The sequence below is a fragment of the Alcaligenes sp. DN25 genome, assembly GCF_023674485.1.
GTDB classification, from domain to species: domain Bacteria; phylum Pseudomonadota; class Gammaproteobacteria; order Burkholderiales; family Burkholderiaceae_B; genus Alcaligenes; species Alcaligenes phenolicus.
On sequence record NZ_CP098408.1, the window covers coordinates 4,053,963 to 4,143,808 of the forward strand.

General features: G+C 54.8%; 79 protein-coding genes and 4 tRNA genes (1 of these 83 only partly in view). 31 read left to right on the plus strand and 52 right to left on the minus strand.

From position 1 onward, the window contains the following. The 10 genes from NBV64_RS18630 to cysG all read left to right on the plus strand — a co-directional run. Window positions 1–519, plus strand: partial view of an acyl-CoA dehydrogenase gene (locus tag NBV64_RS18630; protein WP_250756319.1) — the 3' end only. The gene continues 1,827 nt to the left of window position 1, outside the view; only the last 519 of its 2,346 coding nucleotides appear in the window; its start codon lies beyond the left edge, outside the window; it ends in the stop codon at window positions 517–519. Further along, a complete protein-coding gene (locus tag NBV64_RS18635; RefSeq protein ID WP_250756321.1) occupies window positions 516–1,811 on the plus strand; it encodes an acetyl-CoA C-acetyltransferase in 1,296 nt (431 codons plus the stop codon). The genes NBV64_RS18630 and NBV64_RS18635 overlap by 4 nt, the downstream gene beginning before the upstream one ends. Continuing rightward, entirely contained in the window at window positions 1,808–3,751 is a 1,944-nt protein-coding gene (locus NBV64_RS18640; protein WP_250756322.1) for a 3-hydroxyacyl-CoA dehydrogenase NAD-binding domain-containing protein, read from the plus strand. The genes NBV64_RS18635 and NBV64_RS18640 overlap by 4 nt, the downstream gene beginning before the upstream one ends. A gap of 125 nt (window positions 3,752–3,876) precedes the next feature. Then, window positions 3,877–5,202 (plus strand): OmpP1/FadL family transporter, encoded by a 1,326-nt coding sequence (locus tag NBV64_RS18645; RefSeq protein ID WP_250756324.1) that lies wholly within the window; start codon window positions 3,877–3,879, stop codon window positions 5,200–5,202. A gap of 9 nt (window positions 5,203–5,211) precedes the next feature. Further along, window positions 5,212–5,730 (plus strand): DUF4442 domain-containing protein, encoded by a 519-nt coding sequence (locus NBV64_RS18650; RefSeq protein WP_009462453.1) that lies wholly within the window; start codon window positions 5,212–5,214, stop codon window positions 5,728–5,730. A 19-nt stretch (window positions 5,731–5,749) separates the two neighbouring features. Then, a complete protein-coding gene (locus NBV64_RS18655; protein ID WP_250756326.1) occupies window positions 5,750–6,322 on the plus strand; it encodes a chalcone isomerase family protein in 573 nt (190 codons plus the stop codon). Window positions 6,323–6,345: 23 nt separating this feature from the next. Further along, window positions 6,346–8,010, plus strand: coding sequence for an AMP-binding protein (locus tag NBV64_RS18660; RefSeq protein WP_250756327.1), 1,665 nt, complete (start codon window positions 6,346–6,348; stop codon window positions 8,008–8,010). 154 nt (window positions 8,011–8,164) lie between these two features. After that, window positions 8,165–9,997, plus strand: a complete 1,833-nt coding sequence (locus tag NBV64_RS18665; RefSeq protein WP_250756329.1) for an assimilatory sulfite reductase (NADPH) flavoprotein subunit — start codon at window positions 8,165–8,167, stop codon at window positions 9,995–9,997. Between the two features lie 11 nt (window positions 9,998–10,008). Next, window positions 10,009–11,718 carry an assimilatory sulfite reductase (NADPH) hemoprotein subunit gene (gene cysI / locus NBV64_RS18670; RefSeq protein WP_060185540.1) on the plus strand — a complete coding sequence of 570 codons (1,710 nt, stop codon included), beginning with the start codon at window positions 10,009–10,011 and terminating at the stop codon, window positions 11,716–11,718. Window position 11,719: 1 nt separating this feature from the next. Beyond that, window positions 11,720–13,174 (plus strand): siroheme synthase CysG, encoded by a 1,455-nt coding sequence (gene cysG, locus NBV64_RS18675; protein WP_250756330.1) that lies wholly within the window; start codon window positions 11,720–11,722, stop codon window positions 13,172–13,174. A 322-nt stretch (window positions 13,175–13,496) separates the two neighbouring features. Here the strand turns inward: cysG and NBV64_RS18680 are convergent, their stop codons facing one another. From NBV64_RS18680 to NBV64_RS18700, 5 genes are all read right to left on the minus strand, one after another. Further along, the gene (locus NBV64_RS18680; protein ID WP_203145820.1) at window positions 13,497–14,246 is read right to left on the minus strand and encodes an ABC transporter permease; all 750 of its coding nucleotides are present in this window, start codon (window positions 14,244–14,246) and stop codon (window positions 13,497–13,499) included. A 77-nt stretch (window positions 14,247–14,323) separates the two neighbouring features. After that, complete coding sequence (locus NBV64_RS18685; RefSeq protein ID WP_022983331.1) at window positions 14,324–15,520, minus strand: ABC transporter substrate-binding protein; 1,197 nt, start codon at window positions 15,518–15,520, stop codon at window positions 14,324–14,326. A 10-nt stretch (window positions 15,521–15,530) separates the two neighbouring features. Then, on the minus strand, window positions 15,531–16,340 hold the full coding sequence (locus tag NBV64_RS18690) for an ABC transporter ATP-binding protein (protein ID WP_250756332.1): 810 nt from the start codon (window positions 16,338–16,340) through the stop codon (window positions 15,531–15,533). Beyond that, window positions 16,337–17,428, minus strand: coding sequence for an acyl-CoA dehydrogenase family protein (locus NBV64_RS18695; protein WP_088451690.1), 1,092 nt, complete (start codon window positions 17,426–17,428; stop codon window positions 16,337–16,339). The genes NBV64_RS18690 and NBV64_RS18695 overlap by 4 nt, the downstream gene beginning before the upstream one ends. Continuing rightward, complete coding sequence (locus tag NBV64_RS18700; protein ID WP_009462432.1) at window positions 17,413–17,973, minus strand: carboxymuconolactone decarboxylase family protein; 561 nt, start codon at window positions 17,971–17,973, stop codon at window positions 17,413–17,415. Before NBV64_RS18700 ends, NBV64_RS18695 begins: the two co-directional genes overlap by 16 nt. A 129-nt stretch (window positions 17,974–18,102) precedes the next feature. Here NBV64_RS18700 and NBV64_RS18705 point away from each other — a divergent pair, with 129 nt between their 5' ends. Next, the gene (locus NBV64_RS18705; protein WP_250756333.1) at window positions 18,103–19,071 is read left to right on the plus strand and encodes an AraC family transcriptional regulator; all 969 of its coding nucleotides are present in this window, start codon (window positions 18,103–18,105) and stop codon (window positions 19,069–19,071) included. A gap of 367 nt (window positions 19,072–19,438) precedes the next feature. On the opposite strand, the gene rpsQ is transcribed toward NBV64_RS18705, so the two are convergent. The 17 genes from rpsQ to rpsL form a co-directional block, all read right to left on the minus strand. Next, window positions 19,439–19,714, minus strand: coding sequence for a 30S ribosomal protein S17 (rpsQ, locus tag NBV64_RS18710; protein ID WP_009462428.1), 276 nt, complete (start codon window positions 19,712–19,714; stop codon window positions 19,439–19,441). 1 nt (window position 19,715) lies between these two features. Continuing rightward, window positions 19,716–19,907 carry a 50S ribosomal protein L29 gene (gene rpmC / locus NBV64_RS18715; RefSeq protein ID WP_003803032.1) on the minus strand — a complete coding sequence of 64 codons (192 nt, stop codon included), beginning with the start codon at window positions 19,905–19,907 and terminating at the stop codon, window positions 19,716–19,718. A gap of 9 nt (window positions 19,908–19,916) precedes the next feature. Beyond that, the gene (rplP, locus tag NBV64_RS18720) at window positions 19,917–20,333 is read right to left on the minus strand and encodes a 50S ribosomal protein L16 (RefSeq protein ID WP_003803033.1); all 417 of its coding nucleotides are present in this window, start codon (window positions 20,331–20,333) and stop codon (window positions 19,917–19,919) included. 3 nt (window positions 20,334–20,336) lie between these two features. Next, window positions 20,337–21,110: a 30S ribosomal protein S3 gene (rpsC, locus tag NBV64_RS18725; RefSeq protein ID WP_003803035.1), complete on the minus strand. Its 774-nt coding sequence runs from the start codon at window positions 21,108–21,110 to the stop codon at window positions 20,337–20,339. A gap of 9 nt (window positions 21,111–21,119) precedes the next feature. Then, window positions 21,120–21,449 (minus strand): 50S ribosomal protein L22, encoded by a 330-nt coding sequence (rplV, locus tag NBV64_RS18730; RefSeq protein WP_009462426.1) that lies wholly within the window; start codon window positions 21,447–21,449, stop codon window positions 21,120–21,122. A 3-nt stretch (window positions 21,450–21,452) separates the two neighbouring features. After that, on the minus strand, window positions 21,453–21,728 hold the full coding sequence (gene rpsS, locus NBV64_RS18735; RefSeq protein ID WP_003803039.1) for a 30S ribosomal protein S19: 276 nt from the start codon (window positions 21,726–21,728) through the stop codon (window positions 21,453–21,455). A 12-nt stretch (window positions 21,729–21,740) separates the two neighbouring features. Then, on the minus strand, window positions 21,741–22,568 hold the full coding sequence (gene rplB / locus NBV64_RS18740) for a 50S ribosomal protein L2 (RefSeq protein ID WP_003803041.1): 828 nt from the start codon (window positions 22,566–22,568) through the stop codon (window positions 21,741–21,743). A 1-nt stretch (window position 22,569) separates the two neighbouring features. After that, on the minus strand, window positions 22,570–22,866 hold the full coding sequence (gene rplW, locus NBV64_RS18745) for a 50S ribosomal protein L23 (RefSeq protein WP_003803043.1): 297 nt from the start codon (window positions 22,864–22,866) through the stop codon (window positions 22,570–22,572). Further along, window positions 22,863–23,483, minus strand: coding sequence for a 50S ribosomal protein L4 (rplD, locus tag NBV64_RS18750; RefSeq protein ID WP_009462425.1), 621 nt, complete (start codon window positions 23,481–23,483; stop codon window positions 22,863–22,865). Before rplD ends, rplW begins: the two co-directional genes overlap by 4 nt. Window positions 23,484–23,486: 3 nt before the next feature. Beyond that, entirely contained in the window at window positions 23,487–24,161 is a 675-nt protein-coding gene (rplC, locus tag NBV64_RS18755; RefSeq protein ID WP_003803046.1) for a 50S ribosomal protein L3, read from the minus strand. Window positions 24,162–24,401: 240 nt separating this feature from the next. Beyond that, on the minus strand, window positions 24,402–25,244 hold the full coding sequence (locus NBV64_RS18760; RefSeq protein WP_250756334.1) for an ATP-binding cassette domain-containing protein: 843 nt from the start codon (window positions 25,242–25,244) through the stop codon (window positions 24,402–24,404). Next, entirely contained in the window at window positions 25,241–27,175 is a 1,935-nt protein-coding gene (locus NBV64_RS19185; RefSeq protein ID WP_250756335.1) for a glycine betaine ABC transporter substrate-binding protein, read from the minus strand. Before NBV64_RS19185 ends, NBV64_RS18760 begins: the two co-directional genes overlap by 4 nt. 272 nt (window positions 27,176–27,447) lie before the next feature. Continuing rightward, on the minus strand, window positions 27,448–27,759 hold the full coding sequence (gene rpsJ / locus NBV64_RS18770) for a 30S ribosomal protein S10 (protein WP_003803053.1): 312 nt from the start codon (window positions 27,757–27,759) through the stop codon (window positions 27,448–27,450). A gap of 146 nt (window positions 27,760–27,905) precedes the next feature. Continuing rightward, complete coding sequence (gene tuf, locus NBV64_RS18775) at window positions 27,906–29,096, minus strand: elongation factor Tu (protein ID WP_009462422.1); 1,191 nt, start codon at window positions 29,094–29,096, stop codon at window positions 27,906–27,908. Window positions 29,097–29,173: 77 nt separating this feature from the next. Beyond that, window positions 29,174–31,276, minus strand: a complete 2,103-nt coding sequence (fusA, locus tag NBV64_RS18780; RefSeq protein WP_009464203.1) for an elongation factor G — start codon at window positions 31,274–31,276, stop codon at window positions 29,174–29,176. 17 nt (window positions 31,277–31,293) lie between these two features. Then, on the minus strand, window positions 31,294–31,764 hold the full coding sequence (gene rpsG, locus NBV64_RS18785; RefSeq protein WP_003800875.1) for a 30S ribosomal protein S7: 471 nt from the start codon (window positions 31,762–31,764) through the stop codon (window positions 31,294–31,296). 139 nt (window positions 31,765–31,903) lie between these two features. After that, the gene (gene rpsL / locus NBV64_RS18790; RefSeq protein ID WP_003800872.1) at window positions 31,904–32,275 is read right to left on the minus strand and encodes a 30S ribosomal protein S12; all 372 of its coding nucleotides are present in this window, start codon (window positions 32,273–32,275) and stop codon (window positions 31,904–31,906) included. Between the two features lie 420 nt (window positions 32,276–32,695). Here rpsL and NBV64_RS18795 point away from each other — a divergent pair, with 420 nt between their 5' ends. From NBV64_RS18795 to azu, 6 genes are all read left to right on the plus strand, one after another. Further along, a complete protein-coding gene (locus NBV64_RS18795; RefSeq protein ID WP_009464199.1) occupies window positions 32,696–33,400 on the plus strand; it encodes a response regulator transcription factor in 705 nt (234 codons plus the stop codon). A 5-nt stretch (window positions 33,401–33,405) separates the two neighbouring features. Next, a complete protein-coding gene (locus tag NBV64_RS18800) occupies window positions 33,406–34,500 on the plus strand; it encodes a FecR family protein (RefSeq protein WP_009464197.1) in 1,095 nt (364 codons plus the stop codon). 16 nt (window positions 34,501–34,516) lie between these two features. Next, window positions 34,517–36,484, plus strand: coding sequence for a CHASE2 domain-containing protein (locus NBV64_RS18805; RefSeq protein ID WP_250756336.1), 1,968 nt, complete (start codon window positions 34,517–34,519; stop codon window positions 36,482–36,484). Next, window positions 36,474–37,268: a helix-turn-helix transcriptional regulator gene (locus NBV64_RS18810; protein WP_250756337.1), complete on the plus strand. Its 795-nt coding sequence runs from the start codon at window positions 36,474–36,476 to the stop codon at window positions 37,266–37,268. The genes NBV64_RS18805 and NBV64_RS18810 overlap by 11 nt, the downstream gene beginning before the upstream one ends. 74 nt (window positions 37,269–37,342) lie before the next feature. Then, window positions 37,343–37,978, plus strand: a complete 636-nt coding sequence (locus NBV64_RS18815) for a LysE family translocator (protein ID WP_250756338.1) — start codon at window positions 37,343–37,345, stop codon at window positions 37,976–37,978. Between the two features lie 256 nt (window positions 37,979–38,234). After that, window positions 38,235–38,681, plus strand: coding sequence for an azurin (gene azu, locus NBV64_RS18820; RefSeq protein ID WP_009464188.1), 447 nt, complete (start codon window positions 38,235–38,237; stop codon window positions 38,679–38,681). A 156-nt stretch (window positions 38,682–38,837) separates the two neighbouring features. Here azu and rpoC read toward each other — a convergent pair whose 3' ends face one another. The 17 genes from rpoC to mnmG form a co-directional block, all read right to left on the minus strand. Then, window positions 38,838–43,100 carry a DNA-directed RNA polymerase subunit beta' gene (gene rpoC, locus NBV64_RS18825; protein ID WP_250756339.1) on the minus strand — a complete coding sequence of 1,421 codons (4,263 nt, stop codon included), beginning with the start codon at window positions 43,098–43,100 and terminating at the stop codon, window positions 38,838–38,840. Continuing rightward, window positions 43,100–47,212 (minus strand): DNA-directed RNA polymerase subunit beta, encoded by a 4,113-nt coding sequence (gene rpoB, locus NBV64_RS18830; RefSeq protein WP_022983337.1) that lies wholly within the window; start codon window positions 47,210–47,212, stop codon window positions 43,100–43,102. Before rpoB ends, rpoC begins: the two co-directional genes overlap by 1 nt. 162 nt (window positions 47,213–47,374) lie before the next feature. Continuing rightward, complete coding sequence (rplL, locus tag NBV64_RS18835; protein ID WP_003800851.1) at window positions 47,375–47,752, minus strand: 50S ribosomal protein L7/L12; 378 nt, start codon at window positions 47,750–47,752, stop codon at window positions 47,375–47,377. A gap of 79 nt (window positions 47,753–47,831) precedes the next feature. Continuing rightward, window positions 47,832–48,356 (minus strand): 50S ribosomal protein L10, encoded by a 525-nt coding sequence (gene rplJ / locus NBV64_RS18840; protein WP_009464320.1) that lies wholly within the window; start codon window positions 48,354–48,356, stop codon window positions 47,832–47,834. A 233-nt stretch (window positions 48,357–48,589) separates the two neighbouring features. Then, window positions 48,590–49,285, minus strand: coding sequence for a 50S ribosomal protein L1 (rplA, locus tag NBV64_RS18845; protein WP_009464321.1), 696 nt, complete (start codon window positions 49,283–49,285; stop codon window positions 48,590–48,592). Window positions 49,286–49,288: 3 nt separating this feature from the next. Beyond that, the gene (gene rplK, locus NBV64_RS18850; RefSeq protein WP_009464323.1) at window positions 49,289–49,723 is read right to left on the minus strand and encodes a 50S ribosomal protein L11; all 435 of its coding nucleotides are present in this window, start codon (window positions 49,721–49,723) and stop codon (window positions 49,289–49,291) included. A 67-nt stretch (window positions 49,724–49,790) separates the two neighbouring features. Next, on the minus strand, window positions 49,791–50,324 hold the full coding sequence (gene nusG / locus NBV64_RS18855; RefSeq protein ID WP_009464325.1) for a transcription termination/antitermination protein NusG: 534 nt from the start codon (window positions 50,322–50,324) through the stop codon (window positions 49,791–49,793). Window positions 50,325–50,333: 9 nt separating this feature from the next. Then, window positions 50,334–50,714 carry a preprotein translocase subunit SecE gene (secE, locus tag NBV64_RS18860; RefSeq protein WP_009464327.1) on the minus strand — a complete coding sequence of 127 codons (381 nt, stop codon included), beginning with the start codon at window positions 50,712–50,714 and terminating at the stop codon, window positions 50,334–50,336. A 45-nt stretch (window positions 50,715–50,759) separates the two neighbouring features. Next, window positions 50,760–50,835: transfer RNA gene (locus NBV64_RS18865), tRNA-Trp, on the minus strand. 95 nt (window positions 50,836–50,930) lie between these two features. Then, window positions 50,931–52,121 (minus strand): elongation factor Tu, encoded by a 1,191-nt coding sequence (gene tuf / locus NBV64_RS18870; RefSeq protein WP_009462422.1) that lies wholly within the window; start codon window positions 52,119–52,121, stop codon window positions 50,931–50,933. Window positions 52,122–52,164: 43 nt separating this feature from the next. After that, a tRNA-Thr gene (locus NBV64_RS18875) sits at window positions 52,165–52,239 on the minus strand. A gap of 37 nt (window positions 52,240–52,276) precedes the next feature. After that, window positions 52,277–52,350: transfer RNA gene (locus NBV64_RS18880), tRNA-Gly, on the minus strand. Between the two features lie 56 nt (window positions 52,351–52,406). Further along, window positions 52,407–52,493, minus strand: a tRNA-Tyr gene (locus NBV64_RS18885). 605 nt (window positions 52,494–53,098) lie between these two features. After that, entirely contained in the window at window positions 53,099–54,037 is a 939-nt protein-coding gene (locus tag NBV64_RS18890) for a ParB/RepB/Spo0J family partition protein (RefSeq protein WP_009462421.1), read from the minus strand. A gap of 29 nt (window positions 54,038–54,066) precedes the next feature. Further along, entirely contained in the window at window positions 54,067–54,882 is an 816-nt protein-coding gene (locus NBV64_RS18895) for a ParA family protein (RefSeq protein ID WP_021447168.1), read from the minus strand. Between the two features lie 2 nt (window positions 54,883–54,884). Further along, on the minus strand, window positions 54,885–55,556 hold the full coding sequence (rsmG, locus tag NBV64_RS18900; RefSeq protein WP_137431130.1) for a 16S rRNA (guanine(527)-N(7))-methyltransferase RsmG: 672 nt from the start codon (window positions 55,554–55,556) through the stop codon (window positions 54,885–54,887). Then, window positions 55,553–57,469 carry a tRNA uridine-5-carboxymethylaminomethyl(34) synthesis enzyme MnmG gene (gene mnmG, locus NBV64_RS18905; protein WP_250756341.1) on the minus strand — a complete coding sequence of 639 codons (1,917 nt, stop codon included), beginning with the start codon at window positions 57,467–57,469 and terminating at the stop codon, window positions 55,553–55,555. The genes rsmG and mnmG overlap by 4 nt, the downstream gene beginning before the upstream one ends. Window positions 57,470–58,354: 885 nt before the next feature. Between mnmG and NBV64_RS18910 the strand changes: the two genes are divergently transcribed. Next, window positions 58,355–59,527, plus strand: coding sequence for a methionine aminotransferase (locus NBV64_RS18910; protein WP_250756342.1), 1,173 nt, complete (start codon window positions 58,355–58,357; stop codon window positions 59,525–59,527). A 138-nt stretch (window positions 59,528–59,665) separates the two neighbouring features. Next, window positions 59,666–60,094, plus strand: coding sequence for a hypothetical protein (locus NBV64_RS18915; protein WP_250756344.1), 429 nt, complete (start codon window positions 59,666–59,668; stop codon window positions 60,092–60,094). A gap of 601 nt (window positions 60,095–60,695) precedes the next feature. Here NBV64_RS18915 and NBV64_RS18920 read toward each other — a convergent pair. Beyond that, window positions 60,696–61,754, minus strand: a complete 1,059-nt coding sequence (locus tag NBV64_RS18920) for a metallophosphoesterase (protein ID WP_250756346.1) — start codon at window positions 61,752–61,754, stop codon at window positions 60,696–60,698. Between the two features lie 1,545 nt (window positions 61,755–63,299). Here NBV64_RS18920 and NBV64_RS18925 point away from each other — a divergent pair. The 3 genes from NBV64_RS18925 to NBV64_RS18935 all read left to right on the plus strand — a co-directional run bounded on the left by NBV64_RS18925 (window position 63,300) and on the right by NBV64_RS18935 (window position 66,942). Beyond that, window positions 63,300–64,667 carry a diguanylate cyclase gene (locus tag NBV64_RS18925; RefSeq protein WP_009458322.1) on the plus strand — a complete coding sequence of 456 codons (1,368 nt, stop codon included), beginning with the start codon at window positions 63,300–63,302 and terminating at the stop codon, window positions 64,665–64,667. Window positions 64,668–64,887: 220 nt separating this feature from the next. After that, entirely contained in the window at window positions 64,888–65,736 is an 849-nt protein-coding gene (gene asd / locus NBV64_RS18930; protein ID WP_250756347.1) for an archaetidylserine decarboxylase, read from the plus strand. A gap of 204 nt (window positions 65,737–65,940) precedes the next feature. Then, on the plus strand, window positions 65,941–66,942 hold the full coding sequence (locus NBV64_RS18935) for an Lnb N-terminal periplasmic domain-containing protein (protein WP_031232826.1): 1,002 nt from the start codon (window positions 65,941–65,943) through the stop codon (window positions 66,940–66,942). A gap of 217 nt (window positions 66,943–67,159) precedes the next feature. Here NBV64_RS18935 and NBV64_RS18940 read toward each other — a convergent pair whose 3' ends face one another. Beyond that, complete coding sequence (locus NBV64_RS18940; RefSeq protein ID WP_250756349.1) at window positions 67,160–68,077, minus strand: pyridoxal-phosphate dependent enzyme; 918 nt, start codon at window positions 68,075–68,077, stop codon at window positions 67,160–67,162. Window positions 68,078–68,639: 562 nt separating this feature from the next. Here NBV64_RS18940 and NBV64_RS18945 point away from each other — a divergent pair. The 4 genes from NBV64_RS18945 (at window position 68,640) to NBV64_RS18960 (ending at window position 72,268) form a co-directional block, all read left to right on the plus strand. Further along, a complete protein-coding gene (locus NBV64_RS18945; protein ID WP_021447165.1) occupies window positions 68,640–68,993 on the plus strand; it encodes a MarR family transcriptional regulator in 354 nt (117 codons plus the stop codon). A 270-nt stretch (window positions 68,994–69,263) separates the two neighbouring features. After that, window positions 69,264–70,052 (plus strand): PhzF family phenazine biosynthesis protein, encoded by a 789-nt coding sequence (locus tag NBV64_RS18950; RefSeq protein WP_250756351.1) that lies wholly within the window; start codon window positions 69,264–69,266, stop codon window positions 70,050–70,052. Window positions 70,053–70,209: 157 nt separating this feature from the next. Then, a complete protein-coding gene (locus NBV64_RS18955) occupies window positions 70,210–71,235 on the plus strand; it encodes a hypothetical protein (protein ID WP_250756352.1) in 1,026 nt (341 codons plus the stop codon). A gap of 280 nt (window positions 71,236–71,515) precedes the next feature. Next, window positions 71,516–72,268, plus strand: coding sequence for a DUF4880 domain-containing protein (locus NBV64_RS18960; RefSeq protein WP_250756353.1), 753 nt, complete (start codon window positions 71,516–71,518; stop codon window positions 72,266–72,268). Between the two features lie 27 nt (window positions 72,269–72,295). On the opposite strand, the gene NBV64_RS18965 is transcribed toward NBV64_RS18960, so the two are convergent. After that, on the minus strand, window positions 72,296–75,598 hold the full coding sequence (locus NBV64_RS18965) for an autotransporter outer membrane beta-barrel domain-containing protein (protein WP_250756354.1): 3,303 nt from the start codon (window positions 75,596–75,598) through the stop codon (window positions 72,296–72,298). 280 nt (window positions 75,599–75,878) lie between these two features. Between NBV64_RS18965 and NBV64_RS18970 the strand changes: the two genes are divergently transcribed. After that, on the plus strand, window positions 75,879–76,301 hold the full coding sequence (locus NBV64_RS18970; protein WP_250756355.1) for a hypothetical protein: 423 nt from the start codon (window positions 75,879–75,881) through the stop codon (window positions 76,299–76,301). A gap of 126 nt (window positions 76,302–76,427) precedes the next feature. Here NBV64_RS18970 and NBV64_RS18975 read toward each other — a convergent pair whose 3' ends face one another. The 4 genes from NBV64_RS18975 to NBV64_RS18990 form a co-directional block, all read right to left on the minus strand. Continuing rightward, window positions 76,428–76,817, minus strand: coding sequence for a DUF6180 family protein (locus tag NBV64_RS18975; RefSeq protein ID WP_137431124.1), 390 nt, complete (start codon window positions 76,815–76,817; stop codon window positions 76,428–76,430). A gap of 136 nt (window positions 76,818–76,953) precedes the next feature. After that, window positions 76,954–77,991 carry a virulence RhuM family protein gene (locus NBV64_RS18980; RefSeq protein ID WP_088451666.1) on the minus strand — a complete coding sequence of 346 codons (1,038 nt, stop codon included), beginning with the start codon at window positions 77,989–77,991 and terminating at the stop codon, window positions 76,954–76,956. A 43-nt stretch (window positions 77,992–78,034) separates the two neighbouring features. Continuing rightward, window positions 78,035–79,408: a tRNA uridine-5-carboxymethylaminomethyl(34) synthesis GTPase MnmE gene (gene mnmE, locus NBV64_RS18985; protein ID WP_009461414.1), complete on the minus strand. Its 1,374-nt coding sequence runs from the start codon at window positions 79,406–79,408 to the stop codon at window positions 78,035–78,037. Window positions 79,409–79,676: 268 nt separating this feature from the next. Next, the gene (locus NBV64_RS18990) at window positions 79,677–80,279 is read right to left on the minus strand and encodes a helix-turn-helix domain-containing protein (protein WP_022983402.1); all 603 of its coding nucleotides are present in this window, start codon (window positions 80,277–80,279) and stop codon (window positions 79,677–79,679) included. Window positions 80,280–80,388: 109 nt separating this feature from the next. Between NBV64_RS18990 and argE the strand changes: the two genes are divergently transcribed. From argE to NBV64_RS19010, 4 genes are read left to right on the plus strand one after another with little or no spacing between them, the layout of a single operon-like run. Next, window positions 80,389–81,585: an acetylornithine deacetylase gene (gene argE, locus NBV64_RS18995; protein WP_035274907.1), complete on the plus strand. Its 1,197-nt coding sequence runs from the start codon at window positions 80,389–80,391 to the stop codon at window positions 81,583–81,585. Between the two features lie 30 nt (window positions 81,586–81,615). Further along, window positions 81,616–82,590: a threonine ammonia-lyase gene (locus tag NBV64_RS19000; protein WP_035269514.1), complete on the plus strand. Its 975-nt coding sequence runs from the start codon at window positions 81,616–81,618 to the stop codon at window positions 82,588–82,590. A gap of 2 nt (window positions 82,591–82,592) precedes the next feature. After that, window positions 82,593–83,597 carry an ornithine cyclodeaminase family protein gene (locus NBV64_RS19005; protein WP_009461421.1) on the plus strand — a complete coding sequence of 335 codons (1,005 nt, stop codon included), beginning with the start codon at window positions 82,593–82,595 and terminating at the stop codon, window positions 83,595–83,597. Between the two features lie 30 nt (window positions 83,598–83,627). Then, the gene (locus tag NBV64_RS19010; RefSeq protein ID WP_250756356.1) at window positions 83,628–84,599 is read left to right on the plus strand and encodes a tripartite tricarboxylate transporter substrate-binding protein; all 972 of its coding nucleotides are present in this window, start codon (window positions 83,628–83,630) and stop codon (window positions 84,597–84,599) included. 169 nt (window positions 84,600–84,768) lie between these two features. Here the strand turns inward: NBV64_RS19010 and NBV64_RS19015 are convergent, their stop codons facing one another. The 6 genes from NBV64_RS19015 to rpmH all read right to left on the minus strand — a co-directional run bounded on the left by NBV64_RS19015 (window position 84,769) and on the right by rpmH (window position 89,622). After that, window positions 84,769–85,158, minus strand: coding sequence for a VOC family protein (locus NBV64_RS19015; RefSeq protein WP_250756358.1), 390 nt, complete (start codon window positions 85,156–85,158; stop codon window positions 84,769–84,771). A 105-nt stretch (window positions 85,159–85,263) separates the two neighbouring features. Next, window positions 85,264–86,706, minus strand: a complete 1,443-nt coding sequence (locus NBV64_RS19020; protein ID WP_009461427.1) for a catalase — start codon at window positions 86,704–86,706, stop codon at window positions 85,264–85,266. A 332-nt stretch (window positions 86,707–87,038) separates the two neighbouring features. Continuing rightward, entirely contained in the window at window positions 87,039–88,706 is a 1,668-nt protein-coding gene (yidC, locus tag NBV64_RS19025) for a membrane protein insertase YidC (RefSeq protein WP_009461429.1), read from the minus strand. A 107-nt stretch (window positions 88,707–88,813) separates the two neighbouring features. Further along, a complete protein-coding gene (gene yidD / locus NBV64_RS19030; RefSeq protein ID WP_021447161.1) occupies window positions 88,814–89,056 on the minus strand; it encodes a membrane protein insertion efficiency factor YidD in 243 nt (80 codons plus the stop codon). Continuing rightward, window positions 89,053–89,418: a ribonuclease P protein component gene (rnpA, locus tag NBV64_RS19035; RefSeq protein WP_009461433.1), complete on the minus strand. Its 366-nt coding sequence runs from the start codon at window positions 89,416–89,418 to the stop codon at window positions 89,053–89,055. The genes yidD and rnpA overlap by 4 nt, the downstream gene beginning before the upstream one ends. Window positions 89,419–89,487: 69 nt before the next feature. Then, window positions 89,488–89,622 (minus strand): 50S ribosomal protein L34, encoded by a 135-nt coding sequence (gene rpmH, locus NBV64_RS19040; protein ID WP_003800771.1) that lies wholly within the window; start codon window positions 89,620–89,622, stop codon window positions 89,488–89,490. Window positions 89,623–89,846: the final 224 nt, after the last annotated feature.

Consider the following 89,846-nt stretch of genomic DNA (forward strand, 5'->3'; position numbering starts at 1 on the left):
GCGGCTCAAGACGCCTTGATGCGTGCTCAACACGCTCTGGACAAAGTACTGGAGAACTTCCCGAACCGTCCTTTGGCGGCCGTGCTGCGCTTCCTGGTCTTCCCTCTGGGTCTGCGCCGTCTGGGCCCTGATGACAAGCTGGACCACACTGTTGCCAAACTGTTGACCAAACCCGGTGCCACTCGAGATCGCCTGACTTACGACACCTACTTGCCTGACGACGATATGGAACCCGTCGGTGCGATTGAAGCGGCCCTGCTGGCTTCGCTGAACACCCGCGATATTGACGCCAAAATCCGTCAGTTCGAGAAAAGCGGTCAATTGCAGGACAACCCCAAAGCCAACGTACGCGATCTGGCCGAAGCCGTCTTTCAGGCCGGTGGCATCACCGCCCAGGAATACGAGCAAATCCAGGCCCGCGACATCGTGCGTGATCGCGTTATTGCCGTGGATGATTTCCCCTTCGATTTGCGTCGGGAAAATCCTGCCGCTGAAGCCGCCAGTGGGAGCCAAGCATGAGTTTTCAACCGGTCTATATTATTGACGGCGCACGCAGCCCGTTTCTGAAAGCGCGCAATGCGCCCGGCCCCTTCTCTGCTGGAGATCTGGCCGTACAAACGGGTCGCGAGCTGTTGCTGCGCCAACCCTTTGAGGCCCCGCAGCTAAGCGAGGTCATCCTGGGTTGCGCCGCCCCCTCGCCCGATGAAACCAATATCGGCCGGGTTCTGGGTCTGCGTCTGGGCACAGGTCACAAAGTGCCGGGCTGGACCGTGATGCGTAACTGCGCCTCGGGTATGCAGGCACTGGACTCGGGCGTACAGGCCATTCAAACCGGCCGCTCGGATCTGGTGCTGGCCGGTGGCGTAGATGCGCTGTCTCACGCCCCCATCCTGTTCAGCGAAGACATGGTGCGCTGGCTGGCCACCTGGGGCAAAGCGCGTAGCCTGGGCGCACGCCTGAAAGCGCTGCGCAGTCTGCGTCTGTCCTATCTGAAACCAGTCATCGGCCTGCTTAAAGGGCTGACTGATCCCGTCGTTGGCCTGTCCATGGGGCAGACCGCTGAAATTCTGGCGCACGAGTTTGGTATCAGCCGTCAGGATATGGATGAATTTGCGGCCCGCAGTCACCGTCTGGCTTTGCGTGCTCAACAAGAAAACGCTTTTGAAGAAATCGTGCCGTTAAGCGACACGCGCGGTAATAACTACCCGCAAGACGATGGCGTACGCGAAGACTCCACGCCCGAGAAGCTGGCCAAGCTGCGTCCGGTCTTTGATCCACCTTGGGGCAATATCACGGCCGGCAATAGCTCCCAGGTGACCGATGGCGCTGCCCTGCTGATTCTGGCCAGCGAAGCCGCCGTCAAGGAACATCAGCTCAAACCCATTGGCCGCATTGTAGATGCGCAATGGGCTGGCCTGGACCCAGCCACCATGGGCCTGGGCCCTGTTTTCGCCGCGACGCCTATTTTGGAGCGCAACCGTCTGGCCCTAAATGGTCCGGACTTGTGGGAAATCAACGAGGCTTTTGCAGCACAGGTACTAGCATGTCGTGCTGCATGGGACAACCAGGAGTGGTGCCAAAAGCATCTGGGTCGTGATGCTTTGGGTCTGCTGAATATGGACAAGCTCAATGTGGACGGCGGCGCCATTGCGATCGGCCACCCGGTGGGTGCCTCCGGTGCCCGAATTGTGCTGCATTGCTTGAATGCCCTGCGTCGTCGCAACTTGCGCCTGGGCATGGCCGCTATTTGTATTGGCGGCGGACAAGGCGGCGCCATGCTGATCGAATCGCTGCAAGGAACTGAATCATGATGCCCGTCGCTACCCTGGATTTGCAAAACTTCACGCTGTACACGGACGATCAGCAAATTGCCTGGCTGAAAATCGATTGCGTGGGCAGCTCGGTCAATAGACTCTCGGCAGCCGTTCTGCAGGAACTGAACCAGGCGCTGGACTACCTGGGCAGCCATCCTCCTAAAGCACTGATCATTTACTCCGGCAAAGCTGCCGGTTTTGTAGCCGGTGCGGACATTGACGAGTTTTCGGAACACAACAACAACCCTGAAAAGGGCTTGGCACTGGTCACACGCGGCTGGACCGTCTTCAACAAGCTGGCCAAGCAGAGCTACCCCACGTTGGCGCTGGTGCAAGGCCACTGCCTGGGCGGTGGTCTGGAGCTGGCCCTGGCATGCCGTTATTGCCTGGCCGTAGATCAGGACGATACACGCCTGGCTCTGCCTGAAGTGATGCTGGGTATTTTCCCCGGTTGGGGCGGCATGTTGCGACTGCCTGAATATATAGGCCCTGCCGCCGCCATGGACTTGATGCTGAGCGGCAAAAGCGTGGATGCTCGCAAGGCCGCCCGTCTGGGTATGGTCGATGCCTGCGTTCCTGTCCGTCTGGCCAAGCAAGCTGCTATCAAACAGGTGCTCAGTGGCAAGAAGCCGCGTCGCGCCAAGGGTCTGTCACGCCTGATGAATACCAAGCTGCTACGCCCCCTGGTTGCTAATCAGGTACGCAAGCAGTTGGCAAAGCGCGATCCCTATCAGCACTATCAGGCGCCCCGTGCCATCCTGGAGATCTGGGAAAAGCACAACGGCAATGCCTTGAAGGCTCCCGAGCTGATCGAACAAATCACCCGCTCCAACACCGCAGCCAATCTGCTGCGTGTCTTCCATTTGCAAGAGCGTCTGAAAAGCGTAGGCAAGCATTCGTCGACTCAGGAGATCAAGCATATTCACGTGGTCGGTGCTGGTGTCATGGGGGGCGATATTGCCGCCGTATGTGCGCTGAAAGGCATGCGTGTGACGCTGCAGGATCAGGACCGCAAGCGTATCGCCCAGGCACAAGGTCGTGCCGCCAAGCTGTTCCAGCGCCGTCTCAAAGACCGCAGGCTGGTACAAGCCGCCTTGGACCGATTGATCCCGGACCCGGACGGCCACGGCATCCCGTCGGCAGATCTGGTTCTGGAGGCCATCTTCGAGAACGCCGATGCCAAGCGCAGCCTGTACGCCACCATTGAGCCCTTGCTAAAGCCCGGTGCTGTGCTGGCGACCAACACCTCCAGCCTGCCTTTATCCGAGCTCAGCCTGAACCTGATCAATCCGGAACGACTGGTAGGCATTCACTTCTTTAACCCGGTCTCTCGCATGCCCTTGGTTGAAGTGGTGGAAAGCGAACTGCTGGCCCCTGAAGTGCGCAGCGTTGCCTACGCCTTTGTGAACCAGATTGGCAAGCTGCCCTTGCCCGTTAAAGACAGCCCCGGCTTTCTGGTCAATGCCGTCCTGGCTCCCTATATGTTGGAAGCCATGCGCTGCGTGGACGAGGGGCTGGACCCGGCCACTGTGGACAAAGCCATGCTGCAGTTCGGCATGCCCATGGGCCCGCTTGAATTGGCCGACACCGTGGGCCTGGATATTGCCCGTGATGCAGGTGCCCAATTAAGCCAGCAGGCGGCCATGCCAGCCTGCCTGAAAACCCATCTGGACCGCCAGGAACTGGGTCGCAAAACCGGCCAGGGTTTCTACACCTGGAAAGACGGCAAAGCCCAAAAATCTCCTGCGGGAACAGTCCCAAGCGGTCTGGCAGATCGCTTGATCAAACCACTTATCGAACAGACCGAACACCAGGTTCGCATCGGTGTTGTGGAGAACGACGATCTGGCCGATGCAGGCGTGATTTTCGGTACCGGCTTTGCGCCATTCAGAGGGGGCCCTCTGCATTACAAAGCAACACAAAAACAACGCAATTAGTTCGGATTGGCACAAATACCTATACGCCGATTGGCCTAGGTCATGCACCATAGAAAACAAACAGGTGTTTTAAAACTTGTCATAAGCCTCTGTCAGACGTCGCACCTATACCTTGGAGAAGAGACATGAAAAAGACGGTTGTAGCTTTGCGTACCATCCCCGCCTTGCTGATTCCTCTGGGAATGAGCATGGGAATGGGTCAAGCCCAAGCGGCTGGTTTTAACTTGCTCGAACAGAATGCGAGCGGCCTGGGCAATGCCTACGCAGGCTCGGCCGCCATTGGTGACAATGCCAGCACGATCTACTTCAACCCGGCCGGCATGACCTTGTTGCCCGAGACCAACTTCTCGGCAGGTTTTAACGCGATTAAACCTACCTTCAAGTTCTCCGATAAAGGCAGTACCGACCCCCTGGCCCTGACAGGTGGCGCCAGCCGTCCCGCTACTGGCGGCTCAGGTGGTGATGCCGGTAAAGTCGCCGCCGTTCCCAATATTTATCTGTCCCATCAGCTCTCGCCCAAGTGGTGGGTGGGCCTGGGTATTGGTGTCCCGTTTGGTCTGACAACTGAGTATGACGAAGGCTGGGTTGGCCGTTACCACTCTGAAAAATTTGCCATTGAAACCATCAACGTCAACCCGTCGGTGGCTTACAAAGTCAACGACCAGTTGTCCTTCGGTGTAGGTGTGAACTGGCTGCACATTGATGCGGACTACCGTCTGGCTACCCCGGTTGGTTATCACCCGGCTTTGGGTCCACTGGACATGGACACCCGCGTCAAGATGAAGGGCGACGCCTGGGGCTGGAATGCCGGTTTGCTGTACCAAATTACCCCCAGCACTCGTTTGGGCGTTTCCTATCGCTCGCAAATCAAGATCACGGCTGATGGCGACACCAAACTGCGTAACCGCAACGTGCCGGCTGGCATTCCTGCCCCCAACATCAATTGGGACGCAGAAGCCACCATCAAGCTGCCTGACACCGCCATTGTCAGCTTGGTGCACGACCTGAACTCGCGCTGGCAATTGCTGGCCGATGTGTCCTGGACAGGCTGGAGCAGCATCCCGCGTCTGACCATTGAAAACAGCGGCCCCGGTGCCAAGGATTCCGGTCTGGAACTGAAGTTCAAGGACGCATGGCGCGTCGCCCTGGGTGCGAACTACCACTACAACGAGCAGTGGACCTTCAAGGGTGGTATTGCTTGGGACCAATCCCCCGTTCGCGACAAGAACTACCGCCCAACCGCCCTGCCTGACAGCGATCGTTACTGGGTGTCCCTGGGTGCTCAGTATCGTGCCAGCAAGAACGCCACCTGGGATATCGGCTACACCCACTTGTTCCTGAAAAATACCGACATGAACAACAACACGGATCTGAAAGGTCGTGGTCTGACACGCGGTACCTACAAAAACAGTGGCGACATCCTGGGCGTGCAGTTCAGCTATCGCTTCTAAGGATGCACTATGGCCCGCAGTCGCCGCATGGAGCTGCTCGCACGCCTACCCCCCACATGGCGTGCGCGCTTTTTGCAGCTGGGCTTTAACTGGCACCCCGCCTTCCGGGCAACCGGCGGGCGGGTCCACAAAGTTTCAGCGAACTTGCAACACATCGTCGTACGCCTGCCATTGCGTCGTCGCACTCGCAACATCAATGGCTCTTTATTTGGCGGCTCCCTGTTTGCCATTACAGACGGCGTGCACGCCACCATGCTTCTGGCTGGGCTGCAACGCCATGTGATTGTCTGGGACAAGAATGCAGAGATTCAGTATCGCCGCCCCGGCTACCAGACTCTGTACGCCAATTTTCAAATCAATCCAGATGAACTGGACGCAATACGAGGACAGCTAGACCAATACCACGAGGCTGAAGCCACGTTTACCGTGCAGATCCAGGACCCCGAAGGCCAGATCTACACCACGGTGGAACGCACCATCTATATCGCCGACGCCCACTTCTACAAGCAGAAAACACAATCACGCTAATTTGCCGGAGGACCGCTTCATGTTTACCCCCCGCTGTGCCGCCCTGATTTTAAGTCTGTCCCTGGGGCTACCCGCCGCCCAGGCCGCGACTGTTGCGAATGTCACCGTGCCAGACACGGTCACCGTCGAGCAGCAAAGCCTGAAACTGAATGGGGCAGGCCTGCGCAAGAAAGTTGTTTTTGATGTGTACGTCGCCGCCCTGTATACCGCTTCGCCTTCCCAGGATGCCGAAGCCATTATTCAATCCCCCGGGCCGCATCAAATCCGACTGGTCCTCAAACGCGACCTGGATGCCCAAACCCTGATCGATGCCCTGAAAGACGGCATTCACAACAACCTGACTGATCCTGAAAAACAAGAACTGGACCCTGTCATCAAGCAATTTGAAGACTTGATGCGCCAGGTGGGTGAAGCCAAGGAAGGCGACGTTGTGGTGCTGGACATGCACACCCCTCAGGTCAAGATCCTGTTCAACGACAAGACGCTGGGAGAGCTCTCTCACCCTGATCTGACCCCTGCTTTGTTGAAAATCTGGCTAGGCAAGAAGCCTGCCCAAGAATCGCTCAAAAAGGCCCTGCTGGGATTGTCTTGAACCTACACGCCTCGGAGCGCTTCATGGATAAAGTCTGGCTGCAGAACTACCCCGCCGGTATTCCTGCCACTATCGAAGATCAGGCCCAGCAGTACTCGTCCTTGCTGGATGTATTTGAACAAAGTTGTACCGAGTTCGCGCAGCGCACTGCCTATATCAGCATGGGCAAACGCATGAGCTACCGCGAACTGTCGACCAATGCCTTGGCCCTGGCCAGCTGGCTGCAAAGCCAAGGCGTGAAAAAAGGCGACCGTGTCGCCCTGATGATGCCCAATATGCTGCAGTACCCCATCAGTCTGTATGGGGTGTTGCGCAGCGGGGCCACCATTATCAATACCAACCCGCTGTATACGGCCCGTGAACTGCGCCACCAGCTGCAAGACAGTGGCGCGGAAACCATCATCATTGCGGAGAACTTTGCCCACGTGCTGCAGGAAATCCTGCACGAAACACCCATCAAGCGAGTCATTGTGACCAGCGTGGGGGATTGTCTGGGCGGCTTCAAGGGCTGGCTGGTCAATCAAGTGGTGCGCCACATTAAAAAAGGTGTGCCTGCCTGGTCCTTGCCTGGCTCCGTCTCTTTCAAAGCCGTACTGTCACAGGGACGAGGCCGCACACCGGCCCCGGTCAAGCTGACCCACGATGATATTGCCTGCCTGCAATACACCGGGGGCACGACGGGCGTTGCAAAAGGAGCCATCCTGACCCACGGCAATCTGGTTTCAAACCTGAGCCAGGCCCTGTCCTGGATTCGCCCGTATTTGAGAGAAGGCCAGATCGACTGCGTTGTTACTGCCCTGCCGCTCTACCATATCTTCGCTTTCACCGCGAACCTGCTGGTGTTTCTGCGTCTGGGTGCGGAGAACCTGTTGATCATTAACGCACGCGACATTCCCTCCATGATCAAGGACATGTCCAAGCTGCGTTTTACTGCCATTACGGGGGTGAACACGCTCTTTAATGCCATGCTGAACAATGCCGAGTTCCGCAAGCTGGATTTCTCCTCGCTACGTTTTACATTGGGTGGCGGTATGGCAGTGCAAGAAGTGGTCGCCAAGCGCTGGCTGGAAGCAACCGGCAAACCTCTGGCCCAGGCTTATGGACTGACTGAAACTTCACCAGCAGCCACGATCAATCCGCTGGATAAAAAAGAGTTCACTGGCTCAATCGGGCTGCCCGTTCCTTCTACCGACATACGCATACGCGACGAAAACCAGAACGACCTGCCGTTGGGCGAAACGGGCGAGCTATGCATTCGCGGGCCGCAAGTTACTCCCGGCTACTGGCAACGTCCCGATGAAACCGCCAAGGTCTTTGATCGCGACGGCTTTTTACGCACGGGCGACATTGGCTATATGGACGAGCAAGGTTATGTCTTCCTGCTGGATCGCAAGAAAGACATGATTCTGGTCTCGGGCTTTAACGTCTACCCCAATGAGGTGGAAGCCGTCGCCGCCCAGCACCCGGATATTGTCGAGGCCGCTGCCGTCGGTGTACCGGATGAAAAAGCAGGCGAAATCGTCAAACTCTATGTCATCAGCCGCAATCCCGATTTGACGGAAAAAGACGTAATAGCCTTCTGCCGCAAGAACCTGACCGGCTACAAGGCCCCGCGCATTGTCGAGTTCCGCGACGACCTGCCACGTACCAACGTAGGCAAGATCCTGCGCCGGGAACTGCGTCCATAACACGTATTTCGCACGCGCTTAGAGCAAGATGAAAGGGGCTTATGCCCCTTTTTCATTAACCGAAGGATTCATAAACAAATAAGAATCGGATCGTTCGTAGCCCTGATACCGCTCTTTAGAATGGGACAAACTATTTATATAAGCGAGTGTCAGAATGCACGCCCTGTCCCGCCTCTCGGAGTCCAATCGCACGGCGATTGCTCAAATTACCGACGAGCTCGATCCGCTGTCCCTGAACTGGCTGTCCGGCTATCTCGCGGGTGTCGCGCAAGTGCGCCACACCGGCCTTCCCGCTCAAGCGCCTGTTTCTCCTGAACTGTCGTTGGTGCCCGCCGCCGCTGCGCCCGCCCAACGACCTGCCACCATTGTGTTTGGCAGTCAGACAGGCAATGCCCAACGCGTCGCCGAAGCCTTTGCCCAGCGTTGTGAAGCGGCCGGCATCCCCGTGCGCCTGCTGCGCGCCGACCGCTACCCCACGCGCGAGCTGAAAGAAGAACGTCTGCTCTACGTCATTATCAGCACCCAGGGTGAAGGCGATCCGCCAGACGATTCCATCGCGTTTTTCGAGTTCCTGTCCGGTGCCCGTGCCCCCAAGCTGCCCGCACTGAAATTCGGTGTGCTGGGCCTGGGAGATTCCAGCTACCCCCTGTTCTGTGGGATCGCGGAAAAGATTGATCAACGCCTGCTGGCTCTGGGTGCGGAACGCATTCTGGACGCGGGGCTGGCTGATCTGGATATTGATACGGTTGCCGCCCCCTGGCAGGACAAAGCCTTTGGTTTTCTCGAAACGGATCACCAGGCCCACGCCGCTGCGGCCGTTCCTGCCGCCCAATCCAGCAACGTTACGGTGCTGGAAACCCAGACCCGCAGCAGCTTCACCCGCGACAATCCATTCCAGGCCACCGTGCTGCAAAGCCAAAGCATTACGGGCCGCGACAGCACCCGCAACATCTATCACTACGAGTTGTCGCTGGAAGGCAGTGGCCTGAAGTACCAACCCGGTGATGCCCTGGGTGTCTGGCCTACACAAAACGCCAAACTGGTCGAAGCGGTTATCCAGACGTTGAAGCTGGACCCGCAAGAGACCGTCACCATTCAGGACAAGTCGCACACGCTGCAAGAATGGCTTAGCCACTACCGCGAGCTGACGCAACCGACCAAACCTTTCCTGGTGGAACTGGCCAAGCGCAATAGCGATGCCGTGCTACAGACAGCCGTAGGCCCAGAGGGTTTGAGCACTTTGCAAGAGCTGCTGAAAACCCATCAAGTGCTGGACGTATTGGAACGCTTCCCGGCCACCTGGAGCGCCGCCGAACTGGTGCAAGCCTTGCGCCCTCTGGCACCCCGCATGTATTCCATCGCCTCCAGCCAGTCCGAGGTGGACGAAGAAGTACATCTGACTGTGGCCAATGTGCATTACCAATTCAACGAGCAGGATCGTTGGGGCGTGGCTTCCAACTATCTGGCCCGCCTGAACGAAGGCGATACCGTGCCGGTGTTTATCGACCCCAATACACGCTTCCGCCTGCCTGAAGATACCAACCGTGACGTGATCATGATTGGTCCCGGCACCGGCATTGCCCCTTTCCGTGCCTTTGTGCAGGAACGCAGTGTTCAGGGTGGTGAAGGCCGCAACTGGCTATTCTTTGGCAACCCGCACTTTCACTCCGATTTCCTCTACCAGACCGAATGGCAACGTGCCTTGCAGGACGGTCAGTTGCAACACCTGGATCTGGCCTTCTCGCGCGATCAGGAAAACAAGGTTTACGTCCAGCACCGCTTGCTGGAAAAAGCAGCCGAGGTCTATGCCTGGATTCAGGGCGGCGCCCACATTTATGTGTGCGGTGATGCCAATCAGATGGCCAAGGACGTACACCAGACCCTGCAGGAAATTGCCCGCCAGGAAGGTGGATTGGACGCAGACCAGGCTCGCAGCTGGTTGGAAGAACTCTCGGCGCAGGGCCGCTACGCCCGCGACGTTTACTGAGAAGCAAGGACATGACAGAAAAGAAAATCGCCGCTATCGAACAAGTAAAAATTGATAGCCGCTATCTGCGCGGTGGCATTACCGAGGGTCTGGCAGACCCAATCACGGGCGCCATCAGCGAAGACGACAACAAGCTGCTGAAATTTCACGGCAGCTATCAGCAAGACGACCGCGACCAGCGTGAAGAGCGTCGCAAGCAAAAGCTGGAACCGGCTTTCAGCTTCATGATTCGCGCCCGCCTGCCTGGTGGCGTGGTCACGCCCGCCCAGTGGCTGGCCTTTGACCAGATCGCCTGTGACTGGGCCCAGTTTGGCCTGCGCATCACCACCCGTCAGACCTTTCAATGGCATGGCGTACGCAAGCCCTTTTTAAAACCCACACTGCAAGCCATCAACAAGGCCATGTCCACGACATTGGCTACTTGCGGTGATGTGAACCGTCAGGTGGTCAGCGCCACCAATCCCTTGCTGTCGGAGCAACATGGCTTGGTTCAGGAGTGGGCTGACAAGATTTCCGAAACCTTCCTGCCCAAAACCCGCGCCTATGCCGAGATCTGGCTGGACGGCAAAAAAGTCGAAGACGCCATTGACGGCGAAGACTTTGAACCGATTTACGGCAAGACTTACCTGCCCCGCAAATTCAAGATCGGCATTGCCGTGCCTCCCTTGAATGATGTGGACGTGTTTGCGCAGGATATCGGCCTGATCGCGATTATCGACAACAATCAGTTGCTGGGCTTTAACGTCGCCATTGGTGGTGGCATGGGTGCCACACATGGCGACGACACCACCTACCCACGACTGGGCAGCGTGATCGGCTTTGTACGCCCCGAGCAACTGCTGGCCGTTTGCGAAGCCGTGATCACCACACAACGTGACCACGGCAACCGCGACGAGCGCCGTCATGCCCGCCTGAAATACACCGTGGATAAGCTAGGGGCCGACTGGTTCCTGGAAGAAGTGCAAAACCGCAGTGGTCAAACGCTGGAGCCGTCACGCCCCTACCATTTTGACCACAATGGCGACCGCTTCGGCTGGACCCAAGGCAGCAATGGCCGCTGGCACCTGAGCCTGCGTATCGATTCGGGCCGCATCATGGATACCGAAGTCGGCCCCTGGCTGACGGGTATGCGTGAGATCGCGAAGATCCACCAAGGGCAGTTCCGCCTGACCTGCAACCAGAACCTGATCATTGCCGATGTGCCTGAAGAAGATAAGGCCAAGATCGACAAGCTGGTCGCAGATCACAAGCTGGATGTGTACCAGACACAAAGCGGCATACGCAGCAGCACGATTGCCTGTGTCTCTCTGCCCACTTGCGGTTTGGCCATGGCCGAGAGCGAACGCTACGCCCCCATCCTGCTGCCCAAGCTGGAAGCCTTGCTGGACAAGTACCAGCTGCGCGACGAGCGCATTGTGCTGCGTATCTCCGGCTGCCCCAACGGCTGCGCCCGTCCTTACCTGGGTGAAATTGCCCTGGTTGGCCGTGCTCTGGGTCGCTATGACTTGCGTCTGGGTGCGAACTTCAGCGGCGAGCGCCTGAACGTAATCTATCGTCAAAATATTGCCGAACCAGAAATTCTGAGCATTCTGGATGAGCTGTTTGGCCGCTTCGCTGCCGAGCGTCTGGAAGGCGAGCACTTTGGCGATTTTCTGGTTCGCGCTGGCGTGGTTGCCGAGCCTACAAGCCGCTTGATTCCTTTAGTTTTACAGCCAGCCTGACATGAACCTCTTTCCTTTATTCGCCAACTTGAAGCAGCGCGCGGTATTAGTGATCGGCGGTGGAGAAATCGCCGAGCGCAAAGTGCGTCTGGTCCTGGCCGCCGGTGCCCAGGTCACGCTGGTCGCCCCCTATGTGGTGGACAGTCTGGAAGAGCTGGCGAATCAAGGGCGCATTACCCTGATTCGGGAGCGCTATCAGGCCCAGCATCTACAAGGGGCCTGGCTGATTATTGCCGCCACTGACAAACGGGACGTAAACCAGATCATTGCCCAGGACGCACAAGAAGCCCGCATTCTGGTCAATGTGGTGGACGACCCCGAATTGTCCAGTTTTCAGGTGCCTGCCATTGTGGATCGTTCACCACTAATTATTGCCATTTCCTCTGCAGGGTCGGCCCCCATGTTGGCACGGCGAGTACGGGAGCAACTGGAAACCATGTTGGACCACAGCCTGGGTGCGATCAGCCGTCTGGCGCAGGAATACCGCAGCGCCATTCGGCGCGCCCGCCCCGAGCTGGGTGCGCGCCGCCGTTTCTACGACTGGCTGCTGGATGGCCCGGTAGGTGCCGCCCTGCGCAGTCAGCAAGCCGAGCAAGCCCGCTTGAGCCTGGAGAGCGCGCTGCAACAGCCTGAGTCACCCCGCGCCACACAAGGCCGCGTGATTCTGGTGGGCGCCGGTCCAGGCAATCCAGGTCTGCTGACCCTGCATGCCCTGCGTGCACTGAATCGTGCTGATGTGATTCTGTACGATCGTCTTGTATCCGATCAGGTGATGGAGTTGGCTCGTCGCGATGCCCACCGTATTTTTGTAGGCAAGCAATTGGGCGAAGATCATCACCAGACCCAAAACCGCATTCATCAGTTGATGATTGAACACGCCAGAGCAGGTCAAACCGTGGTGCGCCTGAAAGGCGGCGATGGCTTTATTTTTGGCCGTGGCGGTGAAGAACTGGAATATCTGGCCGAGCATGACATCGCATTTGAAGTGGTGCCAGGCATCACGGCTGCCATTGCATGTGCGGCTTATAGCGGCATCCCCCTGACACACCGCGATCACGCCCAGTCCGTGCAGTTCGTGACGGCACATCGTAAAAGCGGTCACGGTATCGAGGATTGGAACCCGCTACTGGATACCAGCCAGACAGTTGCTGTCTACATGGGTTTGCAGCAGATTCTGGGCTTTAGCCATGAGCTGGTACAACGGGGCCGCAGTGCCACTACGCCCTGCGCCTTGATTGAAAATGGTTCGCGCCCTGAGCAGCGCACCTTGCTGTCCACGCTACAAAACATTGCCCAGGATGCGCAGCAGCATCAGTTTGCCAGCCCCTGCATTCTGGTGATCGGTCAGGTAGCTACCTTGGGCAGTACCTTGTCCTGGTATGGCGAGCTAATCGACCAGCTCAGTCCACGTACAGCAATTACGCAGGATGCACACAATACCTTGGTCGCTGCATGAAGGCCGTAATCAAGGCCTAGCTAGAGTCTCGTCTCAAGATCACTTTTCTATACGTACCAACTAAGGCTCCAGTCAGTGCGAGATTAGCATCCTTGAATACCCCTTCAAACTGAATCCAAAAAGGCCCTCAACATCTCAATGTTGAGGGCCTTTTTTATCTTTCTGCAGCTTCTGAAAAACCACTAAGCACCAGGTAAAACTGCCAGCGCCTACAAGAACAAAACTGGCAGCGGCAGATAGCCTGAGCATGCTCTGTCACTTGTCTTTCCTGGAAATACAAAACAGTCAAAGCTCTTCGCCTGTCGGCCCATGGGCTGAGTATTTAGCGCTGTCCCAAGGCCGCAAACAAGGCTCGCAAAGCGCTATCCAGCAGATAGCCAATCAGACCAATCAAGACAATTACGGCCATCAGTTCGGAATATGCCATGCGATCACGCGTATCCAGAATCAGGTAACCCAAACCAGCCGACACACCCAGCATTTCGCAAGGTACCAGCACAATCCACAAGACACCAATAGCCAGTCGGCTACCCGTCAGTACCGAGCCTACAATGCCGGGCAGAATCAAGTACAACAGCGTTTCCAGCTTGGTGGCCGCCAGACTGCGACCCAGCATCAGCCAGCGCGGATTCAGATGCCGTACGCCCGAGGCTGTATTCAGCAAGACAGGCCAGACACCGGCCACACCCAACAGAAAATAAATCGGTGCATCCCCAATACCAAAGGCCATGACGGCAATAGGCATCCAGGACAGGGGCGAGATCATGCGCAGGAACTGGAACAAGGGAGTCAATGCGGCGTGAGCTCGCGCTGACAAGCCCAGCAGCAAACCGGCGGGCACGCCGACACCCAATGAGATCGCCAGCCCTACAAAAATACGTTGCAAGCTGGCACCTACGTGCATCCAGGTCTCGGACCAGCCCAGTATCTCCAGCAAGCTATGAAAGGCAGCTGCTGGTCCGAATTGCTGCATCAGAGGGCTGCTGGACCAGGCTGTGGCCAAGTACCACAGCACGACTCCCGCCAACAAACCGCCCAAGCCCCACAGGGTGCTGGCAATCCAGGCATTCATTTTGGGGCGTCGCAAAGACGCAGCCGATCGCGGATCAGACTGCGCCAATGACGGAGAAGAAGCAGACGCACTCAAACTCATACAACAATGCTCTCGTTGCGGGTGTATTGCTCGGACAAGCCAAACTGCGCCAGGCCCCCCTGCTTTTCCAACGCGGCACGGACAAAGCGGTCATCCACCAGATCGCTGGCTACGTGTTCAGGAGACAGCCCTTCCAGAAAACCACGCTCGCCCTGAATCAAGGTCCCTTGCAGCATTTGCACCAAGGACTCGGTGTAGCTGGGGAAAGGATAAGGTTGAAAATCGATACGCTGGTCGTCCCAGTCCGGATGACGAATCACGCCAGACTTCACGTATTGCGCACGATCCGCCGGGTCCGGGGACAGCACTTTCAACAGGTTTTCTTGAGTGTGCGGGGTATAGCGGTTCCCGCCTTCACGCGACAGGATCTGGGCCGCCTCGGCGCGGTGACTGCGTATCCAGATCTGTGCCTTGACCAGACCATCCACCACGGCTTGCGACCATTGGGGGCGAGTCTGCAAATCCTGCTCGTGCATGAAGGCCACGCAACAGGCGTGATCGCGCCAGACGTCGCCAGTAAAGCGCAAGATGCGGCCCATGCCCTGAGTTTCGGCTAAGGCATTGAAAGGTTCGGCCACCGTAAAACCGGCAATTCGCCCCGAGGCCAAGGCCGGCGGCATATCAGCAGGCGCCATCACCACCAGATTGACCTCATTGGGTGCCAGCGCAGCGGAGTTTTTCACGACAGGCGTCAGGCCGTATGCTTTGAGCACATGCTGCATCACCACATTGTGAATCGAGTACCAGAAAGGAATCGCCACCGTCTGCCCGCCCAATTGCTCGGCCGAGCTGATGTTCTGCGCCACCGTGATAGCAGAGCCACTCATGTGATTCCATGCCACCACCTTTGCAGGGACTTTGCTGCCGTAGCGCGCCCACACCGTCATAGGCGAGAGCAAGTGCACCAGATTGACCTGACCGGAGATAAAAGCCTCGATCAACTGAGCCCAACTGCGCACCATCACGGGCTTTTCAACCGCAATACCCGCTTCTTCAAAATACCCATTGTGATGCGCCACCAACATGGCGGTGGCATCGGTAATCGGCAAATAGCCGATACGCAAAGGCGCATTTGACTCACTTTGTGCACGGGCAGTCCCTTGGGCCAGCAAGGGCGCAGCACCCGCAACGGTCAGCAAAGACGCCAGTTTCAGCAAGTCGCGACGGGTACGGGACGTAGGAGATTCAATCATGAAATGCACCTTACAAAACAGCAGCGTGAACCGCCTGGGAGAGGCTTTGCTCCAGGCTGGCCACAATTTCCAGGCGTATGGCCTGAAGCCAGTTATCCAGATGAGATCGGGGGTGGGCCGGGCAGCTCCATTCACGCTGCAAACCGGCAGGACGGCCACCTAACAGCAGGACACGGTCCGCCAGCAAGAGGGCCTCATCAATATCGTGAGTGACCAGCACAATGGCGCAGCCGGTCTGATCGCGTATCGACAGAATCAGCTCCTGCATCTGGCGACGAGTTACTTCATCCAGGGCGCCAAAGGGTTCGTCCATCAACAAGACTTGTGGGCGTCGAGCCAGACAACGCGCAATGGCAACACGCTGTGCCATACCACCCGACAAGGCACCAGGACGCTGATGACGGCTTTCATACAAACCAACCTGACGCAGCGCCTGTTCAACCCGCAGGCGGCGTTCGGCGGCGGATACGGAAGGCTGGCGCGCAAAGCCCAGACCAAAACCGGTATTGGCCTGCACATTCAGCCACGGCAAGAGAATGGCTTCCTGAAACGCCATGGCCAAAGCGGGGTGAACCCCACGCACGGGCTGCCCCAGAAAGGACACCTCTCCCTGGGTGGGTGTTTGGAGGCCTGCCAGTACCCGCAACAAAGAGGATTTACCCACTCCGCTGGGGCCCAGCAGCGCCACGATATCGCCCGCGCGCACGCTCAAGTCCAGGTTCTGCAAGATCGTCTGGCCACCGTAGGCCAGATTGATCCCCCGAGCGGACAAGAGTCCGGCCCCTTCAGAATCGGTAGGCGAGGGGGCGGCGGAACTCATACTGCATCCTGCCCAAGTTCGGCTTTCAGCTGCGCCACCGTGGGTGAAATCAAAGGCACCAGCATGGCTTCGCGATAACGGCGCAGCAGTTGCGGATGCTTGCCCTGCATATAGGTCGCCCCGCCGATCGCGGAGCTTTCCAGGGCCACAGCCTGCGACGCCAAACTACTTAGCTCGATACGGACTTTGAACAAATCAGGCGGCGTGGCCGAGCCGGGCTTACGTACGGCATCAACCAGCACATCCGACAATTCCTGCACACGATCCAGCAGGCGGCGGGCGGGCTGCTCCTGTACCCATTGGCAGCGTGGCGCATCCAGCACTTGCTTCAAGGAACGACGTGCCAAGCCCATGGTCATCCCGCATTGCAGCGCCATGAAACGGGGGCGTACCGAGCGCACAAAGTGGCCTGCGTCGGGATGCAGCAAACGCTCTTGTCCCAGACGCACAGCATTGAACTTCAAAGCGGCGGTATTGCTGCCACGCAGTCCGACCAGATCCAGATCTGCGGAACGCTCCAAGCCTGGATCGCCCAGTTCTGCCACCCAAATACCGGCTTGCTCTTCAGGCATGGCGGCCACAATGGCAACCAGGCAGTTGCCGGGACGCAGATTGGTAATCCAGGGCAAGCGGCCCTCAAACTGCCAATGTCCTTGTTCAGGCTGAGCACGCACTTGCAGCTCTTCAATGCCACCCAAAAACTTGATGGCATTGGACAGACCCGTCGCACCGGCAACACTGCCATCCAGCAAACCGGGCAAATAGCGCTCGCGCATGGCGGGGTCCTGAACGTCACGCAGGTATTCAATAAAGGTACGCTGGCTCCACAGGACAAAACCTGCCGTCAGCGAATGTTCGGCCACTTCCACGATGGATTGAACGGCATCACCGAAGTCGGAAAAATCCGCTTTCAGGCCCAGGCTCAACAAACCGTCTTGCGCCAGGCGAGGCAACAAGGCCTGCGCCTGGGATGCATCGCTATCCAGCGACAGGGCATGCTCTTCCAGCCACTGGGCCAAGCCAGGCGACAAAACAGGGCGCTCTGAGGCCAGCACAGGCTGCTCAGCGCGCTTTAAGGCGTTTCCCATGCGTAGGCCTCCAGCTGGCTATTGAGCGGCGTACGCGCCAGATTATTGGCAAAGTTGCAGATCGTCGCCAAGCCAATACCGGTAATCACTTCCAGAGCCTGCTGGTCGCCGTAACCGGCAGCACGGAAATCGGCCAGAGCCTGATCCGACACCTGACCACGGGTATCAATCACGGCGCGACTGAACAGAGCCAGAGCCTGCAGGCGCTCGTCGTTGATCTGGTCAAAGCCACGCGCACGCAAAGCGGCCAGAATTTCCGGGTCCAGCTTGGCTTTATTGGTCGCAATGGCGGTGTGACCGGCCACGCAGAAACGGCAACCGTGAGTGGTACCGGCAACCAGTTGCACGACTTCACGCTCGACCAGCGACAGGCTGGCGGTGGCGTTCAAGGCGGACATATCCTGATAGGCTTGCAGGGCAACAGGAGCATTAGCCAAAATAGCCAGCAAATTGGACAAAAAGCCGCTACCACGCACAGCTTTTTCAAGCGCTGGTTTGACCGCCTCTGGTGCGGAGTCCACAGTATGCAAAGTTAAGCGAGTCATGATGGCGACAATTCCTTAGTTAATCCGAGAAGGTTTCATTGTCGATTGACTGGCGCCTTATCTCCATGTGCGAACATAGCGGTATTCATATTAAAAATATCCACGAAAAGAAATAAGCATATTTTCTGCATGAGCGACTCAGCCTTTCCTGACAGCCATTGCGCTGTCGACTCCAAAGACACAGGACACCCTGTGGAGGAACTGCTCTTGTCCGGGCTGGAAATCTCGGCCAGCCTGTTTCACTTGGGGCAATACTGCAATCAATGGGAAAGCAGCCTGCACGGGCACCAACGCGCAGGCTTTCATGTGGTCTTGCATGGGCCGTGCTGGCTGCATATTCAGCATCAGGAAGCCTTGGCCTTGCAGGCGGGTGACGCAGTGTTCTTCTTGCGGGATGTGCCCCATCGCTTAAGCTCCTCGCCCACGCCGCCAGACTGGAATGCGGCCATGCGGCGACAAACCATGCAGAGCCTGGAGCCACAAGTGCCACACAGTACGGGCTTGCTCTGTGGTTTTCTGGATCTGGGCCGTGGTTTGAGCGAATTGCTGCTGGCGACCGTGCCTGATGTTTTGTTGATTGATGGTTCTCAGACAGATGCAGATTCAGGACGCCCTTTGCTGGACTTGATCCAGGCCGAAATGCGACGCCAGCCGCAAGCCAACTCCAGCCTGCTGGAAAAGCTGGTGGAGCTGTTGTTGTTCTATACCTTGCGCCAGCAAATCGGACAGACACCGGCCGAAGGTGCCCTGCCCGCCGGCTTGATTCATCTGGCAAGTGACCCTGCCTTTGGTGGCCTGATCGAGCAGCTGCTGCGTGAACCCGCCAAAGCCTGGTCGGTGGACGATATGGCCGCCTATCTGAATATGTCTCGTGCCGCCTTTCACCGCCGCTTTACCTTGCTGTGCGGGTTGGCACCGGCCCAGGTACTGTTGCAGCTACGTATGCAGCTGGCCAAACGCCAGCTGGAACAAGGGCTGACCATGGAGCAGATTGCCGAGCGTATCGGTTATAGCTCTGCGGCCGCATTCAGCGCCGCGTTCAGGCGCAGTGTGGGTGTCAGCCCGGCACAATGGCGCAAGCAAGACGCGCGTCCATAAGTCAGCAAGCTGCTACAACTCTGCCCCCCAGATTGTCGTCCTAACCCGAGTACGTATGCAGGTAGCTGGCACGATATAGCCCTCGCCCCATAGTTGCCACTGCATAGAATAGAACAAGCTGTTCCCGCTTTTTTGTGAAGGCTTCCGGCTTACGCATACAAGCTGCTAAGCCCCAAGCTTGATCATTCAGTTCAGCTGCGGGTTTAAGCTGCATGACGGGCAACAAGACGAAATACGAACATTGCTCCTGTCTATGAGCTATGAGCAACAGCAAAGTGGACAAGCATAAAAAAACCCCAATCTGTAAACAGATCGGGGTTTTTGACCTACCAGAGCCAGGCCGAAGCCTGGACATCTGAGCAAGCGTTTAGATCACGCGGGCTGCTTCGATCAGACGCACAACAGTCCAGGACTTGCTGCGGCTGATAGGACGGCCTTCGGTAATCTCAACGGTATCGCCTTCGTTGTACTGGTTGGTCTCGTCGTGCGCTTTGTATTTATTGGAGCGGACGATGATCTTGCCATACAAGGGATGTTTAACGCGGCGTTCAACCAGAACGACGACAGTTTTGTCCATCTTGTTGCTGACAACTTGACCGATCAGGGTACGTTGACGTTTTGCGGTAGTTTGAGTTTCGCTCATCTTACTTTCCTGCGGTCTCAGCCATGACGGTACGGACGCGAGCGATGTCGCGACGTACTTTGCCCAATTGGCTGGTGTTGGAAAGCTGTTGAGTAGCACGCTGCATGCGCAGGTTAAATTGTGCTTTCAACAGGCTCTCGAGCTCTTTTTGGAGCTCGGCGGCATCTTTAGTACGGAGTTCGCTGGCTTTCATGACGTCTCCTTAAGCACCGATCTGACGCGTTACGAACGTCGTCGAGATAGGCAGCTTGGCAGCGGCCAGACGGAATGCTTCGCGTGCCAGCTCTTCGCTAACACCTTCCATTTCGTACAGGACCTTGCCTGGTTGAATCTCAGCGACCCAGAACTCTGGATTACCCTTACCGTTACCCATACGAACTTCGGCAGGTTTCTGCGAAATTGGCTTATCGGGGAAGATGCGGATCCAGATGCGGCCACCACGTTTGATGTGACGGTTAATTGCACGACGTGCTGCTTCGATCTGGCGAGCAGTCAGACGGCCACGGTCAGTGGCTTTCAGACCAAATTCGCCAAACGAAACTTGCGCACCGCGAGTAGCCAGACCGGTGTTACGGCCTTTGTGCTCTTTGCGATACTTTCTGCGAGAAGGTTGCAGCATGTTTTATTCTCCTTCGGACGCAGCAGGAGCAGCGTCTTTACGAGGACCGCGGCCACGACCACCTGGACGGCGGTTTTCAGGGCGGTCACCACGTGGACGACGTGGGCGGCGCTCTTCAGGGGCTACGGTGTCAACAGGCATTTCGCCGTTAGGCAGCATGTCGCCCTTGTAGACCCAGACCTTGATACCGATGATCCCGTACGTCGTGTGCGCTTCGGAAGTACCGTAATCGATGTTAGCGCGCAGGGTGTGCAGAGGCACACGGCCTTCGCGGTACCATTCGGTACGAGCGATTTCGATGCCGTTCAAGCGACCCGAGCTCATGATCTTGATGCCTTGGGCACCCAGACGCATGGCGTTTTGCATGGAACGCTTCATCGCACGACGGAACATGATGCGCTTTTCCAATTGCTGAGCAATGGAGTCGGCGATCAGTTGAGCGTCGGTTTCAGGTTTGCGAATTTCTTCGATGTTAACGTGCACTGGCACGCCCAACAGGCGCTGCAGGTCAGCCTTCAGGCTTTCGATATCCTCGCCGCGCTTGCCGATCACTACACCAGGACGAGCCGAGTAAATAGTGATGCGAGCATTCTTGGCAGGACGCTCGATGACCACACGGCCAACGGACGCACTTTTCAGCTTGCGTTTCAGGTATTCGCGCACACGGATGTCGTCAGCCAACATCGTACCGAACTCAGCACCGTCAGCGTACCAACGCGAGCTCCAGTTACGGTTAACAGCCAGGCGGAACCCAATTGGGTGGATTTTCTGTCCCATTGTGACTCCTTAAGCGCCGACTTTGACCACAATGTGGCAAGTCTGCTTCTCAATACGGTTACCGCGGCCTTTGGCTCGTGCAGAAAAACGCTTCAACGACTGAGCCTTGTCCACGTAAATGGAGGTGACTTTCAGTTCGTCGATGTCGGCGCCGTCATTGTGCTCAGCGTTGGCAATAGCCGATTCCAGAGCTTTCTTGATGATGCCAGCGGCTTTCTTGGGAGTGAAAGTCAGCGTATTCAGAGCGTGAGCGACGGACTTGCCGCGGACCATGTCCGCAACCAGACGTGCTTTTTGCGCCGAAATATGGACTCCACGAATAATTGCTGTAGTTTCCATCACTTATCTCCGGGCCTTTTTGTCCGCAGCGTGACCCTTGAAAGTACGGGTCAAGGCGAACTCGCCGAGCTTGTGGCCAACCATGTTCTCGTTGATATAAACGGGAATGTGTTGACGGCCATTGTGAACGGCAATCGTCAGCCCAATGAACTCGGGCAGGATGGTAGAGCGGCGCGACCAGGTTTTGATTGGTCGCTTGTCGTTACCCACAACGGCTGCGTCAACCTTTTTGATCAGGTGAGCATCAACGAATGGGCCTTTTTTGATCGAACGTGACATAGTGTTCGCCCCTTACTTGCGCTTACGGCGCGAAACAATCATGTTGTCTGTGCGCTTGTTACGACGGGTGCGGTAGCCCTTGGCAGGAGTACCCCATGGGCTGACTGGCTCACGGCCTTCACCCGTACGACCTTCACCACCACCGTGCGGGTGATCGACTGGGTTCATCGCCACACCGCGAACGGTAGGACGAATACCACGCCAGCGAACAGCACCGGCTTTACCGATTTGACGCAGGCTGTGATCGTGGTTGCTGACTTCGCCAATCGTGGCGCGGCAGTCGATGTGAATGCGGCGAACCTCACCGGAACGCAGACGCACTTGAGCGTACGTGCCTTCACGAGCCAGCAACACAGCGGAACCACCAGCGGAACGAGCGATTTGAGCACCCTTACCAGGCAGCATCTCGATGCAGTGAATGGTTTGACCCACAGGAATGTTGCGGATAGGCAAAGTGTTGCCGGAACGGATAGGAGCTTCCGCGCCAGACACAACCGTTGCACCCACTTCCAGACCACGAGGGGCGATGATGTAACGACGCTCGCCGTCCGCGTAGCACACCAATGCGATGTGAGCGCTGCGGTTAGGGTCGTATTCCAGACGTTCTACTTTCGCAGGAATACCGTCCTTGTTGCGACGGAAGTCGACAATACGGTAATGCTGCTTGTGACCGCCGCCACGGTGACGAACCGTGATGTGGCCGTTGTTGTTACGGCCAGCACTGCTGGATTTCTTTTCCAGCAAAGCCGCGTAAGGAGCGCCTTTGTGCAGTTCAGGGTGAACCACTTTGATCATGCCACGGCGACCTGGCGACGTTGGTTTTACTTTTACCAATGCCATATTAGTTCACCTCAGAAAAGTCGAGTTCCTGACCGGGCTTGAGCGAGACATATGCCTTGCGCACACTGCGGCGGCGACCCATGAAACGGCCAAAGCGCTTTTCCTTGCCCTTCTGATTGAGCACCTGCACCGACTCAACTTCTACTTTGAACAGCAGTTCAATAGCAGCTTTGATTTCAGGCTTGGTAGCATCAGGAGCGACGCGGAAAGCGATTTGCTGATTTTTTTCGGCAACGTACGTGGCTTTTTCAGTCACGACAGGAGCCAGAATTACTTGCAATAGACGTTCGGCGTTCATCCCAACATCTCCTCAAACTGAGCGACAGCCGCTTTGGTGACCAACACTTTTTTGTAGTGGATCAGGGACAGCGGGTCGGCGTAGCGTGGTTCAACCACAGCAACGTGAGGCAGGTTACGCGTAGCCAGGTACACGTTCTCGTCCAGCGCGTCGGTGATGATCAGCACGGATTCCAGGCCCAGGTCTTTCAGCTTGTTGGCTGCCAGACGGGTCTTGGGTGCCTCCAGAGTGAAGGAATCAACAACCAACAGACGCTCGTCACGGACCAACTGAGACAGAATCGCGCTGATACCGGCGCGGTACATCTTCTTGTTGACCTTGTGTGCGTAGTTTTCTTCACCGGTGTTGGGGAATGCACGACCGCCTCCACGCCACACGGGCGAGGATGTCATACCAGCACGAGCGCGGCCGGTGCCTTTCTGGCGCCATGGCTTCTTGGTGCTGTGGTTGACTTCGGCACGAGTCAATTGCTTGCTGTTACCGCTGCGAGCATTGGCTTGGTATGCAACAACGATCTGGTGAACCAGTGCTTCGTTGAATTCACGACCGAAAACGGTTTCGTTGGCCTGCAATGTGGATGCAGCTTGGCCTTGTTCGTTCAGGAGCTTCAGTTCCATGGATTAGGCTCCTTTCACAGCAGGGCGCACAACGATATTGGCATTCTTGTGACCTGGGACAGCGCCCCGGACCAGCAACAAGCCACGCTCGGCGTCGACGCGGATCACGTCAAGATTCTGAACCGTACGGGTAACGTCACCCATATGGCCCGACATTTTTTTACCTTTGAACACACGGCCTGGATCCTGGGCTTGACCAATGGAACCGGGTACGCGGTGCGAGCGCGAGTTACCGTGGCTGTTACGCTGGCCGCCAAAATTGTGGCGTTTGATGGTACCGGCAAAGCCTTTACCGATCGTGGTGCCCGTAACGTCAACCTTCTGACCCGCTTCGAAAATGCTTTCCACAGCAACTACGGAACCGGCGGAAAGCTCGGCGATAGCAGCGGGGTCGAGGCGGAATTCTTTCAGGATGCTGCCAGCTTCAACGCCAGCTTTTGCATAGTGCCCTGCCTGGGGCTTGGTAACGCGTGTTGCACGACGGGTGCCAAAGGCAACCTGTACAGCAGCGTAACCGTCAACTGCGGGCGTCTTGACCTGGGTGATGCGGTTGTTGGACACGTCCAGCACGGTCACAGGGATGGACTCGCCTTCCTCTGTAAACACACGGGTCATGCCAACTTTACGCCCAACAAGGCCCAGCCGCCACGCGGCAGGCGTAGGTGTCGAGTTCGACATCGTTTTCTCCATTCCTGACTACGATTGGTCAGGGCTAACTGAGAGTACACGCAATAATTTGCGCGACGACCATAGCCAAAACTTTTTGGCTAAGCTAGTAAATATAGCACGCGGCTGTAAAGCCAAGCAAGATTTACTGCAAAAATCTGCCCTAAACTGCTTGATTGACAACAGTTTTTTTGAATTCGGGGTGCTTGGCTATGCAGTCTGAACCAGAAAAATTGATCTGCTGCGCATTTTCTATTGGTGCGCCTTATTGACAAAACGAGCCACGTATTCGTTCACCGGTTCATCACGAATTTGAGCCGGAGTACCGCTTTGTTCCACCCTGCCCTCACGTAGCACCACAATATGCTTGCCCAACCGTAATGCCTCATCAATATCGTGAGTAATAAAGATGATGGTTTTGTTCAGGCTGCTTTGCAGGCGTAAAAGCTCATCCTGCATCTCGTAGCGAATCAAGGGATCCAGGGCCGAGAAGGCTTCGTCCATCAAAAGAATGTCTGCATCAACGGCCAAGGCTCGGGCAAGTCCTACTCGTTGCTGCATCCCGCCTGACAATTCGTCCGGATAGTTATCGGCATAATCATGCAGACCCACGCGCTCCAGCCATTGCCGAGCCTGCTCTCTGGCCTGTGAACGCTTGTCTCCTCGGACCTCCAGACCGAAGGCGACGTTCTCCACCACCGTCAAATGGGGCAGCAAGCCAAAGGCCTGAAAGACCATGCTGATTCCATAGCGACGAAATTGTCGCAAGCTGGCCATGTGCAGCTGCAATATGTCCTGCCCATCCACCAACACCTGCCCGGCACTGGGGTCGATCAAACGGTTGATGTGACGCACCAGCGTGGATTTGCCCGAACCGGATAAACCCATGACGCAGGATATCTGCTGCGCGGGAAAGCAGGCATCGACCCCTGCCAGGCCTACGATGCAATCCGTCTGCTTTTGCACGGCCTGCTTGTCGGCCCCCTGCTTTAACAGCTCTACGGCTTCGGTCGCCCGGCTCCCAAAGACCTTATAAACGTCTCGCAGTTCTATCTTGCAGGCCTGCTCACCCGAGGGGGTAGGAATGGTATTCATGCTTGCCTCCTGACCTTGCGACGGTGACGCTGAGAACGACCAAAGGATTGAGAGATTCGGTCAATAACAATGGCCAGGATCACAATCGCCACCCCCGCCTGCAAACCACGTCCTATATCTAGTGTCTGAATACCAGCCAGCACGTCTTCACCCAAACCCTGGGCTCCAATCATGGAAGCAACTACCACCATGGACAAGGCCATCATGGTGGTTTGATTAATACCGGCCATGATGCTGGGTCGCGCCAGCGGCAAGGTGACCTTGGTCAGCATTTGCCAGCGTGTAACCCCGTACGCCTGGGCTGCTTCCATCACATGTTTGTCCACCTGTCGCAAGCCCAGGCTGGTCAGGCGAATCAAGGGAGGGACGGCATAGACAACAGTGGCCAAAACGGCGGGAACCTTACCCAGACCGAACAGCATCAGTACCGGGATCAGATACACAAAACTGGGCATGGTTTGCATCACATCCAGTACGGGCGTCAGCACTTTTCTAAGCAGACGGCTACGAGCACTAAGAATGCCAACCGGGACGCCAATCAGCACAGAAAAGACTGTGGCCACCAGCACCAAGGTGAAGGTTTGCATCAGCTTGTCCCACAGACCCATGGCGCCTATCAAGTACAGGCCCGCTACATAGAGCAGAACAGGCAAAAAGCGCCGTTGTCCCCACCAGGCCAGCAAACCGGTCAACGCCAGAATCGCCCAGGCAGGCACCTGCTGCAACACACGCTCTACCGGCAAGATGGCATGCGTCAGAATCCAGGCACTGATCTGACGAAATCCTGTTCCCCAATCCTGTACGACAACCAGCAACTGACGGTTCACCCAATCAGCAGCCGACCACTCCGGGAAGAAACGGGACTGCGCTGTGGCTACTGGTTTTGTTGCTTGAGGCTCCAAAGCAGCCTGCAAGCGATCTGCCTGAGCCACTGGCATCCACTGACGCCATTGCTCTTCGTTTTCTTTCAGGAACTTCTGTACCTGCGTACTGGCGTTCTGCCCGCCTTCGGTCATGCCCAAAATGATCTTGTTCATCTGCTCGGGCTCCAGCTGGATCTTTTCAAACAAAGTGACCAGCTCGGGGTGGGACTCTACGAAAGGAGTAGAAGCCGCTACGCCTATATGCGCCAGGATAAAGTCCGTAGGGCAGATCTTGCCCTTGCCCGACACAGCAGCTTCCCAACAGCTTTCATTGAAAGGCGCGCTAGCTAACTTCTTGAAGGAATATTTGGCCATCAGACCCGCAGGCTGCCAGTAATAGAACAGGATGGGTTCACGCCTGTCATAGGCGGCGCTGATTGCCGCATCCAGAGCCGCACCCGTACCGGGCCGAAAGTTTTGATAGTGCTCGCCCAAACCATAGAGATTGAACAGGCGACTATTGAAGGTTTCACATACCCAGCCGGAGGGGCAGTTATAGAAGCGGCCTTTATTGGGCTGTTCCGGGTCACTAAAAACAGTGGCGTAGCGCCCTAAATCCTCAACTTTCTGTAGATCGGGTGCAGTTGGCTTGATTCCCTTGTCCGGGTCGCCATCGATGACATAGTCCGGCACATACCAGCCCTGTTCTGCCCCACCCTTCAGGGTATTACCAAGTACCTGCACCTGGCCGGCTTCAATGGCTTTTTCAATGATCTCGGTACGTCCCGACCAGATCTCGCCAATTACTTGAATATCATTTTGCGCCAGCGCACTTTCCAAAGCCGCCGAGGAGCCTGGAACCCGTTCGGTCTTGCAACCGTAGGCCTTCTCCAGAATCTGCTGATACAGCTCGGTGCTAAATGCTGCGCTCTCCCAGCTCAGGTCCGCCAGCCGTATGGGTTTGTCGTCCGCACACGCTTGCGCTGATGCGCTGCTTCCCCACAGACATAGCCAGAGCGCCAGGAAATACCACAGGACCAGGAACGGCTTTCTTCTCCGATTTATCATTCTTGTCCTCCTTCAACCCTGCCCATCGTCGCATTTGTAGCCCTGGCAAAGTGTGTCCGGTCGTAAAAAGTAGACCAAAACCCGCTTTTTCCCAATAACAACACCATGATGAACTAGCCATGAACCACCTGAGAGCAAAGCTCTTGTTCTGTTCAGGATAAACGGACAGTCGCCATTGCTCCTGCAGCGCCAGAAGGAAACGTGCAGACGAAAAAAAACGCCATGCGGTCGCATGGCGTTTCTTTCGATGTAACTCGAACAGCTAGGCAGAATTACTGCAGAGCGATTTCGACGTCAACACCGGCTGGCAAATCCAGACGCATCAGAGCGTCGACGGTCTTGTCGGTAGGATCGACAATGTCCATCAAGCGCTGGTGGGTACGCATTTCAAACTGATCGCGCGATGTCTTGTTGACGTGCGGCGAACGCAGAATGTCGTAGCGACGGATACGTGTTGGCAGTGGTACTGGACCACGAACAACAGCGCCGGTGCGCTTGGCGGTTTCTACGATCTCAGCAGCAGACTGATCGATCAACTTGTAATCGTAAGCCTTCAGACGGATGCGGATTTTCTGGTTTTTCATGGGTAATCCTAAAGAACGATATAAGTGGGGCCTTTTTGACCGGGTTTATCGATTACTCGAAGAAACGCTGACTAAAAAGCACCCCTTTTGGGGGTAGCAAAGACGCGGCGGGAAGGTTTGCACCTTCACACCGCGATCAAGGCTTATTACTTGATGATTTTTGCAACCACGCCAGCGCCAACGGTACGGCCGCCTTCGCGAATAGCGAAGCGCAGACCTTCTTCCATGGCGATAGGAGCGATCAGGGACACTTTCATCGAAATGTTGTCGCCTGGCAGAACCATTTCCTTGTCTTCTGGCAGCTCGATGGTGCCGGTCACGTCAGTTGTACGGAAGTAGAACTGAGGACGGTAGCCCTTGAAGAAAGGAGTGTGACGACCACCTTCTTCTTTGGACAGAATGTACACCTCGGCGTCGAAGTCAGTGTGTGGCTTGATCGAGCCTGGCTTGGCCAGAACCTGACCACGTTCCACGTCTTCACGCTTGGTACCACGCAGCAGCAGACCGACGTTATCGCCAGCTTCGCCCTGGTCCAGCAGTTTGCGGAACATTTCAACGCCGGTACAAATGGTCTTGACCGTGTCTTTGATACCCACGATTTCGATTTCTTCGCCGACCTTGATGATGCCGCGCTCAATACGACCGGTCACAACCGTACCACGGCCGGAGATCGAGAACACGTCTTCAACAGGCATCAGGAAGGTACCGTCAACGGCACGCTCAGGCGTAGGAATGTAGCTGTCCAGCGCTTCGGCCAGAGCCAGAACGGCTTGGCTGCCCAGTGGGCCTTCGTCGCCTTCCAGAGCCAGTTTGGCCGAACCCTTGATGATCGGGGTGTCGTCGCCAGGGAAGTCGTACTTGGACAACAGTTCACGAACTTCCATTTCAACCAGTTCGATCAGCTCTTCGTCATCAACCATGTCGGCCTTGTTCAGGAACACGATGATGTAAGGAACGCCAACCTGACGGCTCAGCAGGATGTGCTCGCGAGTCTGGGGCATTGGGCCGTCAGCAGCCGAGCAAACCAGAATAGCGCCGTCCATCTGGGCAGCACCGGTAATCATGTTCTTGACGTAGTCAGCGTGGCCGGGGCAGTCAACGTGAGCGTAGTGACGGTTAGGCGTTTCGTACTCAACGTGCGACGTGCTGATGGTGATACCACGTGCTTTTTCTTCAGGGGCGTTGTCGATCTGCGAGTAATCGCGCGCTTCGCCGCCGTATGCCTTGGACAGAACCGTGCAGATTGCAGCGGTCAGAGTGGTTTTACCGTGGTCAACGTGACCGATAGTACCGACGTTGACGTGCGGTTTAGTCCGTTCAAACTTACCTTTTGCCATGATTTATCCCAATTATGTTTTACAGGAAAACAAAAAAATTGTTGAGCAGCCCGCCATAGGGCGGGCTGATATTGCTATTACTTACCGCGAGCGCTGATCACTTCGTCAGCCACGTTCTTTGGAGCTTCAGCATATTGCTTGAATTCCATCGTGTACGTAGCGCGACCTTGTGTTTGCGAACGCAGGCTGGTCGAGTAACCGAACATCTCGGCCAGAGGAACCTCGGCCTTGATGACCTTGCCACCACCAACCATATCGTCCATACCCTGAACCATACCGCGACGGGAGGACAAGTCACCCATCACTGTACCGGCGTATTCCTCAGGGGTTTCAACTTCTACAGCCATGGTGGGCTCCAGCAGAACTGGGGCAGCCTTGCGCATACCATCCTTGAAGGCCATCGAAGCGGCCATACGGAAGGCGTTTTCGTTCGAGTCCACATCGTGGTACGAACCGAAGAACAGCGTAGCCTTGACGTCAACCACTGGGTAGCCAGCGACCACACCTGCGGACAGGGTTTCGCGAATACCTTTTTCAACGGCAGGAATGAATTCGCGAGGAACCACACCGCCCTTGATGGCGTCAACGAACTCAAAGCCACCGCCTGCTTCCAGGGGCTCCAGCTTGAGGACAACGTGACCGTACTGACCACGACCACCGGACTGTTTGACGAATTTACCTTCGATTTCGTCGCAAGTCTTGCGGATGGTTTCGCGGTAAGCCACTTGTGGTTTACCCACGTTGGCTTCCACGCCGAATTCACGGCGCATGCGGTCTACCAGAACTTCCAGGTGCAGCTCGCCCATACCGGAAATAATGGTCTGGCCGGATTCTTCGTCGCTGCTGACGCGGAAAGAAGGATCTTCCTGAGCCAGACGGGACAAGGCCACGCCCATTTTTTCCTGGTCGGACTTGGTTTTTGGTTCCACAGCCTGCGAAATCACGGGCTCTGGGAACTCCATGCGTTCCAGAATGATGTGCTGACCGGCGTCACACAGGGTTTCACCTGTGGTCACGTCTTTCAGACCCACCACGGAAGCGATGTCACCAGCAACCAGTTCTTTCAGCTCGGCACGGTTGTTTGCGTGCATCTGCAAGATACGGCCGATACGCTCTTTCTTGCCCTTGATAGGGTTGTAGACCGTGTCGCCCGAACGCAGAACGCCCGAGTAAACGCGTACGAAAGTCAATTGACCAACAAAGGGGTCAGTCATCAGCTTGAACGCCAGAGCGGACATTGGCTCTTCGTCGCTGGCTTTACGATGAATGACTTCACCGTCATCGTCCGTACCTTCGACAGGTGGAATATCCACTGGCGATGGCAGGTAATCGATCACGGCGTCCAGCATGCGCTGTACACCCTTGTTCTTGAACGCGGTACCGCACAGCATTGGCTGAATTTCGCAGGCAATGGTACGTGTACGCAGACCCAGGTTGATGTCCTCTTCGGAGAGGTCACCGTTTTCCAGGTACTTGTTCATCAGGTCTTCGCTGGCTTCAGCAGCCGACTCGACCATTTTTTCACGCCATTCTTCAGCCGAAGCTTGCAGCTCGGCAGGAATGTCGGTGTATTCAAACTTCACGCCGTTGCTGGCTTGATCCCAGATGATTGCTTTCATCTTGATCAGGTCAACCACGCCTTGGAAATCTTCTTCAGCGCCGATCGGGATAACGACAGGCACGGGGTGGGCTTTCAGACGCAGCTTGAGCTGGTCGTAAACCTTGAAGAAGTTAGCGCCAGTACGGTCCATCTTGTTGATGAAAGCCAGACGAGGCACACCGTATTTGTTGGCTTGACGCCATACGGTTTCCGACTGAGGCTGAACACCACCCACCGCGCAGTACACCATGCAAGCGCCGTCCAGCACGCGCATGGAACGCTCAACTTCAATAGTGAAGTCAACGTGGCCGGGGGTATCAATGATGTTGATACGGTGTTCTGGGTAATTGCCCGCCATACCACGCCAGAAAGCAGTGGTAGCAGCCGAGGTAATGGTGATCCCGCGCTCTTGCTCTTGCTCCATCCAGTCCATGGTGGCCGAACCTTCGTGGGTTTCGCCCAGTTTGTGGTTCACACCGGTGTAGAACAGGATGCGCTCGGTAGTGGTCGTTTTCCCGGCGTCGATGTGAGCCGAGATACCGATGTTGCGATAGCGCTGAATAGGGGTTTTGCGGGCCATGGTTATATGTCCTCAGATTACCAACGGAAATGGCTGAATGCTTTGTTAGCATCGGCCATCTTGTGCGTGTCTTCACGCTTTTTCATTGCACCGCCACGGCCTTCAGCCGCATCGGACAATTCGCCGGCCAGGCGCAAGTCCATCGATTTTTCACCGCGCTTTTTAGCGGCTTCACGCACCCAGCGCATGGCCAGAGCCAAACGACGCACGGGACGCACTTCGACAGGTACCTGGTAGTTAGCGCCACCAACACGGCGGCTCTTCACTTCAACAACAGGTTTTACATTATTGATGGCAGCATTAAACACTTCGAGCGGATCTTTGCCGGTTTTCTGCGCAATTTGTTCCAGCGCGCCATAAACAATACGTTCGGCAACAGCTTTCTTGCCGGACAGCATGACCACGTTCATGAACTTGGCCAGCTCAACGCTGCCAAATTTCGGGTCAGGTAGGATTTCACGTTTGGGTACTTCGCGACGGCGAGGCATTTTTATTTCCTTGTGACTATTCAGTTGAACCGCTTTTCGCGGTCTCGGTCATTCATGACAAATGACCACTTACCTACCATGGCACTCAGGCCACGGTTGCACGGATCCAGACCAGGGAACTGATCAATGGATACATGGATTACTTGGGACGCTTGGCGCCGTACTTGGAGCGGGCTTGTTTACGATCCTTGACGCCTTGCAGGTCAAGAGCACCGCGAACAATGTGGTAACGCACACCTGGCAAGTCTTTAACACGACCACCACGGACGAGAACGACCGAGTGCTCTTGCAGGTTGTGGCCTTCACCACCGATGTAAGAAATGACTTCGAAGCCGTTGGTCAGACGCACTTTGGCGACTTTACGCAGAGCGGAGTTAGGCTTCTTGGGGGTCGTGGTGTATACACGGGTGCAAACACCGCGGCGTTGTGGGCAGTTCTCGAGCGCAGGGCTCTTGCTGCTAACGCGGCTGACTTCGCGCGGTTTACGCACGAGCTGGCTAATGGTTGGCATGACCTTTACGTATCCTATAACGTACTTTACGTACTGGTTGACGTATATGTTTTGAAAAACGCCGTCCAGTTGGCGGGTGTTGAAACCCTGGACCGGAAGCGGCATTGCGCAATACCACTCCCCATAAAACACGAAAAAGAGCGGTCTTGCACATGGCTTGGGCTTGATTTCAAGCACTAAAAAAGTGCCCGCAGCCCCTAAATTCAGGGCTGCCATCAAATTACTGCAAGGTGTACCGGCAAAGGATCCTTAAAGTAAGCTCTAAAATTTACCACAGTAAACCCTTATAGGTCAACGATTTGGACACCAATCCGGCAGTTTCCCGTTGTCACGGCACACGCATGGAAGCACTTGGTCACTCGCTATCTACATATCGTTATACTGCAGGGCTATTGCACTTCTGCGACAAGGACAATACCCATGATCATCGCTTCCCTGGAAGACGACCTCGTCCAGGCTGAACTGATTGCCCGGATCCTGACCGAGGCTGGCTATGAATGTCGCTCCTTTCATCAAGGAAAGGACCTGCTGGCCGCTCTGGCCAAGCCACATAATTTCGGTTTATTGCTACTGGACTGGGAACTGCCGGACGTCAGCGGCCTGGATGTGTTGCGTTGGGTTCGCACCACACTGGGCCATGCCCTGCCCGTCATATTCCTGACCAGCCGTACCCAGGAAGAGGATCTGGTCACGGGTTTGCAGGCCGGAGCCGACGACTATATTAATAAGCCCGTACGCAAGGGAGAGCTGGTTGCGCGCGTCAATGCCGCTGTGCGCCGTCTGGATCTGAGCACCTCGGCCACTCAGGACAGCCGCTTTTCGTTTGCAGGCTACGACATCTTTCCTGAACAAGGCCATATTGTGCTGAACGGTGAAACCGTTACCCTGGCGCCCAAAGAATTTGAGTTGGCCCTTTTACTGTTTCGCAACCCCGGCCGCCTGTTCTCGCGTGATGTTTTAAGCTCCGCGGTCTGGAACCGGGAAATTCCGGCCACCTCCCGTACGCTGGACACTCATCTGTCCAACATACGCCGTAAACTCCAGTTGCGACCCGAGAACGGGGTACGCCTGACGGCGTCTTACGCCCTGGGCTATCGCCTTGAACTTTTGACCGACCCTAGCTGATTTCTATGATTACTTTGCGTATCGCCGCGCCTCTCGTTTGCGGCCTGATTTGGGGTGGCGTCGTGTCAGCCCAACCTTCTGGCGCCCGCGGCGAAAATTTTGTCTATAAAGTGCTGGCCGGTGACACCTTGCTGGGCATCTCCCAGACCTATACCCGCCAGGACCGCAACTGGTCCGAAATTCAGCGACTGAACGCGGTGGCCGATCCCTACCGTCTACCTATCGGCAAAGAACTGCACATTCCATTTCGCATGATTCCGGAAGTGCCCGCCCCCGCCCGTATCACTCACCAGACCGGCCAAATTCTTGTGAACGGTCAAGCACTGGGTGCAGGAACGACTCATTTGCAAGAAGGCGACCTGATCCGAACAGGCAGCAATGGCTACCTGACGCTGGAGTTGCAAGACGGCAGCCAACTGAGCGTACCCGCACAGGCATCCTTGAGCGTGGCCCGCATGCGTGCCTTTGAAGGCACCGGCCTGACCGACTCGATCATCGCTCTGGACGATGGCGACGTGGAATCACGCGTTTCCCCGGAAAAAACCGGCGTAGGTCGCTTTGAAGTCCGCACCCCTGTCAGCATTACCGGTGTCCGTGGCACCGAATTGCGTGTGCGTACTCAACAAGGCGTGGCTCACAGCGAAGTGCTGGAAGGCCGCGCTGAATTGGGAACCCAGCAACGCAGCACCCCCACCGCCCTGAAGCAGAATCAAGGGGCCGCTGTAGGCACAGATGGCAATATCATGGCGCTGGAGCCATTGTTGCCCGCTCCGCAGATCTCCACGCCCGAGCGTCGCGGTGGCCAATGGAACAGCACGATTCAGGTCGTGCCCGGTGCCCAGGCCTATCTGGTCCAGACCTCTACCGACCCGCAAGGTGCCAAGCTGCTGTCGCGTAACATTACGACAGATACGGATATTCAGTTCGGTGCCTCGCGCCCTGGCACGTACTACGTTACCGTTCGTGCCATTGACCGCCATGGTCTGATGGGCCCGGACACGATCGAAAGCTTTGAAGGCGCAGCCAGCCTGACCAGCTCGGATGGCCAAGCCGTGGTCAGCAATTTTGGCGATCCAATCCTGCTGTCTCAGTTCGAGTAGCTAAACGGCGTACGGCATGAGCAGCCCGGCCCCCAGAAACAGCAAGCTACTCTCTGACCGGATTCGGAAAGAGTGGCATCTGGTTTCGGGCTTGCTGATGCTGCTGACCTTATTGTTCAGCTCCCTGCGTGACGACTTCGCGCTGGGCAAGCTGAACAACCTGATTTACGACTTCACCATGGCAGCCGCTCTTCCACAGGCTGCGCCCCCGGATATTGTCATTGTCGCCATCGACGACTACAGCATCGCCAACCTGGGCTTTTGGCCTTGGCGACGCATCAACCATGCCCAACTGCTAGGCCGTCTCGAACAGGCTCGTGCTGTCGGCATCGATCTGGTTTTTCAGGAACCCAACCCGGCTTACCCCGATGATGACCTGACTCTATCCGAGGCCATACATCATCACGGACGCGTTGTGCTGCCAATGATCTATGACACTCAGCGGCAGGCCGTGCATACCGCCATTCCCGTGCTCAGCCAGGCAGCCCAGGCGTCGGGCTACATCAATATCGAACCTGATTCAGATGGGGTAGTGCGACGTGTCGCCCTGCAGCAGACTACCCCCTTGGGCCGTGTGCTGCCGCACTTCACGATTGCCATGTTGATGACAGGCGGAGATGTGGATCTGGCCCTGCAAGCTCTGGACTCCAGTCAGAAAGACATTCCCCACATTCCCTTTCTGGGCCGCAGCGGCCATTTTCGGACCGTGCCTTACTTCAATGTCCTGAACGGTGATATTCCGCCCTCTTTCTTCAAGGATAAGTATGTGCTGGTAGGAGCCTGGGGCAGTGGACTGGGCGATACCTTTCCTACCCCTTTGTCCAAAGCCGGCATGAGCAGCATGTCGGGCGTGGAGATCCTGGCCAATACCTTGCAAGCCGTACGCAGCAATCATTGGGTGCGCACCCCACCGGCCTGGTTCATTGCGCTGGCCAGTTGCCTGCCAGTCCTGCTGGCATGTCAGGTTCTGATCTATCTGTCGCCACGCGCCACCTTGCTCAGCCTGATCGGGCTGGTCTTTGCGATCCTGCTGGTGAACTGGATCGCCATGCATGGCTTCAATCTGTGGATTCCGCCACTGGCCAGCCTGATTACTGTTCTGTTGGCCTACCCGCTATGGCACTGGCGCAGTCAGGAAGCTGCCCTGAATCAGGTGACCGAAGAACTGAACAAGCTGCAGCTGGAATACCCGGATGTCAGAACTGCTCTGAACGAGCGCCTATCGGGCTTAAGTACACGTAATCTGCCTCATCGTCTGACCCAGCTACATAAATCCATCAATCTGTTGCGCCAGGCCCAGACCAAGCGTGAAGAGACCTTGCGCTTCATTTCGCATGATATGCGGGCGCCCCAGAACTCCATCCTGGCACTAACGAGCTTGCAACGTCAGGATGACAGCAAGCTGCCGCCAGATCAGTTTCTGCACAAGATGGAAGGCTATGCCGAACAAACGCTGGAACTGGTGGACAACTTCATTAGTCTGGCACGGGCCGAGGCCATGGAAATGGTACTGAGCCCGCTGAACCTGTTTGATCTGTTGGCAGACTGTCTGGATGACGCTTGGGCCAGCGCCAGCAAGCGCTCTATCAGCCTGAACTTGAACGACTCGGAGCTGGTCTGGGTGAACGGCAATGCGCCCATGCTGCGCCGCGCCTTTACCAACCTGATTCAAAACGCCATCAAGTACGGACCGGATGGCAACCAGATTGATATAGACCTTGTGCTGGGCAACAACAGCGTTCAGGTATTCGTCAAAGATCAGGGCTGGGGAATTCCGGCAGAAAATCAGGCGACTATTTTTGAGCCTTATCATCGAGCCCACGAAAATACCGAAGGTGCACCTTCGGGTAGCGGACTAGGTTTGGCCTTTGTGAAAACCGTGATCAACAAACACGGCGGGGATATTGTCCTGGACAGCACGCGTAAGCAAGGCTGTACCTTTATCGTCTCCCTGGCCACGATTGCTATCTCCGATGAAGACTGAATTCTGGCGCGATGCCGCCCTGCCCTATGTAGAAAGCCGACGTGCCTGCAACAGCCGGATCTGCTATCAGGAGCACAGCCACCCCACCTACTCGATTGGCGCCGTTGATGGCGGTGGCAGCGTCTTTACGGGCGCACCCGGCGGCCCGGTCCAGCTTGCACCTGGGTCTGTGGTCTTTGTCCCCGCGCACCGCAGCCATGCCTGCAATCCGTTGCCAGATCAGTCCTGGAGCTATCAGATGCTGCATCTGGATGCGGGGTGGCTGGAGCAACTTTGGCAGGAAAGTACAGAGTTCAGACTTCAAGCCCAGGAGCCCATCCGCGTTAGTCACGAGCCACTGCTTTATGCAGCCTACTGTGACTTGAACTCGCTCTTGTTTTCAGCCGCTCCTCTACTGAGCAAAGAAGCAGCCCTGATCGACTTTTTGCTGCACCACGGCTCAGCCCAATCCCAGCCTTTGGCACCCGCTCCCCCACCTAGCCCCATCTTGCAGAAAACCCTGGATCGCTGGGTTGAAGGCCAATTAGCCACTATCCCCCTGCAAGAACTTGCTCGAGAAACCGGTTTTAGCCGCTACCAGCTGATTCGCGCCTTTCGTCGCCATACCGGCCTGACTCCACAGCGCTGGCAATTGAATCAACGTATCAACCTGGCCCGAAACGCCCTGCGCCAAGGCGACGAACTGGCTGATATTGCCTATCGCCTGGGCTTTGCCGACCAAAGTCATTTTCAGCGTGTCTTCAAGCACTACACCGGTGTCACTCCGGGCCAGTACCGCAGCTAAAGCGCGCGCACTTTTATTCAATACGGCACCCACGCTTCTGGTCACACTGCAGTTTTGCTTCTGGACGTACCGCCGTGTCCTTGTTCTTACTGATCGCCAGCACCCATTTCCTGGCCCTGCTTTCCCCCGGCCCCGATTTTTTCCTGATCGCCCGCAGCACCCTGGCCCATGGACGCTGGGTCGCAAGCGGAGCCTGTGCCGGTGTCGCCCTGGCCAATGGCCTGTACATCAGCCTGGCACTAACGGGCTTTGCCCGGATAAGCACTGGCAGCCCTCTCTTTGTGCTGCTACAGGGCGCTGGAGGGCTGTATTTACTGTACCTGGGCGTGAAATTCCTGCAGGTGGCCCATCACACTACTGGGCAATGGATCAAGGCCTCTGAAGCCTCTACAGGCGGCTGGTGGCATCACGCTCTGCTTGGCCTGCTCTCGGGGCTGCTGAATCCCAAGAACGCCTTGTTTTACGCCAGCCTGGCCTCTGTACTGGCCAGTAGCCGCGCTGGTACGGGCCTGCATATCTTGCTGGGTCTGTGGATGTTTTTAATTGTTTTACTCTGGGACTTGTTCATCACCGTTCTGATCGGGCACCCGCTCTGGCAGCAGCGTATACAAAAGCACTTGCCACGTATCGAACAGCTCTGTGGCCTGCTGTTGTGCCTGATCGCCGCTGCCGCCCTCTTCAACGTGGCTCAACACTTGGTCACAAACTAAACATTCCGAAAAGTGAAACCTGATCTGCACCGCCGTCAAGCTCTCTGAAGGTGATAGAGTGAGGCTGTTAGAGCCACATCAAACGATGGGAAAACAAATCATTTACGGTCTCGGACGCGGCGATATAAGCCGGTAAAATAGTCCGGGTCTTTGTTTTGTTAAGCACCTTGAGTGCGCTACAGTCTATGCTGTAAGACCGGAACAACACCACCCGTGTCCCGTTCCTTTTTTTGTCAGTTTTCAAGGAGTTACTAGAATGTTTGCCAAAATCGCTTTCACAGCCGTTCTTGGATTGGCCAGCGTGCCTGCTTTTGCTGCTTGCGACGTTACCATCGAAGGCAATGACTCCATGCAGTTCAACACCAAGAGCATCGTTGTTGACAAGACATGCAAGGAATTCACAATCAACCTGAAACATACTGGCAAGCTGCCTAAAGCAGCCATGGGCCACAACGTCGTTATCTCGAAGAAAGCCGATGAAAGCGCTGTTGCTACCGATGGCATGAAAGCCGGTCTGGACAACAACTACGTTAAAGCCGGTGACGAGCGCGTGATCGCTCACACTGACGTGATCGGCGGCGGTGAAAGCACCTCCGTAACCTTTGACGTCTCCAAGCTGAAAGAAGGCGAAGACTACGCATTCTTCTGCTCCTTCCCAGGTCACTGGAGCATCATGACTGGCGAAATCAAGCTGGGTAGCTAAGCGCATCCGCTTGTAGCCGCCAGGCGGCCATAAAAAATCCCCACGTGGCCTGGCCATGTGGGGATTTTTTTTAGCTCGAGCTATCTGGTTTTAACCGACTACCTGAAGGTAGCGGCCCACCCTGGATAAACAGGGTGGGGAACCACCAAGTCTTGCTTATTCCTGATCGCCCTCTGGGGCTGCAGGTTGCTGCTCGGGCTCGGAGGCGCCGGACACAAAGACCGGGTCTTCCGAAGGCTCAGGAGCCGACGCAAACGGGTTTTCCAGTTCACGGGCTGCTTTGCGCTCTGCCACTTCAAAGGCTTCTTTTTCCTTGCGGGCGGAATGGAAGGCCATACCGGTACCAGCAGGAATCAGACGACCCACGATCACGTTTTCTTTCAGACCACGCAGATCGTCGGTTTTGCCCATGATGGCCGCTTCAGTCAACACGCGGGTGGTTTCCTGGAAGGAAGCCGCCGAGATGAAGGAGTCGGTCGACAGCGAGGCCTTGGTAATACCCAGCAGCACGTTTTCGTACGTAGCTGGAATACCGTTTTCGGCCAGAACGCGATCGTTCTCGTTCAACAGTTCGGAGCGTTCAACCTGTTCACCCGTGATGAAGTTGGTATCACCGGCATCCACAATGTTCACGCGGCGCAGCATCTGACGAACAATCACTTCAATGTGCTTGTCGTTGATCTTCACACCCTGCAGACGGTAAACGTCCTGCACTTCGTTAACAATGTAGTTGGCCAGCTTCTCGATACCCTTCAAGCGCAGGATGTCGTGCGGATCGGCTGGGCCGTCCACAATCATCTCGCCCTTGTTCACCACTTGACCGTCGTGAGCCAGAACCTGTTTTTCCTTCGGAATCAGGAACTCGTGGCTGACGCCGTCCAGGTCGGTAATGACCAGACGCTGTTTGCCCTTGGTGTCCTTACCGAAGGAAACCGTACCCGTAACTTCGGCCAGCAGGCCGGCGTCCTTGGGCGAACGAGCTTCGAACAGTTCGGCCACACGTGGCAGACCACCGGTAATGTCTCGAGTCTTTTGCGATTCCTGGGGAATACGCGCCAGAATCTCACCCACGGACACTTGCTGACCGTCGCGAACGGTAATCAGCGCGCCCACCGGGAAGGAGATATTGACCATGTGATCGGTACCAGCGATCTTGATCTCCTGACCTTGCTCGTTCAGCAGCTTGATCTGAGGACGCATGGTGATCTTGCCACCACGTGTCTTGGGAGTGATCACAACCAGAGTCGACAGACCGGTCACTTCGTCCACCTGACGAGCCACGGTCACGCCTTCTTCGATGTTCTCGAAGCGAACGGTACCGGTGTACTCGGACACGATAGGACGGGTCAGCGGATCCCAGCTTGCCAGACGCTGGCCAGCCTTGATGGCTTCACCATCGCCCACCGTAATGGTGGCACCGTAAGGCACTTTGTGGCGTTCACGTTCACGACGGTTGTCGTCAAAAATGACGATTTCACCGGAACGGGAGATCGCAACACGTTCGCCCTTGGCGTTGGTCACATAGCGCAGACCAATTTCAAAACCGACCGTACCAGCCGTCTTGGTTTCCACCGAGCTTGCCAGCGCTGCACGCGAAGCCGCACCACCAATGTGGAACGTACGCATGGTCAGCTGGGTACCCGGTTCACCGATGGACTGCGCAGCGATAACACCGATGGCTTCACCACGGTTAACCAGCATACCGCGGCCCAGATCGCGGCCGTAGCAGCTTGCGCACAAGCCGTGACGGGTTTCGCAAGTCAGCGGAGTGCGGATCTTGACTTCATCAATACCCAGGTTGTCGATCAGGTCGACCAGGTCCTCGTTCAGCAAGGTGCCGGCGGGGATAACCAGTTCCTGATTGTCAGGGTTGACGATGTCGGTCGAGGCCACACGGCCCAGAATCAGATCGCGCAGGGGCTCGATAACCTCACCACCATCCAGGATGGCTTTCATGGTGTAGCCGCCCTTGGTACCGCAATCGTCTTCGGTAATGACCAGATCTTGAGTCACGTCGACCAGACGACGAGTCAGGTAACCGGAGTTAGCCGTCTTCAAGGCCGTGTCGGCCAGACCCTTACGAGCACCGTGAGTCGAAATAAAGTACTGCAGTACGTTCAGACCTTCACGGAAGTTCGCGGTAATAGGCGTTTCAATAATGGAGCCATCAGGCTTGGCCATCAGACCACGCATACCAGCCAGCTGACGAATCTGTGCAGCCGAACCACGAGCACCGGAGTCCGCCATCATGTAGATGGAGTTGAAGGACTCTTGACGTACTTCTTCACCAAAGCGGTTGATCACTGGCTCGGAAGCCAGCTGTTCCATCATGGCCTTACCCACGCGGTCACCGGCTTTGCCCCAGATGTCCACTACGTTGTTGTAGCGTTCCTGAGCGGTCACCAGACCCGAAGAGTACTGCTTGTCAATTTCTTTAACTTCGTTGCTAGCCTGAGCCAGGATGCTTTCCTTGACGACAGGCACAACCATGTCATTCATGGCGATGGAAATACCACCACGAGTTGCCAGACGGAAACCGGACTGCATCAACTTGTCGGCAAAAATCACGGTGGCACGCAGGCCGCAGCGACGGAAGGACTGGTTGATCAGACGCGAAATTTCTTTCTTCTTCAACGCACGGTTCAGTGCGGTGAAAGGCATGCCCTTGGGCAGAATTTCGGACAGCAAGGCACGGCCAGCAGTCGTTTCGTAACGCTTGATGGTCTTGACCCACTCACCGTCTTCGCCCTTCTCGAATTCTTCGATACGGACGGTCAGACGAGTTTGCAGCTCGACTTCCTTGTTGTCGTAGGCGCGCTGAACTTCAGCCACGTCGGCCATGAACAAGCCTTCGCCCTTGCCGTTTACCAGTTCGCGGGTCGCATAGTACAGACCCAACACGATATCCTGGGAAGGAACGATGGATGGTTCGCCGTTGGCGGGGAACAGCACGTTGTTGGAGGCCAGCATCAAAGTGCGCGCTTCCAGCTGGGCTTCCAGCGACAGCGGCACGTGAACGGCCATCTGGTCACCGTCAAAGTCAGCGTTAAAGGCGGCACACACCAGGGGGTGCAGCTGAATCGCTTTACCTTCGATCAGGACCGGTTCAAAAGCCTGAATACCCAAACGGTGCAGCGTAGGCGCACGGTTCAGCATCACGGGATGCTCGCGGATCACCTCTTCGAGGATGTCCCACACCACTGGTTCCTGGCTTTCCACCAACTTCTTGGCTGCCTTGATGGTCGTAGCCAGACCCATCAATTCCAGACGGTTGAAGATGAAGGGCTTGAACAGCTCCAGCGCCATCAGCTTGGGCAGACCGCACTGGTGCAGCTTCAACTGAGGACCCACCACAATCACGGAACGACCGGAGTAGTCCACGCGCTTGCCCAGCAGGTTCTGACGGAAACGACCGCTCTTGCCCTTGATCATGTCGGCCAAGGACTTCAGTTGACGCTTGTTGGCGCCGGTCATGGCTTTACCGCGACGACCGTTATCCAGCAAGGAGTCCACGGACTCTTGCAGCATACGTTTTTCGTTGCGCAAGATGATGTCCGGAGCCTTCAGTTCCAGCAGACGCTTCAAACGGTTATTACGGTTGATAACGCGGCGGTACAGATCGTTCAGGTCGGAAGTGGCAAAGCGGCCGCCGTCCAGTGGTACCAGCGGACGCAGGTCCGGTGGCAGCACGGGCAGCACTTCCATGATCATCCAGTCTGGCTTGATGCCGGATTTCTGGAAGCCTTCCAGCACTTTCAGACGCTTGGAGATCTTCTTGATCTTGGCGTCCGAGCCAGTGGCTTTCAGTTCGGCACGCAGGCGCTCGACTTCGCGATCGATGTCGATCGTACGCAGCAGTTCGCGCACCGCTTCCGCGCCCATCAGGGCGTGGAAGTCGTCACCGTACTCTTCAGTCTTGGACAGGAAATCGTCATCGGACATGATCTGACCGCGCTTGAGCGGGGTCATGCCAGGTTCGATTACGCACCATGCTTCAAAGTACAGCACGCGCTCGATGTCACGCAGGGTCATGTCCAGCACCATGCCCAGACGGGATGGCAGGCTCTTCAGGAACCAGATGTGAGCAACCGGGCAGGCCAGTTCAATGTGGCCCATGCGCTCGCGACGCACCTTGGAGACGGTGACTTCAACGCCACACTTCTCGCAGATGACGCCACGGTGCTTCAGGCGCTTGTACTTGCCGCACAGACATTCGTAGTCCTTGATGGGACCAAAAATCTTGGCGCAGAACAGACCATCGCGCTCGGGTTTGAACGTGCGATAGTTGATGGTCTCTGGCTTGCGGACTTCACCGAAAGACCAGGACCGGATTTTCTCGGGCGAGGCGATGCCGATCTTGATGGCATCGAACTGCTCGTCCTGAGTGACTTGTTTAAAGAGATCGAGTAGCGCTTTCATTATTTACGCTCCAAATCCATGTCCAGGGACAAGGAACGGATTTCCTTGACCAGAACGTTAAAGGACTCCGGCATACCGGCGTCGATCACGTGGTCACCCTTGACAATATTCTCGTAGACCTTGGTACGGCCGGCGATGTCGTCGGATTTAACCGTGAGCATTTCCTGCAGGGTGTAGGCGGCGCCATACGCTTCCAGCGCCCAGACTTCCATCTCCCCGAAACGCTGACCACCGAACTGCGCCTTACCACCCAGCGGCTGCTGAGTAACCAGGGAGTACGGACCTGTCGAACGAGCGTGCATCTTGTCATCGACCAGGTGATGCAGCTTCAGGTAGTGCATGTAGCCTACGGTGACCATACGCTCAAAGGCTTCGCCGGTACGACCGTCAAACAGGCGAACCTGCGTGCGGTGTGGTGCCAGCTGCAGTTTTTCGGCGATGTCGTCAGGGTAGGCCAGACGCAACATCTGGTCGATTTCCTGCTCGGTTGCACCGTCGAACACTGGCGTAGCCAATGGCAGACCTTTCTGCAAGTTGGTGGCCATGTTCATCACTTCGTCGTCAGTCAACTCGTTGATGCGAGTCTTCTTGCCGGCAGTGTTGTAGACCTTGTCCAGGAACGCGCGCAGTTCGGAAACCTGCACGTTCTTTTCTTCTTGCATCATGTCGTTGATGCGGTGGCCAATACCCTTGGCAGCCCAACCCAGGTGAACTTCCAGAACCTGACCCACGTTCATACGCGAAGGCACGCCCAGCGGGTTCAGAACGATGTCCACAGGGGTACCGTCAGCCATGTGCGGCATGTCTTCCACGGGAACGATGCGGGAAACCACACCCTTGTTACCGTGACGGCCAGCCATCTTGTCACCAGGCTGCAGACGACGCTTAACAGCCAGGTAAACCTTGACCATCTTCAGCACGCCAGGAGGCAACTCGTCGCCTTGGGTGAGCTTCTTGCGCTTTTCTTCAAAAGCCAAGTCGAACTGGTGACGCTTTTGCTCCAAGGATTCCTTGGTGTGCTCCAGCACCAGTGCGTGTTGCTCGTCAGCCAGACGAATGTCGAACCACTGCCAGCGATCCAGATCGTTCAGGTAGTCAGCGGTCAGCTCGGTGCCCTTGGGCAGCTTGCGTGGACCACCGTTGACGGTTTTGCCGACCAGGAACTTCAAGGCACGGTCAAAGGCGTCGTCTTCAACGATTTGCAGCTGGTCGTTCAGGTCCTGACGGTAGCGACGCAGTTCATCATCAATGATGGACTGAGCACGCTTGTCACGCTCGATACCTTCACGGGTAAAGACTTGAACGTCGATCACCGTACCGACCATGCCCGAAGGCACGCGCAGGGAGGTGTCTTTAACGTCAGAGGCTTTTTCACCAAAAATGGCGCGCAGCAGCTTTTCTTCCGGAGTCAGCTGAGTTTCACCCTTGGGTGTCACTTTACCGACCAGCACGTCGTCGGCACGCACTTCGGCACCGATGTACACAATGCCGGAATCGTCCAGACGGTTCAGCTGAATTTCGGACAGGTTGCTGATATCGCGGGTGATATCCTCAGGTCCCAGCTTCGTGTCACGGGCAACAACCGTCAACTCTTCGATGTGAACCGACGTGTAACGATCGTCAGCCACGACCTTCTCGGAGATCAGAATCGAGTCCTCGAAGTTGTAGCCGTTCCAGGGCATGAAGGCGATCAGCATGTTCTGACCCAGAGCCAATTCGCCCAGGTCAGTCGATGCGCCGTCAGCCAGCACGTCACCACGAGCCACGATATCGCCACGTTTGACGATAGGACGCTGGTTGATGTTGGTGTTCTGGTTGGAACGGGTGTACTTGGTCATGTTGTAGATATCTACACCGACCTCGCCAGCCACGTTCTCGTCATCGTGTACGCGAATAACCACGCGCTGTGCGTCAACGTCTACAACCACACCGCCACGACGGGCCTGTACGGTGGTACCCGAGTCAACAGCAACAGTACGTTCGATACCGGTACCGACCAAAGGCTTCTCAGGGCGCAGGCACGGAACTGCCTGACGCTGCATGTTGGCGCCCATCAGTGCTCGGTTAGCGTCATCGTGCTCCAGGAACGGAATCAGCGAAGCAGCCACAGACACGATCTGCGAAGGAGCCACGTCCATGTAATGGATGTTCTCTGGCGCAGTCATCATGGTTTCGCCAGCTTCACGGCAGGCAACCAGATCGTCAGCAAAAGCACCGTCTTCGGTCAACTCGGCGTTAGCCTGAGCGATGACGTAATTGCTTTCTTCAATAGCCGACAGGTAATCGATCTGTTCACTGACCTTGCCGTCAACAATCTTGCGGTAAGGCGTTTCCAGGAAGCCGTACTCGTTCAGACGAGCGTACAGCGCCATGGAGTTGATCAGACCAATGTTTGGACCTTCAGGCGTTTCAATCGGGCACACGCGACCGTAGTGGGTTGGGTGCACGTCGCGCACCTCAAAGCCCGCACGTTCACGAGTCAGACCACCAGGGCCCAGTGCCGAAACACGACGCTTGTGCGTGATCTCGGACAGCGGGTTGGTTTGGTCCATAAATTGCGACAGCTGGCTGGAACCGAAGAACTCCTTGACAGCCGCAGAGATGGGCTTGGAGTTGATCAGATCGTGCGGCATCAGGTTTTCGGTCTCGGCTTGGCCCAGACGTTCCTTGACAGCACGTTCCACACGCACCAGACCGGCGCGGAACTGGTTTTCGGCCAATTCGCCCACGCAACGAACACGACGGTTACCCAGGTGATCGATATCGTCGATCTGACCGCGGCCGTTACGCAGATTCACCAGCACCTGAATGGTGTCCAGGATGTCTTCGTCGGTCAGGGTCATGGGACCTTCAATGCTGTCACCACGGCCCAGACGGCTGTTCACCTTCATGCGACCCACGCGCGACAAGTCGTAGGACTCTTCGCTGTAGAACAGACGGTTGAACAAAGCCTCAACCGCTTCTTCGGTTGGTGGCTCGCCGGGACGCATCATGCGATAGATCGCGATGCGGGCAGCATTGGAATCCGCTGTTTCGTCCGTGCGCAGGGTCAGGGAGATAAAGCCGCCCTGATCCAGTTCGTTGACGTACAGGGTCTCGAAATCACGCACATTGGCTGCGCGCATTTCAGCCAGAATGGATTCGGTAATTTCGTCGTTGGCGTTGGCAATCACCTCGCCGGTTTCGGCGTTGATGATGTTCTTGGCCAGCACACGACCCAGAAGGAAATCTTCCGGGATGGAAATGTATTCGATCTTGGCTGCTTGCAGGTCGCGCAAATGCTTGGCATTGATACGCTTGTCCTTTTCAACCAGTACGCGACCATCACGGTCGGTAATGTCGAAACGAGCAACCTCGCCCTTCCAGTGTTCTGGAACGAATTGCAGCTTGCCACCTTCCTGGTGCAGTTCGATGTGATCGAACTCGAAGAAGTGGGCCAGGATCTGTTCTGGCGTCAGGCCAATGGCCTTCAGCAAGATAGTCACAGGCATCTTGCGACGACGGTCGATACGGAAGAACAGAATGTCCTTGGGATCGAACTCGAAGTCCAGCCAGGAACCACGGTAAGGAATCACGCGAGCCGAGAACAGCAACTTGCCCGAGCTGTGCGTTTTACCGCGGTCGTGTTCAAAGAACACGCCGGGGGAACGGTGCAGCTGGGAAACGATGACTCGTTCGGTACCGTTGATCACAAAAGAGCCGTTATCAGTCATCAAGGGCATTTCGCCCATGTAGACTTCTTGCTCTTTTACTTCCTTGACGGTAGGCTTGCTCACCTCGCGGTCCATAAGGACCAGACGAACCTTCGCCCGCAAGGGGGAAGCATAGGTCAAACCACGAAGTTGACACTCTTTGACGTCGAACACCGGCTCGCCGAGCGTATAGCTCACGAACTCTAGCCGCGCCATTTGGTTATGGCTTACTATTGGAAATATGGAACTGAAAGCTTCCTGCAAGCCTTCAACCTTACGCTGAGAAGGCAGCGTGTCCTTCTGCAAGAAGGTTCTGAAAGAATGCAGCTGGGTAGCCAACAGGTAAGGAACCTGCTGTACGTCTTCACGTTTGGCGAAGCTCTTGCGTATGCGCTTTTTTTCGGTGTACGAATAAGGCATGAGCACTCCGACTCAAGGGTTACACGGACCGTCAACCACGGCCCTGGTTTACGACTCTAAAAAACCCGACTTTCTACAATACTAATTAAAAATCATGGGTTTTCTGGAAACGCAAAAGCCCGGGAAGGCTTGAAACGCATTCCCGGGCATCTATCGATACTCTTACTTGAGCTCGATCTTGGCGCCAGCTTCTTCCAGCTTCTTCTGAGCGTCTTCAGCATCAGCTTTGGACAAGCCTTCTTTAACAGCCTTAGGAGCACCGTCAACCAGGTCTTTGGCTTCTTTCAGGCCCAGACCGGTGATTTCGCGCACGACTTTAATGACGCTAACTTTGTTTGCGCCAACGTCAGCCAGGAACACGGTGAATTCGGTTTGCTCTTCAGCGGCAGCAGCAGCGCCACCAGCAGCAGGAGCTGCAACAGCAACAGCGGCGGCAGCAGCCGACACACCGAATTTTTCTTCCATTTCTTTGATCAGCTCGGACAATTCGAGCACGGACATTGCGCCGATGGCGTCAAGGATTTCAGCTTTAGTAGCCATTTTTAAGAACTCCAGATATTAGGTAAATGCCAGGTTTGGTTGTCGTTCGCAACGACGAAGTTTCCTGAAGGAAAACTGCTTACGCAGCTTCTTTCTGATCGCGCACAGCCGCCAGGCCGCGAACAAACTTGGTGGGAACTTCGTTAAGCGTACGCACAAAAGTAGCGATAGGTGCTTGCATGGTGCCCAGCAGTTTCGCCAGCAATTCTTCGCGCGAGGGCATTGTGGCCAGAGCCTTAACACCATCAGCATTCAGAACGCTATTGGGCAGCGCACCACCCATGATGACCAATTTGTCATTGGTCTTGGCAAAATCTGCAACGACTTTCGCCGCAGCAACGGGATCTTCACTGATGGCGTACATCAGAGGACCCACGAGCTGGCTGGAGATACCGTCAAACGAGGTACCTGCCAACGAACGACGAACCAGGGTGTTTTTCAACACACGCAGGTAGACGCCAGACTCACGCGCTTTTTTGCGCAATACGGTAGCAGAAGCGACGTCCAGACCACGGTACTCGGCGATAATGATCGATTGGGCCTTTGCCAGTTCGGCAGTGACTTCTTCGATGACTACCGCTTTCTCTTCACGATTGAGACTCACGGTTGAACACTCCTTCAAACGATGTCGGGAAGGCTTCCCAACATCAACCGAATGCGGCGCACCTGGACGAGTTCTATAACGAATTCTTCCACGGGCGCCGTCTACGTTGGATGGGACGTTCTGCCCCGATTAAGCAGTGAGATGACAAGTCAGCCAACTGCTCCAACGGTCTTTGACAGCAGTGACCCTGTAAACAGGATCACAGCCCAAAGTTCTTTTTTTCTAACTGTTGATTAAACAGTCAGAGATGCAATTTCAACACGTGCACCGCCACCCATGGTGGAGGACACGGCAACCTTGCGCAGGTAAACACCCTTGGCAGCGGCTGGACGAGCCTTGTTCAAGGCGTCAACCAAAGCAGCCAGGTTGGTCTGCAGCTGTTCAACGTTGAACGAAGCGCGGCCAATGGTGCTGTGAATGATACCGGCCTTGTCGGTACGGTATTGAACTTGACCAGCCTTGGCGTTCTTAACAGCCGTAGCAACGTCAGGAGTCACAGTACCAACCTTGGGGTTTGGCATCAGGCCGCGAGGACCCAGAACCTGACCCAGGGTACCAACGACACGCATGGTGTCAGGCGAAGCGATCACAACGTCAAAGTCCATTTGACCGGCTTTGATTTGCTCAGCCAGGTCGTCCAGACCAACGATGTCAGCACCAGCTTCACGAGCGGCGTCGGCTTTTTCGCCTTGGGCGAAAACGGCAACACGCACGGTTTTACCGGTACCAGCAGGCAGAACCACGGAGCCACGGACCAGTTGGTCGGACTTACGAGGATCGATGCCCAGCTGAACAGCGATATCGATGGATTCGTCGAACTTGGCAGTGGCAGTATCTTTCACCAGGGCCAGAGCTTCGGCCACAGGGTAGAACTTGTTGCGGTCGATCTTGGCAGCAATAGCGGCTGCGCGTTTGCTTACTTTAGCCATGACTTACACCACCCCTTCAACGTTGATGCCCATGCTGCGAGCGCTACCAGCGATGGTACGCACAGCGGCGTCCAGATCGGCAGCGGTCAGGTCGGGTTGTTTGGTCTTGGCGATTTCTTCAGCCTGAGCGCGGGTCAGCGTACCGACTTTATCCACGTTAGGACGTGCAGAACCGGATTTGATACCAGCAGCCTTTTTGATCAGGATGGTTGCTGGAGGAGTCTTCATGATGAACGTGAAGCTCTTGTCAGCAAAAGCGGTGATCACCACAGGAATTGGCAGACCGGGTTCCAGACCCTGTGTCTGGGCGTTGAACGCCTTGCAGAATTCCATGATGTTCAGACCGCGCTGACCCAGCGCTGGACCGATTGGAGGGGATGGGTTTGCCTTACCAGCTGGGACTTGCAGCTTGATAAAGCCGACGATTTTCTTCGCCATGCTTAGCTCCTTGCGGGTGATGACGCCTGGCACATGATGCGACAGGCTTCCCGGGGGTTGTAATTAATCAGGTCTTTTCGACTTGATCGAAATCGAGTTCAACGGGGGTGGCGCGACCGAAAATAGTAACGGTGACACGAACCTTGTTTTTCTCGTAGTTAACTTCTTCGACGTTACCGTTAAAGTCTGCAAACGGACCGTCCTTGACGCGTACCAGTTCGCCAACCTCGAACAGCACTTTGTGCCGTGGCTTCTCAACGCCCTCTTCCATTTGCGACAGGATTTTTTCCACTTCGCGCTCGGAGATGGGAGCGGGACGGTTACCGGAACCGCCCAAAAAGCCGGTGACTCGCGGCGTACTTTTTACCAAGTGCCAGGTTTCGTCGGTCAAGGCCATCTCGACCAGAACGTAACCAGGGTAAATACGTCGCTCTGTAATTGATTTCTTGCCGTTCTTTACTTCAACGACTTCTTCCGATGGAACCAGAATGCGACCAAACGCTTCTTGGAGATCAGCGCGTTCAATGCGCTCCACCAGAGCTTTGTGCACGCTTTTTTCCATGCCGGAATAAACGTGAACCACATACCAGCGTTTGCTCATGTGTGCCCTTTATTTCCAGCCCAGCAACAGGCCATAAATGATCCAGCCGAGCCCTTTGTCAATCAGCCACAACAAGATGGCCATAACGGCAACAAACACAAAGACGATACCCGTCATTTGCGTTGCTTCTTTACGGGATGGCCAGTGAACGCGACGCACTTCCGTGTAGGCATCACGAGAAAAAGCGACCAGGCGGCGGCCTGTATCGCTAAACCAGATGATCAATACGGCGACGATTAAGCTGGCAACAAATACCCCAGCGCGAACCAGTGAATTTTGGCCATCCAGAACGGAATAGCCAACAATACCGGCGGCGACGACTAGGACCGCTAGGCCCAGCTTGATGCGCTCGGAACCTCGGTTAACGGTTTCTACGTTGGTATTCGACATATTCCGACGAGTGACGCCACGCGAGGTGGTGGCGAGTGACTGTGGTGGCAGGGGCAGAAGGAATCGAACCCTCAACCTTCGGTTTTGGAGACCGACGCTCTGCCAATTGAGCTATACCCCTATACCTTGACAAACCGTAGCGCGTTACTTTGCTACGTTTGGCTTTTAGGCAAAAGAGGATATTAACCTCTTTCGCCCAAAATTACTACTCTTTTTTTACTTGATGATTTTTGCAACCACGCCAGCGCCAACGGTACGGCCGCCTTCGCGAATAGCGAAGCGCAGACCTTCTTCCATGGCGATAGGAGCGATCAGGGACACTTTCATCGAAATGTTGTCGCCTGGCAGAACCATTTCCTTGTCTTCTGGCAGCTCGATGGTGCCGGTCACGTCAGTTGTACGGAAGTAGAACTGAGGACGGTAGCCCTTGAAGAAAGGAGTGTGACGACCACCCTCTTCTTTGGACAGAATGTACACCTCGGCATCGAAGTCCGTGTGTGGCTTGATCGAGCCTGGCTTGGCCAGAACTTGACCACGTTCCACGTCTTCACGCTTGGTACCACGCAGCAGCAGACCGACGTTATCGCCAGCTTCGCCCTGGTCCAGCAGTTTGCGGAACATTTCAACGCCGGTACAAATGGTCTTGACCGTGTCTTTGATACCCACGATTTCGATTTCTTCGCCGACTTTGATGATGCCGCGCTCAATACGACCGGTCACAACCGTACCACGGCCGGAGATCGAGAACACGTCTTCAACAGGCATCAAGAAGGTACCGTCAACGGCACGCTCAGGCGTAGGAATGTAGCTGTCCAGCGCTTCGGCCAGAGCCAGAACGGCTTGGCTGCCCAGTGGGCCTTCGTCGCCTTCCAGAGCCAGTTTGGCCGAACCCTTGATGATGGGGGTGTCGTCGCCAGGGAAGTCGTACTTGGACAACAGTTCGCGAACTTCCATTTCAACCAGTTCGATCAGCTCTTCGTCATCAACCATGTCGGCCTTGTTCAGGAACACGATGATGTAAGGAACGCCAACCTGACGGCTCAGCAGGATGTGCTCGCGAGTCTGGGGCATTGGGCCGTCAGCAGCCGAGCAAACCAAAATAGCGCCGTCCATCTGGGCAGCACCGGTAATCATGTTCTTGACGTAGTCAGCGTGGCCGGGGCAGTCAACGTGAGCGTAGTGACGGTTAGGCGTTTCGTACTCAACGTGCGACGTGCTGATGGTGATACCACGTGCTTTTTCTTCAGGGGCGTTGTCGATCTGCGAGTAATCGCGCGCTTCGCCGCCGTATGCCTTGGACAGAACCGTGCAGATTGCAGCGGTCAGAGTGGTTTTACCGTGGTCAACGTGACCGATAGTACCGACGTTGACGTGCGGTTTAGTCCGTTCAAACTTGCCTTTAGCCATGGCAGACTCCTGAAGGGATAGAACGATATAGAGAAGAGAGATGTGGTGCCCATGACGCGGATCGAACGCGTGACCTCTCCCTTACCAAGGGAGTGCTCTACCACTGAGCCACATGGGCATTCAACTTCAGCCGAGAGTGGCTAAAGATTTTTACCTGGAGCGGGTGAAGGGGATCGAACCCTCGTCTTAAGCTTGGAAGGCTTCTGCTCTACCATTGAGCTACACCCGCAGACTTTTCTTCACCCTCTCCTAAAGTCGCCTTGCTGGCTGACTCTAGAAAAGTGCTGGTGGTGGGAGTTGGATTCGAACCAACGTAGGCGCAGGGCCAACAGATTTACAGTCTGCCTCCTTTAACCACTCGGACATCCCACCCGAAGCGAAAATCGAATTATGGACATGTTTTAAGAGGTCGTCAAGCCTTTTGGGAAGAAAACTGAATAATTCGATGAATTTTTTAGAAAAACCGGATTTGGGGCGCTTTTCTTACTGGTTTTGTCACTGTTTTCAGGCGTCAGACATGCCGCTTTTGAATGCTTTCAAAACCAGGGAATCACGGTGAAATACGGGTAAACACATAGATTTTTTTCTGTTTTCAGCGCTTGTTTTTGTAAGCAAAAGATACGAAACCGGATTTTTCGCTTTTAATCCGGCTCTCGGACGTCTTCCCTGCTCTGTTCCCTGACTTGCTTGGAGTTCCTCTTGCTGTTTTCCATTGGCCGGGGCACAAGCAAGCAATCTGAAAACCATGCAGCCATGAACTACCTCCAGAAAGAAGCTTGGATTGCTGATGAACTTTACTTAGGAAGGAGCAATCCATCATTCCAGAAGTTGTTCCAGTTCATCTCCCACCAACTGCTTCTTTTTTTTCAGCCAAATACTGCTCAGTAGCAAAACACGGGGCATGGCAAGGAAAAAGCCGACCTGAGGTCGGCTTTTCTACATCAACTGCATCGCTTTCAGCGCGGCGCGGGCCTGACTTAATCGTCCGTTTGCTCCAACAAAGACGACAGCCCCTGCTTTTCCAGCAAAGCATTCAAATGCTCCCAGCCATGGAAAGCGATCTGCAACTGGCCCTTGTCCTTGGCACCGACCTTCAAGGTCACCTTGGTACCCAGGTGGTCAGACAGCACCTTTTCAAAGCGCTGTACGTCGCCATTGCGGTTCGCCTTGCTCTGGGCCTGCTTGCTGGCAGGCTCGTCATCCTCGTGCAGAGCACGGGCGACCAGCTTCTCGGTTTCACGTACCGACAGACGGCGGGCAATCACCTCGTTGGCCAACATGATCTGACGGGCAGCGTCCACAGCCAGCAAGGCACGAGCGTGACCCATATCGATGTCGCCGGCCAGCAGCATGATCTGCACAGGCTCTGCCAGGTTGATCAGACGCAGCAGGTTGCTGGTGGTCGAACGCGAACGGCCAATCGCCTGAGCGGCCTGCTCATGAGTCAGACCGAACTCGTCCAGTAAACGCTTCACACCTTGCGCCTCTTCCAGCGGATTCAGATCTTCACGCTGGATGTTCTCGATCAGTGCCATGATGGCGGCGTTCTCGTCGCCTACCTCGCGCACCAGAACGGGCACTTCTTCCAGACCAGCAATTTGCGACGCACGGAAACGACGTTCACCGGCGATGATTTCGTATTTGCCCTTGTCCTTACCAGACAGAGGACGCACCAGAATAGGCTGCATCACGCCTTGTGCGCGAATGGACTCGGCCAGCTCGTTCAAGGCGCCCTCGTCCATGCGAGTACGCGGCTGATACACCCCAGCCTTGAGCAGTTTGACGGGCAGGTTGGAAGGTGGGCCATCGCTCACCGTCGCTTCGCCCTTTTTCCCGATGGTTGCGATAGCGCCTGCGTCTGCGCCGAGCAAGGCATCCAAGCCTCGACCTAGACCTTTTGGTTTTCGTGTAGCCATGCTTACATTCCTATTGATTCTTGTGTGCCTTATGCCTTGTCGCTGCGGGATTCTTTCTTCAAGCGCTTGATCAGCTCTTTACCAAAGTCCATATAGGCCTTGGCACCCCGGGAGTTCTTGTCATACACAATACCTGGCATACCGTGGCTTGGCGCTTCAGCCAAACGTACGTTACGTGGCACCACCGTCTTGAACACCTTATCGCCAAAGTGTGTCTCGATCTGATTGGAGACTTGCTGCTGCAAAGTTACGCGGCCATCAAACATCACCCGCAGCAAACCAATCAACTCCAAATCCGGGTTGATATTGCGATAGACCCGTTTAACCGTGTTGACCAGATCCGACAGCCCTTCCAGCGCAAAGTACTCGCACTGCATGGGGATGATGACCCCGTGAGCACTGGCCAAACCATTTAACGTCAGTAAGGACAAGGTAGGCGGGCAGTCGATCAGCACAAAATCATAATCGTCCAACACCTGAGCCAGAGCCTGTTTAAGTTGTTGCTCACGCTCTTGCATCTGGATCAGGTCGATTTCTGCGCCCGACAGCTCCCTATTGGAAGGCAAGACGTCATAGCCACCTGTTTCTGAATGTATCTTTACGTTAGCAATGCTTTCGTCGCCAATCAGCACTTGGTACAAATTACCAGACAGGCTGTTTTTATCAATACCACTACCCATGGTGGCATTGCCCTGAGGATCCAGGTCAATCAATAAAACCTTTTTCTTCAGCACAGCAAGAGCAGCTGCCAAATTAATTGCTGTGGTCGTCTTGCCAACCCCGCCCTTTTGGTTCGCAATACAAAACACATAGGCACGGGGAGATTTATCGTCTTTTTTACTCATGATTATCCTTGCTGCACCAACCACACTAGACAACGCTGTGCCTCTAGCTCCGGTACGGTTAATGATTCTATTCGTTCGACCCGCCAGTTACTTTCAGATTGCAATGCCGCTATTTCTTGATCAGGTTCTTTACCCTTCATAGCCGCAATGCGTCCACCTGGACGAACATGCCTGCCTGCCAAATTTACGAAATCAAGCAGCGAAGAAAAAGCTCGGGAAACCACAATATCTGCCTGCATGGGTTCCAGCTGCTCTACACGCACATGCATCGCCGACAAATTGGGCAGAGCCAAAGCACCAACCATTTGTCGAACAAATGCCATTTTTTTCTCGACAGCATCAATACAGCTAATGTTCCACGTGGAACATGATGCTGCCAAAACAACTCCCGGCAAACCTGCCCCTGAACCTACATCTACAATCTTTACCGATTCTTGTGTCTGTGTATTGTTGCCGGCCAGATAGTTCTGAAACGGACGGACAATCGACAGGCTATCAAAAATGTGTTGCACCAGCATTTGATCTGGGTCACGCAGGGCGGTCAGATTATAGGTACGGTTCCAACGCTGCAATTGATTTATATAATCCAGTAGCTTGCGTACCAGGACAGGGTCCTGATCCAGACCCAAATCCAGCAGGGCCTGATTCAGGCGTTTTGAAAAAATATCGCTCATGCCGTTTGTTTGTTCTTTTGCTTGCGCTTCAGGTGTACCAACAATAAAGAAACCGCCGCAGGTGTCACACCTTGAACACGCCCGGCCTGGCCAATGGTTAAAGGCTTGGCTGCCTTCAAGCGTTGGCGCACCTCAATCGACAATCCCTTGATGTCGTCGTAATCCAGGTCCTCTGGAATGGCTTGCTCTTCCAGTGCTGCCTGGCGAGTCACCTCATCCTGCTGACGCGCCACATAGCCCGCATACTTCACCTGAATTTCCACCTGCTCAACATGCACCGGATCTTCCAGACCTGGGCCTGCTACAGGCATGCCTTGATCATTCAGCACGGCCATCAACTTGGCATAGTCCACTTCGGGACGTTTGAGCAAATCGAAGAAGGAGTACTCCCGTTCGATACTTTTACCTAACAGTGCATTTGCTTGTTCGGCAGGCAAATTGCGGGGGTTCACCCAAGTGCCCTTCAAGCGTTCAATTTCACGTGCAACCGCATCGCGTTTGCGATTGAAATGATCCCAACGGGCATCATCCACCAGGCCCAACTCCCGGCCAATTTCAGTCAATCGCTGGTCGGCATTATCCTCCCGCAGACTCAAACGGTATTCGGCACGAGACGTGAACATACGGTAAGGCTCGGTCACCCCACGGGTAATCAAATCGTCTACCAACACACCCAGATAGGCTTCGTTGCGACGTGGATACCACTGCTCTTTCTCTTGTGCCAAACGCGCTGCGTTCACCCCGGCCAACAAGCCCTGAGCGGCGGCTTCTTCATAACCTGTCGTGCCATTGATCTGACCGGCAAAGAACAAGCCACGAATCTGTTTGGTCTCCAGCGTGGGGTACAGGGATCGAGGGTCGAAATAATCGTATTCAATCGCGTAACCTGGACGCATGATGCGGGCATTTTCCAAACCAGGCAGGCTGCGCACCATAGCCAACTGGATATCGAAAGGCAAGCTGGTCGAGACACCATTAGGGTAGATCTCGGTCGTGCTCAAGCCTTCAGGCTCCAAAAACACTTGATGGCTGCTCTTGTCCGCAAAGCGATGAATCTTGTCTTCGATAGACGGGCAGTAACGCGGACCAATGCCCTCGATAGTGCCTTGGTCGCTATACATGGGCGAGCGATCCAGCCCGGAACGGATGATGTCGTGGGTACGCTCGTTGGTATGCGTAATCCAGCACGGCATCTGCTGAGGATGCATGGAAACATCGCCCATATAAGAGAACACCGGAATCGGGTCGCTATCGCCAGGTTGGACTTCCAGGCGGGAGAAATCGATGGTGTTGGCATCAATGCGCGGAGGGGTTCCTGTCTTCAACCGCCCTTGCGGTAACTGCAGTTCCCGCAAACGATGCGCCAAACTGATGGACGGTGGATCCCCTGCCCGGCCCGCAGAATAATTATTCAGGCCTACATGGACCAGACCATTCAAAAAAGTTCCTGCTGTCAGAACCACAGATTTGGCTTTGAATTCCAAGCCAATCTTGGTCACAGCACCCACAACCCGATCACCTTCCACAATCAAGTCTTCGACTGATTGCTGGAACACCATCAGGTTGGCTTGGTTTTGTAGAACCTCGCGAATAGCCTTGCGGTACAAAGAACGGTCCGCCTGAGCACGAGTGGCGCGCACGGCCGGGCCTTTGGAGCTATTCAGAGTACGGAATTGAATACCGGCGTGGTCGGTAGCCAACGCCATTGCCCCGCCCAGCGCATCCACCTCCTTGACCAAATGCCCCTTCCCAATCCCCCCAATAGAAGGGTTGCAGGACATCTGCCCCAGGGTATCCATATTATGGGTTAACAATAAGGTAGACACGCCGGTTCGAGCTGCCGCTAAAGCCGCTTCGGTACCAGCATGTCCGCCGCCTATGACAATAACGTCAAACTCTTCGGGATAAATCATGTCAGAACAGCTAAAAAATAAAAATCAATTATACGATTACCAGCGGAGTATGTTCCACGTGAAACACATGGAACCAATATCTGTTCCACGTGGAACACAGTTTTTTGCGTAAATACCACTGTGGATAACTTTGTGGAGAAAGGGAGGCTTTTTTATCCCCAGGCCACCTTGGGAAGCACAGGCTGCGCTTGCAAAGATTTTCTTCAGCCAGAAAACCCTAGGGAGCGAAGCCATAAAAGGCGCGCTTATCACTCTTAAATCCCCTAAAAGGGGCTATCTAAGTCAGTACCTCACAACAGGTGGATAAAAGCAGCCCAAGCAGGCAGCAAAATTGTGGATAACAGAGCAATAAAAAGAAATACTGCCTGAGGACCACATCCACCGTTCTACAGTGTAGCGATAAGGAAATTTCCGCCGGCCTGCGGAAAATATAAGGCGTCGATTATGTAATCCGACTACCTTGGCTACAAGAAAAAAGTGTCCTATGCGCAAAAAGACAGCTACCCAGATAGAACAGGATTTACTTGAGACGACAGATATTTTGAAGAAACAGCAGCACCTTTAACGCCTAGCTTAAAACCTGGGACTTAATCGAGAGGCCGAAGTTAAGACACAGGTCTAGCCAGAAAATTCCCGCAGCTACAACACGAACCTGCAGCGCGAGAGCTGAGGAAGGAAAACAGCAGGAGAAGCCGGGCTCGGAACCTATATAGGCAATAGCTATATCAATGTAAGAAACCGATCCTGAGTACTCAGTTCCACGATCAACAGATACGCGCAGAATCTATGGTATTTTCGACAAGAATTTGTCTGATACTTCGCCACCCAACTTTTTACTCAAATCTGAAGCGCGGGTGCATTTTTATTATTCATATCAGTAGACCCATGCAGATCACATCCAAGCTCCCTTCTGTGGGCACCACCATCTTTACCACCATGAGCCAGCTGGCTCTGGAGCATAAGGCCATTAACCTGGGCCAGGGCTTTCCAGACTTCAATCCGGATCCAGCCTTGATTGAGGCTGTGCACCAGGCCATGCTGGATGGCATCAACCAATACCCTGTCATGGCTGGTTACCCTGCCCTGCGAGCCGCCATTGCCAGCAAGACGCAGGCTCGGTATGGCCGCCTTTACAACGTGGATACGGAAATCACCGTCACCAGTGGCGCTACTGAGGCCTTAATGGCCAGTTTCCAGGCTTTTGTGCACACAGGCGATGAGGTCGTCGTAATCGAGCCCTTCTATGACCTGTATATCCCCGCTATCGAGCTGGCCGGAGGTACCCCTGTTGCTGTCCCCATGACAGCGCCTAGCGAGGCTGTACCCTACTACCGCGTCGACTGGGACCGTGTGGAACAAGCCATCACCAGCAAGACCCGTATGCTGGTGATCAATTTCCCACACAACCCAACCTGCACCATCTTGCAGCCCAAGGATCTGGACGCGTTAGAGCAGATTGTAGAAAAACATCCTTCCTTGATCATCTTGTCCGATGAGGTCTATGAACACCTGACCTTCGATCAGAAAGAGCATCTAAGTCTTGCTACCCGCCCTCTCCTGGCAGAACGAGCAGTAATCGTTTCTTCCTTTGGCAAAACCTTCCACGCCACAGGTTGGAAAGTAGGCTACTGCTGTGCTCCTGCCAGTCTCAGCACGGAAATTCGCAAGGTCCACCAATACACCGTCTTTACCGTTCCTAGCCCCTTACAGGCTGGTTTAGCCACCTATATGCAGGATCCAGCCACCTGGGAGAGTCTGGCCGCGTTCTACCAGGAAAAACGCGATCATTTGCATCAAGGTCTGCAGAACACCCGTTTCAGTCCTATGCCCAGTGAAGGGACTTTCTTCTTGCTAGCCAGCTACGAACACATTTCGGAGCTGTCCGAGCTGGATTTTGCCAAGCATCTGAACCAGAACTATGGCGTAGGCGCGATCCCCGTGTCTGCCTTCTACCTGAATCCCAATTCTGAGCAGGCTAACCATCGTTTGCTGCGTTTTTGCTTTGCCAAGCAGCTCAACACCCTGGACCAGGCTATTGAACGCCTGAAAAAGGTCTAAAGGCTCTTTTCCCTACCTTCATCAAACCGCCGTCAGGCGGTTTTTTTGTGTCCTGATTTTTGTGGACAAGTGCAGTCGTCGCAATCTTGCCTAAATCTGTCACACAAGCCCTGCAACGGCGACGTAAAACAGCAAGCATTGTCCGAAGCACAAACCATCTGCCGTAAACTACAAAACCCGCATCTTGTGCCCCACAGAACACCAAACATGAAACAGGCAATACAGCCTTCCAGCGCTGTCCTGTTGATAACTTTGGGGGTAAACCTGATTTTTTGCCCAGTTATCGCTTCTTTTCCTTTAAGAAAAGTAAAAATCAGCCAGCTCGCAGGCCTTCCTGTTTCAGTTCATGTGGCTTGCAAAAAAACAGGCCTCAAAGTTAAAACCACAAAAAATATAGATATAAAACAAGGACTTATTTCAATATCACAAGCTTCGAACAGACTTTGCAACTGTGAAAATACACAGGTCACCAAGCCTCTTCGAGCACCACAAGATACGAGCAAGCACAAACAAACGCTTTACCCACAAAATGTGGATAAGTCAAAAATTCAAACAAGATTGACCTAGTACAAGCTCCAGGCGCAACAATCCCTGCAGCCATAGCAAACTCTTGGCCAAACATGTCGTCCAGGTAGAACACCCCTCTTTTGCCACCCCGTTCCTTTGTTTGAGTTTTTCTCATGTTGAAAGAAAGCTCTGGGAACAGACGACAAAGTCGATCTTGTATGGTTCTGAAAATAAATTTTCAGCCTTTACCGCTCATATTTCTGTATGCAAAAGCCGCATAAGCCAGCTTTGAGAGAGATCGTGATTTTTGTTCATGGACTGCATCTTAGTCGAGAACTTTTAGCTTGCAAAGGGCATGGAGCTGGCCTGCAGAGAGTTGAACTTATCTTATATAACAAGCACTTAAATCTTTTATTGGAATTATTGGATGGAGCCCTGTTGATAAGTCGAACAAGTGTCTTTAGCAGCGTTAAAACAAGAGCTTAGCGCTTTTTTTTCCGGGGATAGATCTAACGCTTACCGGTGGATGGTTTAGGTACAACTTTTAGACTTCACAAAGAAGTACCTACTTATGCCTTATGTATCCACACCCTGTTCACAATGCTCTTCCTAGAGCTTATCCACAGCAAAGAAAATTGTAACAGCGGAATATAAAGTGAATTTATCGGGTTGCTTGGGTAAATCCGGTGTCTGTCATGATGATTTTCTCTGGCCAACGCAAAGCGGCCAGGTGAAAAGCGGAGCCTTCAGGTGCCTGGTCCTTGCGGCGATCGCGCCAACGAGCCCCTACGGAAAAATCCACGCAAAACGTGTTTTTCTTTGCTCCATGCCAGGAAAATGGATCTATATCCTTGAATAATAAGGAATATTTAGACATTTTCGCTGTTGGTTGAGGGAAAAGCTGGCGCCAATAGTGGCCAAAAACGACAGGAATATCGTCCTGGTAGCTGTTCCACCAAGGAGTTCGGTCGGAAAAACGCCAACGGTTGCCAGCAAAAAACGGACGATCTGCGGGTCCTTCAGTGCCGGAAGTCAGCAAACGGATGGGGTTGAAGTCATTTTTGACCAAATCGTAGTCAATGTAGGCCTGCAACAAAGGCATCAAGGCCTTTGGGTCTTCAATTTTTTCTTTCCATTCTTGTTTTGCCGCTAGATATTTATTCAGAATTCCTTTTTTTTCTGCATACGTATCAGCTTTACGCTCACATTTAAAGAAAAAATCAAGAAAATCTTCGCTTTTAACCGATCTAATTGCATCAATAGCAGGATTATTCCAGGCTGCATGCACAATTCTCAGATCATTTCTTTCCAATGCAATGGGTAGTGAGCTTAAAAACTTCCGGATTTTGTCTCTATTTTTAGGTTTTGCACGCGTAAATGGCGAGTAATTCTTTAAATCTGATTGATATCGCTGATCAAAATACCAACCTGATCCATCTTTTGCATCGTCTATCAGTAGATTGATTTCATGATTACCTAATATTCCTTTTGCTTTATTATTATTTATCAAGTACTTAAGGTATTCAATTACAGCAGGGCTATCAGGACCTCGGTCACAATAATCTCCCACAAATATCAGGCTACGTTTCTCTGGATGAGAGCCATCTTCCTGGTAACCCAAATTTTGGATCAGTTGTTGCAAGGCCTGGAGCTCTCCGTGTACATCACCGATGATGTCTAAAGAACCAGCAGGTAAAGGCTGTACAAGAAAGTTGGGCATGGGTGAAGAGATCTTTATTTAATAATAACTATATATATAACTGGTAATGGATAATGGGTGTCTGTGGATAAGTGGCATAGATAGAAATTAACCTTTAATTTCAGCAACTTATTGATTACTTCTGCCTGTGCACCACCCCGATGGAGTCGGTGGACCGAAACTGGACAAGATTTGAGGCCTGGCCAGACAGGCAACTTATCCCCCTTTCATCCACAGCAGGTCCACAGCAGGCCTTCTTGGAGCTTATCCACAGGGGCCCAGAGCCAGTAGCTGCCTCAAATATAGCTTTTTTGCCCAGTCCCTGACCGATTTTCTGGCCGGATCTCGCCCGCCTGGAGCATCTGGATGAGCGGATGTCGGTGTTTGCACCAACATCATGTTGAAGTGCGAATTAAGCCCTTATAATATCCACAAATTATTCACTTTCTTATTAACCGCTGATTTCACCAGATTTTATATTTCCATTTCTGGTTTAATCTATTTTGTTAATAAAATTGTGGATTTCTTTGTTATCCAAACCCTGTGGATAAGTTTGATTATCACGATTGTTATTTGCTTTCTCGATTTAAACAAAACCCTGTTTTTGTAATTCAATATCGTGGTTTTGTTTTTATTTCAGTTTTTATTTCTTTTTTCAAAAAATAAAAAATTATCAATCCGAATTTTTAATTTTTGTCTGGATTGCTTTCTCCTTATTTATCTATCTTTTATTTGGAATGGCCTCTTTTTTTATTAATGGGCTTCCTTAGAAAAAACAGAAACTAATCAATCATTTGAGTCTGTTTATCTCTATTCTCCAGTCGCTTTCTTTAAGTGTTTCTTGATTCCTTCCCGAGTTTTTTAGATAAAGTTTGCTTATTTTTAATAAAAAATGACTTCAAGCAGAGTAATAAGTATTGAATGATCGGGTTTAGCGGTGGAACCTATCTGCCGACCCGACCCGACCCGACCCGACCCGACCCGACCCGACCCGACCCGACCCGACCCGACCCGACCCGACCCGACCCGACCCGACCCGACCCGACCCGACTGCGGCGGCCAGGCTGTCTTATGGAAGTCTGGGTATTTGCTCAGTATTGGATATAAACCCAGTCCTATGTGCCTGTTTCCCGGCACTCCCTCCCCTGCCCAAGCACTAGCACGCTTTATTGATCGTTCTCTGTCCGTATGCCAAACGTGGCTTTTTGGCGATAGTGGGCAATTCGTTTTGTCAGCTATCGACTTTGATAGGACAATCTGCTCACCGTGGAACTTTCGGGGCGTTTAGGTCGACAAAGCCATGGGTTTGAATCGCAAACTGCTGTCAAAGTGAGGCGAAACCGGCACTTGCTCCAGTACATAGACAACGTAATTCTGCCTTGGCCCGTGGAATCACCCACTTATCTTCAAGGGGTATGTTTTTTCCTTGTGGGCAGCAAGGGTATTCTCCTGCTAGCCCGTGGCTTGTATCGCTATAAGAAATAGCGCGAAATCTCCCCTCATGTAACAATTGCCGCCAAGGCTGTTTAATCCTTAAGTATCGTCTCGCTACTCTCCCTGTACTTCATGTCTCAACCGAATATCGAAGAAGCCGCTCAGGACTGGCACGGCTTGCTCCAGAAAGTGCCCCTGGCGGTCCGTGCTCATGTGCTGACTATCACTCAAGATAATCAGGACGAGCTTGCGACCCACTTTTATACGCATATGCTCAAGCACCCTGCCGCACAGGTGTATCTCTCGCATGATCAGGTACACAAGCGCTTGCATCGCTCCTTGCGCAGTTGGTTGGTACAGCTGTTTTCGGTGGATGAGCACAGTGATATGCAAGATCAGGTCAAGCTGCAAAATCAGGTTGGCGAGGTCCATGCTCGGGTTGGGGTGCCGGTTCACCTGGTGCTGCGTGGTGCACGCTTGCTCAAGGGGCGTTACGCCCGCTTCCTGTTTGAATCTTCGACTATTAGTTCCGAGCAGGCCTGGGAGTGCTATCGCTACATTCAGAACTTCATTGATCTGGCGATGGAGCTGATGAGCCATGCCTATGCCAATTCGCGTGAGCGTAAATCCCGTGCCGAAGAGTCCTATCGCCTGTTTGCCATTGTGCAGAACGTAGCGGCCGAGCGTGGTCGACAGCGAGCCGCGCTGCTGGATTGGGAAAATCTCTTCATGTTTGCGATGGCGGTCAACAATGGTGTGACGCCTGCTCCGCGAATCGGAGATTCGGACTTCGGTATCTGGTTCAAGCACAAGGGCGCGCATGCCTTCCAGGGCACGGTAGAGAGTCGTGAGATCCTGGACTTGATGAACCTGATTGATACCGAGCTGATGCCGGCTTTCGAGCAAGGGGACGCGAAAGGACAGGTTCTACGCTTGCATGAGCTGCGTGATCGAACCCGAGCCATTGGTTTGCACCTGGATCGCTTGTTCGAGCAGCAAAACGAGCTGGAGTCGGGCCGGGACGTTCTGACCCGCCTGTTAAGCCGTAAATACCTGCCTGTCGTGCTTAGCCGTGAAGTGGGCTATGCCCAGCAGCGGGGATCGCGTTTTGCGCTGCTGGCCGTGGATATAGACTTCTTCAAGCGGGTTAATGATACCCATGGCCATGATGCCGGTGATCGTATCCTGCGTCAGTTTGCTGAACTGCTCAGCAATAGCGCGCGTGCCGGTGACTACGTGTTCCGCCTTGGGGGCGAAGAGTTCCTTCTGGTCTTGGTCGACGTGGATGCGGATGGTGCGATGCGTGCCGCCCGTAATTTGCGTCTACGTATTCATGCGGAGACCTTCCGGGTTGTGGATGGCGAAAGCATGAGTATCACCGCCAGTATTGGTGTGGCCTTGTACGACGGACACCCGGATTACGAGCGTACGCTGCGCCGGGTTGATCGCGCCTTGTATCAGGCCAAAGAAGAAGGCCGCGACCGGGTTGTATACGTCTGATGGGACGGGCTTGCCCGCCCTTTTATGTCGTATGGCGGCAACCTGTGCTACAAGTGCGTATTGTTTTGTTCCTGCCAGTGTTTGGTGCCTGATTCCTGACAGTTGCGCGGCCTTTGAAGTGGTGGCCCCGGCCGGATGTGGCGCGTGAAACACAATTACATTGAATGGCATAAACGCTTTGGCCCCAGGCTGAAGCAGGATTTGTTTGCGAGCTGATTTTATGCATCCCCGTTTGGCTGTTCTTCCCCAGTACCTGCTCCCTAAACAGGCTCTGACCCAGTTTCTAGGCGGTTTGGCCTCCAAGCCCATGGGCGGGCGCACGACCTGGGCTATCAAGCGTTTTATCGACCGTTATCAGGTCGACATGAGCGAGGCAGAAAACTCCGACCCAGCCAGCTACGCCACCTTTAACGAGTTTTTTGGTCGTGCCTTGCGTCCTGGTGCCCGCCCTATCGCGGAGACGGCCTTGGTCAGCCCGGTTGATGGTGCCATCAGCCAGTTGGGGTCTATCCAGGGTGCCGAGGTGTTCCAGGCGAAGGGGCATAGTTACTCGACGACGGCTTTGGTAGGCGGAGACGCTCAGGAGGCTGCCCGCTATCAGGATGGGCTGTTTGCGACCCTGTACTTGAGTCCTAGCGACTATCACCGGGTACATATGCCTTGTGCGGGTGTGCTCAAGCGCATGATTCATGTACCGGGCGATTTATTCTCGGTCAATCCGACGACGGCGCGCGGTGTTCCCGGCCTGTTTGCCCGTAATGAACGTGTGGTCTGCTTTTTTGACTCCGAGCAAGGCCCGTTCGTGTTGGTGCTGGTGGGGGCGACGGTGGTGGGCAGTATGGTCACGGTTTGGCATGGTGTGGTAAATGCCTCGCGTGACGGCAAGATCCACGAGTGGAACTACGAAGGTCAGAATATCGCCTTGCAAAAGGGGCAGGAAATGGGCCGATTTCTGCTGGGTTCCACGGTGGTGATGCTGTTCCCCAAAGAAAGCGCCTATCGTTTTGATCCGAGCTGGCAGCCGCAAGGCGTAATCCGCCAAGGTCAAGCGATGGGCTATCAGGGCTAAACCCTGTTTTCCAATGAATAAAACCTGTGTTCAAGTGGACACAGGTTTTTTTTTGTCGTCGGGTCGCCTAAAGGCTCGGCGCCTCCGGCAAAAATTCCCCCTTTTTTTTGGGGGGGGGCAGCAAGCCGAAGGCGTTGTGTGGGGCTTTTTTTGACGGTTCAGCGCTTAAAAGTAATCTGTATTCAAGAGGTCTGTGGAGTGAGTATGAAAAGGTGGGGGGCGATAGTGATCAAGATTTTGGTCCTGTTATTGGTCTTGGCGGTAGCGGCCTGGGGCGCGCTGGCACTACAGTTTCAGTTGTCAGCAGGTCTGGGGCGCTGGCTGGCATTGGCTGGCTGGGTAGCGGTGGCTGGATTGAGCCTGTATGCCTTGAGCAAGGGCAAGAGCTGGCTCTTTGCACCCCAGGCGTTGGGCTTTCTGGTGTTGGTAGTCTGGTGGAGCAGTATTGCGCCCAGCAACGACCGGGAATGGGCGCCTGATGTGGCCAGAATGAGTTACGGCGAGGTAAATGGTTCCGTGGTGACTCTGCACAATGTGCGTGACTTTAACTGGCGCAGCGAGACCGATTTTGATGAGCATTGGATTAGCCAGGACTACGATCTGCAGACGCTCAAATCGGTAGATATGTTCCTTTCGTACTGGATGGGCCCGGTGATCGCTCATACCCTGGTGTCTTTCGGGTTTGAGGATGGCCGCCATGTGGTGTTTTCGGTAGAAATACGCAAGGAAAAGCACGAGGCATTTTCTGCGATAGGCGGTTTTTTCAAAGAGTTTGAGTTGAGCTTGATTGCGGCAACAGAGCAGGACATTGTGCGTACCCGTAGCAATGCGCGCGGCGAAGACGTGTATATGTACAGCGTTGAATTGGCAAAACCTGCCATGCAGGCCTTGTTCTTGTCTTATGTGGAGCAGGGCCAGCAATTGCAGACTACTCCCCGTTTCTACAACACCTTGACGGCTAATTGCACCACCATTGTTTACGACATGGTCTCCAGGATCGTGGACGGCATACCGTGGGACTGGCGTGTGCTGGCTTCGGGCTATTTGGCCGAGTATGTGTATGGTCTGAATGCTTTGGCACCAGGCCATAGTTTCCAGGAACTGAAGCAACTGGGCTACATCAACCCGAGAGCCTTGTCGCAGCAGGAGGGGCAGGATTTTTCTGCTTTGATTCGACAGGATTTGCCTCTCGTAAAGCCTTTTTAAGGCTGTTTTAGGCGCTTTTGTTCCACGTGGAACATATGTTTTACTTTATACGCTCTGAAAATTAGAGCGTATCAGGAATAAAAATAATAAATAAAAACCCCATCATATGAAAATTATGTGATGGGGTTTTTTAATCCCTGTACCCTGTTTTCCAGATTGCAGATGCGATAGAAAATAATTATTTTTGCCAAATGCGTCAGGGCCGTTCATGGACAGCTTAAGGAGTGGCCCGCCACTGCACCAACTGCTCCAGCGTCGTGGTGTTGCCACCACACACAACGACCAGAATGTCGCTGTACGGAGCCAGGGCCTCATGATCCAGGTAGAGAGTCGACAAAGCCGCGCCACATGCGGGTTCCACCAGAACGCGATGATCGGTCAGAAAGCGCAGGCATGCGCTGACGGCCTGAGCATCGCTGACCTGAACGCAGGTGGTGGGATGAGATTGGCTAATGGCGTAGGCCTGATCGCAGACGCGTGGTGCAGCCAAGGAGGTGGCAACCCCACTGACTTCGCCAAGTGTGATGTGCTGGCGCTGCCTTACCGACTCGCCCAGGCTGGCGGTGCCCTGGGTTTCTACCGCAATAATCGGGGTTTTGTCCCAACCCTGCTCCCGCAGGCCTTGGGCCATGCCGCATAGCAAGCCACCTCCGCCTATAGCCAGCAAGACGGCATCCGGCTGTACGCCCATTTGGGCCACTTCTGCGATCAGGCTGGCGTGGCCTTCCCAAAGTAAGGGGTCATCAAATGGGTGAATCAGGGCGTCGTCTTCTTGCACCAGGGTCAGCGCATACTCATGAGCTTCCTGCCAGTTCTTGCCGATTACGTGCAGCTCGGCTTTTTCCCGTTGAATCAAGCGTCTGGCGTGTTCGCTAGTGGTTTCGGGGACGACAACAAGGGTGGGCATGGTCAGGCGGCGTCCGGCATAGGCAACGGCAATTCCGGCATTGCCTCCCGAAGAAATGATAAAGCGCTTCTTTCCTTGCTGGGCATGGTGCTGACACAAGTGGCCAATACCGCGAATTTTGAATGATCCGCTAGGTTGCAGCGCATCCATTTTTAACCAGATTTGTTTCCCAAGCTGCTCGCTCAAGGCGTGTGAAAAAATGAGCGGTGTCTCAAGGTGAAGAATCATTTCTTATCGTTCCAGATTTTATAGTGATCTGAGGGGGCGCGTTAGGCGCTCCGAGCGCTGTTCACCACATTTTATCGGTCTGAAACACGTGTGGCTAAAGATCCTGGGCACGGTTTTGTGACGACCAGGACAAGCGGGCGGAAAATTGTTTGGAAAGGATGCTTATATCATCGGGCCTGGATTTTGTAACTGTTCTTGTTCTCTGCGCTAAGTCCCTTTATTAGCGTTTAATGTGAGGCAGCTTACTAACTAACTACGTGTCTGCACCTACTTACAATTTTGCTTCGTCTGGACTGTAGTGTTCAAGCTAAATCAAGGGCTTATCTGATAAAATTCCAGATAAATCGCCCGACTCAAGACCCCTTTCCGTACGGAATTCAGGCCCGGTCTTAAGCGTTTAATTTTAAGTGCATGATAAGCACCGAAACTCATTCCAATCACTCGGGCCATAAAGCAGTGTTGTTTTTTGCTTTACCTGGGCGGAATAAAAACAATAATAACCAGAACTTATTTCTAGAAAGGACGCTGTGGTAGCGGTTCTTAAAGGAATAAAGATTTTGTTATGAAAACTGCCACCAGACCTGCTGATATTTATATGCGTTTTTTGCAGCTCGCCGATTCGCTGCATACCCTGCCTTGCTTACCTTGCCTGGACCCTCTTGAAGAGCGGATCCTGGTGCTGGTTGCCAAGGCATCGAAAGACTGTTTGCGTTTGTCGGTGCGCGATGTCATGGCCGTAGAACGGCTGGGATCGCCCGCGACTATTCATACCCGCCTCAAATCCATGCGCGAGAAAGGCTGGATCGTCCTTAGTGATACGGAGGACACTCGCCGCAAACAAGTGGACTTGAGCCAGGCTGCCCTGCTGCATTTTGATCGTCTTTCCGCCTGTCTTTTAGAGGCGGCAAATGTTTGATTGATCAAATGGCGCGGCCTTGCACCCGATGTAATTGCTGAACCCGCAAAAAGAAGCGTTTGGCATCAGGTAAATAAGCGGGAAGCGCTCGGGTCCAACTAATGGAATGCAAACAGGCGTTTGCAAAAAGCGCTCGCGTGTCTGGTGCTTAAAAAACGGAAAAGATAGGCGGCATTAAAACAATGCCCCTGTTTCGCGGATTTACCTGCCTTCAAAGAGTCTATTTTTCTATACTGGGGACTCACCTTGAATACCATGCCTGGAGGCAGAATGCGCTTACCCATCTATCAGCTTGATGCCTTTACCGACACCTTGTTTGCAGGCAATCCTGCCGCCGTGGTGTTGTTGCCCGAGTTCCCTGACGATGCCTTGATGCAGTCGATTGCGCAGGAGAACAATCTTGCCGAAACCGCCTTTCTGGTGCCACAAGGCCAGGACTTTCGCCTGCGCTGGTTCACCCCTACGGTAGAAGTGCCCTTGTGTGGACACGCAACATTGGCCAGCGCCGCCGTTGTGCTGCAGCATGTGCGTCCCCAGGACAGCCAGGTGGTGTTCCATACGCTAAGTGGTGCTTTGACGGTGCGTCGTGACCAAGACAGCTATGTCATGGATTTGCCTGTGCGCCCGGTTCACCGTGTGGATGACAATCCTTTGCTGGAGCAAGCCTTGGGCACCAAGATTACGCAACTGTGGCGTAATGACTTCACCCATCTGGCTGTATTGGAAACGCAAGAGCAAGTGCGACAGCTGCAGGTGGATGCGGCAGCCATGCTGGCCAGTGGCTGTGACGGATGCATTGTGACAGCGCCGGGCTCGGGCCAGTTTGATATTGTCAGCCGCTTTTTTGCTCCTGGTCACGGTATTGAGGAAGATCCGGTTACGGGCTCGGCCCATTGTGCTTTGCTGCCGTACTGGGCTCCTATCCTGGGCAAAACTCATTTGCTGGCGTATCAGGCTTCTGCCCGTGGTGGTGTATTGGATTGCACCTTAACGGGTGACCGCGTGTTCTTGAAAGGCCAGGCCGTCCTGTATATGGAAGGACACATCCAGATCGTCTGAGACGATGCCAAGCGGTTTAAACGGGCATGGCGGTGCCGTGCCTGTATTGGTAACGCCCTTCCCTTGTTTTTGGCCGATCAGCGCAGTAGTCAGCAAGACAGGCTGTACATTTTTTTGGCCTTCTTTATTGCGACTTTTTATGGGTTTTTGATCTCTTATGATTCCTGTCGCTCCATTTTCTTTGCTGTTTCTGCTGATTATTACGCTCGGGCCGCTTGCCTTGATTATTGTGCTGGTCTGGGTGGTTTTGCTTTTAGTACAGCCACAGAGCCGGGCAAACTTTAAGAAAAAACCCTGGCCACGCGTACTTGTTTTGCTTCCTTTGCTTGTATTGGCGCTCTATTACAGTTATTTCCAATGGGAGGTCTATCAGTTCGATAAACGTCAGGCACAGGAGCTGGCTAGTCGGCAGCATGTTTTAAAAGAGCCTGGCCGTTTTGCCGGAATTGATATGCCAGCCGGAACAGAGCTGGAGTTGAGTGTGTGGGGCGACCCGGACAGCGTGTCCTGGGCTCGTTTCCCGGAGGCGGTCATGGTAGGCAATGCTCCAGTCCTGTCTTTCAAGCGCCTCCGGCCCGATTTGCAGAACTCCAGCTGGAAGCTGCATCTGGCAGGCGATACGGAATTGGAGGGCTGGCAATGTGATGGCAACCAAGTGCTTGAAATGGAAAAAGATCCCATGGCAGAGCACGGTTTTCGTTTTGTCAGCTGCTTTTTGGCTAAAGGGAATCAGATCAGGGGCTGGAGTCCCTATGCGGCGGCTTCCAATATGAACACAGCCCCGGATTTTGTTCTGGATCTACCTGCCGGCACTTTGGTTCAGGCAAGGCCGGATGGGACTTTGTATGTCAACGGTGAGCGGGATCAGGACCGTTGGATGGTACGTGTAGAGGAAGAGGGTTTACAGGTTCAGGCATGGAATCTGCCTTTGGAGCGTGCTTATTTCTCAGTCGATAAAAATAAAGATCTACTTTATCTCTCGCATGCTCAATTGGCTCGAGAATTTCAATTCGGCGGATTTAGTTATCCAGCCGGTACGCGTGTGTCGACGCCCAACTATCGCTTTTACCCGCAGTGGCCACTTTTATTGAGAATGGTATTGCCTGCGGATGACGAATCGGATCAAAGAAAAGAACAGGTTCATGACCTGCTTAGTGGCCAAGTTTTGGACGGTTTTCACTAGTTAACGACCTGATTCCGGCTTTTTTTACCTGTAATCTGCAGTTTTTCTGTGGTGAGTGTAATTAAATAAGGCGAATTTGTTTGGAATGGGTCAATTTGAGTTAATGTAAGCATTTGAAGCGAATGTATAAAATAAAAACGTATCGTTTTCAAAGGTGGAATTTAGAGGGTTGGTGGCTGCTGGTTTCGTTTTTTAAGGTTTTGGCCTTGAGCGGAAGGGACAATCCGTCGGACTGAAACCGCCCTATTGCTGGCTTAACTGAACAAGGTTAGATGCCGCTATGACGACATATCAAGGGGAACTGCTGGAGCATACGCAGGCCCACGCACAGGCTGCTTACTGGTTTACTCGCTTGAACTCGGGCGAGGCTACCGCAGCTGAATTACGGGAATTTGAGGATTGGCGCCGTGACAATCCTGAAAACGAACGTTCATATCGATATATTTGCTATTTTTGTGACGCCAGCCTGGATGCGCCCGAGCATGAGATACGCCGTTTATTGGCTGGCTCGGGGGAAAAGCCAGCGTTGCTCAAGCCCTATCACCGTGGTTTGCTGGCTGGTTTACTGGTGTTGGCCTTGGCGCTGACCGTGTTTTTCTCCTGGCCCGAGCCGATATTGCGAGAAGAGCACCTGGTATCGGGGGCTCAAATGCTGGAGCAACGGTTTGTTGATGGGGCCGTGCTGCGCTTGGGTCCGGATTCAGCCCTTGAAATCCGTGAATACGAGGACAGATTGAATCTGCAGCTTTTACGTGGACAGGTCACGCTGTTGCTGGCTGATCCCACACCAAAGAGTGTGACGGTCTTTTCCAGCTTTGCGCAGGCTCGCAGTAACAAGGGGCAGTTTTCGGCTTTTCTGGACAGCGATCAAATGAAATTTGCTGTGGATACTGGATCGGTCGAAGTATCTAGCGGGACATGGTGGCGTCGACAGACTCGGGTCTTGATTCCCGGTCAACATATTGATGTGGATCGATGGTCTGGAATGAAACGGGTTCAACCCGCTCCTGTATCTCCGAATGAGGCCGACTAACAGTCGGCCTCTTACGTTTCAGAGCGTTTAGAACATCCAGTTCAGGAATAATTTACCGTTTATATCGGCACGGCTATCCCCTAATAAACGGGTACTGGCCGACAGACCTAAACGCAGACGCTCGGATTGCTGCAAGCTGATGCTGGTGCCCAGCGCCAAAGCATGGCTATCTACCCGCGCGTAACGACCATCAAAACTCACGGATTGGGCACTGGCGAAGGCCGCCTCCTGGTTCTGGTTACGGCTTAGCAAAGCCTGCTCCCAAGCAATCGATAAGGACGTTTGCAGTTGGCGATCCTGGCTTAAATTCCAGTTTTGACGCAGGGCCAGGCCAATGGAAGCCTGCAAGGCATTTTGGCGGCTGGCGTCCAGGCGCAGACGGCTGGCGGCATCGCCACTCTCTTCCAGTCCAGGGCGCCGGTAATGGAGGTAATCCAGAGCCAGAACCGGCCCGATGCTGCCGTTCTCGCCCAGCGTCCAGTTGTAGCCAGTCTGTACACCGAGCGAGAAGGTATGCCCTGTCCAATCCGAGGAGGGACGTGCTTGATAGCCCGCAAAGCTGATGTTGCGGTTCATCTTGCCCTGTTCGATACCCACACGTAGTTGGGCCAAGCCATTCCAGCCTTCCTGGCTGTAGCCACGGTAGCGGGCATGCACCCCCAGGCCCAGACCGGTCAGCTTGCTCTTGGCCTGGAAGGGGGCGTCTACGTTGACGCGCTGCTCGTTGGCATTACCATGCACCCCCAGGCTCCAGTCACTGCCTTCAGCCCGGTGTTCCGCCCCCAGCATTACCCCATAGGTCTCGCTGCGGTGGTCAACATCGTTGTTACCCAGTTGCCAGTGGTAGCGGCCCCCATAGGTCTGGATGAAGCTTTGCCAGCCGCTCTTGTTGATACCGTCGATTTGGCGCAATTGTTCGGATACCAGTTGTTCGCGACGCAAGGCGGCAGCGGTTTGGGCAGCGTAAGATCCTGCACTTAATTGGTCCAAAGCCAGGCCAATATCGCTGCCATCAGTCCGAGAAAAGTCCATGGCCTGATACACCGCTGCCAGGGACTGATTGCCCGAGGAGGCTTGGGCCAGGCTGGTACCTACCGAGGCTGCATTGGGTGAAGCAGCATATTGCGCATAAGCGTCCTGATTACGGCTGACGGACCAGCCATTGCCGGTACTTTCTACATTCAGGGTGGGGGATGCCAGCGTGGCATTGAGCGCAGCAAACTGCCCTTGTGTCTGGCTGGCAGTGAACACCTTGTCCTGATTCAGTGTCCAGCCGTTCTGATACCAGTCTGGCTGCAAGTCCACGTGCAGTTCACCATCCAGCTGCGCCAAACCTTGCACATCAATATGATCGTTCTGCGTGGTCGAGGCCTCCACCAGAATCCGGCCATCGGCACCTTGGACAAAGTTGCCCTTGATCGTCATGTTCCCGTAGGAATTCCCAGGGCTGAGTGTGCCGTTATTGGTGAAGTTGTATTCAGGGTTGATCGTGAATTCGCTATTGCCGTACAGGGTGGCACCCCGATCTACTCGCAAGCCATACAACTCGTGTTGTCCATTCAAAGAGGTTGCGCCCCCGGCAATGACAACAGCCAGATTGTTTTGACCTTTGATATTGCCGTCATAACGCATCTGGAAGTTAGGATCAGCCGCCTTGGTGGCACGACCGTTTTCATCGGCCTTTTGACCGAAGCTGATGCGGGTCAGGAGCAGTTGCTGGTCAGAGTCGCGACGGTTGTAGTCCGAGGTGATGTCACCAGTAATTTGCGTGCCCTGCAAGATATTGATGTTCTGCACCCAGGCATTGTCTGCGATATGGATGGCTGCTTTCTGGCCCGACAAGGTGCCGGACAGATCGTAATTGCTGATCAAGGCACCTTGCAAAATGGTCGGTACAGCTTGTAGCTGGCCATCCACTACGACTAGCCAGGAGCCGTGATACTCATCGTCGCTACCCATGGCGTTCTGGCCGAAGTCAAACAGGGCTCCGATGCCAGCTTGGCCATCTGCCCGGACCTCACCTTGCTGAACAATATTGTGATGACGTCCATAGCTGAATTGCAGGCCGCGGCCATACCAGCCCTGGGCATGAATACGCGTGGCTTCGGGGATAAGGAGAGTGTTTTCGCTACCATCCACACGTACGCCTACGCCTCCCGGCCCGGCTGTCAGTAAATCCGCCGCCTGGGTAATGATGTTGCGTTCGCCATAAATGTGCAGCCCCAAGCCTTGCGTGGCCATATTGTATTGACCGGGCAGGTAGGCCGTGCCGTTTGCATTGCGGGCAAAGTAGCCATTGGTATTGTTCAGGGTGACACCGTCCCCATAGACCGAATAGCCAAAGAAGTTGCGACGATCAATGCTCAGCCCAATATCCTGCAGGGCGGCAAGCTCGGCTTCCATCAGATTCACATAGTTGCGATAGGTCTGATGGCTCATCAAGCTGTTGCGCAGCTCGGTGTGGCTCATGTAGTTGCGATCCACTCCGTATCGCGGTTGGTCATGAACGTTCAGGATGCTGACGGGGATGCCCGGCATGGCGCCATTCAGGACTTCCTGTACATGATCTCCAGTGAAGTAGCCCTTGTCCTGGCGCAGGTCAAAAGCGGCAGGATCATATGGGTTGGTGCAGACCGAGCACAGGATTTTCTGTCCGGGGCTGGGGGCTCGACCCTGGTCATCGCGCAAGCCCAAGGCCCAGGGGCTAAGGTCATTCAGGAAAAAGGGATCGGGTGGATCAAAGCTGTTTTCAGGCAGGTTGTCGGTGACTGTATTGCTGATGCCCAAAGCATGCGCCAACTCGTGGAAAATGACTGCGTTGTAGTCCGCCTTGCCAGTTAAGGGCAGTTGGCTTGGATTGACGGGGGCGGTATCCAGATCCAGCTTTCCGACGCTGATAACCGCATCGGGGTTGTTTGGGTCACCCTGGAAGATTCCGTGCAAGCGTGCTTGCAAGGCCGACAGGACGAAGTTGGGATGATCAGGGTTACTTAGTTGGGCACCATAGGCATTGGCGTTCTTGTCATTCATGGTGCCCAAGTTGATCACAGCCGGTGTGTAGCCCGCCGGCAGGTCAAGGATTTCGGCCCAGCGCTCCAGTGCGGCACGAATTTTCAGCCGACCATTCTCGTCAATATTCCAGGGGGAAACGCGTGGATTGGATTGATCCGACGTATCGTAACCGCCATCATCCGGCCCATAGACCCGCAACTCAAAGGCTTGTTGACCTTGTTTGTTCAGAATGAATTCTGTCTCGTAGGCATAAGCGCTGCCGGCCCAGCTCAAGGCCAACAGGGTGTGGCCTAGTAGTGCTTTGATTTTGAAGTCCATGGGGTTCAGATAAAGAGAAGACAATGGTTAGGAGGCACTTTTCGTATAAAAGTAAATAAAAGTGTCTTTTCTTGCTACTTATTTCTGAGCTGTGCCGAACAGCTGAGTAAAAGGCGCAACACTTGGTGAACACATCACGGTAAAGAACTACCGGGTTTCAGCCGTAACCCTCTAGGGGATGATGTGTACAAGAGAGGAAAGTATGACCATAGAGATCAGTGGACAGGGTTTAATACATAAACAAACTATGCCCGTGGCTGAACCATTAAACGCGTCGGCCATGACGCCCCCTGTGGTGCCCGAGCAGGAAGAGTCTGGTTCCATAGACTCGTCGGGACGTATCAAGGTGCACCTGTCTCCCATGGGAAAAGATCTGTCGTTGACCAGTCAGCAAGCTCAGAAAAAAGGCCGCGACAAGGACATTGATGACAGCTCTTTGCCTGACGGAGTCAAGGACATACTTAAACGTATCCGCGACCTGAAAGAGCAAATTCAGCAAAAACTGATGGAGTTGCAGCGTATCCAGGCCAGCGACAAAGGTAGTGAAGCGGAAAAGAAACAGGAGCTGGAGCGCGTGCAAGGCGAGCTGACCAGTTTGAACGGTGCTCTGTCCAGTGCCCACGCCATGTTGAACAAGGTTATGGACGACATTGAGCTGGATGGAGATAGCCGTATGGAAGTGGCAGATTTGTTGATGAAGTAAGAAGCCGTTCGACTGGCTTCGGGAGTCCTTGGGGGCGCGGGCGGTTTGTTCGGGCGCAAGCCTGTATGAACCAGTGACTGCGCCCTTTTTTGACTCGGGACAGTCTGGGGCTGCCGTCACTGATACTCAGGGCTGGTTTGCCACCGTCAAGGCCTGCGTAATTTTGTGGTTGAGCTGATGTGGAGACATCAAATCCGCCGTGACCTGTGCTTTGGTGCGAATGATGTAGGCAGTCGATGGATTCAAATCAATGCAATACACCACCAGCGATCCGCCCCCTAGGGGAGCCGCACCAATATAAACCCCTAACTGTTCGCTGGCTGCCGAGTCATTGCGCTGCTGGTAGCCTTCGCCCGCGGCGGTTTGCTGAACGGTATCCAGGCACTGGGCCACGCTGAGACGGGAGATGGAGCGCTGTTCCGCCTCCAATTCCAGAGGCATCCATTCTTGAGCTTGTGCTGCCCAAGCGCCATGAAGCAAAGCTGCCATCAAAACCCACTTGTTGAGTGTGTGCATGATGTCCTCCCGCAGGAGACGATGGAATACCCAGCATAGTCCTGATCGATGAGGACGAGCTTTGATAGGGCTTAATTCAGGGATGAATTTCGGGTTTTTACTGAGGTGGGGGAGCAAGCCGTTTGGAGCGATCAGGCTATTGATCTGATTCCGGACTTGAAGAGCCTAGTTCTTTTATGGCTCTATCAAAGTCGCTCTCAAACAAGCGATCTTGTATGACGCGGTATTTCTCGAACTCGCTTTCAGCATGGGTTTGGGCCAGCTTGGCAGAAATTTTGCCGCTATCTTGCAGAATTTCCCGATCGTCGAACTCCAGAAACATATCCAGGCGTTTGGCCCAGTCTTCCATTGTCATGGGGATTTTTCTGCGGGCGCGGTTTTCAGCCAGCTCCAGATAGGCATTGACGATGCGCCCCAAGGCATCCAGCTCGTCTTGTTTCAGGTAGTTCTTGGCAATACTGATGTCTGTTTTCAATATTTTGCCGTCGGGAGCATTGGCCCAGGAAGTAAGTCCCATATGGGCTTGGCGGCTGTCAGCACGCTGATGAACAAGCTCCGCTGCAGTTTGACCGTGGATGGCGTAATGCAGCTTGTTCTGCACTTTGGCAAAGAAGGTTTTACTGGTCGGGGCGTTTTTGTTGTAGTCCACGCTGGTTGCGTAGATATCGGTGATTTTCTGGTAGAAGCGCCGTTCGCTTAGGCGAATCTCTCGGATTTCTGCCAGCAACTGCTCAAAGTAGTCTTCGTTTAGAAAACTGCCGTTCTCCATGCGCTGACGATCAATCAGGTATCCCTTGATCGCAAATTCGCGCAGGATTTGGGTAGCCCATTGACGGAATTGGGTGGCACGGATGGAGTTGACCCGATAACCGACAGAGATGATGGCGTCCAGATTGTAGAAATCGACTAGGCGCGTGACTTCCCGATTACCTTCCTGCTGAACTATCCGGAATTTCCGGATAGTTGCCTCCGAAGCCAGCTCATTGCTGGCAAAGATGTTTTTCAAGTGCTCACTGACCGTACGCACATCAACGCCAAAAAGCTCCGCCATCAGCTTCTGGGACAACCAGACGGTCTCGTCTTCGTAGCGAGCCTCGATGCTTTGCTCACCCGCCTGACCGGTAAAGATCAGAAATTCAGTGGTGCTATTTCGAATCAGCTTCTTGCCGCTCATGCTTGGCCCCTCTGCACATCGATGGCTCAGTCTTTCGACGAGGTCACTTCCCAATACAAAAACTGGAGAAAATCTCCCCCAGCAAATCATCGCTGCTGAACTCGCCGGTTATCGAGCACAGATCCAGATGTGCCAGGCGGAGCTCTTCTGCAAACAGATCCAATACCTGATCGCTGTGTGTGGCGTGTTCCGCAGCCAGGCCCAGGTGGTACTCCGCGCGCTCCAAGGCCCGCAGGTGTCGTTCTCGTGCCAGCCAGGGGGACTCACTGCCGGGGTTCCAGCCTGCGATATCCAGCAAGGTGCGGCGCAGCGTGTCCAGACCGATGTCCTTACGGGCAGAAATCGGCAGCACGGTGGCGCCGCTTTCTTGTGCCGGCAAGGCCGCCTGTTGCTCAGCTGTCAGCAAGTCTATCTTGTTATAGACGCGCAGCACGGGTACGTGTGATGGCAGGCGAGTGGTAATGGCACTATCGAGCTCGTCTTGCGGGTTGCGAGCATCGAGCAGGTGCACGATCACGTTCGCCTTGGCGATTTCGTCCCAGGTTCGGGCGATACCGATGCGCTCTACGGTGTCCTCGGTTTCACGCAGACCAGCGGTGTCCACGATATGTAGCGGGATGCCATCGATGTGGATCAGCTGCATGACGCGGTCGCGGGTGGTGCCGGCGATGTCGGTCACGATGGCCACATCTTCACCGGCCAGGGCGTTGAGCAGGCTGGATTTACCCACATTGGGCTGGCCTGCCAGTACAACGTGCAGGCCCTCGCGCAGGATCGCCCCTTGACGCGAATGCTGCAGGATGCGTTCCAGCTCGTCCTGTATGCCTTGCAGGGTGGCCGCCGCCTGATACTTTTCCAGGAAGTCGATTTCTTCTTCGGGGAAATCCAGCGTAGCTTCTACCAGCATGCGCAGGTGAATGATACGGTCGGCCAGGGCGTTGACGTTGTTGGAAAACACGCCGGATAGGGACGCGACGGCACTGCGGGCCGCGGCTTCCGATGAAGCGTCAATCAAGTCGGCCACGGCCTCGGCCTGGGCCAGGTCCAGTCTGTCATTCAAGAAGGCGCGCTGGGTGAACTCGCCAGGCTCGGCCAGGCGCAGGCCCTGATCTTTACCCGCTTCCAGGCAGCGATCCAGCAGGCGGCGCAGAACAGCCGGGCCGCCGTGGCCCTGCAGCTCCAGCACATCTTCGCCGGTATAAGAATGCGGGCCTTTAAAGAACAGCGCGATGCCCTCGTCGATTGCCTCGCCTTGTGCGTCCTTGAAGGGCAAAAAGTGCGCATGACGCGCTTGCAGCGTACGGCCAAACAGGGTCTGGATCAGAGCATCAAGCTCCTTGCCGGACACACGGATGACACCAATACCACCCCGGCCGGGGGCGGTGGCAATAGCCACAATAGGGGAAGAACTGGACATGGGCAGATCGATCAAAGAGGCAGAACAGAGCCGTATTGTAATGGAGCAGGTGGATGGTTCGGGCTTGGAGCGTTAGCCCTTGTTGGTATCTGAAATGCTTGCTTTTATGTACTTGTGGCCCAGGCTCTTGAGAATCAGGCAATCAGGCAATCAGGCAATCAGGCAATCCAGCAGACATCTGGGCTATCTAATCGGGGACAAAGCAAATAAACGAGCTCTTTGGTATGCCACCAAAGCGTCAAAAGCTAACTGTCTACGCCTCTTGAGTCTAATGATTGTTCACACAAACCACCAAGATCTCCACGCTTTCCCCGTGTTCGCACAGGTACAAGTGGCCCAGATTGCTTTTGAAGTAGATGCTGTCGCGCGCCTGCAGCACGTGGCGGCGCCCGTCCTGAAACTGCATGGTCAACTGCCCTTCGATCACAAAAATAAATTCTTCGCCTTCGTGCTGGCTGAAGTCGCTGGCATCGCGTGGTTTACCGGCCAGGACACGCCCGTGCATGGGCGTCATTTTCTTGTTGATCCATTCCGATGCCAGCATGCCGTATTCATAACGATGCGCATGGTAGGTCACGGTACGTGAAGCCCGTCCCACCAGAATATCCATGCCGGATTCATTTTGATCGCGAGGTGTCTTGAACAGGTCGGACAAATCCATCTTCAAGGCCCGGCTGACGGCCAGAAATTTTTCGTAGCTCAGGCCAATCAGGCCGCGCTCTGCCTTGGACAGGGTGGACAAAGACACATTGGATAAGCGTGCCAACATCAGCAGGGTCAGGCCCTGTCGTTTGCGTTCATCACGTATGCGCGCCCCCATGGCTGTTTTGCTCAATAAGTTGGGGGCGGTGTTGGCTAAGTCTTTTGTCATAACCTAAAGAAGTAAAAAACCATCTTCTTATAAATAATATTAATTTTCTTATAGGAAAACTCTGTCCTATTGTATAGAACTACACGTTTTACGCTGGGAGAAAGAAGGCATGACTGCGTTGTTTGATCCTACTGCTTATCCCTCTACCTCGGTGGAATGGATACAGAAACTGATTGCTTATGATACGACAAGCCGGGAATCCAACCTGGAACTGATTCATGACGTGCAGGCCTATTTGCAGCAGCAAGGGCTGGAAACTGTGCTGACGCATGACGCCAGCGGCCGCAAGGCCAATCTGTTCGCTACGATTCCGGCTGCCGATGGCACGCGTACGGGTGGCATTGTTTTGTCGGGCCATACTGATGTGGTGCCTGTCGATGGCCAGAACTGGAGTAGTGACCCTTTCAAAGCCGAGATTCGCGACGACCGCCTGTATGGCCGCGGTACTTGCGACATGAAAGGCTTTGTCGGTGTGACTTTGCAATTGGTTCCTGAAATGCTGGCGACCAAGCTGGCCAAACCCATCCACCTGGCCTACTCCTACGACGAAGAAGTCGGTTGTGTCGGCGCGCCCGTCATGATTGATGACTTGGTCCGCCGTGGCGTGAAACCGGAAGGCTGCGTGGTGGGTGAACCCACCAGCATGCGCACCATCGTGGCGCATAAAGGCATTAACGCCTATCGCTGCCGGGTGCACGGTCATGCCGCGCACTCCTCGCTGACCCCCAAGGGTGTGAACGCGATTGAGCATGCGGCACGCATCATCACGGCTATTCGTGATCTGGCCGACGACTACAAGAGCATGGGCCCTTATGACCATGATTTTGACGTGCCCTTCACCACTTTGCAGACCAGCATGATTCGTGGCGGTATCGCCTTGAATACCGTACCTGACCTTTGCGAGTTTGAATTTGAATACCGCAATCTGCCCGGCGTGGACCCTGAGCCGATCTTGCAGGAAATCCGTGAGTTCATCGACCTGAAAGTCCTGCCTGCCATGCGCCGCGAGCATCCGGATGCTTTGGTGGAGCTGGAGAAACTGGCCAGCGCCCCTGGCCTGAATCCTGAAGAGCAGGCTGCCATTACCAAGCTGGTGCGTGAACTGACGCGGGACGACACGGTGCGCAAAGTGGCCTATGGCACCGAGGCAGGTCTGTTCCAGCAAGCCGGTATCCCTTCGATTATTTGTGGTCCCGGCAATATCGAGCAGGCCCATCGTCCCGACGAGTACGTAGAACTGGCGCAAGTGGAGCAGTGCGAGCAGTTCTTGCGCGCTCTGATTCGCAGCCAGGCTGTAGCCTCTTAAAAATAGACAAACAGGTTTCAAGGCAAACCCATGACAACAGAAAAAGTTACCAAGGAAAATGTGGTGCAGGCGCATGAGCGTCTGCGTCCCTATGTGCGCCAGACGCCCGTGTTCGATTACCAGACCGGGCGTCTGGATAGCGCCGTCAATTTCAAGTTTGAGCATTTGCAGGCCTCGGGCACGTTCAAGGCACGCGGTGCTTTCAACAATTTGCTGAGCTTGTCCGAAGAAGCACGCCAGCAAGGGGTGACTTGCGTTTCTGCAGGTAACCACGCCGTGGCCGTGGCCTATGCCGCCCATCAAATGGGGGTGAAAGCCAAGACCGTGATGATCAAGACGGCCAGCCCGGCGCGCGTAGCCCTGTGCCGTGAATATGGGGCCGAGATCGTCTTTGCTGACAATGGCGAGCAGGCGTTTGAACTGGTGCGTCAGATAGAGAAGGACGAACAGAAGACCTTCATTCATCCGTTCAGCACCTACCCCACCGTGCTGGGAACCGCCACGCTGGGCTACGAATGGTTGCAGCAAGCGGGCAAGCTGGACGCGGTGCTGGTGCCCATTGGGGGCGGTGGCTTGGCCGCCGGTGTGTCGGCTGCTGTCAAGCTGTGGCAGCCTGATTGCGTGGTCTATGGCATCGAGCCTGTGGGAGCAAACGTCATGGCGCTTAGCCGCCAGGCTGGCGAGCCGCAAAAAATCGGCGCCATGCAGTCCATCGCAGACAGTCTGATGGCTCCGCATACCGACGAGTTCAGCTTCCGTGTGTGTCAGGACAATATCGATACGCTGGTGACCGTCAACGACGACCAGATCCGTGCAGGGATGCACTTCCTGTTCAACGAATTCAAGATGGCGACCGAACCGGCTTGCGCTGTGGCAACGGCTGCCTTGATGTTTCCCTTGCGCAAACATCTGGCCGGGCAACGAGTGGGCGTGCTGTTCTGCGGCTCCAATACGGATACCGACACCTTTATCCGCCATATCACCACGCCACTGGCGCAAGGCTAATCATGCAGCTAAGCGTTTATGTAGCAAAAGCCCAGGAAGTGTATGAAGGGCTGGATATGGGGGCGGCGATTGATCTGATGCGCCAGGGTTTTGTCGCCATGCAGCAAGGGCGTATTGACCAGCCCTTGCGTACGATTGTGCGCAGCCATTTGTCCAGCGGCTTTCTGGGCATGATGCCTGCCTGCATCAACATGCCGGAGATTTATCCCGAGCCTTTGTACGGTGCCAAGATGGGCACCCTGTTTCCAGACAATGTGCGCCTGGGTAAGGACCCCCATCAAGGCTGCGTGCTCTTGATGAGCGGCTTGACCGGCGAAACACGTGCCATTCTGGATGCCAGCAGCGTGACGGCCTTGCGTACCGCAGCGGTCAGTGGCCTGGCCACCGACATGCTGGCGCGCCCGGATGCCAGTGTGCTGACCTTGTTTGGTGGCGGGCATCAGGCCTTGTGGCAGTTGCGTGCCGTGGCGCAAGTGCGTCGCTTGAGCAACGTATTTGTGATTACCCGCTCCGCACAGTCGGCTCAGCATTTCATTGAGGAAGCCCAGGCGTATCTGGATTGCCCCTTGATAGCTGGAGTCTCGGCCCAGGAAGCCGTGTCTCAATCGGATATGGTACTGACGGCCACCAGCTCTGCCACGCCTGTCTTGCAGCGCGAATGGCTGCGCCCTGGCACGCACATCACTGCCATGGGTTCCAGCACACCCGCCAGCAGTGAACTGGATGGCCCCACCATGACGGCAGGCCGTTTGTTTGTGGACCGTGCGCAATCCACTCGTAACGAGTCGGGCGAGTTCTTGAATGCGTGCAAGCAGGGCTACTTGTCGGCGGATACCGAGTTGAACGAGCTGGGTGCCGTTCTGGAGGGGCAATCCGCAGGCCGCATCAACAATGAAGAAATCACGATTTTTAAATCCTTGGGCTTGGCATTCGAGGACGTATTGACGGCTGCCGCTTTGTTAAGCCGTCATGCCGCACAAGGAAATGGACGAGTAGTAGAACTTTAATAGCGTCATCAAGAGGTAGGGAGACAAGTAATGAAAAAGAAATGGGCGCAGGTTTTGCTGGGAACGGCGTTGGCCTTGGCAACAGGCATGTCTGTTGCCAGCAAGTTGCCGGACACCATACGTTTGGTCGTAGGTTATCCGGCCGGAGGAACAGCGGATGCCGTCGCGCGGGTGTATGCCGAGCAATTGCGTGAAAAGCTGGGAGTGAATGTGGTGGTGGATAACCGCGCAGGCGCGGGCGGGCAGGTTGCCGCTCAAGGATTTTTGCGCTCGCCTACCGATGGCTCGGTGCTGTTGGTCGCCAATAATCACATGATGACCACCCTGCCCCTGACCGTAAAAACGGTCAGCTACGATCCAATAAAGGATTTTGCGCCGGTAGCCGTGATCGCCAAGTTCGAACATATCTTTGTGGTGGGTAAAACCACGCCTGCCAATACCTTGCAGGAGTACGTGGAGCTGGTGCGCAAAGAACCGGAAAAGTACGGCCACTATGGCATTCCCGCCCCCGGCAGTGCCCCTCAGTTCATTGGCTTCAGCATCGCCAAGAAGAACGATATCCAGATGTCCCCCGTGCCTTATAAAGGGGGTGCCCCTTTGATCAACGACCTGCTGGGTGACCATATACCCGCTGGCGTGGATGCGGTGGGCATGATTACCGAACACGTTGCCGCCGGTTCGGTGCGGGTGCTGGGGATTACCGGCGCGGAACGCCTGCCTATCTTGAAAGACGTGCCCACCTTTGCAGAAATGGGCTATGGCGACCTGAAAGCGTCGGGCTGGATGGGGATTTTTGCCCCGCTGGGCATGGAGCCGGAGATGGTCAAACAGTTCCAGGACGCCTTCAATGAAGTGGCCAAGCTGCCACGCATTGAAAGCGCGATTGTGCCCATCGGCTTCCGACCCGAGTCGGGCGATGCGCAGGAGCTATCGCGCATTGTTCAGAACGACCTGGACACTTGGGGACCCATCATCAAGGAGTCGGGGTATTTGCAGCAGTAAAACTCAAGGATGTGGAAAAACGCCCCGCAAGTTTGAGTGTGGGGCGTTTTTGCTTCTACGTGTAGTTTTCTAACCGCTCTGAACAAGTCGATGTTAGCAAGACCCGGACACGCCCCTGTCAGATTGCGCTTGAGGTGCACGGAATGCATATCCCGAATCCAGCACAAACTTAATTAACCGGCGTACACAACTCCACCACAATGCGCTCCGGTGTTTGTACATAAGACACCACCTGTCCCCAAGGCTTGTCCTGCGGCGGTGCCAGTTCCGTGCCCCCTTCTGCCAGCGCCTTGGCATGAGCGGCAGGTACATCATCGCAGACCAGGGCAACTTCGATGCCCAGCGGCACTTCTGACGCGTGCGGTGACAAATGGCCTTTTGGGTAGTTCATGTAGGCCAGCATTTCCCCCGCAAAGGCCAAGGTGGTTTGGCCGGTTTCCAGCTCGCCGTACAAGCCGGTTTCATGCAGCATTTTGGTGGTCAAGCCAAACGCGCGGTTGAAGTAATCCAGTGCCTGGCCGACGTCGGGAACGTAGATGATGGTGTAGCCAAATTTCATGGTGGGGCTCGGTAGGAAGACGCAGGGCCAGTGCAAAAAAAAATCGGCTCCCCGATTGTAGATGGGGAGCCGATTCTTTGATGGCTTAAACAGCCCGGTCAGGGTTTAAAGCTGACCGCGTTTTGTCAGTTCTGCTTTGACACCTGCACCGTAGGCAGGATCTGCCTTGGTGAAGTGACCCAGCTGACGCTCGATGATTTCCTTGGGAACACCGGCCATGGCGTCGGCAATATTGCTGAACAGACGCTGCTTTTCTTCGTCGTTGAACAGGCGGAACAGATTGCCGGGCTGCGAGTAGTAATCATCATCCACGCGGTGATCCCAGTGATCTGCCGGCTGGCCGTCCAGCGCCAGAGGCGGTTCGCTACGGGGAGCCTGTTGCCATTCGCCCTGGCTGTTGGGCTCGTAGTTGATCGTGCCGCCGTTATTGTCGCCAGTACGCATGGCGCCATCGCGGTGGTAGCTGTGGAACGGGCAACGCGGTGCGTTCACTGGCAGCAGCCCGTGGTTCACGCCCAGACGGTAACGCTGGGTGTCGCCGTAGGAAAAGATACGACCTTGCAGCATGCGGTCGGGCGAGTGACCAATGCCGGGCACCAGGTTGGCAGGCGTAAAGGCGGCTTGCTCCACTTGGGCAAAGTAGTTGGTGGGGTTCTCGTTCAACTCCAGCATGCCCACATCGATCAGCGGGAAGTCGCCATGTGGCCAGACCTTGGTCACGTCAAAGGGGTTGATGTGGTAGGTGCGCGCCTGCTCTTCGGTCATGATCTGAATGCGCAGCGCCCAGCGTGGGAAGTTGCCCTTTTCAATGTTCTCGTATAGATCGCGCTGCGAGCTCTCGCGGTCCTGGCCCACGACTTTGGCGGCTTCTTCATTGGTGTAGTTGGCAATGCCCTGCTGGGATTTGAAGTGGAACTTCACCCAGTGGCGCTCGCCCTTGTCGTTGATCAGGCTGTAGGTGTGCGAACCAAAGCCGTGCTGCTGGCGCAGGTTACAGGGCAAACCGCGGTCGCTCATCAAGATGGTGACCTGGTGCAAGGATTCGGGCGACAAGGACCAGAAATCCCAGGCGGCGCTCATGTTGCGCAGGTGGCTGCGCGGGTCGCGTTTCTGTGTGTGGATGAAGTCGGGGAACTTCAGTGGATCCCGTATAAAGAAGACAGGAGTGTTATTGCCCACGAGGTCCCAGTTTCCGTCTTCTGTATAGAATTTGAGGGCAAATCCTCGAACGTCGCGTTCTGCATCGGCGGCTCCTGCTTCACCTGCTACGGTGGAAAAACGTAAGAAAACGGGTGTCTTGCTGCCTGGCTTGAAGACCTTGGCCATGCTGTACTTCGTGATGTCGTGCGTGACGGTAAAGGTACCGAAAGCGCCCGAGCCTTTGGCGTGTACGACACGCTCCGGGATGCGTTCTCGGTCAAAGTGAGCCAGCTTCTCCAGCAGCCAATAATCCTGCATCAGGACGGGACCACGAGGGCCTGCCGTCATGGAGTTCTGGTTCTCCTCAACCGGGCGGCCAGCGGCGGTTGTCAGGGTTTTGTTGCTCATTGTGTTTCTCCGTTGAAGCTGACCCGAACCGAGGGGGGCGGGTCGTTTTAAGAAGTTGAGATCAGTCTACTTGCCTTGGTCGAAATAGTTAAATCAAATGATTTTAGTGAACAAATAGCTTTTTGCTATCAAGACGGTTTTCATCCCGATCATAGCGGTAAGTAGAAACGCTGCGCATGAATTTTCTATGAGCAGAATCTGAAAAGTTAATCAATGTTTGTAAATACGGGCCTTTAGCGAGGTTGGGCAGGATCGTTCCGAGTGATCTGGCATGGGTAGCAGGCAAAAAAAAACCCCGCTAAACGTAGCGAGGTTTTTTGTGTCAGAGCGAATTAGCTGTTGGCTGCTTTCGCGCTGTTCTTTTCGATCTGCACCATGATGTAGCGCTGCTGGGCAATGGACAGGATGTTGTTCACGCACCAGTACAGAACCAGACCGGCGGGGAAGAAGAACATCATGCCACCAAAGACCAGAGGCATCAGCATCATGACTTTGGCTTGCATTGGATCAGGCGGGGTGGGGTTCAGCTTGATCTGCAGGAACATGGTACCCATCATGATGGCGGGCAGAATCATCCATGGGTCGCGTGCGGCCAAGTCGTGAATCCACAGAATCCAGGGTGCACCGCGCATCTCGACGCTGCCCAGCAGCACCCAGTACAGCGCAATGAACACAGGGATCTGAACCAGCATGGGCAAACAGCCACCCAGCGGGTTGATCTTCTCGGTGCGGTACATCTCCATCATGGCGGCGTTCAGCTTGGCCTTGTCGTCACCGAACTTCTCGCGCAGGGCTTGCATGCGTGGCGCAAATTGCTTCATCTTGGCCATGGAGCGGTAGCTGGCGGCCGACAGCGGGAAGAACACCAGCTTGATCAGCACGGTCAGCGCCACAATGGCCCAGCCCCAGTTACCCAGCAGGGAGTGCAGCCAGGTCAGCAGCTTGAACAAAGGCTTGGAGATGATCGTCAGCCAGCCGTAGTCCACCACCAGATCCAGACCGGTAGCCAGTTGCGACATGGCTTTCTGGTCTTGCGGGCCTACCCACAGGGAGGCGTCCACAGCCTTGCTTTGGCCAGCGGCGATCGAACCGACCGATTCCAGCGTGCGCACGGCGTACAGATTGTTGCCCAGCTTCAGGATTTCGTTGGTGCGTTGCAGATCCTGGGCAGGAACCCAGGCGGTTGCAAAGTAGTGCTGCACCATGCCGATCCAGCCGTTATCCACGCTGCGCGCGTAGGTGGCCTTGTTCTTGTCGATGTCCGAGAAGGTGATCTTCTGGAATTTGTCGCCGCTGGAGTAAACCACAGGACCGGTAAAGGTGCTGTACAGGCGGGAAGAGTCGGGTGGGTTGTTGCCGTCGCGAGTCAGTTGCAGGTACAGGCGTGGGTCAATCGCGGCGCCGGTATTGTTCTGGATGTCGTGACGAACCTGGATGTCGTAGCGACCCTTGTGCAGCGTGTAGGTCTTGGTGACTTTCACGTCGTCCGAAGTCGCTTCAAACACCACGTCCAGCGTATCGCCCGTCATGCTGCGCTGGCTCGAGACCAGGGTGAACGGGGTCAGGTGGTTGGGCAGGTTCTGGCCAGAGGCACCCACAATACCGGACTGGGCCAGGTAGGTGGAGGCGGGCGAGTTATCCAGCAGCACCATGGGCTGCTCGGGGTTCTCGGGCGAACCGTACTTCAACAGCTCGGCCTTGATCAGCTGGGCACCTTCGGTGCTAAAGCCCAGCTTGTAGACGTCTGTCGTGATGTCGATAGTTTGCGCTGTGGCAGACACCGCGCTGTTGCTCGAAGGCAAGGCAGCAGACGCAGTCGGCTCTTGAGCAGCGGGAACACCACCGTTTGCGGCAGGTTCGTCGGAGGCTGCTGGCGCTTGTGTGGTGGCTGGGGTGGAAGCGAACAGCGATGGTTTGCCGTTGTATTCCTGCCAGTTGTTCCACAGCAGCAGCAGTGCAAAGGAGAAGATCATCCATAGGATGGTGCGTCGGATATCCATAGCGCCTGTATCACATTTATAAAGCTGAGCAAAAGCTTAGCAGTTTAACGTAGCTGGTCAGCAAACAGGGGGTTGCCTTGAAAAACAAGGCGCAGACCAGGACGATTTCAGAAAGTGTTGCGGTCTTCGGGCGTGCGAGCGGGCACAGGATCATGCCCTCCCTTGCACCAGGGATTGCAGCGGCAGATGCGTACACCACCGAGCCATAGCCCTTTGAGCGGGCCATGAATTTCAATGGCCTGCAAGGCATAGTTGGAGCAGCTGGGAGTAAAGCGGCAGTTTCTACCGATCCATGGACTCAGAAAAAACTGGTAAAAGCGGATCGGTGCCGAAGCCAGTTTGCGCATCATGGCCGTACCTTGGAGAACAAGGTGTCGGCCTCGGTGCGAACCAGTTGCTTCAGGGCAGTCAGCGACACCTGGGGTACCTTGCTGTGCAGCCTGAAGACATAGGCGGCATTGGGCAAGCCTTCACGTTTGTGGCGGAAGGTTTCACGCAAGATACGCTTGATGGTGTTGCGGGTGACGGCGCGGTTGGCAAAGCGCTTGGGGACGATCAGTCCCAGACGGGCGCCTTCGGTCTGGTGTGGATCTTCGCCACGAGAGCGAGTGACCACGAACAAAGCCCCGCGACCTACGCGTTGCCCTTTAAGAGACTGTGCGTATTCGGTGGGGCTATGTAAGCGAGCCGTAGCTGGAAAGGAGGCACGCATGATGCGTATCGTGGGAGTCGGGCTTTAGATAATAGATCCATCACCCTGGGCCCCGCATCCCGACATGGCTTATACAGCCAGACGTTTGCGACCTTTAGCGCGACGTGCGTTCAAAACAGCGCGGCCACCGCGAGTTTTCATGCGAACGCGAAAACCGTGGGTACGCTTGCGACGGGTAACAGAGGGTTGGTAGGTGCGTTTCATGGTGTATCCAAAAAAATGAGCCGCCAGAAATCGCAGAAAATCTCCACCCCGACAGCGCAAACGCTTGGGATCTGGCAACAGAAAATCGTGTTAAGCCCGTCATTTCAGCAAATTCTTTCTGTTGTGTCAATTATTTAGCCCGATATTACGCAACTAAATTTGTTAGCCTGTGGATAACTTGGCACAGCTCAGGGTAGAATCGAGGTTTACAGAAGTGATGACCG

Bases quoted from the DNA above. Each gene is read 5' to 3' on its own strand.
- NBV64_RS18635 (WP_250756321.1), top strand. From the start codon at position 516: ATGAGTTTTCAACCGGTCTATATTATTGACGGCGCACGCAGCCCGTTT.
- NBV64_RS18640 (WP_250756322.1), top strand. From the start codon at position 1,808: ATGATGCCCGTCGCTACCCTGGATTTGCAAAACTTCACGCTGTACACG.
- NBV64_RS18645 (WP_250756324.1), top strand. From the start codon at position 3,877: ATGAAAAAGACGGTTGTAGCTTTGCGTACCATCCCCGCCTTGCTGATT.
- NBV64_RS18650 (WP_009462453.1), top strand. From the start codon at position 5,212: ATGGCCCGCAGTCGCCGCATGGAGCTGCTCGCACGCCTACCCCCCACA.
- NBV64_RS18655 (WP_250756326.1), top strand. From the start codon at position 5,750: ATGTTTACCCCCCGCTGTGCCGCCCTGATTTTAAGTCTGTCCCTGGGG.
- NBV64_RS18660 (WP_250756327.1), top strand. From the start codon at position 6,346: ATGGATAAAGTCTGGCTGCAGAACTACCCCGCCGGTATTCCTGCCACT.
- NBV64_RS18665 (WP_250756329.1), top strand. From the start codon at position 8,165: ATGCACGCCCTGTCCCGCCTCTCGGAGTCCAATCGCACGGCGATTGCT.
- cysI (WP_060185540.1), top strand. From the start codon at position 10,009: ATGACAGAAAAGAAAATCGCCGCTATCGAACAAGTAAAAATTGATAGC.
- cysG (WP_250756330.1), top strand. From the start codon at position 11,720: ATGAACCTCTTTCCTTTATTCGCCAACTTGAAGCAGCGCGCGGTATTA.
- NBV64_RS18680 (WP_203145820.1), bottom strand. From the start codon at position 14,246: ATGAATGCCTGGATTGCCAGCACCCTGTGGGGCTTGGGCGGTTTGTTG.
- NBV64_RS18685 (WP_022983331.1), bottom strand. From the start codon at position 15,520: ATGATTGAATCTCCTACGTCCCGTACCCGTCGCGACTTGCTGAAACTG.
- NBV64_RS18690 (WP_250756332.1), bottom strand. From the start codon at position 16,340: ATGAGTTCCGCCGCCCCCTCGCCTACCGATTCTGAAGGGGCCGGACTC.
- NBV64_RS18695 (WP_088451690.1), bottom strand. From the start codon at position 17,428: ATGGGAAACGCCTTAAAGCGCGCTGAGCAGCCTGTGCTGGCCTCAGAG.
- NBV64_RS18700 (WP_009462432.1), bottom strand. From the start codon at position 17,973: ATGACTCGCTTAACTTTGCATACTGTGGACTCCGCACCAGAGGCGGTC.
- NBV64_RS18705 (WP_250756333.1), top strand. From the start codon at position 18,103: ATGAGCGACTCAGCCTTTCCTGACAGCCATTGCGCTGTCGACTCCAAA.
- rpsQ (WP_009462428.1), bottom strand. From the start codon at position 19,714: ATGAGCGAAACTCAAACTACCGCAAAACGTCAACGTACCCTGATCGGT.
- rpmC (WP_003803032.1), bottom strand. From the start codon at position 19,907: ATGAAAGCCAGCGAACTCCGTACTAAAGATGCCGCCGAGCTCCAAAAA.
- rplP (WP_003803033.1), bottom strand. From the start codon at position 20,333: ATGCTGCAACCTTCTCGCAGAAAGTATCGCAAAGAGCACAAAGGCCGT.
- rpsC (WP_003803035.1), bottom strand. From the start codon at position 21,110: ATGGGACAGAAAATCCACCCAATTGGGTTCCGCCTGGCTGTTAACCGT.
- rplV (WP_009462426.1), bottom strand. From the start codon at position 21,449: ATGGAAACTACAGCAATTATTCGTGGAGTCCATATTTCGGCGCAAAAA.
- rpsS (WP_003803039.1), bottom strand. From the start codon at position 21,728: ATGTCACGTTCGATCAAAAAAGGCCCATTCGTTGATGCTCACCTGATC.
- rplB (WP_003803041.1), bottom strand. From the start codon at position 22,568: ATGGCATTGGTAAAAGTAAAACCAACGTCGCCAGGTCGCCGTGGCATG.
- rplW (WP_003803043.1), bottom strand. From the start codon at position 22,866: ATGAACGCCGAACGTCTATTGCAAGTAATTCTGGCTCCTGTCGTGACT.
- rplD (WP_009462425.1), bottom strand. From the start codon at position 23,483: ATGGAACTGAAGCTCCTGAACGAACAAGGCCAAGCTGCATCCACATTG.
- rplC (WP_003803046.1), bottom strand. From the start codon at position 24,161: ATGTCGAACTCGACACCTACGCCTGCCGCGTGGCGGCTGGGCCTTGTT.
- NBV64_RS18760 (WP_250756334.1), bottom strand. From the start codon at position 25,244: ATGAATACCATTCCTACCCCCTCGGGTGAGCAGGCCTGCAAGATAGAA.
- NBV64_RS19185 (WP_250756335.1), bottom strand. From the start codon at position 27,175: ATGATAAATCGGAGAAGAAAGCCGTTCCTGGTCCTGTGGTATTTCCTG.
- rpsJ (WP_003803053.1), bottom strand. From the start codon at position 27,759: ATGAAAAACCAGAAAATCCGCATCCGTCTGAAGGCTTACGATTACAAG.
- tuf (WP_009462422.1), bottom strand. From the start codon at position 29,096: ATGGCAAAAGGTAAGTTTGAACGGACTAAACCGCACGTCAACGTCGGT.
- fusA (WP_009464203.1), bottom strand. From the start codon at position 31,276: ATGGCCCGCAAAACCCCTATTCAGCGCTATCGCAACATCGGTATCTCG.
- rpsG (WP_003800875.1), bottom strand. From the start codon at position 31,764: ATGCCTCGCCGTCGCGAAGTACCCAAACGTGAAATCCTACCTGACCCG.
- rpsL (WP_003800872.1), bottom strand. From the start codon at position 32,275: ATGCCAACCATTAGCCAGCTCGTGCGTAAACCGCGCGAAGTCAGCCGC.
- NBV64_RS18795 (WP_009464199.1), top strand. From the start codon at position 32,696: ATGATCATCGCTTCCCTGGAAGACGACCTCGTCCAGGCTGAACTGATT.
- NBV64_RS18800 (WP_009464197.1), top strand. From the start codon at position 33,406: ATGATTACTTTGCGTATCGCCGCGCCTCTCGTTTGCGGCCTGATTTGG.
- NBV64_RS18805 (WP_250756336.1), top strand. From the start codon at position 34,517: ATGAGCAGCCCGGCCCCCAGAAACAGCAAGCTACTCTCTGACCGGATT.
- NBV64_RS18810 (WP_250756337.1), top strand. From the start codon at position 36,474: ATGAAGACTGAATTCTGGCGCGATGCCGCCCTGCCCTATGTAGAAAGC.
- azu (WP_009464188.1), top strand. From the start codon at position 38,235: ATGTTTGCCAAAATCGCTTTCACAGCCGTTCTTGGATTGGCCAGCGTG.
- rpoC (WP_250756339.1), bottom strand. From the start codon at position 43,100: ATGAAAGCGCTACTCGATCTCTTTAAACAAGTCACTCAGGACGAGCAG.
- rpoB (WP_022983337.1), bottom strand. From the start codon at position 47,212: ATGCCTTATTCGTACACCGAAAAAAAGCGCATACGCAAGAGCTTCGCC.
- rplL (WP_003800851.1), bottom strand. From the start codon at position 47,752: ATGGCTACTAAAGCTGAAATCCTTGACGCCATCGGCGCAATGTCCGTG.
- rplA (WP_009464321.1), bottom strand. From the start codon at position 49,285: ATGGCTAAAGTAAGCAAACGCGCAGCCGCTATTGCTGCCAAGATCGAC.
- rplK (WP_009464323.1), bottom strand. From the start codon at position 49,723: ATGGCGAAGAAAATCGTCGGCTTTATCAAGCTGCAAGTCCCAGCTGGT.
- nusG (WP_009464325.1), bottom strand. From the start codon at position 50,324: ATGAGCAAACGCTGGTATGTGGTTCACGTTTATTCCGGCATGGAAAAA.
- secE (WP_009464327.1), bottom strand. From the start codon at position 50,714: ATGTCGAATACCAACGTAGAAACCGTTAACCGAGGTTCCGAGCGCATC.
- tuf (WP_009462422.1), bottom strand. From the start codon at position 52,121: ATGGCTAAAGGCAAGTTTGAACGGACTAAACCGCACGTCAACGTCGGT.
- NBV64_RS18890 (WP_009462421.1), bottom strand. From the start codon at position 54,037: ATGGCTACACGAAAACCAAAAGGTCTAGGTCGAGGCTTGGATGCCTTG.
- NBV64_RS18895 (WP_021447168.1), bottom strand. From the start codon at position 54,882: ATGAGTAAAAAAGACGATAAATCTCCCCGTGCCTATGTGTTTTGTATT.
- rsmG (WP_137431130.1), bottom strand. From the start codon at position 55,556: ATGAGCGATATTTTTTCAAAACGCCTGAATCAGGCCCTGCTGGATTTG.
- mnmG (WP_250756341.1), bottom strand. From the start codon at position 57,469: ATGATTTATCCCGAAGAGTTTGACGTTATTGTCATAGGCGGCGGACAT.
- NBV64_RS18910 (WP_250756342.1), top strand. From the start codon at position 58,355: ATGCAGATCACATCCAAGCTCCCTTCTGTGGGCACCACCATCTTTACC.
- NBV64_RS18920 (WP_250756346.1), bottom strand. From the start codon at position 61,754: ATGCCCAACTTTCTTGTACAGCCTTTACCTGCTGGTTCTTTAGACATC.
- NBV64_RS18925 (WP_009458322.1), top strand. From the start codon at position 63,300: ATGTCTCAACCGAATATCGAAGAAGCCGCTCAGGACTGGCACGGCTTG.
- asd (WP_250756347.1), top strand. From the start codon at position 64,888: ATGCATCCCCGTTTGGCTGTTCTTCCCCAGTACCTGCTCCCTAAACAG.
- NBV64_RS18935 (WP_031232826.1), top strand. From the start codon at position 65,941: ATGAAAAGGTGGGGGGCGATAGTGATCAAGATTTTGGTCCTGTTATTG.
- NBV64_RS18940 (WP_250756349.1), bottom strand. From the start codon at position 68,077: ATGATTCTTCACCTTGAGACACCGCTCATTTTTTCACACGCCTTGAGC.
- NBV64_RS18945 (WP_021447165.1), top strand. From the start codon at position 68,640: ATGAAAACTGCCACCAGACCTGCTGATATTTATATGCGTTTTTTGCAG.
- NBV64_RS18950 (WP_250756351.1), top strand. From the start codon at position 69,264: ATGCGCTTACCCATCTATCAGCTTGATGCCTTTACCGACACCTTGTTT.
- NBV64_RS18955 (WP_250756352.1), top strand. From the start codon at position 70,210: ATGATTCCTGTCGCTCCATTTTCTTTGCTGTTTCTGCTGATTATTACG.
- NBV64_RS18960 (WP_250756353.1), top strand. From the start codon at position 71,516: ATGACGACATATCAAGGGGAACTGCTGGAGCATACGCAGGCCCACGCA.
- NBV64_RS18965 (WP_250756354.1), bottom strand. From the start codon at position 75,598: ATGGACTTCAAAATCAAAGCACTACTAGGCCACACCCTGTTGGCCTTG.
- NBV64_RS18970 (WP_250756355.1), top strand. From the start codon at position 75,879: ATGACGCCCCCTGTGGTGCCCGAGCAGGAAGAGTCTGGTTCCATAGAC.
- NBV64_RS18975 (WP_137431124.1), bottom strand. From the start codon at position 76,817: ATGCACACACTCAACAAGTGGGTTTTGATGGCAGCTTTGCTTCATGGC.
- NBV64_RS18980 (WP_088451666.1), bottom strand. From the start codon at position 77,991: ATGAGCGGCAAGAAGCTGATTCGAAATAGCACCACTGAATTTCTGATC.
- mnmE (WP_009461414.1), bottom strand. From the start codon at position 79,408: ATGTCCAGTTCTTCCCCTATTGTGGCTATTGCCACCGCCCCCGGCCGG.
- NBV64_RS18990 (WP_022983402.1), bottom strand. From the start codon at position 80,279: ATGACAAAAGACTTAGCCAACACCGCCCCCAACTTATTGAGCAAAACA.
- argE (WP_035274907.1), top strand. From the start codon at position 80,389: ATGACTGCGTTGTTTGATCCTACTGCTTATCCCTCTACCTCGGTGGAA.
- NBV64_RS19000 (WP_035269514.1), top strand. From the start codon at position 81,616: ATGACAACAGAAAAAGTTACCAAGGAAAATGTGGTGCAGGCGCATGAG.
- NBV64_RS19005 (WP_009461421.1), top strand. From the start codon at position 82,593: ATGCAGCTAAGCGTTTATGTAGCAAAAGCCCAGGAAGTGTATGAAGGG.
- NBV64_RS19010 (WP_250756356.1), top strand. From the start codon at position 83,628: ATGAAAAAGAAATGGGCGCAGGTTTTGCTGGGAACGGCGTTGGCCTTG.
- NBV64_RS19015 (WP_250756358.1), bottom strand. From the start codon at position 85,158: ATGAAATTTGGCTACACCATCATCTACGTTCCCGACGTCGGCCAGGCA.
- NBV64_RS19020 (WP_009461427.1), bottom strand. From the start codon at position 86,706: ATGAGCAACAAAACCCTGACAACCGCCGCTGGCCGCCCGGTTGAGGAG.
- yidC (WP_009461429.1), bottom strand. From the start codon at position 88,706: ATGGATATCCGACGCACCATCCTATGGATGATCTTCTCCTTTGCACTG.
- yidD (WP_021447161.1), bottom strand. From the start codon at position 89,056: ATGATGCGCAAACTGGCTTCGGCACCGATCCGCTTTTACCAGTTTTTT.
- rnpA (WP_009461433.1), bottom strand. From the start codon at position 89,418: ATGCGTGCCTCCTTTCCAGCTACGGCTCGCTTACATAGCCCCACCGAA.
- rpmH (WP_003800771.1), bottom strand. From the start codon at position 89,622: ATGAAACGCACCTACCAACCCTCTGTTACCCGTCGCAAGCGTACCCAC.